The following is an 81236-nucleotide window of genomic DNA, read 5'->3' as shown; positions in this document are numbered from 1 at the left end:
TCGAGCTGTTCTTCAAGTGGATCAAGCAGAACCTGAAGATCCGGCATTTCCTCGGAACGTCCGAGAATGCCGTACGCATCCAGATCTTCATCGCCTTGATCGCCTATATCCTGCTGAGAGCCGCTCAGGCGACCCAGACCGCAGTCAAGCAACCACTCGCCTTCGCACGCCTTGTTCGCCTCAACCTCATGCATCGACGCACAATCAACGCACTAAACACTCACAAACCACCACCGGAAACAGACACAAGGCAGATGACCCTAAACCTTAATCCAATTTAAACCGGACAGCAGTGGGTCAAGCCATGGCATGACGATGAAGAACTGTTTTCGGGCAGGCGAGGGAGGACGAGCGCCTGTCTCAGAAGTGTAAAGGGCGACCGAATGGCCGCCCTTTTTCGTCGTTTCAGGTCTTCTGTCAGGTCAGCCGATGATGCCGTTCAGCGTCGCACTCGGACGCATGACGGCGTCGACCTTGGCCTGCGGGGCGTGATAATAGCCGCCGGTATCGGCCGGTCCGCCCTGAACGCCGTTCAGCTCGGCGACAATGGCCTCCTCGTTGGAGGTCAGCGCCTCGGCAACCGGTGTGAACTGTGCTTTCAGGTCCGCATCCTTGTCCTGTGCCGCGAGAGCCTGGGCCCAGTAGAGCGCCACATAGAAATGGCTGCCGCGGTTGTCCAGGCCGCCGACCTTGCGGGACGGGGACTTGTCGTTGTCGAGCAGCTTTTCGATGGCGCTGTCCAGGGTTTCTGCGAGGACTGCGGCCCTGGTGTTGCCCTTGGCGTTGGCAAGATGTTCGAGCGAAGCGCCGAGAGCGCAGAATTCGCCCAGCGAATCCCAGCGGAGGTAGTTTTCCTCCATGAGCTGCTGAACATGCTTGGGAGCCGAACCGCCGGCACCGGTCTCAAAGAGACCGCCGCCGTTCATGAGCGGTACGATGGACAGCATCTTGGCGGAGGTGCCGACTTCAAGGATCGGATAGAGGTCCGTCAGGTAGTCGCGCAACACGTTGCCGGTGATGGAGATCGTGTCTTCGCCGCGCGCGATGCGCTCGGTGGTGAACCTTGCGGCGTCTTTCGGCGCCATGATCTTCAGGTCAAGCCCGTTGGTGTCGTGATCGGGCAGATAGGCTTCGACCTTCTTGATCAGTTCCGCGTCATGGGCGCGGCTCTTGTCCAGCCAGAATATGCCCGGCATGCCCGACAGGCGGGCCCGTGTGACGCCGAGCTTGACCCAGTCGCGGATCGGCGCGTCCTTGGTGCGGCAAGCGCGCCAGATGTCGCCTTCTTCAACCGAATGCTCGATCAACGTGTTGCCGGCCTGGTCGACGATGCGGATCGTGCCGGTTGCCGGTGCCTTGAAGGTCTGAGGATGAGACCCGTATTCCTCGGCTTTCTGGGCCATCAGGCCGACATTCGGCACGGTGCCCATCTTGGCCGGATCCAGCGCGCCGTTTTCGCGGCAGAAGTCGATCACCGCCGAATAGACGCCCGCATAGGAACTGTCCGGGATCACGCATTTGGAGTCGGCTTCCTTGCCGTCCGGGCCCCAGCCCTTGCCACCGGCGCGGATCAGCGCAGGCATGGATGCATCGATGATGACATCGGAAGAGACATGCAGGTTGGTGAGGCCCTTGTCCGAGTTCACCATGTACAAGGCCGGTCCGTTGTCCAGGGCGTTCTTGATATCGGCCTGGATTTCCGTCGCCTTGACGGCCGGCAGGGTGGCTACCTTGGCTTCCAGGTCGCCGATACCGAGATCCGGATTGACGCCGAGCCCGGCAAAGGTGGCCGTATGCTTGTCAAAAACGTCCTTCAGGAAAACCTTGACGCAATGGCCGAAGATGATCGGGTCGGAGACCTTCATCATGGTGGCCTTCAAATGCAGGGAGAACAGGATGCCCTGGTCTTTGGCGTCGCGGATTTCCCTGGCCAGAAATGCGTCCAGCGCCCTGACGCTCAGGTAGGTGGCGTCGATGACATCGCCTTCTTCCAGCGGCCAGTCCCCCTTGAGCGTCGTGGCGGCGCCGTCTGCGGCAGCGAATTCGATCTTCGCGGTGCCGGCGGAGGTAGCCTGAACGGTCAAGGACTTTTCATTGGCGCGGAAATCGTTCGCGTCCATCGTGGCGACATGTGTCCTGGAACTCGGCAGCCACGCACCCATGCGGTGCGGGTTCTTGCGGGCGTATTCCTTGACGGCCTTCGGCGCGCGGCGGTCGGAATTGCCCTCGCGCAGGACCGGGTTCACGGCGGACCCCTTGATGGCGTCGTATTTCGCCTTGACGGTCTTTTCCTCGTCCGTCTTCGGCTCGGAAGGGTAGTCCGGAAGTTTGTAGCCCTGTGCCTGCAACTCCTTGATCGCTGCGTTGAGCTGCGGCTGGGAGGCGGAAATATTCGGCAGCTTGATGACATTCGCTTCCGGCTGCTTGACCAGATTGCCAAGTTCGGCCAGGTCGTCGGGCTGTTTCTGGTCTGCGCTCAGATATTCCGGGAAATTTGCGAGGATACGGCCGGCAAGGGAAATGTCCTTCGTGCCGATGGTCAGGCCGGCTGCCTTTGTGAAGGAGCGGATGATCGGCAGGAATGAGGCGCTTGCCAGTTCCGGTGCCTCGTCGACCCTGGTGTAGATGATGTCGGCCATGACTCTTCCATTTCCTTAGCGTTAGGTACGTTATCCTGTGGAGCGGAAATCGCGTGCTCCGATGGAATTTCGAAATGCGTATACAATTGTACGCAATCAATTGCCAGCCCTCCGGAAGGCGGAGACGGCCTGTCCCGGGGAGTTCTAGCAAAGGCTGACGAAAAGGCAATCGGAAGCAAGTCCGACAGCAGGCATCAGGAGTGAGGCGTCCAGAAATCGACCGCGCCCTCGGGCAATCTGGCAAGCACGCGATCCAGCTGTCTTTCATCGACCGAGGATCGTCTGAGGGCCTTTGCGACATCCGATATTGCGCTGTCCGGAGCCATATTGTGGTTCTGGCGCACGGATTTGACCTTGCGCGTCAGCGCGTTGCGGTTCGGAAAGGACGGGGGCGTTTCTTCAGGCTGCCAATCCTCGACCCAGTCCTCGACGAAGATTGCCCTTGTGACAGCCGGCAGGATGTTTGCAAATTCAAGTGCCTGCGCGGTGGTCAGGTAGGCACGGAAGGTGTGAAGAACCGCGCGCAGGGTTTGGTAGGCCTGATGATGTGTCTGCAGTATGCAGGTGTCGCGAACATCCAGAAGGAAGGCGTCGAAGTCCAGGGAAGCGTGAAAATGGGTTTGCGGCATCGGCATGGTGACTTCATGATTCGCATTGTTGTTTTTATCAATTATTACCCGGATCGCGACTTCACGTCATAATTTTTGTTAAAAGAATCAACTCGTTAAAGTTGTCTTCCGGTTGTTGTTCCGGAAAGAGTCGCCTGTTCCCGTCAAGTTTCGGGCGCCGGAAAAACGGTTTGAACCAGCTTTCCATTTTTCCAAGAAACCGCTAAATCCGGCTCCCATGAGCAAGAACGCGAAAATCAGGGATGAAGCCCGCAACGTGACGGCAAAGCCGCCGGCGGTGATCCTGTGCGAGCCGCAGCTTGGCGAGAATATCGGCACGGCGGCGCGGGCCATGGCCAATTTCGGACTGGTCGACCTCAGGATCGTCAACCCGCGCGACGGCTGGCCAAGCGACAGCGCGCGCGCCGCCGCGGCTCGGGCGGATCATGTCATCGACAACGTGCAGGTTTTTAGCAGCGTCGAGGCTGCGGTAGCCGATCTGCAGTTCGTGTTCGCGACGACGGCGCGCGCCCGGGAGGTCTCCAAACCGGTTCGCGGGCCGGATGAAGCCGCGGCCAAATCCGTGCAACTGGGTGAAAACGCGCATGCCACGGGATATCTGTTCGGACGCGAACGTTGGGGCCTCAACAACGATGAGATCGCTCTGGCGGACGAAATCGTCACCTTGCCCGTCGATCCGGATTTCGCGTCCCTGAACATCGCTCAGGCGGTGCTGGTGTGTGCCTATGAGTGGCGCAAGCATGCCACATCCGGCGCGCTGCCTTTCCTTTTGTCGGAAGAAGAGCATCCCCCGGCGAACAAGGACGAGATCGTGCGTTTCTTCGAGCACCTGGAAGGGGCTTTGGACGCGGCGACATTCTTCCGTCCACCCGAGCGGCGCCCGCATATGGTTCTGACACTTCGCAACATTTTCCAGAAGGCGCAACTGACAGACCAGGAAGTCCGCTCGCTGCGCGGCGTGATCGCCGCGCTGGAAAAGCGCGAAACCCGGCCGCGCAAGAAGCGGGGCGGCAGCAAAAGTGAAGAATGAGGCGTCCCCCGCGACACCGGTGGGTCCGGTTCTCTTCTTCGATTCCGGGCTCGGCGGACTGACGGTTCTGCGCGAAGCCCGCTATCTGCTGCCTTACGAGCATCTGCTTTATGTCGCCGATGACGCGGCTTTTCCGATCGGCCGCTGGCCCGAAGCCGATCTCAAGGCGCGGCTCCTGTCGCTCTTCGAAGGCCTCATCGCGGCCCATCGCCCCAAGGCGGTCGTGATCGCCTGCAACACCGCCTTCACCCTTGTCGGCGAGGCCTTGCGCAAGGCTCATCCGCAGGTGCCCTTCGTCGGCACGGTACCGGCGATCAAACCGGCGGCGGAGCGGACGTCTTCCGGCCTGATTTCGGTACTGGCAACTCCGGGCACCGTGCGCCGCGCCTATACCAGGGGCCTGATCGACAGTTTCGCCGGCCAGTGCCACGTGCGTCTGGTGGGCTCCGACACGCTGGCGGAGCTGGCGGAACACCATATGCGCGGCGACGCGGTTTCTGATGACGACCTTCTGGCGGAAATTTCGGACTGTTTCGTGGAGCGGGAGGGGCGGCGCACCGACATCATCGTGCTGGCCTGCACGCATTATCCGCTTCTGGCCAACCGCTTCCGCAAGATCGCGCCATGGCCGGTGGACTGGCTGGACCCGGCGGAAGCCATTGCGCGTCAACTTGTGCGGGTTCTGGGCAGCACTGTGGCGGAAGGGCCGGTGCAAGCATCGGACAGCGCCGTATTCACGTCTGCGCCAAAGGATCCTGTACTGGAAAGGCTACTGGCCGGGTTCGGGCTTGTTTTGACAAATGACAGGAGCGTCAGGCCGCAAGGCACTTGACCGCAAGACCGTCGTCGGAGCGTTTGGCAGCCCGTTTCAGCTTCCAGATCTCGTCATTCAGCTGGTCCGGGTGCAGCGTCGTGTTGCGCGGCAGGGTCAGGATAGAGATGGAGCATTGCAGCAGCGGAAACCGGCGATTGGTGCCGAACCGGTCCTGGGCCTCGATATACCCCTGGGCGCGATGCTCAGGCTCATAGAAGCTTTCCACGTTCACGCGGAAGGCACGCTGGAGGGTGAGCAGTCTTGCGGCGACATCTGTCTGGTCGCTATTTGAGAAGCCTGCGAAAAAGTCGTCCCCTCCAAGGTGTCCCACAAAGGTGCCTTTTCCGGAAATGTGTCGCTGCAGAAGTTCGCTGAACAGGATGATGGCCCTGTCGCCCTGCCGATAGCCGTAGGTATCGTTGAAGGGCTTGAAGTTGTCGAAATCCAGGTAACACAGGTGCCTGACCTTCGATCCCTTGCCGGCGGTTTGCGAAATGAAGCGCATGATGGCGCCATTCCCCGGCAGGCGGGTAAGGGGGTTCTGGTCCTGCGCTTCCTGCAAACGTTTCTCGTGGATGATCTTCAGGAGCGAGGTTGCGGACAGAAAGCCGCAATACCGGAAATTCTCGGTGATGATAATGCCGTCCGAATTGATCGAGGAGGCAAAGGTCACCAGGAGCATGTCCGCGTTGGAATCGATATCGGCAACCGGGCAGGCACGGACAAAGGAGCGAAGCGGAAAGTCCAGCGCGGCTCTTGTGTCCTCATCCTCCGGAGCGCCCGCGTACAGATAGGCCTTCAGATCCCGTTCGTGGATCAGTCCGCGCGGTTCCCTGTTGGAATCCAGTACCGGGATAACGTTGGCTTCCTGGTTATGGACGACCATGTCGAGAAGCTCGTTCATGGATACGCTGGACTGAATGGTGGGTAACAGCAGCAGCTCGTTGCGGATGCGCTCCTGTTCGTCCCGCTGCTTGCGGCCGGATCCGGCGGGGCGGATATGATCGTAGAAGAGCTTTGCCTGGGAGGCGTCCTGAAAGGGGCCGGCAACGAATTCACCCTGCAGGAGGTCGCATCCCGCGTCCCGGCATGCCTTGAATTCGCGTTCGGTCTCAACGCCCTCTGCGATGACCCGCGCGCCGAGCACATGGGCGAGATTGGTGACGGTGGTGACGAACAGTTTGCGCCGCGGGTCACTGTCGATGCCGTTCAGGAAAAAACGGTCGATCTTGACGAAGTCCGGAGACAGGTCATGCAGAAGCCGCAACTCGGAAGATCCGCGTCCGAAATCGTCCAGTACCACCAGAAAGCCGAGTTGTCTGAGGCCGCTGATGGCATGATGGGTGACATCATCGAACGTCTGACGGTGGCGCTCGGAGAATTCCAGGCAGATCTGATTCGGCTCAAGCGCGGCTTCGCGCACCAGATCCGCCAGCTCCATGCGCGGATCGTTCTCCTCGCCAAGGTTGCGTGAATCCAGTTTGAAGTAGAGCTTGGAATCCTGGGCGATGTTCAGGCGGCTGAACTGCTCGAGAGCCTTGCGCAGGAGGGAAGTTTCCAGTTCCGCCAGGACACCCTCGGCGCAGGCGCGGTCGAACAGGTCGCCGGGCGAGTCCGCGCCGCACAGGTCGATGTTAAGAAGCCGGGCTTCGTAGCCATAGACAACACCGGTTCCGATATCGGCGACAGGCTGAAGCGCGTATTCCAGCTTCTCCAGCATTGAGCTCATTGGAACGCCGGGAGGGGCCGGGCTGAAGAGACCAGTCTCCTGGGCTGAAATACGATGAGCTGACATGTCGATCCTTGTAAAGAAGGTCTGTTGGTTGAAACTTCGATTGTGTAATTGCATTTCGAACAGATGGTCTAATTGTTATAATTAGCTATGGTTGCATTAGTGATTGCATAGTGAAAAGCCGCACTTAAAAAAGTCTAAATCTATACATTGTTTTTGCGCTAAATCGTCCCGACAGTCTGTGAAAGAGCGAAAATCGATGGCGCTGGGCGGGGAACGCGGCTGCGAATATCCGAATTTTCCGAGAAACAGCCTGTTTTCCCGGCTCCGCGGTCGCTCCTGCATTGACATTTGAGGGAGCGGCTTGTATCTCCGCGCGGTCCGGGAGGCTTTTGTCTTCCGGATGTACGCACCCGTGGGTATCCAGCCGGCGCCGTCTTGCTGGGTCCCTGTCGATCCCGACAGCCCGTTCAATATGGGCGCAGGGATAAAGGAGGGCGCGTTTCCTTTATAGAACAACAACGCGAATTCAAAGGAAACCGCGATGTCAAAGCGCCACAGCGTTAAGTACAAAATCGACCGCCGGATGGGTGAAAACATCTGGGGTCGTCCGAAGAGCCCGGCCAACAAGCGTGAATACGGTCCGGGTCAGCACGGTCAGCGCCGCAAGGGCAAACTGTCCGACTTCGGTGTTCAGCTCCGCGCAAAGCAGAAGCTGAAAGGCTATTACGGCAACATCACCGAGAAGCAGTTCCGCAAGGTCTATTCCGACGCATCCCGTCAGAAGGGCGATACGTCCGAAAACCTGATCGGTCTGCTGGAGCGCCGTCTCGACGCGATCGTCTACCGCGCCAAATTCGTTCCGACCGTGTTTGCTGCCCGTCAGTTCATCAACCACGGCCACATCAAGGTCAACGGCAAGCGCGTCAACATCGCGAGCTACCAGGTGCGTCCGGGCGATCTCATCGAAGTTCGTGAAAAGTCCAAGCAGCTTGCGCTGGTGCTGGAAGCTGTGCAGTCCGCCGAGCGCGATGTTCCCGACTACATCGACGTCGACCATGCGAAAATGACCGCTACTTACACCCGCGTTCCGGGCTTCTCCGATGTGCCTTATCCGGTACAGATGGAACCGAACCTGGTGGTCGAGTTCTATTCGCGGTAATCAACCGCCGAATACAGTTTCAAGGGAAGGGCCCGCCAATCGGCGGGCCCTTTTCTTTTGGGGGGCTCAGGTTCTGACCGGTCATTCGTGTGCCGAGCGGCCAACGACCTTTAAATGAACCGAAAGCCGAAGACTTCCTTGAGGCCCGACAAGGCGAATGTGGGTATTGCGGCGACGAAGGCGCAGCCGGCCAGAACCGTGACGGGCAGCGGCGCCGTGCCCAGAACGAAGTTGCCGAAGCCGGTGTAGATCGCGCCTGCGGACAGCAGCAATGACAGGCCCACAGCCATCAGCAGTTTGGGATTTCCGAATGGTGACCGGCGGTAGAGCGTCGTTGTGGTGCGCGCATCGAACACATGCCAGAGCTGGGCAAACATGATCGTGACAAACGCCATGGTCTGCGCGTATTCCAGCTCCGCACCGCGCGCCAGCGCGGTCTGAAACACCCAGAAGGTCACGCCGCCGACAGCAAGCCCCCTCAGGATGATCCGTTCCTTGAGCCCGCCGGCAAAGATGTCCTCGTCGCGGGCTCGCGGCTTGCGTTCCATGATGTCGTCTTCGCCATCTTCGAAGCCGAGCGCCAATGCGGGAATTCCATCCGATACAAGGTTCACCCACAGGATCATCAGGGGTGTCAGCGGCATCAACGGATCCGCCCCCATCAGGATGAAGGCGAACAGGATGGTCGAGACTTCGGCGACGTTCGCGGTCAGGGCCTGGCGGACGAATTTCAGGAGGTTGTCATAGATACGCCGTCCTTCGCGCACCGCCTGAACGATTGTCGAAAAGTTGTCGTCCAGGAGCACCAGCGCGGCGCTGTCCTTGGCGACCGACGTTCCGGTGATCCCCATGGCCACACCGATATCGGCGGTCCGCAAGGCAGGCGCGTCGTTCACGCCGTCTCCAGTCATTGCGGCCACTTCCCCGTTTCGCTGCAGGGCGCTGACGATGCGCAGTTTGTGCTCGGGGGTCACCCGGGCGAAAACAGCGGCATTCTCGACCACCCGCTCCAGTTCGTCGTCATCCATCTTGTCGAGTTCGGCGCCGGTATGGACGGTCTGGTCTTCGCGTGTCTTGATTCCGATCTGCTCGGCGATCGATCTGGCGGTGATCGCATGATCGCCTGTGATCATCACCGTGCGTATTCCGGCGCTGGTGGCGTCGGCGACAGCCTCTTTCACTTCCGGCCGCGGTGGATCCATGATGCCGTGAATACCCAGCAGCACGATGTCCTGTTCGGGGTTCTCGGGATCAAATGTGCCGTCTTCCGCCTGCCGATAGGCCACAGCCAGGGTTCTCAGGGCATCGCTGCCGAAACCGTCGATAACGGCCTCGATTTCGGCGCGGCGCGCATCCGTCATCGGTTCGTTCCGGCCATGGATCCGAACCTCTTTGGCACGGGCAAGGATCACATCCGGTGCGCCCTTGGCGACAAGATACTTGTTGCCGTCGGAAAGCTGCACATGCAGGCTCATCATTTTGCGGGTGCTGTCGAACGGGAAGGTCCGCAGCGTATCGACGTGGCTGTCCTTCAGGCCCTGGCGGGTAATGCCCACCTTAGCGGCCGCGACCACAAGAGCGCCTTCCGTCGGATTTCCCTGGACTGAGGGACGGCCATCTACCGTGATCAGCTCGGCGTCATTGCAGAAAGCCGAAATGCTCAGCATCTGGCGAAGATCCTCATTGTCGCCGATGACCGCAGCTGTGCCGTCCTCGTCCACAAATTCGCCCTCGGGATCGAAACCCTCTCCGGTGACATTCCAGATTTTTCCGCCGGCCCAGGTGCGCATGACCTGCATCTGGTTTTGTGTCAGCGTACCGGTCTTGTCGGAACAAATGACCGACGTGGTGCCGAGCGTCTCGACGGCGCTCAGCCGTCTGGCAAGAGCGTTGTTGCCGGCCATCCGCTGTGACCCGAGCGTGAGCACGATGGTCACAACGGTAGGCAAGCCCTCAGGAATGGCGGCAACAGACAGCGAGATGCCGGTGTTTAGCATTTCAGCCAGGTCCATGCCTTGCATGAGGCCTATGCCGATCACGACCGCGACCACGCCAAGGGCAGCGCCGATGAGAACACGGGACAGTTTCTCGATCCGCTCCTGCAGGGGCGTCTTGGGCTCCTTGGCTGCCGCCATCAGCCCGGCAATGTGACCGACTTCCGTTGCCATGCCGGTCGCGGTGACAACACCTTCCCCGGTTCCGTTGACGACCTTGGTCGACATGAAACCCATGTTGAGCCGGTCCGCCAGTACAACGTCGTCGCCTGCGATGGCGAGGGTGTGTTTGTTGACAGGTTCGGATTCCCCGGTCAGCGCGGCTTCATCCACTTGCAGGCGGTTCGCTTCACTGAAGCGGACATCGGCGGCGAGTATGTCGCCGGCCTTGAAACGCAGGATGTCGCCGGGAACGATGTCGGTGGCGGGGATCTCCACCCATTTGCCATCCCGTCTGACGAATGCGCGCGGGGCGGCCATCTCGCGCAGCGCCGCGAGGGATTGCGCGGCACGGTGCTCCTGGAGAAAGGAGATGATCGCGTTGACAAGAACGATCACCCCTATGGCGATCGCATCCACCCAGTGACCCGTGTAGCCCGAGATCGCAGCCCCTGCGATCAGGATGATCAACAGCGGATTTTTGAACTGGATGAGAAACAGCCAGAGAGGCGAAATCTGTTCGGCCTCATCAAGTTTGTTAGGACCGGTTCGAGTCAGTTTCGCCGCAGCCGCCGTACTCTCCAGACCGTTGCCAAGGTCGGCGCCAAAGGTTTGCGCAACCTGATCGACGGAAATGCTCCAGGGGCCCGGGGATGTTTCCGGCGACTCCACATCGGGCGGGAGAGCTGTGACGGTATCGGTCATCTCAAATCGTCTTTCTGTGGCGGTCAGCTGTGGAACTCGATCCTATCCGCACCGGGATCGACGGTCGTGCCTTTTTCCCCGCGCAGGGCCGCCGGAATGTCGGCAAGGGCACAGATGACGGCTTTGCCGCCCGTCGAACGGGCGAAGTCCTGGGCGGACTGAACCTTGGGTCCCATCGAGCCTGCAGGAAAATCGAACTGGTCCATGTGGTCCGGGGACGCCCGGAGAATGCCGCGTTGTCCGGGTGTGCCCCAGTCGAGATAGACGGCATCGGCGTCGGTGGCGACCACAAAGACGTCAGCACCGATCTCACGTGCCAGCAAGGAAGAACAATGATCCTTGTCGATAACGCATTCCACGCCTTCGAGCATGCCGTTGCTGTCGTATCTGGTCGGAATGCCGCCGCCGCCGGCGGCGATGACGACCGATCCCTTGTCCAGCAGCCAGCGGATCGGCCGGACCTGGAAGATGCGTTTCGGCGCAGGGGACGGTACAACCCGGCGCCAGGCATCGCCGTCGGCCTTGATCGACCAGCCCTTCTCGCTTGCGTTGGCCTTTGCCACCGCCTCGGAATAGACCGGACCTATGAACTTGGTCGGATCCGCGAAGGCCGGGTCATCCGGATCGACCTCGACCATGGTGAGAACGGTGGCGAGAGGTTTTTCAAGGGGCAAGAGATTGCCCATTTCCTGCTCGATCATGTAGCCGATCATGCCCATGGTCTCGCCCACCAGCACGTCCAGTGGATATTCCTCCACTTCGGTATAGGCAGCCTCCTGCAGAGCAAGAAGCCCGACCTGCGGTCCATTGCCATGGGTCACGACAAGTTCGTGGTCTTCCGCCAGAGGTGCAAGGGTCTGGGCGGCAATGCGGACATTCCGCCTCTGGTTTTCAGCGGTGAGCGCCTCGCCCCGCCGCAAGAGCGCGTTCCCGCCGAGGGCTGCAACAATGCGCATGGCTCACGATCCCAGTGTTGCGACCAGGATGGCCTTGATCGTGTGCATGCGGTTTTCCGCCTGTTCGAAGGCGATGTTCATTTCGCTCTCGAACACCTCGTCGGTCACTTCCATTTCGGAAATTCCGAATTTGTCGTGGATGTCCTGACCCACGCCTGTTTCGAGATTATGGAAGGCGGGGAGGCAATGCATGAACTTGACGTTCGGGTTGCCGGTCTTTTTCATCAGATTCATGTTGACCTGATACGGGCTGAGCAGCTTGATGCGTTCCGCCCAGACCTCCTTGGCTTCTCCCATGGATACCCAGACATCCGTGTGAATGAAGTCCGCGCCCTCGACCGCATTGATGTCATCGGTGATCGTCAGGCGGGCGCCTGATTTCGCCGCCCGTTCCTCGGCCAGCTCACGCACGTCATCATGGGGCTGAACCTCTTTGGGAGCGATCATTCGCACGTCGCAGCCCATGATCGCTCCCAACATCAGCAGCGAGTTGCCCATGTTCGACCGGCAATCGCCGGAAAAGGCATAGACGATATCCCTTCGCGGCTTGTCGGCATGCTCGACCATGGTTTGCATGTCGGCCAGCATCTGTGTCGGGTGCCAGTCGTCCGTCAGGCCATTGTAAACGGGCACACCGGCGTATTTTGCCAGTTCCTCGACCATCTCATGTCCGGCGCCCCGAAATTCGATGGCATCGAACATGCGGCCGAGCACCCGGGCGGTGTCCTTCATGGATTCCTTGTGGCCGATCTGGGATCCTGACGGATCCAGATAGGTAATGTTGGCGCCCTGGTCGTAAGCCGCGACTTCAAATGCACAGCGCGTACGGGTCGATGTCTTTTCGAATATCAGACAGATATTCTTGCCTTTCAGGGACTGCTGCTCCGAATGGGCATATTTCGCGCGCTTCAGGTCGCGGGCAAGATCGAGCAGAAACAGCATCTCGCGCTGTGTGAAATCCGCGATCTTCAGATAGCTGCGGCCCTTGAGATTGAATGCCATTTCGATGTCTCCCTGGATGAATGCTGGAGGTCAGTAAACGGGATCGCGCAGGATGGGGCAGGTCATGCAATGCCCGCCTCCACGACCGCGGCCGAGTTCCTGACCGTTGATCTCGATGACTTCCACTCCGGCGTCGCGCATGCGCCTGTTGGTGAAGGTGTTGCGCGCATAGCCGACGACCACACCGGGTTCGAGAGCGACGACGTTGTTGCCGTCGTCCCATTGTTCGCGCTCCGCCTGAAATTCGTTGCCCCCGGTGCCGATGACGGTCAACTCGCTAAGCCCCTGTGCCTGCTTGTAGACATCGAAGATCGTGCCGCTCTCCTTGCGCGTGTCGACGCCGCCCTTGTCGTCCGGGCGTAACGAGAAACAGGTGATCGCATCGGCGACTTCGTGGAACGCGGTGACCTTGTCCTGTTCCAGGCAGGTGAAGACCGTGTCCAGATGCATGGCCGCGCGTGATTTGGGCATGACGCAGGCCACCACACGATCCGCCCCGCCTGCCGCGAACAGGTTCTGCGCGACCTGACTGACGGCCTGGCGGGTGGTTCGTTCGCCCATTCCGATGAAAACCGTGCCGTTTCCGATCGGCATGACATCGCCGCCTTCCATTGTGGCGTTCTGAAAGTTCTCGTCGCTGTCCCCCCACCAGATGTCGAACTCGGCGTTCATGAACATGGGATGAAACTTGTAGACCATGCGCTGAAACAGCGTTTCAGGCCGCCGCGCGGGCCAGTACATCGGATTGCAGGTCACACCGTTGTAGATCCAGCAGGAGGGATCGCGCTGGAACTGGGCGTTGGGAACGGCCGGGATCAGGAATTCGCTGCCGGGAAGTTCCGCCTTCGCCAGCCGGGTGAGCTCACCGGTCGGCACGTCCGAGACGATGACGCCGCCCATCAGTTGCCGGGCCAGGGCCTTGCCGCTGAACTCCTCCAGCCAGGGCCGCATCACCTGCGCCAGGACCGGGCCGACGGCGTTTGCGGTGATCAGCCTGTCGAGCAGAAAGGCCCGTGCGCCGTCGGTCTGGTCAATTGCCTCGGCCAGAAGATCCTGAATGTCATGAACCTCGACATCACGGCTTTCCATCACCCGGACGAATTCCGCGTGATCTTCCCGGGCTTTTTCGACCCAGATCACGTCATCGAACAGAAGTTCCTCGCAGTTGTTCGGGGTCAGCCGGTCATGGGCTAGAGAGGGACGCGAGACCATCACCTTTCTGAGTTTGCCGACTTCGGAATGCACGCCGAATTTCATACTGAACCTCCCAAAAACTCTTGTGACTTGAGCGCCGCGGCCTGAAGCGGCGCTGGATTTTCCGAAGCTGTTTCAACTCATGGCCGTGCCAAGGCCGAGCACCGCCACGATAATGACCGCCAGTACGAGCAGGAGAGGGGCGACGAAACGCAGCCAGCGGTCATAGGAAACGCGGCCGATGGCGAGGCCGCCCATGACCACCGCAAAGGTGGGATTGAACAGGTTCACCCAGCCATTCGCCGATTGATAGGCTGTCACCACGAGATCACGCCCGACATCCGCAAAATCCGCCAATGGCGCCATGATCGGCATCGACAACGTCGCCAATCCGGACGAGGACGGTACCAGGAAGGACATCAGGATCTGGATGCCGAACATGACGGTGATGAACAGAAATTCGCTGAGACCGGACACCACACCTTCGGCGCCGGCAAGTATGGTGTCCGTGATCTTGCCCGCATCCATGATCACGACAACACCGCGTGCCACGCCGATGATCAGCGCCACGCCCAGCAGGTCGCGCGCACCGTCGACGAAGGTCTCCACGAAGGCCGCCTCGTCCATGCGTGAGCCTTCGTCGAGCTTGCCGATCCACCAGACAAGAATGGACATGGCGAGGAAGAGCCCGGACATCTCCCCCATCCACCAGTCCAGTGCGACCACACCATAGATCATGACGGCGAACGTCAGGCCAAACAGTGCCAAAATGACCGAGCGGGTTCCCGTGAGATCGGGGAATGTATTGTCTTGGCTTGCGCCCTTCAGAAAGTGAGCCCGGTTTTCCTCCGCCTGATCCGCGACGACCGACGCCGAGGCATCGGTCTTAACGCGTGTGGCGTAGCGCATCACGAAGGCGATGCCGGCGGCAAGGCACAGGGCGAGAATGACGAAGCGCAAAACGATCCCGTCGGTAAAGGGAATGCCGGCGCCCTGTGAAGCGACAACTGTTGCGAATGCGTTGAAGGTGGAACCAAGCGTCCCAATTCCCGCCCCGAGCATGATCACGGCGACCCCGGTCAGCGCGTCATAGCCTGCCCGGATGAAAACCGGGATGATCAGAGCGTAGAACGCCAGGGATTCCTCGGCCATCCCATAGCTTGTTCCTCCGAAAGCGAAGGCGGTCATCAGGATCGGGATCATCAGGATCTCGCGACCTTCCAATCGCTGCAGAAGCCAGCCAATGCCTGCGTCGATTGCTCCGGTTCGGGTGACGACCATAAGGAAGCCGCCGATCACCAGAACAAAGAGAGCGACATCGATCGCCGCACTTGAAGAACTGCCAAGAAGACCGGGATCGTACATGCCGGCAATGGGAGCCAGGATGACGGCGGTGATGCCCTGAGGGTTGGGATCGACCTCGTGATACGTTCCGGGAACCGGCGCCTCGCTTCCGAGCGCCTCATTCATTGCGCGCTGATATTCACCAGCGGGTATGATCCAGGTAAGCGCCGCGACAATAGCGATCAGCATGAAAAGAATTGTGAAGGCTGTCGGAAATTTGAACCGAGTCATGAAAGGCCTCCCGTAAAAATTCACAAGGAAATCTAACGGATAAACGAAACAGTTCAATGACTTTTTTATTCAGAGAATTCAAATTTGCCGGAGCGTATTTCGGCGTGTCTCTTGACTGGTCCGGATAAACACTTACCAATTCGAGAAATGTCGGATGACTGATTTGCAGACTTGGCGGTTTTATTTCGGTAGGTTGAATATACCGGGTTGAGGTCATGGAAATTGTCGAGAAAATTGCGGATATGGTGGATCTCCTGGCAGTGTGCGTGCTGCTGGCGGGACTGGTTATTTCGGTTATATCGACGCTCAAACATGTGCGCCGTATCGATGCTCCCTTGATCGAGACCGCGACAGGCGAGGTGCTTTGCAGGTTTCGGATTTCGCTCGGGCGCTGGCTGCTGGTGGCATTGGAAGTTCTGATCGTGTCTGACATCTTGCATTCCATTGCGCATCGTACGCTGCAGGAAGTGGCCTTTCTCGCCGGGATTGTCGTTATCCGGACCACCTTGTCCTATTTCCTCGATCTGGAGATCGAACGGATGGAGCGGCGGCAGTCTGTTTCCGTTGCAAATGAGGATCCGTTGCGGTGAGGCGTCAAGAACGCAGCCTGTCGTTGGCGTGGTCGCTTGTGCCGGTACTTACCTTGATGGGGCTTCTGGCTTTGGCCTATGCCCTCTTTGGAGAGGAGGCCGCAGGAGGAGCGAACCAGATCGCACTGCTGTTCTCGGCCTTGATCGCGGTGTTCGTTGGGTCGCTTCACGGCTACGACTGGAAAGAGATGGCTGAAGCTGCCCGTGACAGCGTCATGACCGGCATCGGCGCCGTGTTTATTCTGCTTGCGGTCGGTTCGCTGATCGGAACCTGGGCGATGAGCGGGACCCTGATGGCGATGGTCTATTGGGGCCTGAAGATATTATCGCCGGATTTCTTCTATTTCACGGTTGTTCTGATTTCAGCCGCGCTGGCCTTGTGTATCGGCAGTTCCTGGACCGTGGTGGGAACGCTCGGCATCGGGCTCATGGGCATCTCGCAGCAGATGGGGCTGGATCCTGTCATCACGGCCGGTGCAATCATTTCGGGTGCATATTTTGGCGATAAATCCTCACCGCTTTCGGATGCGACCAATCTTGCAACCGCGGCAGCGGGCGCGGATCTCTATTCGCATATTGTCGAGACGCTCTGGACATCGGTTCCGACGCTTTTGATCGCTTTGCTGGTCTTCTGGACCCTCGGTCAACCGGGTGATTTCGATGCCAGCGACATCACGGGGGGCATAGCGGCTCATTTCAATGTCGGCATTCTGCCGTTTTTACCCCTTGGCCTCGTACTGGTGCTGGCCGTGCTGCGCTATCCGCCGTTCGTCACCATCTTTCTGGGCGCCTTGTTCGGCGGGATCATCGCCATAATCGTCTCCCCTGAAAACGTTGTCTCACTGGCTGGCGACCCGGATCTTCCTGTTGCGCTTGCCATGGTCAAGGGGGTGTGGACCGCTATGGCGAACGGTTATGTCTCCGCGAGCGGGTCGGAGGTTCTTGACCGGTTCCTCAGCCGTGGCGGCATGTCTTCCATGCTCGTGACCATCTGGTTGATCCTGACGGCTCTTGCCTTTGGAGGGATTGTCGAAAAGATCGGTGTTCTCGACCGGTTGCTGGCGCCGGTCCTTGCCGCGGCCAAGACAGCCGGGCGACTGGTCTCGGCGCTTGTTGTGGCGGCGATCAGCACCAATGCGCTGGCATCCGATCAATATATCGCAATCGTGCTGCCGGGCCGGATCTTTCAAAAGGCATTTCGCAAGCTGAACCTTGCTCCGGTTGTCCTGTCCCGCTCGGTCGGCGATTCCGCGACCGTGACGAGCGCACTGGTTCCCTGGAACAGTTGCGGCGCCTATATGGCCGCGACCCTGGGTGTCGCAACAGTCTCCTACGCGCCTTATGCCGTGTTCAACCTGCTGAACCCGATTGTCACGATCGCTTTTGCCTTCGCCGGTTTCCGGATGATCGCCAGGACCGATGACGCGTCCGATCCCAAGGGCTAGACGCCGGTTACCGGGCGTCTTGCGGAGTCGCCGTGCCTCGACAGATGGCCGAGGCTTAACAAGCGGGCCCTCACGGCAAAAGAAAGCCCGCCATACCGGCGGGCCGTTTCAGTTATTACAAGGGGTGAAGGCGCTTCAGATCGTGAACCGTCAGATCGCTCTCCGCGTCTCCGGTATTCAGTGTCGTCGCAGGTTCGAACATCACCACCACCGGCTTGTCGGTCAGCGATCTGGGACGATGTTCAACGGTTCGGGGGACAACCATGAAGTCACCTTCGCCGAGCTCTACCGATCCGTCTCGGAAATCAAGGGCGATACGGCCTCGAAGGACCAGAAAGCCCTCGTCTTCGTTTTCATGGGAATGCCAGTCGAAAACATCGCCGAATTTCGCCACTTTCACATATGACTCGTTCACCGCGCCGACGATATGCGGGTCGAAAACCTGCGAGACCTGAGCGTCCGCCGACGCGACGATGTTGAGTTTTTCCGGTGGCATTCCCTGTTTCCCCTAGCGTATCGGTCTAGCCCTGAAAGGGCACCCGTATCAGATATCGTTCCTGGGGATCCGGAGCAACTGACCGGGGAAGATTAGGTTCGGGTCGTTCAGTATGTGCTGGTTGGCCTGAAAGATCGGCTGAAAGTCGGAATTGCCGTATTCCTGCTGCGCAATCTTCGTGAGCGTGTCGCCCGGCTTCACCGTATAGGGCCGCCAGCCACCGTAGCCCGGCAGAATTTTGGGGCCGAAAAGGATCGGAATGACGATGGAAGGCCCGTTTTCGTTACCGCTGTCGTCGGCAAGCGTCAGGAACAGCCGGTTGAGCTGGAAACTGTTGTTGTCCGGAATGTCGATCGAGCCCTGAAATTGCCGGAGCGCGAGCGAGCCGACATTGGCAAAGGACGAGTATTCGTCATGCCCCTCGGATACGCGGATGCTCAAAGTGCCTTCAAAGGCTACCGCGTTTCCGGAAACAAGAATTGTCGAGCCGACAAGATCGAACGGCTGGGGCTGCTGAATGTCGAGTGTGACAGTCACATCAATATCCTCCTCGCGAGCTGTCTCTGGTCGTGTTGTCAGTCCCCCCGGAACAGCATCAGAAGGCATTGTTTTGGCGAAATGGTGACCGCCGCGCTCTTTCGGAGCGTCGAACGACAGACGGGTAGGAAGGGCCCACCGGCGCCGAGCCCGGTTCGACAGGGGACAGCACTCTAGCGGCGGTCACTCAGCCGAAGGTTGGACAGAACGCAATTGGTGTTCTCGTCCAATTCTCCCATCAGATCGAAGGTTTCATTGGAAAAGTCGGTCTTGACCGAGAAGATTTCGCGCATGAAGCCTTTTTCCCTCAACGACTCGGGAAGGCCGTCCGACATGAAGGAATAGGTGCCGGAAATGCCTAGCGGATGAAGCTCCACCGCAATGCCTTGCACTTCGGCTTCCGCCAGCATGATCAAGGTGGTGACGTTAATGCCGAATTCGATGTTGACCACCGTGCCGAGGTCTGCCTCGTATCTTTCAGTGCAGGCGTCGTCCTTGTCCGGCGCGCGGCTGCCGTTCTCCAGGAAAGCGGACGCGGTGGTCAGCTTGACCGACGTTTTTCCTATCAGTTCGAGGGCGTTCAAGGGGCCCGCCGCAGCGAGAGTGATACCGGCTGCACAGATGCAGGTTGCCATTTGGCGGGACAGGGTTTTGGCGAAGTTTGAAAGAATAACCTTCATGTGACTTGCTCCCTTAAGTTGCTCGTCAACTCTAGGTGAAGTCAGGTCTATATTCAACTATTGAGTGTGTTTGTGGGTGCCAATAACCCAGCGTGTCGCAAGAGCGGTGCAGCAGGGGCAAGCCCCTGCAGTACGTGACCGTCAGGGCTTGTCCGGCTTATTGTACGCCGATTTCCTTGTAGTAGCGCGCTGCGCCGGGATGAAATTGCGCGGTGCCGAGCTGCTGGGCAGCATACTCTGCGGACAATGCCTTCGCCCAGGGGGCGTCCGTGGTGATGCCGTCGAGATTTTCCCAGAATGTCTTGGTGATCCGGTAGACCTGCTCTTCGTCCAGATCGGCGCGAACGCCGATGCCGACGGCCGTGTCATTCGACATCACCGGGCCGTCATTGACCTGGTTTTCGTAAAGACCGGCGGGGATTTCGGCCCGCTTGCGGAACTTGCCGAGGAACTTGTCGACCGCTTCGCCTTCATGGTCTTCCGGGCCGATGAAGCGGATCTTTTCCGTTTCGGTGAACTGGATGAACTGCTGGCACGGGTCGATGCAGCCGTTCACATACACGTCGACCTTGCCGTCGAGAAACGACTGGAAGCCGGTTGCCCAGTTGGCCTTGATGGCATCGTAGTCCTCGCCCGCGACAAGGCCTGTCGTGGCTTCGACCCAGCCCTTCGCGGCGTTGTAGGCACCGCCGCCCTGGGGGCCGAGAAACACCGTCGCGCCCTCGATGTCATCGAGCGTGGTGATGTCGCTGTCGCCTCTGACGGCGAAATGATACTCACCGTAGGGGAACCACATCAGCACCTGGACATTCTTGGCGAGCTCCGGAGCTTCGGGCTCGTTCTTGTACATGGCGATGCCCTTCGACATCAGGATGTGGATGGTCGGCGAGGTCATGAACATGTCGAGATTGCCGCGCGCGGTCTCCATCTGGTGAAGCGTCGCCGCGCCTCCACCGGCCACCTCAATGGCGACATCGTCGAGCTTGTCCGTGACGAGATTGGCGAAAGTCGCCATGGTGATCGCCTGACCCAGGCTCGGCTCGATCGTCTGCATCTTGAGCGTGGTGTCCTGCGCCGAGGCGGCGCCCGTTGCCAGAAGGGCCGCCAGGGCCGCATATGCCAGTTGTTTCATTTCTTCCTCCCTTTTTATAGTCAGCTTGCCGGCATGTTGCCGGGGGCTGTTACCGCCTCCCGGCGGTGCACGATGATGTGGGCGGCGAGAACCGCCAGAAGCAGCCCGCATGCAGGTCCTGCCACCCAGATGTCGGGAACCAGCACCAGCAGGCCGAGACCGATCCGCAGGATCCTTTCGGCAGCGCCAATCCGGCCGCGGTCAAAGCCTGTCAGCGCGGAGCTCACGGCCCACATGGCCAGCACGTAGGCGGCAAGGATCCAGAACAAGCCCGCCCAGGACACCGTCGAGATGTCAGGCATCGCACGGCTGTCCGGTGCGCCGGTGCCGAACCAGATGAAGAGCACCTGGAGCTTGTAGAGAACCGCCGGGTGATAGACGAAAATGAACGGAATCAGGAACCCGGCAACGCCGATCCTGGCCGCCTGAAAACCAGTGCGGATCGGATCCGCTCCGGCAATCGGCGCCGCTGCAAAAGCGGCAAGGGCAACAGGCGGCGTCACCGTCGACATGACGGCGAAGAAGACGACGAACAGGTGCAGCGTCAACAGCGGGACCCCAACGGCGTCGATGCCCGAGGACAGCGCGATGACGATGATGAAGTAAGTCGCTCCGGGCGGCAGGCCCATGCCCAGAACGATGGAGCCGAAGGCGACCACGATCAGCACGATCGGCAACGGGCCGTCGGCAAGCTGTGTCAGCAGCAGTGCGAGACGTCCGGCAAAGCCCGAGACCTGGATCAGGCCGACGATCAGGCCGATGGCGGTGACGATCACCACGATGGTGGCCGCCATCCGTCCGGCGTTGACGAAAGCCCGCCAGATGCGCGGCCGTGAGCGGAATTCGCGGAACAGGACCAGCGACGACACAACGGCGGCCAGAAATCCGTAAAACCCGGCTTTGGGGACGGACGGCTGGCTGAACAGGAAATACGTCAGCACCCCCAACGGCACGACAAAGACGAGGCACTGTACCCATTCCTTGCCTGTCAGGGGCGGGCGCTGGCCCCTGGGCAGGGCACCGATGCCGTGGCGGCGGGCCTCGAAATAGACCGCCAGGAACGTGGCGAAGTAATACATGATCGCGGGGGCGATGGCCGCGACGACGATGTAGCGGTATTCCAGACCGATCTGGCCGGCGACGAAGAAGGCCACCACTCCCATGACCGGGGGCATGACCTGGCCTCCGGTGGAGGCGGCGGCCTCGACCGCACCGGCGAAGGCGGGCTTGAAACCTGACTTCTTGATCACCGGAATGGTCATCACGCCGGTGGAGACGACATTGGAGATTGCCGCGCCCGACAGAGTGCCGAACAGGGCCGAGGAGGCGACCGCCGCATGCGCCGCGCCGCCGACCAGCCCGCCGGTCAGCCTGTTGGCGATCTTCATCAGCAGATCGCCCGCACCGGAGGCCATCATCACGGCGCCGAAGACGATGAAGATCAACACACTGCCGGAGACGACCTGCAGGGGCTGGCCGAACTGGCCGCCAGTCTGCGCCCAGAAATTCAACACCATGGAGCGCAGGCTCTGTGCAAAGGTCGAGTCCGATCCGGCAAGAATGCCGGTCCAGCCGGGCATGTAGCCGCGGACGAAGAAATAGACGACCCAGAACAGGCAAAAGGCCACGATGAAGCCGCCGAAAAGACGCCAGGTCAGATATAGCGTGATCGCCGTTGCGAGCGGGAACATCACGAAGTCGATCGGGCTGGCCGAGGGCAGGGCACCGCCGTCGGTGGCGAAAATCTTGACCATCCAGGAAATGTAGGCGGCAAGGGCCAGCAGCGTCAGCACCCAGTTGAGCAGGCGCCCATAAGCTCCCTTGTGGAGGGCAAGGAGCGAAATGGCGAAGGAGAACACGATCGGCAAACCTATGATCAGGCCGGTCGGCAGGAGGAAGGACCTCTCGAACGCCCTGTAGCCCGCACCCAGCCAGTGCTCGCGCATGAGGACGCGCTGGTCGCGGCGCGACAGGTCCTCGAACCCCTGCGTTGTGGTTTCGATAAACCATCGGACCAGATCCGTGATCGGACCGGATGCCGCATAGATGACGATGACACTGACGAAGAGCACCGCCAGGATGTCGGCGATCCACGTGTCTGTCGAAGAGTCGGCGGCACCGGCTCGAGCGGTCACGTCAACGGTTTCCCTTGGGGTCGTCTGAGACATGATCCTGGGCGACCGGGCCGCGATAGGCCACAGTCAACTCCTCCGCGACTTCCGAACCGTCCTTGAGGAAGGGCAGGATGCCACGCCGCAACGAGCTGCCGCCCATGGCGGCGATGTCGTCATCCGACCTGGTCACTCGCTGCGACATGCGCCGGCCCCAACGGGCAAGAAAGTCGTAGAGTCTGTCGATCTCCGCCGTATGCGTACCGGTCTTGGCAAGGTCGTGGAATTCCTCGGGATCGGAAGCAAGATCGAACAGCATAGGGCGGAAGCCGCCCTCGGCATGGATGAGCTTGTAGCGGCCGTCGAACACCATGAAGAGCCGGGCGTCGCGGGAAGAAACGCCAAGGGACTTGCACATCGGCGTGACGGAATAATCGTATTCGCTGACCACATAGTCGCGCCAGTCGGGCGTCTCGCCGCGCAGCCACGGAGACAGGCTGCGGCCTTCCAGAATGTGATCGGCGGCCCGGCCGCCTGCGGCCTCGAGGAACGTCGGCGCGAGATCTATGGATTCCACCAGTGCGTCACAGGTGGTGCCTCGTGTCGGGTCTGCCTGAGCCCGCGGATCGTAGACGATCATCGGAACCTTCACCGAGGGCTCGTGAAACAGGTCCTTTTCGCCCAGCCAGTGATCACCGAGGTAGTCGCCGTGATCGGAGGTGAGCACGATCATCGTGTCCTTCATCCGACCGGTGGCCTCCAGATGATCAAGCAACCTGCCGAGCTGGTCGTCGCACTGCTTGATCAGGCCCATGTAGGCCGGGATGACCTTGCCGCGCACGTCTTCCTGTTGAAACGCGGCTGCGATCCTGTTGCCCATGAAGGCGTCATAGACGGGATGAGCGTCCTCACGTTCGACATCGGCGCGAATGGCCGCCGGTACGTGGTTTTGCCCGTAGAGGGCATGGTAGGGCGCGGGAACGATATAGGGCCAGTGCGGCTTGATGTAGCTTACATGGGCACACCAGGGGGCTTCGGCCTGGTCGATGAACTCGATCGTGCGCGACGTCAGCCACGGGGTCTCGCTGTCCTCCTCGCGAATGTTCGCCGGCTTGTCGGCATTGTCGAACATCCAGCCGGAGGCCTTCTGGCCGTCCTCGATCCCGGCATTTGCAAAATCCGCCCAGGGATTGTCGCCGCTATAGCCCTTCGACTTCAGATACTCGTTATAGGGAGAGCGCTTTTCGTCGTAAAAGCCGTCCGGCCCTTCGCCCCAGAGCCCGTCATCGCGGATCCACACGTCGAAACCGCATTCTGCCTGGCGCGCGCCGATGACGCTGTCGGGCGCGAGGCCGAGCCGGGCCATGCCCTCCGCGTCGGCTTTCATGTGGGTCTTGCCGATCAGCCAGCACTCCATGCCGGCCTTGCGCAAGTGGTCTCCGAGCGTGTGCTCGCCAACCCGCAGGGGAAAACCGTTCCACTGGGCGCCATGGGAGGATGCGTAACGCCCGGTGTAGAAACTCATCCTGCTGGCACCGCATATGGGCGACTGCACATAGGCGTTGGTGAAACGCAGGCCCATGGCCGCGACCCGGTCGAAATTGGGTGTTTCAAGATGCGGATGACCGGCACAGCTCAGATAGTCGAAGCGAAGCTGGTCATACATGATGAACAGGATGTTCACGCGGTTCCCTCCCGAAGCGCCGGTTGACCGGCATTCTTGGCGAGAATGCTATCACCTGTAGGTATATCCCTCAATTAACGTTATCTCATGGACATAACCTCAGGTTATGTCTTGCTATGCAACGTACCGCCTTCTTCGCGGACAATATCCGCGAAAGCGAGGGCGACCGGTGTCAGCAGCTTTTCCCGGGTCCAGGTGAGCGCGATTTCGACCTGAAGCATGCTCAGGTCCACGGACAACGCCGCCACATCCCAGCGTTTGACGACATCATCGGCGATCACCGACGGGAACGAGCAGATGACATCCGAACATTCGAGAATGGCAAGAATGCTCATGATGGAATCCGACCGGATGACCGGTTCCGGCCCCTCGAGGCCGTGATGCCTGAAATAGTCCTTGAAGAGCGGAGGGCGGCTGCGCGGTCCGATCACGGCCCAGCGAGCCGCCAGTAGGTCCTCGGGCCGGTGAAGCTCCCTGAGGGGCGAGCGCGCGCCGGTCAGGAAGGTGATAGAGGTCGTCAGCAACTTTTCGACATGCAGCCCGGTTTTCGAGGCAGGTTCGGGGGCCGGGCCGATGACGAAATCCGCCTCGCCCGACCGCAATCCGCGAAACGCTCTGGGCGCATGACCGCCTGTTATGCTCAGTTCTATGCCCGGAAACCGGCTCTGGAACCTGCGCACCACCGGCGGCATGATTTTCAGCGCGGCGAGGGGCGAAACCACCACGGATATGGATCCGACAAATTCACCACGCGCCTGGGCGACCCCCTCCGTCAGTTTCTGAAGGTCCCGTCTGATCCGCTGGCAGCGTTCGATGACGGGCAGTCCTTCCAGCGTCGGCACGATCCCGCTTGGCACCCTGTGAAAGAGGACCACTCCGAGTTCGCTTTCCACCTTCTTGAGCGCTTTGGTGATCGCCGGCTGAGATTTGTTCAGGGCCTTCGCCGCCGCGGCGAGGCTGCCCAGGGTCGCGATCGCATCCACCAGTTCCACATACTGTGTTTTCACTTCCCGGATCTCCCGACCGTGTGCTGACCGGCGGCGACTGTGCCAAAGTTCGATCCATGGGGCCAGTGGTCCTTGTTGTGGTTCGGGCCATAGTGCGTGTGCGCAATTTTGTATCCAAGGATCTGCGCCGGTGTTTTTCGCCAGCATTGCTTTTCGCTTTTACCCATGTGCCCGATCCGCTATGTCAGCAACACCACCGGACACAGTGAAAAGCCGCCGAGCCTCGACCATGAACGACATTGCAGACAGCTCCGTCACCGATGTGCCCGCGCTTTTGAGAAACGCGCCGTCAAGCGTGGAGTTCAAGAAATTGCGCAAGCGGCTGCTCAGGCAGGTGCGGGAAGCCATCGGCGATTTCGGCATGCTGGCGGAGAGTGCTTCGGAAGAAAGCAGGCCGAAGTGGCTTGTGTGCCTGTCCGGCGGCAAGGACAGCTACACGCTGCTGGCAGTGCTGGTCGAGCTGCAATGGCGCGGGTTGCTTCCGGTGGAACTGGTTGCCTGCAATCTGGATCAGGCGCAGCCGGGTTTTCCGGCACATGTCCTGCCGCAGTTCTTCGAAGAAAACGGCGTCAAGCATGTCATCGTGCGCCAGGACACCTATTCCATCGTCACCGAAAAGATCCCGTCACACCGGACCTATTGCTCGCTGTGCTCGCGTCTGCGGCGGGGAATCCTGTACAGGGTGGCGCGCGAACAGGGCTGCGAGGCGATCGTGCTCGGCCATCATCGCGAGGACATTCTGGAGACCTTCTTCATGAATCTCTTCCATGGCGGGCGTCTGGCCTCCATGCCGCCGAAACTGATCAATGACGAGGGCGATCTCCTGGTGCTGCGCCCGCTCGCCTATGCAGCGGAAAACGATATCGCCAGGTTTGCCACAGGCATGCGTTTCCCGATCATTCCCTGCAATCTGTGCGGCTCGCAGGACGGGCTGCAGCGCGACGAGGTCAAGCGACTGCTGCAGACCTGGGAAAAGGAGACACCCGGACGGCTCGGCATCATGGCTCGCGCGCTGGGCAACTCGCGGCCCTCCCATCTGCTCGACCGGTCGCTCTACGATTTCGTCAACCTGCGACCGGCGGGCGGGGAAGATGCTTCTGACGATGGCGAAGCTGAGGAGCCCTGCGGGGCGAGCCTTGCCCTGACCGCGAAGCTGTTCGCGGCGGAGTGATTTCTTCTGCACGCGCCGCACCGTCCCGGCCTTGAGCCGGGACCTTGCCGGACTTGCAAGCGGGTCCCGGCTCGAGGCCGGGACGGCGATACCGAAACTTTCATGTGACCTCCGCAAAGCCGGCCACTCACGCAAACAAGTCCCTGATCCAGGCCTCCACCATTCCAGTTGCCGCTTTCGGAGCGGGGGCATTATCCCGCGTGAGGAGAAAGTGCGTCTGCAGAGACGGAATCTCTAGATCCAGGGGACTGGCGAGCCGGCCGTTTCCCGTCAGTCTCGATGCGATCTTCCCGAGCAGGAGGGCGGTACCGCCGCGCGCCGCCGCGAGTTCGACAGCCGCCAGCGATGTGTCGACCGTGATCCCCGGGTGTTTCGCTTCGGCGGTCAGGCCGATGGTTTCGAAAAACCGTGGCCAGTGATCGTCGAACCCGAGGACGTGAATGCGCGGATGTTCCAGCAACTGGTGCGGGCTCCTGATCGCCGCCGCAAGGCCCGGCGCACAGACAGGTACGACAACCTCGGTGCCCAGAGGTTCCGCATGCGCGCCCGGCCAGGAGCCGGTGCCCAGCCGGATTTCAATTTCGATGCCGCTTTCCAGAACCGTGTCCGCCCAGATGGCCGATAGCAGCCGGATCCTCAGTTCGGGGTGCTGCCGCTGGAAGTCAGTCAGCGCGGGCGCAATGATCAGCGCTGCTTCGGAGATCGGCGCCCGGATGGTTACCGTTCCCGCCGTGCGGTTGCCGAACAGCCCTTCCGTCGACAGCGCCAGATCCTGAAGAGCCTTGCGTACGGAAGGCAGATAGGCCCGGCCGCTGGCCGTCAGGTTCACCTTGCGGGTCGTGCGCTCGAAGAGCTGATGACCGAGCTGGGTTTCCAGCGCGCTGATGTGATTGCTGACGGCAGCCTGCGTCAGCCCGAGTTCGCTTCCTGCCGCGGTGAAGCTGCCCAGGCGGCTGGCCGCTTCAAAACTCCGCAGCCAGAGAAGATTTGGAAGCGACTTCATTTCAGTCCATTCATAAATTAAATCGTGTAATTATAGCCAATTATATCGTTTCTCTTGAAGTTTGACGAGAGGCAGACTTGCGCCTTCTTTGTCCTCATTCAGGAAAGGCGCTCTCCATGCGTGTCGGGTTCATCGGTCTGGGAAATGTCGGCGGCAAACTTGCCGGAAGTATTCTGCGCAACGGTTTCGAGCTGACCGTTCATGACCTTGATCAGGAGCTTGTCGAGGCCTTCGTCGCCATGGGGGCGGAGCGCGGAAATAGCCCGAGGCATCTGGCGGAGACCTGCGATGTCGTTATCACCTGCCTGCCGAGCCCGGCCGCCTGTGCCTCGGTGGTCGAGGGGCCGTACGGCATTCTGGAAGGCATCGGACCCGGGCGGATCTGGGCGGAGATGTCGACCACGGATGCCGGCGAGACCAGACGGCTCACGGAACGCGTCATCGCGACGGGCGCCGAGGCCATTGAATGCCCGGTTTCCGGCGGTTGTCACCGCGCGGCTACTGGCAATATCTCCATTTTCGCCGGCTGCACGCGGGCAACCTTCGAGAAAGCCCTGCCGTTCCTGATGGTCCTCGGCCGCAGGGTGCTGCACACGGGCGAGATCGGCTCGGCCTCGGTGCTGAAGGTGGTGACGAATTATCTGGCGACCGCCAATCTGGTGTCGGTCGCCGAGGCGCTTGTAACCTGCAAGGCGGCAGGCATGGACATGGCAACCGCCTATGAAGCGATCCGGATTTCGTCGGGCAATTCCTTCGTCCACGAGACCGAAAGCCAGGTGATCCTCAACGGATCGCGGGACATCTCCTTCACCATGGATCTTGTCGCCAAGGACATAGGCCTGTTTCAGAAGATCGCAGAAGCCCATGAAGTGCCGCTGGAACTCTCGCCGCTGCTCAACGATATCTTTGCCGATGCGATTGCCCGCTTCGGGCCGCGCGAACTCTCGCCCAACATCATCAAGCGGCTGGAGGAGGCGACAGCCCTAGAGGTGCTGGCACCGGGCTTTCCGGCGGAGATGGTTGACGACGAGCCTGAAGAAGCCGGATATGAGGTGGTGCCGAAACGCGGCGAACAGACGGTTCAGGAAAGACTGGAAGCAGTGGGACGATGATCGAGAAACGGCAATTCTATATCGGCGGTGATTGGGTCGAACCGGTCGTGCCGAACGATCTCAAGGTCATCAACCCGGCAACCGAGCAGCCTGTCGCGGTCATTTCCCTGGGAACGGCCGCCGATGTCGACAGGGCTGTGGCGGCGGCCCGGGCCGCATTCGATACCTGGGGTGAGGCGAGCGTAGAGGAGCGCACCGCGCTTCTGGAGCGGATCATCGCCGTTTACGAGCGCCGCTCCGACGAGATGAACGAAGCGATACGGCTGGAGATGGGCGCTCCGGTGAAATTCGCGCGCGAGCAGCAGACACCGGCCGGTACCGGTCATCTGCAGGCAACACTGGAAGCTCTCAGGGATCACAGGTTCGAGTTTCCGAGCCCGCGTGGCGGCAGCGTGCTCCGGCACGAGCCGGTCGGGGTCTGTGGCCTGATCACGCCGTGGAACTGGCCGATCAACCAGATCGCCGCCAAGGTCGCGCCCGCGCTTGCCGCCGGCTGCACGGCAATCCTGAAGCCGAGCGAAATCGCGCCGCTGTCCGCGCTTCTCTTTGCGGAAATCCTCGATGAAGCCGGTTGCCCGGCCGGTGTCTTCAATCTGGTGAACGGCGACGGGGCCGGTGTCGGCACGGCCATGGCGCGGCATGCGGACATCGACATGATGTCATTTACCGGCTCGACGCGGGCGGGCGTCTCGGTGACGCAGAACGCGGCAGTGAGCGTCAAGCGGGTGGCGCTGGAGCTAGGCGGCAAGTCGCCCAACCTGCTGTTTGCGGATGCAGATCTGGACGAGGCGGTCCGTTATTCGGTCGAAAGCTGTTTTTCCAACACCGGCCAGTCCTGCGACGCGCCGACACGGCTGCTGGTGGAACGCAGTGTCTATGCGGAGGCGGTCGATCTTGCGGCCGGGGTTGCGGCTGGCGTCAAGGTCGGCGATCCGGCGGAGGAGGGCGATCATATCGGCCCGGTGATCAGCGAGCTCCAATACGAGAAAATCCAGGGCCATATCGAACGTGGCATTGCCGACGGTGCCCGGTTGATCGCCGGCGGTCCGGGCAAGCCGGACGGCTTCGAAACCGGCTATTACGTGAAACCGACGATCTTTGCCGATGTCGATAACGACATGCGCATCGCCCGCAACGAGATTTTTGGCCCGGTTCTGGTGATGATCTCCTTCGATACGGAGGAGGACGCCATCCGCATCGCCAACGACACGCCCTACGGCCTCGCCGCCTATCTCCAGACCGGCGACCCGGAGCGAGCGAGGCGCGTTTCCCGCAAGCTGCGCGCCGGCAGCGTCTATATCAACGGTGCCGGCCCCGACTGGGACGTGCCCTTCGGCGGCTACAAGCAATCCGGCATCGGCCGCGAATACGGCGAATTCGGTTTGATGGACTTTCTGGAGCTGAAGGCGATTACAGGGTGAGGTGATCTGGCCGAGGCCCACGTCAAGATGTCAATGCAAGGCCTTGTCACCGTCGAAGCCACCCATCGGCTGGTTGCGGACCAGGATCACCAGGCCCTGCTTGCTGGGCTGGGCATCCTTCAGGGCCACGCCGCCATAATTGGCGCAGAGGTCCTCGGCGGGTTTGTTATGGGCAGGTGTGAACATGGTGATGGCGTGGCAATCGACGCGGCGGAGTTCGCGGTCCGCGTCAAAGCTGCCGGACACGGCAAATCCGATCCCGGCAAGGATCACTGCGAAGGTAGAGGTGGCTGCAATCGTTTTCTTGTTCATCGTCCCCGGTCCCATTTCCCGGCCCGCAGGTTTCTGCAGGGCCTTGTGATATGGACGGAGAATGGCGGAACGCACCTGTACTCGCCCTGAAATCCGCATTCACCTTACGTTCAGTTTAGATGATTCGGCAGAATTTGCCGAGTGCGCGCCCAAATTCCGCCGGATTCGAATCGGGTCAGCTTTGGATAAAGGCAACCCGGAGCCGTGCGCTGATCGAAAAATCCTCAGTTCCAGGTGACGTAGCGGATGCCTGGTTCAAGCCACCCTGCTTGCAGCGGGACATATGCCTGGATACGAGTCAGCATCCGGCTCCACCGCGTTTTTCGGAACCGCCCGGTCCTCATGGAGTTCGCAGGATTGGAGCTCTCCGCTGCTGACGCAGAAAGAGCCGCCGTCCTTCATTGCATCCCCTGAGAACACTTCTTCTTTGTCATGCCCTTGACCCTGCAATCCATGGCTCGACCATGGCATCCACGCGGATCCGTTGCTACGCACCGCGGCCTGACTTGGTCACATGACGCGGCATGGATTGCAGGGTCAAGCCCACTGCTGTCCGGTTTAAATTGGATTAAGGTTTAGGGTCATCTGCCTTGTGTCTGTTTCCGGTGGTGGTTTGTGAGTGTTTAGTGCGTTGATTGTGCGTCGATGCATGAGGTTGAGGCGAACAAGGCGTGCGAAGGCGAGTGGTTGCTTGACTGCGGTCTGGGTCGCCTGAGCGGCTCTCAGCAGGATATAGGCGATCAAGGCGATGAAGATCTGGATGCGTACGGCATTCTCGGACGTTCCGAGGAAATGCCGGATCTTCAGGTTCTGCTTGATCCACTTGAAGAACAGCTGAGCGGCTCTCAGCAGGATATAGGCGATCAAGGCGATGAAGATCTGGATGCGTACGGCATTCTCGGACGTTCCGAGGAAATGCCGGATCTTCAGGTTCTGCTTGATCCACTTGAAGAACAGCTCGATTTGCCAGCGTTGTTTGTAGAGATCGGCGATTTCGTCGGCCGGTGCGTCCAGGTCGTTGGTGACAAGCCGGATGGTTTTGCCTGTTGAGATCCGTACGGTGATCTCACGGACGGGATCGTCGAAGGGATTGCTGCGCGACCGGGCCAAGCGCTGTGGGAGCAACCCGATGCGGTCGGAAAGGATGTTGCTGCTTGCGGGCACATCCCGTTCTGCGCTGACCTGAAGGTTTGTGTTGGTCTTCAACCGGGAAACGAACCGGCATCCATTCGCGTCGAGCTTCTTCCACCAAGCGTAATCGTAATAGCCGAGATCGAACACATAGGTCATCCCCGGCTCGACCTCCATGTCTTTGGCAGGGAGAACATCGTGAACCCTTTGACCGGTTACAGTGGTCTCCAGCGCGGTGTCAGCATACGGATCGTAAGTGACATGCAGCTTGATGGCCCGATGGCCGCTTACTGTATCGGCCCAACCTGTCCCGGCCGAAGACAAGCGGATCCGAGTGGCATCGAGGATGCGCACGGCATCTGCCAGGTGCCTGCGTGTTCGCCGACTGGCGGCAGCAGCCATAAAGGCGAAGAGCTCAGCATAGAGTGCGGCCGGCCGCCGGGCATTGGCGTCAGCCAGTGTCGTCCTGGCCACGCAGCTGCCGCCCGCATGATAAAGCCGGGCGGATTGGCTCATCAGACCGGTCTCAATCTCCCTGAGGCTCTGCGCGCCTGCAAGCTGGCCGAACAAAAGGGCCAGAAACTGGGTCTTCGTCGTCAAACGGCGGACGCGGTGGTCCGCTTTATGCTCATCCACAAGGCGATTGAACTCGCCCCAAGGAACATGCTTCAGCACTTGATGAAAAACGCTATTGTGATGGCGCATGACATTGATCCTCTGTTCGTGTCTCAAACGCGGCCAAACGTCTGAAACCGAGTAGAATCAATGTCATGCGCTCTGTCTAGATTTTTAAACCGGACAGCAGTGGNCTCATCAGACCGGTCTCAATCTCCCTGAGGCTCTGCGCGCCTGCAAGCTGGCCGAACAAAAGGGCCAGAAACTGGGTCTTCGTCGTCAAACGGCGGACGCGGTGGTCCGCTTTATGCTCATCCACAAGGCGATTGAACTCGCCCCAAGGAACATGCTTCAGCACTTGATGAAAAACGCTATTGTGATGGCGCATGACATTGATCCTCTGTTCGTGTCTCAAACGCGGCCAAACGTCTGAAACCGAGTAGAATCAATGTCATGCGCTCTGTCTAGATTTTTAAACCGGACAGCAGTGGATCAAGCCCTGCAATGACGGAGCAATTTCAGGGAATTTGCGGCTTCAAGTCGGAATCGCACGCGATGGAGATGATAACCACGGCGAGAACGAGTTACGGGCAACAGGCCACAAGGCGCTTCACAGGAGGCGCCTTTTTTGTTTTCTGACGCCTGTATACAGCGAGCGAAATTAACCAAACTCGTTAAAATACAACTTAAAATCGAACCATACCTGTTGTGTGCAGGAACAGAACGTTTTACGACCTTGGGTAGATTAATAATCTATTAACCATTGCTTGGGGTTGTGATGCGTTATTTGTTCAGAAATTTCCATATATTTGTTTTCGTTTCTATCTCGGTCTTTTCTGCACTTTTTGTAGCGAACGAGCCCGAGCGGACTGTCCATCTTGTACGGCCGTTGGTTGCGGATGCGCTGGAACTGAGGGATCTGGCTGTGGGAGCCTATCAGGAAGCCCGCGATGTTAACCTTCGGGACACAGCCGATGAAGCCCTCTCGCTCTATATCAGGACCTTGAGAATGCCGACCTTGCTGTTCGAAGGTCTTTCGGAGAGGATCGATGAGGTCGAACGCAAGATGGCCAGGCAGTCGCGCACTTGAATAGTCCGGAATGCAGGACGAGCCTCGATAGAGGATCTCCGCGCTGCCTGCTCAAATCCGATATGCACGGGACGCCGTAGGGCAAAAGATCTAACTGTCCCGCCGCAACCGAAATCATTCGATCCCCGAATGCACCCGAAACCAGACCCTAGGCGTGCAATCCAGAAAGTTTGATCATACGCATTGAAGATTTGAGACTGGTTGGTGACCAAACACAATCAGTCTCAGGATCGATGGAACGAACGACCTGTCTGGATTCCACAACTAATCCGAAGACACCGCCCACCCGGGCGACCGCCACCTGACCACTACCCCCGGAGGCGGCACTGTCAGGCGATTACGCTCTTTGTAAAGTCAACAGGAGCTGATTTTCAACTTAAAAGACAGTGTGATTGCCATACACAACCTTGTGTATCATCATTCAATAAATCGGCTCGATTCGCGCAGTCGATAGAATGCCTTATCTGCGGATAAGAGGGGGGCAATTAAATGACACAAGACCAGTCATCGAACGTTGTATGCTCAACGCTATACAGCTTTGGCGCCACTTTTAAAGACGGAAATACACCGAACGGCCGCCTTGTCATCGACCCTTCAGGCAATCTTTATGGGGTTTTGAATACCGGGGGGTAAGTAACGATCAGGGGCTGGGGAACGGCTTAGTGTTCATGCTTGCGCCGGACACGCATGGCGAAAGCTATCAATATAAAGTGTTGCACAGGTTCGCCGGCGGGACAGCGGATGGCGCACGTCCGGTTGGGGGGCTGGTCATGGGCCCGGACGGCAACCTTTATGGTACGGCAGCCGGTGGCGGGACTGGCTGGACTGGGACTGTCTTCATGCTTGCGCCCAATGCCACCGGTGGCTGGGATCACACCAATTTATACAATTTCAGCCCGGCTCCTCCAGCCTCGGGGAAAAATTCGGACGGTGCGGCACCGACAAGCCATCTGGTCATAAACGCAAATGATACAACGTTATTTGGAACGACCTCCGCTGGAGGCACCAATGGTGGTGGGACAGTGTTCTCACTTACGCCAAAGCTGGGAGGGGGCTATATCTTCAAAAACCTGCACAACTTTGCAGCCCCCGGGGGCTACAATTACTTCGTTGGCGGGCTGTTGATGGATGACGCCGGAAACTTTTACGGACTGGTCTCCGCAGGAGGTGATTATTCGTCCGGCGAAATCTTCGGACTGTTCGTCTCCGGCGATCAGACTTATACCTACGAAAGCCTCTACAGTTTTCCGCAAAACAACTACGATCCTGTCCTGCCCTTCGGCAGTCTGGTCATGGACAATTCCGGACAGATGTTTGGTACGACAAATCAAGGCGGGAACATTTCGGGCACAGTCTTCAGCTACCCGAGCGGAAAAAAGCCCGCTACTCCGACCACTTTGCACGAATTCAATGATTTGAACGGAGAATCTTCCCCTTACTCAGGCGTTATCATCGATAGCGCGGGCAACCTGTTCGGAACTGCGGATTATAGCTCATCAGGTGAAGGTGGTGTCTATAAACTGACAAAGAAAGACAATGGGACATATGGCTACACCTCGTTGTTCGAATTCAACGGGAACAAAGGCGAATATCCACAAAACACTCTCGTCGCAGATCCGATGGGGCGCCTGTACGGAACGACGTCCGAAGGCGGCAAGCATGGTTATGGAACCGTTTTCAGAATCGGTGAGACGGCTGAAGCTATGGCAGTAATGGAAGGTGGTGTCGTTTTACAGATCGTCGTCACCAACCCGGGGCGTGGCTATGCTTCGCCCCCGACAGTAACGCTCACCCCATCAGAAAACGGTGCCACAGCCCAGGCTTCAGCAACAATATCCAATGGATCGGTGACCGGAATTACAGTGACGAATGCCGGCAGCGGCTATGACTTCGGACCGCAAGTGATCTTTACGCCGCCTTTTTAACCTGAAGCAATCTTTCCTCTGGGGATTTGTCGTCGGCGACAGGCTTTACAAAAGGCGCTTGGATCTCAGACCCACAAACTGACTTGCACAGCCAATTTATGGGTCTGAAGCCTAGACGGCGGCCAGTGCAATTGCGATGCCCTGTCCGACACCGATGCACATTGTCGCGAGCGCAAGTTTGCCGCCACGTTTGTTCAATTCAAGCGCGGCAGATCCCGTTATACGCGCACCTGACATGCCAAGGGGGTGGCCGAGGGCGATGGCACCGCCATTCGGATTAACATGCTCACCGTCTTCCGGCAGGCCGAGATCGCGCATGACGGCGATGCCCTGAGCGGCGAAAGCCTCGTTCAATTCGATCACATCGAACTCGGCGGGAGCGATGCCATGCCTGGCGCACAGCTTGCGTGTGGCAGGGGCAGGTCCAATCCCCATAATGCGTGGCGGAACGCCAGCCGTGGCGCCGCCGACAATCCGGGCGATCGGCTTGAGATTGTATTTCGTGACGGCGGCCTCAGATGCAATCAGGAGTGCGGCTGCACCGTCATTGACGCCGGAAGCGTTTCCGGCGGTGACCGAGCCATTGTCCCGGAAAGGTGTCTTCAGGCCGGCCAGTTGCTCCCGCGTCGTTCCGGGGCGGGGATGCTCGTCCTTATCCGCCAGCACCGGATCGCCTCTGCGCTGCGGGATCATGACCGGCACGATCTCCTCGGCGAAGCGGCCGGAGGCCTGTGCGCTCCCGGCGCGTTCCTGGCTGCGCAGTGCGAATGCATCCTGGTCCTGCCGCGAGATGCCGAATTCCTCTGCGACGTTTTCCGCCGTCTCCGGCATGGAGTCGATGCCATACTGACTTTTCAGCAGCGGATTGACGAAGCGCCAGCCAATTGTGGTGTCGTGAATTTCCGCATTTCGGGAAAACGCGGTTTCCGCCTTTGGAACAACGAAGGGCGCGCGGGACATGCTTTCCACGCCGCCCGCGATTGCCAGATCGATTTCTCCGGCCTTGATGGCTCTGGCGGCAGTCAGGACCGCATCCATTCCCGAGCCGCACAGCCGGTTGAGCGTCAGGCCGGGAACAGTGTCCGGCAACCCGGCCAGTAGCGCGCACATGCGCGCGACGTTGCGGTTGTCTTCTCCTGCCTGGTTTGCGCAGCCGTAGAACACATCATCGACACTTGCCCAGTCCGTATCCGGATTGCGCTCCATCAGTGCTTCGATCGGGATCGCTCCAAGATCGTCGGCACGCACGCCGGAAAGAATACCGCCGAACCGGCCGATCGGCGTCCGGACGTAGTCGCATATGAAGACGTGGCGCATGTGCTGTTCCTGGTCGAAGTGCAGGCAAGGGACCAACGCGGCCCGGTCTGCGGAGGGTTTTGCCGGAAATCAGAAGGGAAGGCAAGAATGCATCACAGGGCTGAGGTCTATCTCAAGTATCCTGTGATGTTTCGTTGTGCCGCATGATGTCATCCTCATCGAGATAGGTTCCCGACTGGACCTCGATCATCCGGACCGGGATCTTTCCCGGATTGTGCAACGTATGCTGCGCACCGAGAGGCACATAGGCCGACTGGTTTTCCGTCAGCAGCCTGGTCTGTCCGTTGATGGTGATTTCCATGGTTCCGGAGACGACGACCCAGTGCTCTGCCCGGTGCAGGTGGCTCTGCAGGCTGAGGCGCTTGCCGGGTTTGATCATCATCGACTGGACGGCAAACCGGTCGCCGGCATTGATGCGTTCGGTATAGCCCCACGGCCTGTAGGAGCGCGGGTGGATATCCACCTCGGTGCGGCCTTCGGCCTTGAGCTGCTCGACCACCTTTTTCACGTCCTGGGCCTTGTCCTTGTGGGCGACAAGGACGCTGTCTGTGGTGGCGATGACCATCACATCTTCAAGACCTATCAGCGAAACCAGACCGCGGCCCGCATAGGCAAGACAGCCGGTGCTGTCCAGAAAGCGTGCGTCTCCAAGAGCGGAGTTGCCGTCGCTGTCCTTGTCGAGCACTGTCCAGATCGCCGACCATGAGCCAAGATCGTCCCAATCCGGCGCCATCGGCGCACAAACGACATCCTCCGCCTTTTCCATGATTGCGTAATCGATGGAGATATCGGCGAGTTTTTCGAAACTCTCCTGATCGAGGCGCGTGAAATCCAGGTCTCCATGCCGGGATTGCATGACCGCGGCAACATCCTTGTGCATGTCCGGCTGGTACGTCTTGAACGCCTCGATCATTGTTTGTGCCGAATAAAGGAATATGCCGGCATTCCAGACATATCCGCCATCCTTCAGGAAAGACTCGGCGCGGACAAGATCGGGTTTTTCGACAAACGCCTCCACCGGCCGGACCGGGGCGTCGCCTCCGGCAACCTTGATATAGCCGTAGCCGGTATTGGGCTCGCTCGGCGTGATGCCGAAAGTGACGATGGCGCCGTTCCTGGCCGCTTCTTCGGCGGCAAAGACGGCTTCAAGGAACATGTCCTCTTTCTGGATCAGGTGGTCTGAAGGAAGCAGCAACACGAGCGCATCCGGGTCGTTCTCGGCAGCGATCATGGCTGCCATGAGTGCCGGAGGGGCCGTGTTTCGTCCTACCGGTTCCAGCAGGATCGAGTTCGCCTCCAGGCCTACCTCGGAAAGCTGCTCTCCGATTAGAAAGCGATGATTGTTGCTGCCGATCACGACAGGGGCCGCAAAGCCGGGCTGGTTGACGCGCTTGCAGGTTTTCTGGAAAAGGCTTTCGCCGTCAAACAGCGTCAAAAACTGCTTCGGCCGGTCCGTACGGGACAAGGGCCAGAGACGCGAACCGATGCCGCCGGACAGAATGCATGGAAAAATCATATGGCTATTCCTGAAAATTCGTTTGTCCGGAGTAAACTCGGCTCTTGTCCAACCGTACCGAGAGATAAACTTCGCTGGTGGAAGTTGCAAGCGGAGGACGGGACAGCTATGTGTGTTACAACATAACATAGATGCTCGCTTCTCAGGACGGGCATATCAGGCTCGCAACATCATGAAACAGCCAGACTTAACGCCAGAATCCGGTTCGGGGTCTATTCCCGCGCCCTTGCAGGAACCCGTGCTGGCACGGCTGGAGCGGGCAGGCATCCGCAAGGGGGCGGACTGGCTGGTCCGGGGTGTCGACCTGACGGTTTCACCGGGAGAAATCGTCACTTTGATCGGCCCGAACGGATCAGGAAAATCCACGACCGCCAAGATGGCGCTCGGCATTTTGAAGCCGAGCGAGGGACGCGCGTCGAGACGTCCGGGTCTCAAGGTCGGCTACGTTCCGCAGAAGCTCGCCATCGACTGGACCCTGCCGCTGAGCGTTCAGCGATTCCTGCGCCTCACCAATCCTCTGACCGACGCTCAATGCAGGGACGCCCTTGAGCAGACCGGTGCCGTCAGGCTGATGAACTCGGAAATGCGGACCCTGTCGGGTGGAGAGCTCCAGCGCGTCATGCTGGCGCGGGCCATCGCGCGGCATCCCGATCTTCTCGTCCTCGACGAGCCGGTGCAAGGTGTGGATTATGCCGGTGAAATCGCTATTTACGACCTTATCTCCGAAATTCGCGGCTCTCTCGGGTGCGGCATTCTGATGATTTCCCATGACATTCACATCGTCATGGCCGCTGCCGACCAGATCGTCTGTCTGAACGGCCATGTCTGCTGCCGCGGGACGCCCTCCGATGTCAGCAAAAGCGACAGCTATCGGGCTCTTTTCGGCGCCCGGGCCGGCACAGCCCTGGCTGTCTATGAACATCATCACGACCATGTCCATCTGCCGGACGGGCAGGTGCGCCATGCCGACGGCTCGCTCTGTTCCGATTGCCCGGGTGATCATCACGATCACGCCGCGGAGGCGCACGGTGATTCCGCGAATGGGCATGTCACGGACACAACCGGCCGGGATGACGCCGGCAAACGCAAAGATCTCGGCAATGCTGGATGATTTTTTCACAAGGGCGGTGGTTGCCGCGATTGGTGTCGCACTGGTTGCCGGACCGTTGGGCTGCTTCGTCATCTGGCGCCGGATGGCCTATTTCGGCGACACGCTCTCCCATGCGGCTCTCCTGGGGGTCGCGCTTTCGCTGTTGCTGCAAATCAACACGACACTGGCAGTCGCGGGGGTCTCCGTCATTGTGGCCGTGCTGCTGCTTTTCCTGCGCCGCAGCGACACACTGTCGTCCGACGCGCTCCTGGGGCTTTTGTCCCATTCCGCACTGGCCCTGGGGCTTGTTTGCCTTGCTTTCATGACGTGGGTGCGCGTGGACCTCCTGGGATTGCTCTTCGGCGACATCCTTGCGGTGACAAGGATGGACATCGCCATGATTTATGGCGGCGGCGGGCTGGTGTTATGTGTTCTGGCGCTGATCTGGCGACGGCTCTTCGCGGCAACGGTGAGTCCGGATCTGGCCGCCGGGGAGGGCCTTGAACCGGATCGCACGGATCTTGTCTTCATGGTGCTGACAGCGGTGGTGATCGCCATCTCGCTGAAAATCATAGGTGCCCTGCTGATCACTGCTCTGCTGATCATTCCGGCCGCCGCCGCGCGCCGGCTTTCTTCAACACCGGAACAGATGGCGGTTGTTGCGGCGCTCACAGGTTCCGCGTCGGCTGTCGGGGGACTTTATGCGTCGCTGCACTATGACACGCCGTCCGGCCCGTCGATTGTTGTGGCAGCCATGGTGTTGTTTGCGGTCAGCCTTGTCCCCGGGGGGGTAATCGTGAGAAGGATGGTTTCAAAGACGCGAGGAGACCGGCCGTGAGGACGCATGCTCAACACGAACTGACCAAAAACCAGGCACTGGTCTACGGGTCTCTTTCCGATGCAGGCGGTCCCTTGACGGCCTATGCGATTCTCGATCTTCTGCGGGAAAATGGTTTCCGGGCACCGCTTCAGGTGTATAGAGCGCTCGACAAGCTGGTGGAATTCGGAATGGTTCACCGCCTGGAAAGCCTGAATGCTTTTGTGGCCTGCAGCCACAAGGGGTGTGCCGGTCACGGTTCTGCTGCTTTCGCCATCTGCGAAAAATGCGGCGATGTGCGCGAGTTCACGCCTGATGACGTGGTCAGGCTGTTGAAGGACTGGACCGAAAGCCAGGGCTTTGCTTTGGCAAGAACGACGATTGAATTGCGCGGTACCTGCAAGAGCTGCGTAGCGTCCGGTTAGCCTGGGTCTTTGCTGTTCTCTGTCCTGTTTGTCGGTCGGACAGGCCAGGTCCGGGGCGGCCGGCTCGCTTTGAGGGAAATTGAGGGAGAGCGGCAATGGTATTGCTCGTCGCGGGACTGATTTTGTTTTTGGGGGTGCACCTCGTGCCGACGAGACCGTCCCTTCGATCCGGGGTGATTTCGAGATTCGGTGAAAATGGCTACAAGGGCGCGTTCTCGCTGATTTCGGCAGCGGGCTTTATCCTGATCGTCTACGGCTATGGTGCCGCGCGGTTCGACGGCTCGCCGCTTTTGTACGATCCGCCCGTCTGGCTGCGTCATGTCACCTTGTTGCTGATGATACCGGTCTTCATCTTTCTTGTTGCCGCTTACGTCCCGTGCCGGATCCGGAATGCCCTGAAACATCCGATGCTGGTGGCGATCAAGCTCTGGGCCCTGTCCCATCTGCTCGCCAACGGCGACCTGGCTTCCGTTCTGCTCTTCGGTTCTTTCATGGCCTGGGCGGTCTTTGACAGGATATCGGTCAAGCGGCGCGGGCCCGGGGCCGGGCGGCCTGACTTCGTTTCCGGCGATCCCGGCAAATGGTCGGATATCGGCGTGATTCTGGCCGGGCTCACGCTTTATGGACTGTTCGTCTGGAAACTGCATGCGCTGCTGATCGGAGTGCCGGTGACCTGAAGCGGTCACACCGCGTCGGAAATTCAGGTTGATCCGGCCTTTTCGGCAGGCCTTGCCCCACTTGCGCCATGAAATGCAGGTTAAGCCCGTTCAGGGAATTGCCCGAAACGGATCAAATGGATAATGTGCGCCACTCAAACAGGGGCACAGTCCGGCCAGTCTGCCGGACCGATAGAGTGAATGCAGGAAAAAGACACGCATGTCCGATATATTTCGTGAAGTCGATGAAGACATCCGCCAGGAGAAGTACCGTCGGCTTTGGGACCGGTTCGGCTTCTGGTTGATCGGTGTTGCGGTCCTGATCGTGGTCGGCACGGGTGGCTATCGCGGCTGGCTCTATTGGCAGGAAAATCAGTCACAGACGGCCGGCGACACATTCTTTGAAGCTGTGCAGATGTCTGAAGCCGGAGATTTCGAGGGGGCGGCGGCTCTTTACGGTGAACTCGACACGGCCATAGGCGGTTATCCCGCTCTGTCGAGGTTCCGCCAGGCGACGGATCTGGCGAATGCCGGACAGACGGAGGAGGCGCTTGCCGAATTCGACGCCCTGTCTTCGCAGAGCGGCCTCTCGGATGCCTTCAAGGATGTGGCGGCTCTGCGTGCCGGCTATCTTGCGGTTGATGCGCAGGATTACACCAGCGTTGCCGACCGGGTGGAACGACTGACGGGCGATACAGGGCCGTTTCGTGCGGCGGCGCGTGAACTTCTTGCCCTAAGTGCTTGGAAAAACGGTGATATCGAAACCGCTCGCCAATGGATAACCGCGCTAGAGGATGATCCGGAAACACCCGCTGATCTTAACCGCCGTGTGGCGCTTCTTGCCGATGTCATCCGCGCCGAGAACGGCGACGTGAACGCGGACAGTGAAGGAAACAACTAGGTGATTTTTGCGACCGTTTCTTCCAGCCGGCGCGGCTTGTTGGGTGTACTGGCTTTGTCTCTGGCCCTGACCGGATGCGGCACGGTTGGCGAGTTTGCCGACAGCGTCAACCCCTTTAGCAGTGAAAAGACCTTGCCGGGCGAACGCGCACCGGTTTTCGACGGCGCGGATCCGGCCGCGCAGGCGCTCGGCCAGTCCGCATCGGTTGGACCTGCCACCGGTGGGCAAAGCTGGACCACCGCAGGCGGCGGTTTGACCAACGATCCGGGCAACGTGGCCATTTCCGTTTCAGGCAACAGGTCCTGGCGCTCTCAGGTCGGTTCATCGGGCGGCGGCATTACGTCCTCGGCGCTGAGAATTTCGGCCCGTCCCGTCAGCGATGGCAGCCGGATCTACATCTACAAGCCGAATGGCGAAGTCGTGGCCCTGTCGACAGGGGGCGCACGCCAGTGGACGCAGAATCTGCGTCCGGAAGGCGAACGTGACATTGGCCCCGGCGGCGGCGTTACCGTCGAGGGCAGCGTGGTCTATGCCGCCACCAGCTACAGGCAGCTCGCCGCACTCGAAGCAGGATCCGGCCGTGTGATCTGGAAGGTCGATCTGGATACGCCGGCGCGCGGCGCGCCTGTGGCCGGAGCCGGCCATGTGTTCGTGGTCTCTCAATCCAACGAGGTCTATGCACTCTCCCAGTCCGATGGCAGCATTGCCTGGACATATGCCGGAATTGAGGAAACCGCCGGACTTCTGTCCGCCGCAAATCCCGCCATTTCGGGCAATCGCGTGATCGTGCCGTTCTCGTCCGGTGAAATCATGGCCATCAACATCAAGTCCGGCGAACCGGAATGGGTTGACGGCGTTTCGCGCGGCTTCCGCACGCTGGCTCTCTCGGGTCTGGCGGATGTTTCGGCAAGTCCGGTTGTCACCGGCAACACGGTTTATGCAACCGGTGTCGCCGGCCGTACGGTCGCCGTGGACGTTCGTGGCGGACAGCGCAAGTGGGAACAGGATCTCGGCAGCGTACATACGCCGGTCGTGTCCGGAAGCGCGCTGTTCATGGTGGATCTCGATGACCGGATGGTGGCGCTCAGCCTGAAGTCCGGGGAAACCCTTTGGGCAACGGCTCTGCCGCGCCCGGAAAAGAAGAAACGCCGGCGCAACTGGGCAGGACCCATATTGGCCAACGGATCTCTTGTGGCGTTTTCCAGCGACGGTCAGGTTGTTCTCGTGGATGCCGCTTCCGGCAAGATTATGTTGACCCAGCGCACCAACACGGATGTGTACGTGACACCGATCGCGGCGGGAGGCCGTGTGGTCGTGCTGACGGGCAGTGACGGCGTCGCCGCGTTCAATTAGCTTTTGGAGCACTTGCGTCCACAGAACCTCGGACGGAATGCTCTGACACTTTAAAATCGATCAGCTGTCCTGCTTTCTCGCGGTTCCGCGGGAAAGCAGGCTGATCTCAGGCCTGGCCCTTCAGGAGGTCCGCCATCAGGAGTAATTGCTGTGGGCGCTACAGTCGCCATTATCGGACGGCCAAATGTCGGCAAGTCCACGTTGTTCAATCGACTTGTCGGCAAGCGCCTTGCCCTCGTCGACGACACCCCAGGCGTGACCCGCGACAGGCGTCCTGGCGACGCCCGCCTGGGGGATCTGCGCTTTACCATCATCGACACCGCCGGTCTTGAAGACGCGGATATGAGCACGCTGGCTGGGCGCATGCGCCGGCAGACGGAAGAAGCCATCGAGACTGCCGATGCCGTTCTTTTCGTCATCGATGCGCGTGCCGGCGTCACCCCGCTGGATGCCCATTTCGCGGATGTCGCGCGCAAGACGACGCGCCCGGTGATCCTGCTTGCCAACAAGGCGGAAGGCCGGGCGGGCGAGGGCGGCTTGTATGAATCCTTTTCCCTCGGCCTCGGGGAACCGATCGCCATTTCCGCTGAACATGGCGAGGGACTCGCGGACCTCTACGATGCACTGAAACCGCATGTAGACCGGATTACCGATGAGGAGGAGGCCAGGCGCGAAGAAGCCGTCACCAATGTCGAGGTCGACGAGGACGGCGAGATTGTCGGCGAGGAGGATCCCGTCGGGACCCATGACCGGCCGTTGCGGGTGGCGATTGTCGGCCGCCCGAATGCCGGTAAATCCACGCTCATCAACAAGATGCTCGGTGAAGATCGCATGCTGACCGGTCCTGAGGCCGGAATCACGCGCGATTCCATTTCCGTGGAGTGGACCTGGCGCGAACGGCACATAAAGCTCTTCGACACCGCAGGCATTCGCCGCAAGGCGCGTGTGCAGGAAAAGCTTGAAAAGCTCTCTGTCGCGGATGCTCTTCGGGCGATCAAATTCGCAGAAGTGGTGGTGGTGACGCTCGACGCCACCATGTCATTCGAAAAGCAGGATCTTCAGATCATCGATCTTGTCGCCCGCGAGGGCCGGGCCCTGGTGATCGCGATCAACAAATGGGATCTGGTCGAGGACCGGGAAGCGGCCTGGAAGAAGATCCGCGACGCCAACGAACGCTATTTCAACCAGATCCGTGGTGTGCAGATCGCAACCCTGTCCGGCCTTCAGGGCCAGGGAATCGACAGGATGGTCGAAAGCATTTTCACGGCTTATGAAGCCTGGAATTCGCGTGTTTCCACCTCCAAGCTGAACCGCTGGCTGGAGCGGGTGACGATCAACCATCCGCCGCCTGCCGTCGCCGGTCGCCGCGTGCGTCTTCGGTACATGACGCAGGCGAAAACCCGTCCGCCGCATTTCGTGGTCTTCTGCTCCCGGCCGGAACAGCTGCCGGAGAGCTACACCCGCTATCTGGTGAACACGTTGAGAGCCACTTTCAACATTCACGGCACACCTATCCGCCTGTCCTACCGCAAGGGGGAAAACCCTTACGCGACCAAGAAAAAGCGGAAAATCCAATAGCCGGGTCCGTGCCGCCACAAACATTCACGCGAAAGCTATTCGACTATCCCTGAACAGCTTTGCCTCCGCCAAAACTCTTTGAAGGAACTCTTTTGATGTCACAAGAACGGCTTGATTTCGCCGAAGCCCTGGCCCGTAAGGCGGGTGAGCTCGGATTGGATTATTTCCGCAAGCTGGACACCTTGACGGTGACGCAAAAGGGTCACCAGGACCTCGTCTCCGAGGCCGACCGGAATGTGGAGACGCTCATCCGCGATGAGATCGGCAAGGCTTATCCGCAAGACGCCATTCTGGGCGAGGAACATGGCATGGAAGAAGGTGCCTCGGGTTATACCTGGGTGACCGATCCCATCGACGGAACGGCGAATTTCGTTGCCGGTATCCCGCAATGGTGCGTGATCATCGCCTGCGTTCATAAGGGCCAGGTGATCGTCGGCGTCATCCATGATCCGGTCTCCAACGAAACCTTCAAGGCGGCGGCGGGTCACGGAGCCTTTCTCAACGGCAAGCCGATCAAGGCGTCTGACAGCGAAAGCCTATCCAACGGTTCTGTCGGCGTCGGGTTCAACGGCCGCACGGCGGTCACCGATGCGGTGAATGTCGTCGGGGCTCTCGTTTCCAAGGGCGGCGTCTTCTTCCGCAATGCATCCGGTGGTTTGATGCTCGCCTACGCCGCCTCCGGCCGTCTCATCGGCTATGTGGAATCCCACATGAACGCCTGGGACTGCCTTGCCGGCATGCTGATCACCCGGGAAGCGGGCGGAGAAGTGATGGAACAGGATATCAACCATTCTCTCCGTCACGGCGCCCGTGTGGTCGTCGGCGCTCCCGGTGTCTTCAGCGACCTGAAGGAAATCGCCGAAAGTTCCTTCTCTCCGCTCGAAGCGGCCTGAACGGCAGATCTTCTGCCGCAGGTTCACACATGCTGATCGACCAGGACCGGGTTTCCGTCCGGGTCGATCAACATGAAACTGGCGGGGCCACTGCCTGTCTCATCCGCTTCCGAGACGAAGGTGTAGCCTTTGGCCTTCAATTCTTTCTGGATTTCCCGAACGTCCTGAAACCCCTTGAGGGTCTGTCCGTCCTGATCCCATCCGGGATTGAACGTCAGGATGTTGTTTTCGAACATGCCCTGAAACAGCCCGATAATCGTGTCCCCGTTCTTGAGGACCGTCCAGTCATCCGCGTTGCAAATTCCGCTATCTGCAAAACCGAGCCCTTCGTAAAAGGCTTTTGATTTCTGGAGGTCCTTGACCGCGAGACTGATTGAAAACGCACCGAGTTGCATGGAAAGCTCCTTTTCCAGAATGCCGGGAAACCCGGAAATCATGCTTTCAAAGTCCGAGAAAGGAAGCAAGCTCGGTGCGGGTGTCGTCCGTGAAATGAAAGCCTTTCCAGCCGAGCGTGACGGCTGATCTGATGTTTGTGGCACTGTTGTCGATCAGCAGGATCTCCTGTGGCGCCAAACCTATCGTATCGGCAACGTGCAGGAAAAAAGCCTTGTCGGGCTTGGTATGACCGATACACCCTGACGAGAAAATGCGGCTGACCAGCTTCCCGAAACCCGCCTGATCCTCGATATAGGTCGCGCGCCGGGTTTCGTTGTTCATCGCGATCACCTGCAGAATGTTCTGTCCGGCCAGTTGCTCGAGTAGCCCCATCGTGTAGGGATCTTTCAGGTCGTCCTTCGCGAACCAGTAGTCCAGAAGCATGGACGCGTCGATCGCGTGATCACTTTGGTCAAGCCAGTCCTGTACATGGGTTTTCAGGTCCCGTTTGCCGGAAATCACGTGGGCGAACCGCGCGTTGAAAATGCCTTTCTGGAAAGTCTCGACCGGAATGCCCAGATCCGTTTCGAGCGTGTCGGCCCAAACAAACCGACCGTTGACGATGTTGCGGTTCAGCACCCCGTCGAAGTCCCAGGCAATAGCCCTGATGTCGCTGTGCATCCTTGAAAACTCCGAATTCTGAACTGTTCGTTGCGGCCAGCATCGAAAACGGGAATGACGGAGGCGGCCCTCTGCGTTGTGCCTTTTTCATCTGCTCCGGACGGCTGACACAGTTTCTCGTGTTTTTAAAGCCAGCTTCCGGATGAAGTCTTATCCCATAGCAGTCGTCAAGTTCGTGCCAGCCACTGCCCTGCGTCGACCGGTTTCTCAATCGCCTGCACGAGGGACGTGCAGGCGGGCGCCGCGCCATTAAAATTTGCCCGGGCCTTGCTAAGTTACTATAGATGTTCAGGAAAGAGCAGGCCCTTGGGATTCAGCACAATAAGCGGACTACGAGGAAATCCATGAGCGGAAAATATGGCGGGATACCGGGAACTGCCCATTGCGAGGGCACCTGCCGGCCAGGTCGCGGTCGCGGTAATTGGCTGTTTCCGCTTTCCATCTTCCAGGCTCTTGGTCTCCTGCTGCTGGTATCTTCAGGTCTACGTCGACGGCTCGGACAAGCACGTCATGGCCCGGCTGGTCATCCAGAAACTGGATTAGGAGATGGCCTCACGAACTTCGGATGACCAAACTGTTTGGAGATGCGTCGTCGTATTCATCCTGGTTCAAAAGGGCTGCTGCGCGGCGGGATGATGGCTTGGTCGCAACGCCTGCCCGGGCCGCTGGCGCGGGGCAGGGTGCCTTGCTCCATCAAAACTTGTAAGAGGGCGGGTGACGCCCCAAAGTGTGGGCCTGCCGTTGGAGAGACCTGCCGTTCAGGATCTCGCCAACATCGGCAGGATCAAGCCCCACCGGGTCTCTTGTGGCGGACCGGATGGTCTGAACCCGAGCTTCCTGTAGACGGCTATCGCCCGTTCATTGTCCGGGTGCGGATCAGTCGCGATCACAGGTGCGCCTTCGTCGAAGAGAATTTGCATCCTTGCGCCAATAAACTCTGATCCATGGCCAACGCCGACCATTGCCGGGTCTCCAATATACTGGTCTATTCCCCTTGAGCCTCTGGGGAGATTGGCAAAATGGTGATCTCCCCATCCGTGCACCGTGTAGTCCTGCATGTAGGCAAAGGGCCGTTCGCTTGCTGAGACGATCCAGCGCGCCACCCGAGAATCGGCCAGATCCGCTTCGTCATACGGCTCGCAGGAGTCCCACCACTTCTGCACATGCGGAGTTGATTGCCACGCCTCCAGTAAAGCGAGATCATCCAGTGTCACTTTGCTGAATCTGTAGTAACCGGTTGCGATCATCCAACCACAATAACAGATCGGCCGGCTGCAGGTTTGAGCTCCGGAAGTTTGGCGTTTCAGCGCATTCATGCTTTCAGGAGATCGCCCGAACGCAACAGGATCTGGATGTGAACTCGCAGAAGGGGCGGCATTCGCACCGAACCGGGAAAACTGGAGTGACCAGGCTTCAGGGTTGAACCCATTCACGGCTGACCCGGTCGAAGAGCAGGCCCGTTTCCAGAACATCCGGTTTCAAAAGCATCAGCAGGTCTTGCGCAACGACTTCCGGGGTCGGCAGGTTCTCGGGAATTTCACCCGGCATGGCCTTGGCGCGCAGGCCGGTGCGGGTCGGGCCGGGGTCCACCAGATTGATTTTCATGGCGGTCTGCCGGCTTTCGTTCGCCCAGGTTTTGGCCATCGCCTCGACCGCCGCCTTGCTGGTGGACTGCAGGCCCCAGAACGCCGTGCAGGTCTGGGCCTGAACCGATGTCAGGAACAGTGCCCTGCCGGCATCCGACTGGCGCAGCAGCGGGTCCAGCGAGCGGATCAGCCGCCAGTTCGCGGTCACATTCACCGCCATGACCTTTTCGAAGTCCTTCGGTCCGATATGGCCGAGGGGCGACAGGACGCCCAGCATTCCGGCATTGCCGACGAGGATGTCGAGCTTTTTCCAGCGCTCGTAAATCGCCGCACCCAGCCGGTCGAGCGCGTCGAGATCGGTCAAGTCGACCGGCACGAGCGTCGACTGGCCCCCGGCGGATTTGATCTCGTCGTCCAGATCTTCCAGACCTCCAACCGTGCGCGCGAGGGCAATGACATGAGCTCCGCGCGCAGCAAGCTGCTTGGCAACCTGATAGCCAATGCCGCGAGAGGCGCCGGTCACCAGAGCTATCCGGCCTTCGAAGTCTTTTTCCATTGGATGTCTTGATCGATCTTGAAGTGTTGGAGCATCCCGCGTTCAACCGAATGCCGGATGCGTTATCCGACTTCCACCAGGCGGGGAGGTCTGATGAAGTCCTGCTCTCCGGAAAGGTCTGTCAGCGGCGTCGGGTAGTCCCCGGTGAAGCAGTGGTCGGTGAACTGCGGATTGGCGTTGTCGCGCCCGTCGTAGCCCATGGCCTTGTAAATTCCGTCCACGGACAGGAACGCCAGACTGTCGGCACCGATATAGGCGCGCATTTCCTCCAGCCCGTATTTCGCCGCCAGCAGCTTTTCACGCACCGGGGTATCGATGCCGTAGTAGTCGGAAAATTTGATCGGCGGGCTGGCAAGCCGGAAATGCACCTCGCGGGCTCCGGCATCGCGGATCATCTGAACGATTTTGACGGACGTCGTGCCGCGCACCAGACTGTCGTCGACGAGGACAACGCGCTTGCCTTCGATCCGCGACCGGTTGGCCGAATGTTTCATCTTCACACCGAGCGCGCGGATCTGTTGTGTCGGCTCGATGAAGGTGCGGCCGACATAGTGATTGCGGATAATGCCCAGTTCGAACGGCACACCGCTTTCCTGGCTGAACCCGATTGCAGCCGGGACGCCGCTGTCGGGAACCGGGACAATAACATCTGCTTCAACCTGGGTTTCCCGGGCAAGCTGCCTGCCCATCTCCCGGCGTACATCATAGACGCTGCGTCCGCCGACGATGGAATCAGGCCGTGAGAAATAGATGTACTCGAAGATGCACGGCCGGGCGGTCTGCTTGCCGAACGGGAAATAGGATTCAATCCCGGTAGGCGTGCACACGATGACTTCGCCGTTTTCCACCTCGCGGATGAACTTCGCACCGATGATATCGAGCGCGCAGGTCTCGGACGCCAGGATCGGTGCTCCGTTGAGATCTCCAAGGACCAGCGGGCGGATGCCGAGCGGGTCGCGGGCGCCGATCAGTTTCTTTGCTGTCAGCGCCACCAGGGAGTAGGCGCCCTCCATCTGGGTGATCGCCTCGATGAAGCGATCGACGATCTTGTCCTTGCGGGAGCGGGCGACAAGCTGGAGAACGACTTCGGAATCCGACGTCGACTGGCAGATTGCTCCGTCACGGATCAACTGGCGGCGCAGGGTGAGGGCGTTGGTGAAGTTGCCGTTGTGGCACACGGCGATGCCACCGCCGTCAAGTTCGGCGAACAGCGGCTGGACGTTGCGCAGGATCGTCTCGCCGGTCGTGGAATAGCGCACGTGTCCGATGGCGGCCATGCCGGTCAGGCGCGCCATCGTCTCCGCGTCGGAGAAATGATCGCCGACAAGCCCGAGATGCCGTTCCGCCCGGAACTGTTCATTGTCGAAGGTGACAATTCCGGCGGCTTCCTGGCCCCTGTGCTGGAGGGCATGCAGGCCAAGTGCCGTCAGGGCGCTGGCATCCTCGTGACCCAGAATACCGAAAACACCACACTCTTCGCGCAGCGTGTCGGCATTGATGTCAAACGCTTCATGCAAGTCGGCTTCGCCGTTCATGGCGAACACTCCTTCGTTCCGGCCGGCATTGAGGGCCTGCCTGGATCAACCGGCTTCCAATCGGAATCGATGGGAGCTGTGCAAGTTGATCGATTTCAAAGTGCCAAAGTACCCTGTGTTCCACGGATCGCAGGATACTTCAGATCATATTTTGCATTCCAGGACAGGCTTCCTGTCCGCGTCAATTGCTGTCTGTCGTAAGTTGTTCAAGGCCCTGGCGTTCGGAATCGCTGTAGTTCGGTTCCTCCGCCGGCGTGGATGCATCGCCGCCGGTCAGGTTGTTGTCGCGGATCTTGTCGAGGATCGCCTTTTCCGGATCTTCCGGCAGCACGGCCACCAGTCGCTCACCGATGGACAGAAGGATCGGCCGCGATTTGGCATTCACCACCCAGCCCGGTTGCTGGTCGGGTTGGACAAACCAGTTGAAGAACATCATCGCCACCACCACCAGAAGCAGCCCGCGCACGGCGCCGAACACAAAGCCCAGTGTCCGGTCCAGCGCCCCGATCCGGCTGTCCAGCACGAAATCGGAAATCCGCATGGTGATGTAGCTGACGACGATGAGCGTGACCAGAAAGACGGCCGCAGCGGAAGCGCCGATGGCGACCAGGTCATGGGCAATATATTGCTTGGCGTAGGGCAGCACACGCTCATAGAGCAGAAAGGCCGCTGCCGCCGCCGCAACCCAGGAGACGATGGAGAGCACTTCGCGGACGAATCCACGGATCATCGCGAGGACCGCCGAAATGAACATGATGACCAAGAGAAGTCCGTCCAGCAGCGTTATCGGCATTGTCCTGAAAAATCCTCTTCTGGCGCTCGAAAGCGAGCGGCAACCTTTAGTCGGTAACTGTTTCCATCATGCGTCAACTTTCCTTCAAGGCACCAGCCTCGGCCGAGATTTTGGCGACAAAGTCCCCAAGTTCCGCCAGTCCGGTCGTCTTGAAGGACGCTCCCGCGCTATCCTTCAGGTTGCCCTCCGGGCAATAGGCCTGATCAAAGCCGAGTTTCTCCGCTTCCTTCAGCCTGGATTGCGCCTGGGCCACCGGTCGGATGGCTCCGGAAAGGCTGACTTCGCCGAAATAGACGCAATTGGCCGGAAGGGCAAGTCCGCTGAGCGAAGAGATCAGGGCCGCCGCCACGGCAAGGTCGGCACCCGGCTCGTTGATCTTGAGCCCACCGGCGACATTCAGATAGACATCGTGTTGGGAGAAACGGACCCCGCAACGGGCTTCCAGCACCGCCAGGATCATCGACAGGCGCGCGCTGTCCCAGCCGATCACGGCCCGGCGCGGCGTGCCGAGGGAGGATTGCGCCACCAGGGCCTGGATCTCGATCAGCAGCGGTCGTGAGCCTTCCAGGCCGGCAAAAACGGCAGCGCCCGGGGCGCTGGAGTTGCGGTCGCCCAGAAACAGGGCTGACGGGTTCGGAACCTCCACGAGGCCCTTGCCCGTCATTTCGAACACGCCGATTTCATCCGTCGCGCCGAAGCGGTTCTTGACCGAGCGCAGAATGCGGTACTGGTGTGCCCCGTCGCCCTCGAAATAAAGCACGGCATCGACCATATGCTCGACCACCCGCGGCCCTGCGATCTGGCCATCCTTGGTCACATGCCCGACAAGCACCATGGTCGTGCCGTTCTTCTTTGCGTAACGCACCATCGCCTGCGCGGAGGCACGGACCTGAGTGACGGTGCCGGGTGGCGATTCGACCTTGTCGGTCCAGAGCGTCTGAACGGAATCCAGGATCAACAGGGCAGGAGCCGTGTCCGATTCGAGCGTTGCCAGGATGTCCTCGACGCTGGTCTCCGCCGCCAGTGCGACGGGAGCTTCCGACAGGCCGAGCCTTTCGGCCCGCAGCCGCACCTGACCGATTGCCTCTTCGCCGGAGATATAGACCGTCTTGTGCCCGAGCCGGGCAAGCTGTGCGGCTGCCTGGATCAGCAGCGTGGATTTGCCGATCCCCGGATCGCCGCCGACGAGCAGGGCCGAGCCGCGCACGAACCCTCCGCCGGTCACACGGTCAAGCTCGGCCACCTCTGTCCTGATACGCGCCGCTTCCTTTGCATCGCCTGTCAGCCCCACCAGGGGGATCACCCGTCCCTTGCTGCGTGATGCCCGCCCGGGTCCGCCGCCGATCCCGCCACCGGTCTGCTCTTCGACAATACTGTTCCATTCGCCGCAGGATTCGCAGCGCCCGGCCCATTTGGCGGTCACCGCCCCGCAGGTCTGACAAACATAGGACGAGGGCCGCCGGGCCATGAAACGCTGCTCCGATCAAATAAGAGGGGCGTAGACGCGCTCGAAGCGCCGCCCGAGACTTGTCAGGTATTCGTAATCGATGGTTTCCGCATAAGCCGCGAGGTCGGAAGCCGCAACACTCGGCCCCAGCATTTCCACAAGGGCGCCCCTCTTGAGCAGCTCTTCTGGAACATCGGTGACATCGAGCGTGATCATGTCCATGGAAATGCACCCGAGGACAGGCGCCCTGTATCCGCCGATCATGGCGAAGCCGCCGGGACGTTCATCCGATGAGCTTGCACGGCGAAGCAGGCCGTCCGCGTAGCCGGCGGCGACCACTGCGTTCCGGAGGCGGCGTGTGGCGCTCTGGCGGGCTCCGTAGCCGATGGTGTCGCCCTCGGGAACGTCGCGCACCATCATGATGCGGGCCTCGACCCTGGCCACGGGCTTCATTGCATTGGGTTCGCTGTCGATTGCCTTGCCGCCATAGAGCGCGATGCCCGGCCGGACCAGGTCGAAATGATACTCCGGCCCCATCAGGATGCCTGCGGAGTTCGCAAGGGACCTCGGGATATGGGGAAAGGGAGCCGTGACCTCTTGGAAGAGGTCGAGTTGCCGGCGGTTCATGGGATGTGCGGGCGTCGATCCGCATGCCAGATGGCTCATCACCAGAGAAGGAACGAAGGGGCCGAGCAGATCCGCATCGCTCATGGCGGCGGAAAATTCGGCCGGTGACAGGCCGAGCCGGTGAATGCCCGTATCGACATGAACCGCGGCGTCCAGATTTTTTTCCGCGCTTTTGCAGATCCCGGTCCATTCGCGAAGCTCGCAGAGCGACCCAAGAACAGGGCGGATATCATGCTGGATGAAATGCTCCGCCGTTCCGGGAAAGAGACCGTCGAGAACATAGATGACGGCATCGGGCAAAGACATCCGCAAGTCGAACGCCTCGGTCGGGACCGCGACGAAGAAGGTTCTGCACCCGGCGCCGGAAAGCGCCCGTCCGGCCTGTTCCTGGCCGACCCCGTAGGCATCCGCCTTGATGGCCGCGGCACATTCGGCTCCGCCGTCCAGCTTGCCGTTCAACACGGTCCAGTTCGCGGCGATAGCCGCGAGATCGATTGTCAGGCGGCCGCCATAAAAATCGGGCGAATGGAATGGGGTCTGGGAAGACGGCACGGCGCGGCTGGTTCTCCGGACAGAATCAATAGTCTTGTTTGCGAAGAGCGTAGCAAATCCTGACGCGGTTGGGTCAACGAAGAAGTCGCGGAACTGCGGTAAAGTTGAGCGTTAGGTCCGATGCCGACACCTTAACCCGTTATCGAAATTCAAAGCCGGTCTGGCCACTAGGTACGGATCTACACCGCCGAGCTCTGCAATTACAGATCCATACCCTAAGGATCCAGTGAAGCTTGCTACAGAAGACCAGGTTACGGCTTTCGACTTCCATGATGATGGTGCATCGGTTCTATCCCCGAGATTTTGGTGGAACCCCGGCAGGCAACGACGCTGATGTACTCGACCATAAGAACGCGGTGAGCCACGTCCTTTTTCAGAATGTCTGGCCATTTCCAGCGTCTGTGCGGAAAGACGCAGATCTTCCAACAGGCTCCTACCGGTAGCGTCAAGTACACTTGCCGGAAAGATTTATCCTGTCAATTAATGAAACACGAGGTGGAATAGAGTTTTTTAAGTATTTTATCGCATCATTACCCAAATGAATAGGAGTTGTACTAAATATCCAGTACGTAGAAATTACAAGTTTAGTGCGACGAAAATTGTAAATAATGATGGTCGATGCAATGAACTCAAATGCATAAAATAGCACGTATGAGAACATATCGAACGAAATATATACTTAAAGTGGCAATGCTCTTCATGGCTTTGCTACTTCACGGCCCCTTGCTGGTGCAAGCTTCAGCTTGTGGTGTTAATACTGTGTGGCGTGTCAGTTTTGGCGAGACGCCTGGACTTACCGAGCCGGGTAAAAAAAGCACTCTGATAGAGTTCATTGAAAATATGACGGTCGGTGCCGGGATAGATCTACAATACCAAGTTGTGCCTTTCAAAAGATCTTTGATAAGCGTGTCGGCAGGACACGCCGATATGCATGTTCCATTGCTTCAATCTGATGATAATCTGCTGATCGATGAAAATCTCATGTACTCGGAAGCGTCCTTTTTCGAAGTGCCCTTCAACGTCTACATGGAAGCGGATTCAGAAATTTCAGGTTCCGATATCTGGTCCGGTGGCGAGTTGATTGAAACAGATGCCGCACACACGCACTTTTTCCCGTTTTCAGTCACCGGCAGCCATTGCATGGAGTGTTCCCTGAGGAAGCTCGTGCGCGGACGTATTGACGCCTATATCTATGCAGAAGTTACGACCGAGAGAACCATTAAGAAACTGGATTTCGGACATAAAATCCGTCGTGAATTCTATAAAACTTTCCCTGTAAAAGCCGTTCTCCCGAGAAATGAATGCGGAGAGGAATTGAACCGGAAGCTTAACTCCCTGGTTCCCGCTGCACGACGCGCAACGACCAATCCGACTTTTAGGGCTAAACCGAAGACGCCCGAACTTTCAAATTAGCACTCGAATGCCAGGAAATGGCAAGCACTTCCTTCTGCCGCTTATTCGTAGCGCTCCGGTAGGTGATCGTCCTCTGCAAGGTCGGAGAAGCGGGTGTACTGGCCCTCGAAGTGGAGGTATGCCGTGCCCGTCGGTCCGTGACGCTGCTTGGCGATGATCACTTCCGCCTTGCCCTTGGCGGCATCGTGCTTGGCTTCCCAGGCCGCGTATTCCGGCGAGCCGATTTCAGGCTCTGTTTTGGAAAGATAATATTCCTCGCGATAAACGAACAGAATCACGTCTGCGTCCTGCTCGATGGAGCCTGATTCACGCAGGTCCGACATCATCGGCCGCTTGTCGTCTCGAGATTCCACCTGCCGCGAGAGCTGGGACAGGGCGATGATCGGAACTTGCAGCTCTTTCGCCAGAGCCTTGAGATTGGTCGTGATCTCGGTGATTTCCTGAACCCGGTTGCCGGAATTCTTGGCGGACCCCGAAAGCAACTGAATATAGTCGACCACCAGCAGGTCAAGTCCACGCTGGCGCTTCAGCCTCCGGGCCTTCGACACCAGGGCGGCGATGGAGATGCCGCCGGTCTGGTCCACATGCAGCGGCACCGTTTGCATGGTCTGGGCACAGGCAGCGAGTTTTTCGAATTCGGCTTCGGTGATATCGCCTCGCCGGATCTTCGAGGACGAAATTTCCGCCTGCTCGGAGATGATACGCGTGGCGAGCTGTTCTGCCGACATTTCCAGCGAGAAAAACCCGACCACGCCGCCATTGACTGTTTCAAGGTTGCCGTCGGGCCGTTCTTCCGCCTTGTAGGACTGGGCGATGTTGTAAGCGATGTTGGTCGCGAGCGAGGTCTTCCCCATGGCGGGGCGGCCAGCGAGAACGATAAGGTCGGAGGACTGCAGTCCGCCCATCAGGCTGTCGAGCTCGCGCAATCCCGTGGAAATGCCTGACAGAGCGCCTTCGCGGTTGTAGGCGGCATGCGCCATCTCGATGGTTTCCGACAGGGCGTCGCTGAAGGTGACGAATCCGCCTTCGGTGCGGCCTGTTTCGGCCAGTTCGAACAACCTGCGTTCAGCATCGTCGATCTGCTGGGTGGGCGGCACGTCGATCGGCGCGTCATAGGCGATGTTGACCATGTCCTCGCCGATGCGGATCAGGTTCCGGCGGATGGCGAGATCGTAGATCGTACGGCCGTAATCCTCGGCGTTGATGATCGAGGCGGCATCGCCTGCAAGGCGCAGCAGAAACTGGGTCGCGGTGAGGTCGGCGATTTTCGCGGAGGCCGGATAGAATGTTTTCAGCGTGACCGGTGAGGCCGTCTTGCCGGCCCGGATGAGGTGAGAGATCTTCTCGAAAACATCCTTGTGGGGAGGAACGAAAAAATGAACTGGCTCGAGAAAGTCTGACACCCGGTAGAACGTCTCGTTGTTCACCAGAATCGCACCCAGAAGCTGCCGTTCCGCTTCCGCGTTATGCGGTGCGAGGCGCTGGATGTCTTCTTCAGATTCGACCTTCTGCAGTTTGCCGTTCATTTCGTCCCCCGGTGACCCAACTGCACTGGGAATACCCTCAGACGGAGACAGGCTCAAGCGGCAAAAAAAGCTGATTTTGTTTCCCACTGCCTGTGGCAGATCAGCGGGGATAGAATCGAATCCCGCTTGACTCGCAAGCCTGTAGTGGACTCAAGGCGCTAGAGCTTAGTTATTGAAATTACGTATATTTTTAGAACGATGAATAGACGGTAAAGGATTTGTTAAAGGATTCAGTGCCTTGCGACGGAGACTGAAATCGGCGGATTAGCCCGGTTTCCTAACCGGGAAGAAAAATCACCGGCTAACAAAAAAACGGCGCTGCAGGCAGCGCCGTTTGATTTTAGTCGGATAACGGTCCCGAAGGAATTATTCCGGCTTTTCTTCGACTGCTTCTTCGCTGGCCTCGGAAGCGTCTTCGCCGCCTTCGCCTTCAGCGTCGTCTTCGCTCTCGTCTTCTTCTTCTTCAAATTCGAAGACGTCCATTTCCGGAGTGGTCAGGTCTTCACCGGCGGCCTGGCGGACCGCTTCGTCCGTCGAACGGGCAACATTGACCGTAACGGAGACTTCAACTTCCGGGTGGAGCCTGATCAGAACGCTGTGCAGGCCGATCGTCTTGATCGGGGTGCGCAATTCAACCTGGCTGCGGGTAACGGTGAAGCCGGCTTCGGTAAGGCCTTCGGAGATGTCGCGGGTGGACACTGAACCGTAGAGCTGACCTGTTTCGCCGGCAGAGCGGATCATGACCAGAATTTCGCCGTCGAGCTTGGAGGAAACGCTTTCCGCTTCGCTCTTGCGCTCAAGGTTACGGGCTTCAAGCTGGGCCCGCTCATTCTGGAAACGCTCCAGGTTGGCCTTGTTGGCGCGAAGCGCCTTGCCCTGCGGCAGAAGGAAGTTACGGGCATAACCGTCGCGAACGCGCACGGTGTCGCCCATCTGGCCAAGCTTGGCGATACGCTCAAGAAGGATAATTTGCATTGTTTTGCTCCTACTGTCCCACCTTTTGCGGTGGTTAGAGGCCGTTTGCCCGCGGCCCCAATTCGGGTCTCCCGGGCGGACCCGGGAGAATGGCGTCTCCAGAGATAAGGAGAAGCTTAGCTGATCAGGAAGGGCAGCAGGCCGAGAAGGCGGGCGCGCTTGATGGCACGGGCCAGCTCACGCTGCTTTCTTGCTGAAACCGCGGTAATACGGCTCGGAACGATCTTGCCGCGCTCGGAAATGTAGCGCTGAAGCAGACGGATGTCCTTGTAGTCGATCTTCGGCGCGTTGGAACCGGAGAACGGGCAGGTCTTCCGGCGACGGAAGAACGGACGGCGGCTCGGAAGCTGTGCAACATCAACCATGATCTCTTACTCCCCTTCTGCACGGCGCGGAGGACGGCTGCCACCCGGGCGGTCGCCCCGGTCGCCACGATCACCGCGAGGTCCATCACCGCGTCCACCGCCACCACGGCGGTCGTCACGGTCACGCTTTTGCATCATTGCGGACGGTTCTTCGTCCAGTTCATCGACGCGGAACGTCATGAAGCGCAGGACGTCTTCGCTCAGGCCCATCTGGCGTTCCATCTCGGCAACCGCTGCATGCGGAGCGTCGAGGTTCATCAGGGTGTAGTGAGCCTTGCGGTTCTTCTTGATGCGGTAGGCGAGGGATCGCAGACCCCAGGTCTCCACTTTGCCGACAGTTCCACCGGCGCCTTCGATGAGGCCCTTGTACTGTTCGACGAGTTGTTCGACCTGCTGGGCCGAAACATCCTGGCGCGCCAGGAAAACGTGCTCATAAAGAGGCATGAAACAAGCCTTTCTTCGTGTTGACAACGCAGGGCTGGCGCAGAGCCTCCTCGCAGCTTCGGAAAGGCACGAGAATTCTAACGAGAGCGGGAACACGGGAAGTCGGATCTTTTTAAGGATCCTGGCATAATGCCCTTCCGTTCAGCTCCCGGCCACACCCCGGATGAAGCGCGCTCTATACTCGCTTTCCTGGAAATTGCAAGCTCAATCCGCCAAAAGATGAGGGAAACCGCTTTCCCTGTATGGCCAACTGCCCCGCTCCCGGCGGAAGCGGTGTTTTGTTTGTCCAACGGCACCCGGCAACAGGCTTTCAGAGGTCCGCTCCTGCCGGAAACACCCGGGAGACAAAGACACCGGAAAATCGGGTTTTCGGGTGCGGGCGGCGTGGAAAACGCGTAAACAAGGCGCGAAACAGGAAATGATTGAGGGCTGGGCCTTGACAGTTTGGCCAAGAGCGTATCATAGCCTCGCGCCAAGTTCAGACATATGGCCCCGGGCGGGCCACTGCACCGCTTTTCAATCAAAGCCGAAGATCTTTTGCCTGATGGCGGGGATCTCACACGTGTCACGGAGGCGTATTCCAGATGACCATTGCATTCACCTTCCCCGGACAGGGCAGCCAGAGCGTCGGAATGGGCAAGATCCTTGCCGATACATATCCGGAAGCGAAAGCTGTCTTCGATGAGGTCGACGAGGCGCTGGGGCAGAAACTCTCGCAGATCATGTGGGACGGACCGGAAGACGCGCTGACACTGACGGCGAATGCCCAGCCTGCTCTCATGGCTGTAAGCCTCGCCACAATGCGCGTTCTGGAAGCCAGAGGCTTCGACCTGGCCGCTGGCGCTGCCTATGTGGCCGGCCATTCGCTTGGTGAATATTCCGCGCTCGCGGCTGCCGGAAGTCTGGATGTCGCAACCGCCGCGCGCCTGCTGCGCGTCCGCGGCGATGCCATGCAGAATGCTGTGCCCGTCGGGCAGGGCGCAATGGCCGCGCTTCTCGGACTGGATTTCGACGTGGTTGTCGAAGTCGCCGAGGCCGCGGCCCAGGGCGAGGTCTGTCAGGCGGCAAACGACAATGCGCCCGGCCAGGTGGTTGTTTCCGGACACGTGGCCGCCGTCGAGCGTGCCATCGAGATTGCCAAGGCCAAGGGCGCTCGCCGCGCCTTGCTGCTGCCGGTCAGCGCTCCGTTCCATTGCGCGCTGATGGCGCCGGCGGCAGACAAGATGGCCGAAGCGCTCGCCAATGCGGACGTTCGTTCGCCTGCGGTGCCGCTGGTGGCCAATGTTGTCGCCGGACCGATCACCGGTCCCGACGAAATCCGTGGCCGGCTTGTAGAGCAGGTAACCGGCACCGTGCGCTGGCGGGAAAGCATCACCTGGCTTGCGGAAAACGGTGTCGACACATTTGTCGAAATCGGAACCGGCAAGGTGCTGACCGGCATGGTAAAACGCATCCACAAGGAAGCCACCGGCCTCGCCGTGAATACGCCTGAAGACATCGATGCCTTGCTGGAAAAGATTTCCGGCTGACGCCTCAATCACCGGCCATCAGATTTAATGTCCCGCTGAGGGGCGCATTCACCATCAGGGAAGGACCCCACATGTTCAGCTTGGAAGGGAAAAATGCCCTCGTCACCGGCGCAACCGGCGGCATCGGCGAGGCGATTGCCCGTGTGCTCCATGCGCAGGGCGCAAATGTTTCATTGTCCGGCACCCGTGCCGAGAAGCTGGAAGCGCTGGCATCTGATCTGGGCGAGCGCGCCTTCGTAACGCCCGCCAACCTGTCGGACCGGGAGGCCGTCGGAGGCCTTCTTGCGGCCGCCGAGGAAAAGATGGGCTCGGTGGACATCCTGGTCAACAACGCCGGCATTACCCGCGACAACATTTTCATGCGCATGAAGGATGAAGAGTGGGATCAGGTTCTGGAAGTCAACCTGACGTCCGGTTTCCACCTGTGCCGGGCAGCGATCAAGGGCATGATGAAGCGCCGTTCCGGCCGCATCATCGGCGTCACCTCCGTTGTCGGCGTGACCGGAAATCCGGGCCAGGCCAACTACGCCGCGGCAAAAGCCGGCATGATCGGCATGTACAAGTCTCTTGCCCGGGAAGTCGCCAGCCGCAACATAACCGTCAACACGATTGCACCGGGTTTTATCGAAACCGCGATGACCGATGCACTGAACGACAAGCAAAAAGAATCGATTTTGGCAAACGTCCCGGCAGGCCGTTTGGGAACTTCGGTGGAGATTGCTTCGGCTGCACTGTATCTTGCCAGTGACGAAGCGGCCTACATGACCGGGCAGACGCTGCACGTCAATGGCGGCATGGCTATGATTTAAAAGGAAATTTCGCCGATCAGGCAAAAAGAATCCGGGCCGCTCCCGTGCGGTCTGGACCGGCTGGTAAAGGGCAACAAAGTGTGTTACCAACCCGCCGATTGTTACGAATTGCGCAGTCATGTTCGATATTCCGTGTTCGGAAACCGGCCTGCCTGCGCGCAGACATCTTGAAGACAGCGATCGCCTGCCACCGTTTTCCTCGAAATCGGTCAGGGCAAGCTTCGCCAAAGATGAACAGACGAAAACTAAGGAAGTAAAAGATGAGCGATATCGCGGATCGGGTAAAGAAAATCGTCGTTGAGCACCTCGGTGTGGATGCGGAAAAGGTCGTGGAAGGTGCAAGCTTTATCGATGACCTGGGCGCAGACAGCCTTGACACCGTTGAACTGGTCATGGCGTTTGAAGAAGAATTCGGCGTGGAAATCCCGGACACCGCAGCAGAAACGATCCTGACTGTTGGCGATGCCGTCAAGTTCCTGGAAGCCAACAAGTAAGGGCTCTGCCCTTCCTGATTTTGAACTGAATCTGGTGCCGGCGGGGCAAGTCCCCGCCAGTCCTTTCCAACGCAAGTGCAGGTTTATGAGGCGAGTTGTCGTAACTGGGGTGGGCATGGTGACGCCGCTTGGTAGTGGTGTCGATGTCACTTGGAAAAAGATCCTCGAAGGCAAAAGCGGGGCAAACAAGGTCACCAATTTCGAAGTCGACGATTTGGCCTGTCAGATCGCCTGCCAGATCCCGCGCGACCCCTCCGCTGAAGGGGCTTTCAATCCGAACGACTGGTTGGAGGTCAAGGAGCAGCGCAAGGTCGATGACTTCATCGTCTACGCCATGGCCGCCGCCGATCAGGCGATAGCTGATTCCGGCTACAAGGCCGAAACCTACGAGCAGCAGGTCCGATCCGGCGTGCTGATCGGCTCGGGTATCGGCGGACTGCAGGGCATCGAGCAAGGTGCCTATATGCTGGCTGAAAAAGGCCCGCGACGCCTCAGCCCGTTTTTCATTCCCGGACGTCTCATCAATCTGGCCGGCGGTTATGTCTCCATCCGCCATGGCCTAAAGGGACCGAACCACGCCGTGGTGACCGCGTGTTCCACAGGGGCTCACGCCATCGGCGATGCGTCCCGTCTGATTGCCTTCGGCGACGCGGATGTGATGGTGGCCGGAGGAACCGAATCGCCTATCTGCCGTCTGGCGCTCGCCGGGTTCGCCGCGTGCAGGGCCCTGTCTACCGGCTTCAACGATAGCCCCGAACGGGGATCCCGGCCCTACGACAAGGCCCGCGACGGCTTTGTGATGGGTGAGGGTGCAGGTGTCGTGGTTTTGGAAGAATATGAGCATGCCGTGCGCCGCGGCGCGGATATCTACGCGGAGGTCATCGGGTATGGCCTCTCCGGCGATGCTTTTCACATTACCGCTCCTTCCTCCGATGGCGACGGCGCCTACCGGTGCATGGAGGCGGCACTGAAACGCGCTGAAGTCACCCCCGCCGACATCGACTATGTCAATGCGCACGGGACTTCGACACCGCTGGGCGACGAGATCGAACTTGGCGCCGTGACCCGGCTCGCGGGCGAACATGCATCAGGTCTGACAATGTCGTCGACCAAATCCTCTATCGGCCATTTGCTTGGGGCGGCAGGGGCCGTTGAAGCAATCTTCTCGGTTCTGGCTATCCGCGACGGAATGGCGCCGCCGACAATCAATCTGGACGATCCTTCGGTCGAGACCGAAATCGATCTGGTGCCTCACAAGCCCAAAAAGATGGACATCAATGTCGCCTTGTCGAATTCTTTCGGCTTTGGTGGCACGAATGCCTCGCTTGTCTTCCGCAAAGTTGCCGCATAACCCGTTCAAATTCTCTCGGCCCGGACCTATTGTCATGGTTCGGGCCGAGGTGTTGATCGTGTCCGTTGGGCAGTAAGGGCAATCTTTGGTCGCCAAAGCGGGGACAAGATGCTCTAACGTCTCAAATTCGATCAGCTTTTCCGCTTTCATATGGGCCCATGTGAAAGAAGGTTGGTGTAGAGCCTGAGTCAGGGATCTGGGGGCTCAGTTTTGGAGGTGCGATCAAATATGCGCATTAAGCCGAAAAGCCCGCGTGAAGCCTTGCAGCCTGAACCGGCTCCGGGACCGCCGCAGCGCTCCCGTCACGTCCGCAATCCGCTCGTCATTCTGGTCAACATGATCATCTCGCTTGCCGTGATCGGTCTCGCCACGTTTGGCGGTGTGCTGTATTTCGGTAAGGAAAAGTTCGAGGAAGCCGGCCCACTTCAAAAGGACGCCACCGTGGTGATTTCTTCCGGAGCAGGTCTGTCCGGCATCACCGACCGGCTGTCCAGCCAGGGTGTGATCGAGAACAGTCTGGTCGATGAATGGATCTTCAATCTCGGCATCCGTTTCTACAAGAACGCCACGAAGCTGAAGGCCGGGGAATATGCCTTCGCGCCGGGCGTGTCGATGCAGGAGATCATGACCGATCTGGTGGAAGGCAATGCTGTCACCCATTCCGTGACCGTACCGGAAGGCTGGACCACGGCGCAGATCATCGAGCGGGTTCGCGCGCATCCGGTTCTGTCTGGTGAAATCACCGAGATCCCCCGCGAAGGAGACCTGCTGCCGGAGACCTACACTTTCGCGCGCGGAACGACACGTCAGGAAGTTCTGGAACAGATGAAGGCCGCCCAGGAAAAGCTCTTGGCTGAAATCTGGGAGCGCCGCTCCGAAGACCTGCCGGTTGCTTCGCCGGAAGAACTGGTGATCCTGGCGTCGATCGTCGAAAAGGAAACCGCTCTTGCCGACGAACGGCCGCGCGTCGCAGGTGTCTTTGTCAACCGTCTCAACAGGAAAATGCGCCTGCAGTCGGATCCGACGATTCTTTACGGTCTTTATGGCAGTGAAGCCTGGCTTAAGGACCGCTCTGCGATCAAGCAGTCGGAACTGAAGGCGGACAACAAATACAACACCTACCAGATCGACGGGCTGCCGCCCGGACCGATCGGCAATCCGGGCCGGGCGGCCATGGAGGCCGTGGCCAATCCGTCACGGACCAAGGATCTCTTTTTCGTCGCGGACGGAACCGGCGGGCACATTTTCGCCGAAACCTATGAGCAGCATCAGGAAAACGTCCGCAAGTGGAGACAGATCGAACGGGACATGCGAGAGGCTGAAAAGAACTCGCAAACACAGCCGGCGACGTCCAACTGATCGAGCATTCGACAGGCAAGACGAAAATCGCTCGCAACTTGTCCGCAAGGGGGGGCTAATGGCACTGGCCAGCATGACGGGATTTGCACGCGCGCTGGGGGAAACTGGTCCGGTTCGCTGGACCTGGGAACTCAGGTCGGTCAACGGCAAATCCCTTGATCTGCGCATTCGCATTCCAACCGGACTGGAAACGCTGGAACCGAAGATCCGCGAACGTTGCGGCAAGCTTCTCAGGCGCGGCAACGTTACAATCGGTCTTGCCATGCAGCGGGACCAATCCGAGCAGCAGCTTCAGGTAAATGAAAAAGCGCTTGAAGCGGTTCTTTCGACGATTGACCTTCTGAAAAACCGTGTGCCGGATCTCGCGCCGCCTTCTCTTGACGGTATCCTGTCGCAGAGAGGCGTGTTCGAGCTCAAGGAACCGGAAGAGGACGTGGAGGCTCAGGCAGCCCTGCACAACGCGCTGCTGACCACTCTGGACGCCGCCCTGATCGATCTGGTCGACATGCGCCATACGGAAGGTCAGGCGATCAGCGGCATCGTCCGCAAGCAGATTGACACCATCGCCGAGCTGACCCAGGCAGCCGAAAACCTGCCGGCCCGCACGCCGGAAGCCATCAAGGCCAGGTTGCGGAAGCTGGTTCTCGACCTCATGGATGCATCGGACAGTCAGCTCGACCCGCAACGCCTTCACCAGGAAGCGGTGATCCTTGCGACAAAGGCGGATATCCGCGAAGAGCTCGACAGGCTGCATGCCCATGTCGCCGCCGTCCGCGAACTGATGGACGCGGGCGGGGCGATCGGCCGGCGGCTCGATTTTCTGGCGCAGGAATTCAACCGCGAGGCCAACACCTTGTGTTCCAAATCCAACGATGTCGAATTGACCGCGATCGGATTGGACCTGAAGGCCGTCATCGATCAAATGCGTGAGCAGATACAGAACCTGGAGTAGACCACATGAGCGAGGCGCGCACAGGAACCCCGGCGGGAACGACCGTCAGCGCGGATCAGGCCGAGCAGCAGCGCAGGGGGCTGATGCTGGTCCTGTCGTCCCCTTCGGGCGCCGGGAAGTCCACCATTGCGCGCTTGCTTCTGGAAAAGGAAGACAATCTGGAATTGTCGATTTCCGTAACGAGCCGGCCTCGGCGCTCCAGCGAAGTCGATGGTGTGCATTATCACTTTCTGGACGCCGGACGGTTCGAGCAGATGCGCGATCATGGCGAATTGCTGGAATGGGCGGAAGTGCACGGCAATTACTACGCAACGCCCCGCGCACCGGTGGAAAACGCCATCGAGAGCGGCCGTGACATCCTCTTCGACATCGATATCCAGGGCACTTTCCAGCTCTGCGAGAAAATGCGCTCAGACGTGGTGTCCATTTTCATTCTGCCGCCGTCGATCGCCGAAATGAAATCCCGTCTGCATCGGCGTGCGGAAGACACCGAAGAAGTCATCGCCAAGCGCATGAAAACCGCGGTCGAGGAAATGTCCCTCTGGGGAGAATACGACTATGTGGTCGTCAATGACGATCTGGAGCGTGCCTTTGAGAATGTCCGCGCGATCCTGAGGGCGGAGCGCCTCAAGCAATTCCGCTCCCCGAAGATCGGCCCGCTTATCCAGGGCATGGTTGAGGATCTGCAAAAGGAACTGGGTGAGGAGTGAAGCAACCTGGACCCGGAAACGGCGCCTGGATCCAGATTTCGTGGATGTGCTTTAAACCGCTCCGGCTGCCCTGAACACATTGGCGAGGTCCACGAACCCGGCAATGTCGATTTCCTCCGCCCGCGCCGTCGGCTCGATGTCCGCCTGCACGATCAATTGTTCCGCTTCCGGAGAAAGCGCCTTGAGGCTGGCCCGCAGCATCTTGCGGCGCTGGCCGAAGGCGGCGGCTGTGATCCGTTCCAGAGCGGTCAGCTCGCAGGGCAGGGGCGTGGTTTCGGGCGTCAGGTGCACCACCGCGGAGGTGACCTTTGGCGGCGGGGTGAAGGCCTTGGGGCTTATGTCGAACAAGATACCGCCTTTGCAGCGCCATCCCGCCAGCACCCCGAGGCGGCCATAAGCTTTTGCGCCCGGTGCCGCGACGATCCGCTCGCCGACTTCCTTCTGAAACATCAAGGTCAGCGACGACCAGAATGGCGGCCAATCCGGCGTGGTGATCCAGTTGAGAAGCAACTGCGTGCCGACATTATAGGGCAGATTGGCAGCGATGCGTACCTTGCCGCCGCCGGTGAGGGCAACAGGATCGAGTTTCAGGGCGTCGCCTTCGATGACGTCAAGCCGGTCCGGATAGCGCGCCGAAATCTCGGCAAGCGCCGGCAGACACCGGCTGTCCTTTTCAATCGCAACGACTTTCCTGGCCTCCGATGCGAGCAGGGCCCGCGTGAGGCCTCCCGGTCCCGGTCCGATTTCCAGGACGGTGCAGTCCTCCAGGCTCCCCGCAGAGCGGGCGATGCGCGAGGTCAGGTTCAGATCGAGCAGGAAGTTCTGGCCGAGTGATTTCCTGGCATCCAGACCGTGAGTCGCGATCACGTCGCGCAGTGGGGGCAGATCGTCAATCTGGGCCAATTTACACCTGGTCGGGATTGGCGAGGACATCGGCAAGACGTACCGCCGCCGAGAAGCTGTCGATGCGGGCCGTGCCGGTGCCTGCCAGTCCGTAGGCGGTGCCGTGGTCCGGAGAGGTGCGCACGAAGGGCAGTCCGAGGGTGACATTCACGCCCTCGTCGAAGCCGATTGTCTTTGCCGGAATGAGCACCTGATCGTGGTACATGCCAAGCACGCAGTCGTAAGCCTTGCGCGCCGGGGGGTGAAACAGGGTATCGGCGGAATGCGGACCTGTTGCCGCTATGCCTGCCGCCTGGAGCCGGGCGACCGCCGGTGCGATGACATCGCGGTCTTCCGTGCCGATGGTGCCGTCTTCCCCTGCATGCGGATTGAGCCCGCAGATCGCCAGCCGGGGATTGGTGTATCCGAAACGGGTGCGCAGATCACGCGCGGTGATTTCGGCGGTTTCGACTATGAGGTCTTCGGTCAGCGCGGCGGGGACGTCCTTGATCGGAATATGGATTGTCACCGGCACGACCATCAATTCCGGACCGGCGATCATCATGACCGGCTGAGCTGGCGCATCGGGCCAGTGTCTGGCGGCAAGCGCGCCCAGAAACTCCGTATGTCCGGGATACGAGAACCCGGTTCTGTAGAGTGCGGCCTTGTTGATCGGGTTTGTCACCAGACTCGAGGCCAGACCGCTGCCGATATCATCGATACAGCCTTCGATGGAGGCGACGACCGACGGGGCGGTTTCGCTCTGCTCCTCGCCAGGCCGGTCCGTCAGGGCGGGCCCGGTCTGCACGATCGGCAGGGATTTTGAAAACCGCGCGGCGGCCTGATCCGGCGATACGCTGTCGATACGGATATTCAGACCAAGTGTTTCTGCCCGGCTGGCGATAAGCGCTTCATCCCCGCGCACATAGAAGGGCGGCAGGTGGAGAGACTTGCGATTTGCCCAGGCCAGAAGAACCAGATCGGGCCCGATGCCCGCGGGTTCGCCCATGCTGACGGCGATCGGTTTTTTTGCGGAGCGGCCCATATCGCTCAGCGATAGATGATGGTCGCGCGGCGGCGGATTTCCATCAGGTAACGGCGGGACTGGCTTGCGCCTTCCTTCGCACGCAACTCATTCTCGAGCTCGGTACGCACGGCGATATCCGACGCGATTTCCCGCTTTCCGCAAAGTGCGATCATTTCATAGCCGACAGGCGTGGTATTCGGTTTTGTGAGTTTGCCGATCTCCAGCTTCTCGATTTCCGTGCGCAGGTTCTGCGGCAGTTCCGTCTCAAGCCGGCGTCCGATCGGCTGGACCACCACCTCGCTGAATTTCCCCAGCACGGGGCCAGCGTCATCGCAGTTGTTGAAGGCAGCGCGGATCTGGTTGCTCTCCTGTTTGCGCTTGGACTTGAAACCGCCCGAGGCATTCTTCGGCACGACGACGATGACGCGCTTGAGATCGTATTCGATCGACTTCTGCCGGTCTTCCTCATCGGTCTTCTTGAGCGCCGCGATAATATCGGATTCGTCCACATCGATATTGCCGCTGAACCGGCGGCTCAGGATCTGGTTCCACGCGATTTGCGCCTTCAGGCGGTCCTTGAGCGTATCCGGTTTTACGCCGCCGCTGCTCAGCGCCTTGGAAAGCTGCGAGGGAGACATTTTCACGTTGCGGGCGATGTTGTTGAACGCATTGTCGACCTCGGACTGGCTGACCTCGACGCCGACTCGGGCTGCCTCGGCCAGCTTGACCTGATCGTCGATCAGTTCCTGTTCCGCTTCCCGCTTTGCAATCGAGGCCGATTTGCGCTGTGTCAGCGTGATCAGCCGTGACCGCTGCGCGATGTCATAATCAGTGATGGGAGTATCGTTGACGATGACCTTGATCGCAGCGGATGCCGATCCGGAAAACGGGACCGCCATAACCAGCGCGAGGCTGAAGAAAACCGGGACGAAACGAAGTCGCATTGTCTAACCCATCCGTGCTGACCCGCAGCCAAACCGAAATTGGAACGTGACGCGGTGTTAGTGGAATCGCCTCACGTTCTGATGTGTCTTTGATCAGTTGTGTCGCATATTGCGGTCACAAATTCAAAGGTTCCGCGCATCATGCCTTATTTCGTGGCGGCAAGATGTCTTTGCGGAAATCACAGGTATGCTCTGATATTGTTTAAACAACCTAGTTCAGAGCGCCGCTCGAAACCTGCGTATTGCCGATGGTCCTGAGACCTATGCGGAAATACAGGGTGCGGTCGACCTCGTCGCCATCGTTACGGCTGCGATCCTCGGCATAGGAAACCGACAGGGAAAAGCCTTCATCGTCATAGCCTACCCCGAAGCCGTCCTGAACGATGTCGTTGTTTTCCAGATCGTAACGCATCGATCCGAACACCCGCCAGTTTTCCTGCAGCCGCAGGCTCGCCGAGCCCAGAAGCTCTTCGCGGGGATCGTCGATGCCGACATCCGGCTGGGCATTCAGGAAAGCGTAGGCGAGGGTGGAAACCACCGGGCCGTAGATGCCGGTAGCCTGCGCCTGCACACGGTTGACCGAGAAATCGTCCTTGTCCAGCCGCGCCTGCGCGCCGAGTTTCACGCCGTATTGCGTGTCCAGATAGAGGCTGCCGACGTAATCGGACAGAGACGTGGCAAGGCCTGAATCCTCGGTTGCCCCCAGGATATCGGGCACTGCGTAGGAATTTTCCCCGGCCAGTTGGTAGGACCGGCCGAACAGGCCGCTGATGTAGTAGCCGCTGTCCAGCTGAAGTTTGTAGTTCAGTCCGACATTCAGGCGCGTACCGCCTTCGGCGCGGTCAAAACCGGAAAACTTGTCGTAGTCGAACAGGGTGGTGGTGTCGAAGACGATACTCTGGGCGTCGTCGTTCGGAAGTTCTCCGATGCGCTGCTCGTTCGGACGGGCAACGATCTGCGCGATCGGCTCGACAATCTGGTTGCCGCCGTTGAACGTGGCGATGAAGGGGTAGCGGTATTCCAGGCCGATGGCCGGCATGGCCCGACCGACAAAACTCTCTCCGGTCAGGGCTGTCACGTCGGAATCGGGCGAGGCCAGGAAAAACAGGTCGCCGCGCATATAAGCGAAAGGGGTGAAGGACTGTCCGAGCGGATCGACAAAGGTCCGGCGCCAGTTCCCCTTGAGAGACAGACGGGAAAATGTTCCGTCGACACCGCGAAATTTCGCCGTTGTACCGCCGTTGATGGAAAAGGCATCCGTCTCGTCGCGGGTGAGCGACGTGAAGTTGGCCGTCAGCGCGAGTTCGCCCGCCAGGACAGGATCGGCAAAGACATAGTCATAATCGATCACAGGAAGGACAAGCGGCTGTTTGTCCTGCAGCGAACTGCCGACAGGGGAAAATCCGTTCGCGTCGAACTCGCTGTCGGTATAGTCCTCCTGGGAAATCTGGAACGCATAGGCGCGCACTGTCAGCGCGTTGCGGTCCGTCTTTCCTTCCAGATAGATCTCCGAGGTTTCGCTGTTGTCGCCGAAACTGGTGAACGAATAGTCCTGAAAAAACGCACGGTCGCTCTTGTAGGTGAGGTTCCAGCCGAGGGTCCAGTCCCGCGCAAGGCTGAAGGCCGCTTTCGAATTGACAGCGCCGCGCCAGCGGTCGTCTGCCCTGGAAGTTGAAAACTCCCCGGGACGTGCCTGGAAAAGCCCTGCGGCGGACAGGCTGACCTGACCGGCATGGAACCTGTGACGGTACTCCACGTCGCCGAACAGCCCTTGCGTGGTCAAGGGCGTGAGTGTGGTCGTCAAGTCGTAATACGGGTCGAGCGCCCAGTAGTAGGGAACGGTCACGCCATAGCCGAGCTTGTCCGAAACGATACCGCTCGGCATGAGAAAACCGGACTTTCTCTTGATCGTGGGATCCGGCATCGACAAATAGGGCATGTAGGCGATCGGCTGGCCGTAGACCTCGAAGGCGGCGTTCTCGAACCGGATGATCTTTTCCTGCTGATTGTGGATGATCTTCTCGGCCCTGACGCGCCACAGAGGCGGCTTGTCCGGTGGCGTGGTCGGCTTGGTATAGACCGTGTAGACGCCGTTCTCGATGGTCGTGACGTTATCGCCCTCGCGGCGCGCCTGTTCGGCCAGGAACCGCGTGCGCTTGGTTGTGTCGATCTGAAGGGCTTTGGCGAAGCCTTCCGAAAAATCTTCCGACAGGGTCAACTTTTCGGTGCGCACGACATTGCCGCTTGTGTCGATGAAGATGACGTTGCCCATCGCCTTGAGCTGTTCGCTCTTGCGGTCGAAGACAATCTGATGCGCCTGCACGGTGTTGCCGTCGTAATAGACCTGAACATCTCCGGTCGCGACGATCAGGTCCCTGTCGAAATCATAGGTGAGTTCGCTGGACTCCAGCAGCAGATTGGCATCCGGGTCGATATCTCCGGAAATTCCGCTCACCAGCTCCTGGGCATGCGCAGGGACCGTTACCCCATGACAAAGGGTTGCTGCAGCAATGGCGAAAGCGCTCGCCGCCACCAGCTGCCTGCCCCTTACGGACCAAATCTCCGTGTTCAGGAAAAACGGAAAAGACATAGACCTTTACCCGTCTTCCTGATGCAAGAGAATCGTCAACCCCATTAGTACTCCAAATATTCCAGGCGCCCACGCAGCCACTGTCGGGGGCACGATACCCGCCCCCCCGAAGTCCTTGGCAAGCTCGGTTAGAACGTAAAGCACGAACCCGGAAAGGATTCCACCCAGAATCATGCTCCCCAAACCGCCAAACCGCGAAACTTTAAGGGAAACTGCCGCTGCTATCAAAATCATGGCCACCAAAAGAAGCGGTCTTGCCAGCAAGGTTTGATACTGCAGATTGTACCGGTAGGCGGGTAACCCTGCGTTTCTGGCCAATTCGATGAAACGGGGCAGTTTCCAGAATGAAATCGATTCGGGGGAACCGATGCTTTCCCGGACTTCAGTCGCGGTCAGAAACGTGCTGACCTCATAACGGCCATAAGTCTGGGGATCCTGTTCGGTCGTGTAGACGATCGCGTTATCCAGATACCAGATCTCGTCTCCCAGGCGGGCCTCATCGGACTCGATCCGCTCCCGGAACGTGCCATCCTTGTCAAAAGTGAAGATCGTCACGCCGACCAGGCGGGTGCCGCCTTCCAGAAGTTTCTTCGCCAGCAGAACCGATTCTCCGTCAAGCCCGTCCTGGCGAACCCACACGTCGTTGGAGGTTTGCATCAGGAAGCTCTCCTCCGCTCCGAACAGACCGGTGGCGACTTCGTCCGATTTTTGCTGAAACCAGACGGCAACGGGATTGTAGACTGTCACGGAGAGCACGCCGAGCACGATGCCGACCATGATCGCGGGCAGGGAAAACTGCCAGACGGAAATGCCGGAAGCCCGGGTGACCACCAGTTCCAGACCGCGGCTCAACGTCACGAAGGCCGCGATGGCGCCGAACAGCACTGTAAACGGGATTACCTGTTCCAGAAGCAGCGGCACGCGCAGGGCGGAAATAAGTGCCACGCGCAGGACGGTAAAGCCTTCGCGGTCGCCACCGCGCCGCACAAGCTCCAGAACGTCGAACAAATAGATCAAGACAGCAGCGAACAGGAGCAAGCCGAGGATTGCCTTCAGGAAACGTCCTGAGAAATAGACCGAAAGGGTTCCCCCGAGCATTATGCCAGGCCTCCCTTCAGACGGTCGGTTATGGCATCGACCCGCTCATGAATGGCCAGTTGAAGAGAGGTCAGCCATTTGGGTTCGGAGCCGCGCTGTTCGCGGAAGATGGACATGAGCGCGAATGCCGATCCGGCGGCGGGAACAAGGTAGAGCAGGCCCAAAAGCGCGGTGGAGCTACCCGAAATTGCCGTAACCCCGAAACCCGCCGTTCTCAATAGCACACAGGCGCAGATCGCTCCGACGACCGCCAGGCCCCGGCTATGACGCGTCGTGCGGGCCTTTCCGAGAAAAGCGAAGACAATCAGACCGAAGGCAAGACAGTAAAGTGGCTGGCTGAAGCGTTCATGCAGCTCCGCGGTCAGCTTTTCGGGATTCTTGAGGGCATAGTCGTCACTGCCCGGCGGCGACATAAGGTTGGCCGTTGTACGTTCACTCGCCTTGTAGACCGGCTCGCCGGCTTCGGGAATGAGATTGGATAGGTCGAAGGCGTAGGACTGGAAGCGGACGATGGAGATGTCGCCCTGTTTCTTGGGGCGGCGCTGGATGGTGCCGTTTTGCATGACCAGAAGTGTCCTGTCGGCCGCTTCGACGATCAGGCCGGTATCGGCCTGATAGGTGAATGCGGTTTCCTCATCCCGTGTGTCATGCAGCAAGAGCCCGTCCAGGGTTCCCTTTCCCGACCGGTTGCGGATATGGAAGGTCAGGCCGTTCTCCACGGTTATGAAGCGGCCCGGCTTGACGATGTTGGCCACAAGATCTGCCCGTACCCGGGTGATCTCCGTTCTGAGCTGGGCAAGGCCCATCGGCGCAAAATACAGCGACATTGCGGCTGTCAGCATCATGACGACCGTCGAAAACAGGAGGACGGGTTTGAGAACCAGAAAGCGCGAGCCGCCACTGGCATCAATGACGATAAGCTCGCTATCGCCTGACAGGGCGTTCAGTACCAGAATGAGGGCGATCATCAGTGCGAAGGGGGCAACGATCACGATCAGAAAGGGCAGTGCCAGAATCGTTATTCCGATGAACTGAACGATGGTCTGGCCTTTCGACGTGACCAGATCAAGCTGACGGAGGGCTTGCGTTGCCCACACGACACCCGTCATCGCGGCGATTGTGAGCGTGAAGGCGTAGGCGGTCCGGCGGACGATGTAACGTTCGATCGTTTTCATAAAGATGCCGGACCATGTCCCTTGTAACCATGACGATAATTCAGCTCATCACCGAATAACACGGAATGTGGTGAACGGCCCATGAATAAGAATGGTTAACTTGCATTAAATTTTATCCCACTTGCCCAAAAGCTGATGAAACCCCATGATTTGTAGACAAGATCGCAATCATTGGAGCCTGCCCCTAGGCGGCCCCGGGCGGTTTTCACCTGCAGCCGCCTTTCCCCGACAGGGTAACCATCTGCAACAAATAGGACCTACGAATGATCAAACTTGCGAAAACCTCATTTTCAAAAGCCGATGCTCCTAAGAAGGGCGTGGCCGTGATTCTGGCCGGCGAGGAGCTGGCCCTGGGCGCGGTTGCCGGTGAGGTTGTTTCCGGTCTTGAGGGGGGATTGCAGCGTGCCGCCGGGATCGCCGGTTTCAAGGGGCAGAAGAAATCCAGTCTGGATCTGGTCGCGCCGGCCGGTCTTGGCCTGGACCGTTTGATTGTCTTCGGCATCGGCAAGCCTGGCGACCTGAGCAGAGACGACTGGCGCGCATTCGGCGGTGCTGTCTTCGCTGAACTGCAAAAAGCCGGGGTGGATGCCGCGACCGTCCTTCTGGACACCCCCGAGGGGACGGCGCTTTCCGCGCAAGAGGCCGCGGAATTCGCAATGGGCGCCAAGCTGCGTTCCTATACATTCGACGCCTACAAGACGAAGAAAAAAGGCGACGACAAGGACAAGGATCTCAAGCTCACATTGTCGGTTCCGGATCTGAAAGGCGCAAGGAAAGCCTGGGCCTCAGCGGAAGCTGTGACCGACGGCGTGATTCTGGCGCGTGATCTGGTGAACGAACCTGCAAACATTCTCGGGCCCGTCGAATTCGCCAAAAAGGCGGAAGAGCTCGGAAAGCTGGGCGTCGAAGTCGAGGTGCTCGGCGAAAAGGAAATGAAGAAGCTGAAGATGGCGGCGCTGCTCGGCGTCTCCCAGGGGTCTGTTCGTCCCCCGCGTCTGGCGGTGATGCGTTGGAACGGCGGCAAGAAAGGCGACGCGCCGGTGGCTCTGGTCGGCAAGGGTGTCGTCTTCGACACGGGCGGCATCTCCATCAAGCCCGCCGCAGGCATGGAAGAGATGAAGGGAGACATGGGCGGGGCGGCAGCGGTCGTTGGCGCCATGCACGCCATCGCCGGCCGCAAGGCCAAGGCCAATGTGATCGGCGTCATCGGTCTTGTTGAAAACATGCCCGACGGCAATGCGCAGCGGCCCGGCGACATCGTCACGGCCATGTCCGGCACCACCATCGAAATCCTCAATACGGACGCGGAAGGTCGTCTCGTGCTGGCCGACGCACTATGGTACACCCAGCAGAAATACAAGCCGGCCATCATGATTGATCTGGCAACCCTCACGGGTGCGGTGCTTGTCGCACTCGGCAACCAGAATGCGGGACTGTTCTCCAACAACGACGATCTGGCCGACAAGCTGCTGGCCTCGTCACAGGCGAGCGGCGAACCTCTCTGGCGGCTGCCGTTGTCAAGCGACTACGACAAGATCATCGACACGCCCAACGCGGATGTGAAGAACACGGGCGGCCGCTGGGCCGGTTCGATCACGGCGGCGCAATTCCTTCAGCGTTTTGCCAATGACGTGCCCTGGGCGCATCTGGACATCGCAGGAACGGCCTTTGGCGCGCCGAAGGACGAAATTTGCCAGAGCTGGGCGTCCGGCTACGGTGTGCGCCTCTTGAACCAACTCGTGGAAGATCACTACGAGGGCTGATCGTCAGGGCCGACCGAAGAAAATCAAAAGGGGCGTGTTCCGGCAGGACGCGCCCTTTTTTTGAACAGGATCATAGCCGCTCAGGCGACCTTGGTTTCCACAGGACGGGGCCGAGCCGTGAAGCCGGAAAACTTTAAGGGCATGACCCGGAGAAGGAGAGGGAAGGCAGGACCTGAGTGCCGAAGGGCGCCCGGTCGCTTCAAGTCAGATGGGGGAGGCTCGTAAAAAAGAAAAACCCGCCACGAGGACGGGTTTAACGAAGTACTGGACCGATGCGTTCAGCAGGTCTTGTAAGCCTGACAGGCTGTGGCCGGTTCGACCAGAAACCCCATTCCAACAGTTGCGCCGGCAACGACGGCCACCAACGCACAAAACACAACAACACGTGCAAGCATTCACAAAATCCCCTTTTAAGCCGGTTCGGAATAACCGCTCGCCAGCTCAAATCACCTGATCCATTGATCGTCCCCGGGACGAAATCTAGCCAATCGACATTTGCGAAGGGTTAATGATACGAGTCTTGTTGTCTGTCCATGCCGCGCGTGCCACCAAATCCATTTGGCGTCCTCGTTGTTGCATGACTGCATCACCTTCCCCCGCTGCCATTGGATAACTTACGGGCACCGGCGGGAAACGCCTTAACTGAAACAAGGTTCCGCTTTCGTAGATGACAACTGAAGTCGTGTTTTATCACCTGCTGCACCAACCGCTCGAGGCGGCGCTGCCAAAACTGTTGCTGAAATGCCTGGAACGGGACTGGAAGGTCGTGGTGCAGACCGGATCCGAAGAGCGCTGCAGCGCGCTCGATGCGCATTTGTGGACCTTCGCCGATGACAGCTTCCTGCCCCATGGTACCAAGGCAGATGGCCACGCCGAACATCAGCCGATCTACCTGACGGCCGAACAGGATAATCCCAACGCCGCGGAGGTCCGCTTTCTGGTGGACCGTGCGCCGCCGCCGCCGCTGGCAACCTACACAAGGGCTATCTACATGTTCGACGGCAACGACCAGGACGCCGTGCAGGAAGCCCGGATGCGCTGGAAGGAGGCAAAGAACGAGGGATTCGAAATCGCCTACTGGCAGCAGACCCAAACGGGCGGCTGGGAGAAGAAAGCCTGAAACTGGCTACCCGGTATCATGGCTGGACGGAAATCTGAGAGGAATGCATGAACAGACTGAGGCTGTCTTCGCAAGAGCTGGTGAGATCTGCGAAGGCCCGGATCGAGGAAATCGAGACCGGTGACGCAATTGCCCTTCACGGTGATCCGCAGGTGGTGTTTGTCGACCTCCGCGACATACGCGAACGGCAAAGATCCGGTCTCATCCCCGGAAGCTTCCATTGCCCGCGCGGCATGGCGGAATTCTGGGTCGATCCGGAAAGCCCGTATTTCAAGGAGATTTTCGGCGAAGACAGGCGTTTCATCTTCCACTGCGCTTCCGGCTGGCGCTCGGCCCTGACCGTAGCAACGCTGAACGACATGGGGTTCAAGTCAGCCCATCTGAAGGACGGCTTTACCGACTGGGTGGAAAAGGGCGGTCCGGTGGAACGGAAAGACTGACTTAACGCGTGTACGCTAATTCAGCCGCGCCAAAAGCTGCGGCACCTTACCGATGTGGTCGACACGGTGGAACCTGTCTTGGCCTTGCGGCTCGTCCGCTTCTTCCAGCTCCCAGGTGATCTCGTAAGGCACATGAACGCCGTAAGCCCCGGCCTCAAGAGCCGGCAGAATGTCGGACTTGAGGGAATTGCCGACCATCATCGCCTCGGTCGGCCCGCTCCCGTGACGGGAAAACAGGGTTCTGTAGGTCTCGGCGTTCTTTTCAGAAACGATCTCTATCGCGTCAAAACAGACATCGAGACCGGACGCGGTGACTTTCCGTTCCTGGTCGAACAGGTCGCCCTTGGTGATCAGCACAAGCGCATAGTCCTTGCCGACGGCTTTCAGTGTCTCTTCCACATGGGGCAGGGGCTCGATCGGATGGTTGATCATGTCCCTCCCGGTTTCGAGTATCTCCGAAATCACGTCGGCCGGCACCCGCCCGTCCGTGACCTCGATCGCGGTCTCGATCATCGACAGGGTAAAACTCTTCGAACCATAGCCGTAGTGAAGCACGTTGCGCCGTTCCGCAGCCAGAAGGCGCTCGGAAAGGTGGCTCTTGTCCGAATAGTCGGCGAGCAGCGAAGCGAACCGGTCTTCCGTTAGCCGGAAAACTCGTTCGGTGTGCCAGAGAGTGTCGTCGGCGTCGAAACCGAGTGTGGTGATCGCGGCCATCAGCCTACGGCCTCATACTCGGCGGAGAGTTCCAGCCACTCTTCTTCCGTTTTCACCAGTTTCTTTTCGCAAAAGGCGCGTTCCTTGGCGAACTTGGCGGCCCGCTGCGGATCGAGGGCGAAAAATGCCGGATCGGCGAGAGCCTTGTCGAGCTTGGCGATTTTTTCCTGCAGCCGGGCGATTTCCTTTTCGGCGACGGCGATCTTCAGCTTCAGCGGTTTCAACTGGCTGCGCTTTTCAGCCGATCCCCGGCGCTTTTCCTGAGCGGAGGCTTTCTCGGCTTCTTCAGCCGCCCTGTCCCGGGCCTTGCGGGCAGCCTCCGGCCCTTGCAGGATCAGCCGCCGGTAGTCTTCCATGTCGCCGTCATAAGCTTCAACCTTGCCGTCGGCCACCAGCCACAACCGGTCGGCGCAGGCTTCCACAAGATGCCGGTCATGGCTGATCAGGACCACGGCGCCCTGAAACTCGTTCAGCGCCATCACCAGCGCTTCACGGCTGTCGATATCCAGGTGGTTGGTCGGCTCATCGAGAATAAGCAGATGCGGCCCGTCGAATGTGGCCAGGCCGAGAAGCAACCGGGCCTTTTCGCCGCCGGAAAGGTCTTTCGCCGGGGTGTCCATCCGGTCGGTGGGCAGGCCGAAACGGGCGACCCTGGCGCGTACCTTTGCCTCCGGCGCACCCGGCATCAGCGCACGCACATGCGCCACGGCGTTTTCCGCCGGCTTCAGTTCGTCCAGCTGGTGCTGGGCGAAAAAGGCAATCTTGAGCTTTGACGCCCTGGTGATCTCGCCGCTCATCGCGCCAAGCCGGTCGGATATCAGCTTTGCGAATGTCGATTTGCCGTTGCCGTTGGCCCCCAGCAGCGCGATCCGGTCGTCCGTATCGATATTGAGTGTCAGCCGGGAGAGGATTTTCGTCTCGCCGTAGCCGGTCGAAACGTCCTCGAGCTTCAGGATAGGTGGCGCAAGCTGCTGTTCGGGGTTTGGAAAATGGATCGGCTTGCTGCTTCCCTCCGTCAGGGCTGCGATCGGCTGCATCTTCTCAAGCATCTTGAGCCGGGACTGGGCCTGCCGGGCCTTGCTGGCCTTGTAGCGGAACCTGTCGACGAACGCCTGCATATGCTTGCGCTGGGCGTCCTGCTTTTCCTTGGCTTTTCCAGCAAGGATCAACGCTTCGCGCCGCTGACGGTCGAAACTGTCGTATCCGCCCGTATAGTAGGTCAGCTTACCGCCTTCCAGATGCACGATGCTGTCGACGGCGTTGTTGAGAAGGTCCCGGTCGTGGGAAATCAGCAGCACCTGGTGCGGATAACGGGCAACGTAGTTTTCAAGCCACAGTGTACCTTCCAGATCGAGATAGTTGGTCGGCTCGTCAAGCAGCAGCAGGTCGGGTTCGGAAAACAGCACCGCCGCCAGCGCCACGCGCATGCGCCAGCCGCCGGAGAAGGACGAGCAGGGCCGTTGCTGGGCTTCGGCATCGAAGCCGAGGCCGGACAGGATCGTCCCCGCGCGTGCTTCGGCGGTATGCGCATCGATATCGGCAAGGCGGATGTGGATCTCGGCGATCTTGTTCGGATCTGTTTCCGTTTCGGCGTCCGCGAGCAGACGGCTGCGCTCCTTGTCGGCGGCAAGCACCACTTCCATCAGCGTTTCTTCGGTGCCGGGCGCTTCCTGGGCGACCTGGCCGATCCGGGCACGTTTGGGGATCTGAACCGAGCCGGTCTCGGTGGACAGATCGCCGGTGACAATTTTGAAAAGGGTGGATTTGCCCGCACCGTTTCGTCCCACGAGGCCGGTTTTGGCCTTGCCGGGCAATGTGACGCTGGCGTTTTCGATCAGGAGACGGTCCCCGATCCGGAAGGTGACATCTGTAATTTGCAACATGGGCCGGATATTTGGCGAAGCGGGCGCGAGGATGCAAGCGGAAAGCTTGGCTTTACCCCATCATGTCGCGGGCTGTGGCTTTGCTGCACGCGTCACCGGCAGCCACACCCGCGGTCACGGCACTGGAATGGCGGAGAAGTGGGTGCAGGCTGGATTCATGCTTGGCGGACAAGGCTCTTCAGACTGCGCAGCTCATTCTTCCTCGTAAAGCAGACCCAGATAGAGATCGGCGAAAGCGCCGAGCAATTCGTGGCACAGGATGACCTCCCGTATTTCCGGGTCCCAGAAAGCATTGTCCTCGCCGCAGGAAGCGGCGCGGAAGGTGATATCCTGGGGGATCTCGTAGCGTGTGTCGAATTCCCTGGCGACGTCCTCCAGCAGCTCGCTGGTCTTCAGGAACTGTGCGAGGATCTTCAGTCCCTCCGGAGCCGGCTCGTGAACAGCCTTGATCCGGCCGGCCGGAGTATTGCTCTCTCGTGCGAAGGACGCGGTTGCGAGCCGCCAGGATTCAGAAGCTTGCGCGTAGTCGAAGGCGCAACTTTCGATCCGGTCCTCCGGAAGGTCCAGCTCCTGGGCAAGATCCATGAAGGCTTCCTCGTCGGCTCCGACCATGAGGCACAGCATCCTGAAACCGCGCTGCAGATCCAGATCGTGCTCATCGTAGAAGACCATGTTCTCGCCGGTGCTGTCGGCCATCAGGAACCAGCCGGTCATCGCATCCTGAAGCATCAGGTCCACGTCGCTCGTTTCGGTTTCCAGCATGGTGACCGTCGCAAGATTGTCGACGGCGTCTTCTTCCTGGGCCAGCACCGGCAGTTCGAGTACGGAGATCAGCATGTGTCCACCCTCATGATAGAGGGTGTGCAGCGCATTTCCGGCGACGAACAACAGCAGTTCTTCCCGCTCTTCGGCGGAAAGATCCGCAAGGTCTTCCTCAAGGGTGGCGTAATAGCTCTCGGTGACCTTCGCATCCGTCCGGATCGGCGCTGCCGCGAAGCATATCAACAAGACGAAAGTGACCCTGCTCGCAAGCGTTGCGAAGCGTCCGAAAATCGCGGCCAGCGTTGTCATTCGATACTCAATCCGTCTTGACGTCCGGCCGAATTGTTCAGCCCCCAAACACACAGATTAGGCCGCGCGTGCTGCCAATGCCAGTAAACTTCCGTAAGGGAGGAATAGGTGAACACCGTATTGTCTTGCCGCTCCCCCTTGCGGGCCGCGCAGGCCCCCGGTATGAAGGCCGCGAAATTCATGAATGAGCCGGCCCTGCAGATCCGCCGGGCGCTCCTGTAACGAGAAAGACGAAACCATGGCGATTGAACGCACGTTTTCCATGATCAAGCCGGATGCAACCAAGCGCAATCTGACCGGCGCAATCACCGCCAAGCTGGAAGAAGCCGGCCTGCGCGTTGTGGCCTCCAAGCGCGTGTGGATGTCCCTACGTGAAGCGGAAGCCTTCTACGCGGTTCACAAGGAACGGCCTTTCTTCGGTGAACTGACCGAGTTCATGTCCTCCGGCCCGACCGTTGTGCAGGTTCTGGAAGGCGAAAACGCCATCGCAAAGAACCGTGAAGTCATGGGTGCCACCAACCCGGCCGAAGCGGCCGAAGGCACCATCCGCAAGGCCCATGCCCTGTCCATCGGTGAAAACTCCGTGCACGGCTCCGATGCACCGGAAACCGCTGCAGAGGAAATCGCCTTCTGGTTCTCCGGCGTCGAACTCGTCGGCTGAAGGTTTTAAGGACATTTTGTCGAAAGCCGGTCCCTCGGGGCCGGCTTTTTTCGTTTGCCATCCGAGCATCTGTGGGCAATCAGGATTTGCGCGAGGTTTGGTTGCAGACCCTGATGCGTTACAGGCCGTTACACATTCTTACGAATGCACGACAGCATCCCAGCGGCGCATCTCCCATCTTCAGTATGTC

The 81236-nt window shown here is 59.5% G+C and carries 72 protein-coding genes and 3 pseudogenes; 32 read left to right on the top strand and 43 right to left on the bottom strand.

What is annotated here, in order from left to right; genetic code table 11:
• Positions 1-281, top strand: a pseudogene (locus OA90_RS28995) (IS4 family transposase); the annotation flags it as partial.
• 141 nt (positions 282-422) lie between these two features.
• Here OA90_RS28995 and OA90_RS10865 read toward each other — a convergent pair.
• Positions 423-2639, bottom strand: coding sequence for an NADP-dependent isocitrate dehydrogenase (locus tag OA90_RS10865; RefSeq protein WP_068410604.1), 2217 nt, complete (start codon positions 2637-2639; stop codon positions 423-425).
• Positions 2640-2833: 194 nt separating this feature from the next.
• Positions 2834-3274, bottom strand: coding sequence for a DUF2267 domain-containing protein (locus OA90_RS10860; RefSeq protein ID WP_068410601.1), 441 nt, complete (start codon positions 3272-3274; stop codon positions 2834-2836).
• Positions 3275-3485: 211 nt separating this feature from the next.
• On the opposite strand from OA90_RS10860, the gene OA90_RS10855 reads away from it, so the two are divergent.
• Both OA90_RS10855 and murI read left to right on the top strand, forming a co-directional pair.
• Positions 3486-4298, top strand: a complete 813-nt coding sequence (locus OA90_RS10855; RefSeq protein ID WP_068410597.1) for an RNA methyltransferase — start codon at positions 3486-3488, stop codon at positions 4296-4298.
• The gene (gene murI / locus OA90_RS10850; protein ID WP_068410594.1) at positions 4288-5130 is read left to right on the top strand and encodes a glutamate racemase; all 843 of its coding nucleotides are present in this window, start codon (positions 4288-4290) and stop codon (positions 5128-5130) included. Before OA90_RS10855 ends, murI begins: the two co-directional genes overlap by 11 nt.
• Here murI and OA90_RS10845 read toward each other — a convergent pair.
• Positions 5111-6841: an EAL domain-containing protein gene (locus tag OA90_RS10845; protein WP_208986077.1), complete on the bottom strand. Its 1731-nt coding sequence runs from the start codon at positions 6839-6841 to the stop codon at positions 5111-5113. The two genes, murI and OA90_RS10845, sit on opposite strands and share 20 nt — an antisense overlap.
• Positions 6842-7388: 547 nt before the next feature.
• Between OA90_RS10845 and rpsD the strand changes: the two genes are divergently transcribed.
• The gene (gene rpsD / locus OA90_RS10840) at positions 7389-8006 is read left to right on the top strand and encodes a 30S ribosomal protein S4 (RefSeq protein ID WP_068410588.1); all 618 of its coding nucleotides are present in this window, start codon (positions 7389-7391) and stop codon (positions 8004-8006) included.
• Between the two features lie 110 nt (positions 8007-8116).
• Here the strand turns inward: rpsD and OA90_RS10835 are convergent, their stop codons facing one another.
• The 5 genes from OA90_RS10835 to OA90_RS10815 form a co-directional block, all read right to left on the bottom strand.
• A complete protein-coding gene (locus tag OA90_RS10835) occupies positions 8117-10864 on the bottom strand; it encodes a cation-translocating P-type ATPase (protein ID WP_082836973.1) in 2748 nt (915 codons plus the stop codon).
• A 23-nt stretch (positions 10865-10887) separates the two neighbouring features.
• Positions 10888-11820, bottom strand: a complete 933-nt coding sequence (gene arcC, locus OA90_RS10830; RefSeq protein ID WP_068410586.1) for a carbamate kinase — start codon at positions 11818-11820, stop codon at positions 10888-10890.
• A 3-nt stretch (positions 11821-11823) separates the two neighbouring features.
• Positions 11824-12822: an ornithine carbamoyltransferase gene (gene argF / locus OA90_RS10825; protein WP_068410584.1), complete on the bottom strand. Its 999-nt coding sequence runs from the start codon at positions 12820-12822 to the stop codon at positions 11824-11826.
• 30 nt (positions 12823-12852) lie between these two features.
• Positions 12853-14079, bottom strand: coding sequence for an arginine deiminase (locus tag OA90_RS10820; protein WP_068410581.1), 1227 nt, complete (start codon positions 14077-14079; stop codon positions 12853-12855).
• A gap of 72 nt (positions 14080-14151) precedes the next feature.
• Positions 14152-15591, bottom strand: coding sequence for a YfcC family protein (locus OA90_RS10815; protein WP_068410578.1), 1440 nt, complete (start codon positions 15589-15591; stop codon positions 14152-14154).
• Positions 15592-15806: 215 nt separating this feature from the next.
• Here OA90_RS10815 and OA90_RS10810 point away from each other — a divergent pair, with 215 nt between their 5' ends.
• The gene (locus OA90_RS10810) at positions 15807-16181 is read left to right on the top strand and encodes a DUF1622 domain-containing protein (protein WP_068410575.1); all 375 of its coding nucleotides are present in this window, start codon (positions 15807-15809) and stop codon (positions 16179-16181) included.
• The gene (locus OA90_RS10805; protein ID WP_068410572.1) at positions 16178-17626 is read left to right on the top strand and encodes a Na+/H+ antiporter NhaC family protein; all 1449 of its coding nucleotides are present in this window, start codon (positions 16178-16180) and stop codon (positions 17624-17626) included. Before OA90_RS10810 ends, OA90_RS10805 begins: the two co-directional genes overlap by 4 nt.
• A 115-nt stretch (positions 17627-17741) precedes the next feature.
• On the opposite strand, the gene OA90_RS10800 is transcribed toward OA90_RS10805, so the two are convergent.
• From OA90_RS10800 to OA90_RS10770, 7 genes are all read right to left on the bottom strand, one after another.
• Positions 17742-18122, bottom strand: coding sequence for a cupin domain-containing protein (locus OA90_RS10800; protein ID WP_068410568.1), 381 nt, complete (start codon positions 18120-18122; stop codon positions 17742-17744).
• 48 nt (positions 18123-18170) lie between these two features.
• Positions 18171-18659 (bottom strand): LysM peptidoglycan-binding domain-containing protein, encoded by a 489-nt coding sequence (locus tag OA90_RS10795; RefSeq protein ID WP_068410566.1) that lies wholly within the window; start codon positions 18657-18659, stop codon positions 18171-18173.
• A gap of 173 nt (positions 18660-18832) precedes the next feature.
• Complete coding sequence (locus tag OA90_RS10790) at positions 18833-19339, bottom strand: hypothetical protein (RefSeq protein WP_068410563.1); 507 nt, start codon at positions 19337-19339, stop codon at positions 18833-18835.
• A gap of 157 nt (positions 19340-19496) precedes the next feature.
• A complete protein-coding gene (locus OA90_RS10785) occupies positions 19497-20471 on the bottom strand; it encodes a TAXI family TRAP transporter solute-binding subunit (RefSeq protein WP_068410560.1) in 975 nt (324 codons plus the stop codon).
• A gap of 20 nt (positions 20472-20491) precedes the next feature.
• The gene (locus tag OA90_RS10780) at positions 20492-22639 is read right to left on the bottom strand and encodes a TRAP transporter fused permease subunit (protein ID WP_082836972.1); all 2148 of its coding nucleotides are present in this window, start codon (positions 22637-22639) and stop codon (positions 20492-20494) included.
• Complete coding sequence (locus OA90_RS10775) at positions 22608-24266, bottom strand: sulfatase-like hydrolase/transferase (protein ID WP_068410554.1); 1659 nt, start codon at positions 24264-24266, stop codon at positions 22608-22610. The genes OA90_RS10780 and OA90_RS10775 overlap by 32 nt, the downstream gene beginning before the upstream one ends.
• Before the next feature lie 104 nt (positions 24267-24370).
• The gene (locus OA90_RS10770) at positions 24371-25273 is read right to left on the bottom strand and encodes a LysR family transcriptional regulator (RefSeq protein ID WP_199823664.1); all 903 of its coding nucleotides are present in this window, start codon (positions 25271-25273) and stop codon (positions 24371-24373) included.
• Positions 25274-25502: 229 nt separating this feature from the next.
• On the opposite strand from OA90_RS10770, the gene ttcA reads away from it, so the two are divergent.
• Entirely contained in the window at positions 25503-26444 is a 942-nt protein-coding gene (ttcA, locus tag OA90_RS10765) for a tRNA 2-thiocytidine(32) synthetase TtcA (RefSeq protein WP_068410548.1), read from the top strand.
• A 127-nt stretch (positions 26445-26571) separates the two neighbouring features.
• Here ttcA and OA90_RS10760 read toward each other — a convergent pair whose 3' ends face one another.
• Positions 26572-27447, bottom strand: a complete 876-nt coding sequence (locus OA90_RS10760) for a LysR substrate-binding domain-containing protein (protein WP_068410546.1) — start codon at positions 27445-27447, stop codon at positions 26572-26574.
• 116 nt (positions 27448-27563) lie between these two features.
• Between OA90_RS10760 and OA90_RS10755 the strand changes: the two genes are divergently transcribed.
• Both OA90_RS10755 and OA90_RS10750 read left to right on the top strand, forming a co-directional pair.
• Positions 27564-28559, top strand: a complete 996-nt coding sequence (locus tag OA90_RS10755; protein WP_068410543.1) for an NAD(P)-dependent oxidoreductase — start codon at positions 27564-27566, stop codon at positions 28557-28559.
• The gene (locus tag OA90_RS10750) at positions 28556-29980 is read left to right on the top strand and encodes an aldehyde dehydrogenase family protein (RefSeq protein ID WP_068410540.1); all 1425 of its coding nucleotides are present in this window, start codon (positions 28556-28558) and stop codon (positions 29978-29980) included. The genes OA90_RS10755 and OA90_RS10750 overlap by 4 nt, the downstream gene beginning before the upstream one ends.
• 30 nt (positions 29981-30010) lie before the next feature.
• On the opposite strand, the gene OA90_RS10745 is transcribed toward OA90_RS10750, so the two are convergent.
• From OA90_RS10745 to OA90_RS10735, 4 genes and pseudogenes are all read right to left on the bottom strand, one after another.
• Positions 30011-30292: an antitermination protein gene (locus OA90_RS10745; RefSeq protein WP_068410537.1), complete on the bottom strand. Its 282-nt coding sequence runs from the start codon at positions 30290-30292 to the stop codon at positions 30011-30013.
• 558 nt (positions 30293-30850) lie between these two features.
• Positions 30851-31129: pseudogene (locus tag OA90_RS29465) on the bottom strand (IS4 family transposase); the annotation flags it as partial.
• A 15-nt stretch (positions 31130-31144) separates the two neighbouring features.
• Positions 31145-32128 (bottom strand): annotated as a pseudogene (locus tag OA90_RS10740) (IS4 family transposase); the annotation flags it as partial.
• A gap of 104 nt (positions 32129-32232) precedes the next feature.
• The coding region (locus OA90_RS10735; protein WP_156510457.1) for a DUF4372 domain-containing protein at positions 32233-32426 on the bottom strand (194 nt) is incomplete at its 3' end.
• Between the two features lie 501 nt (positions 32427-32927).
• Here OA90_RS10735 and OA90_RS28520 point away from each other — a divergent pair.
• Together OA90_RS28520 and OA90_RS10725 are read left to right on the top strand one after the other, a co-directional pair.
• Entirely contained in the window at positions 32928-33128 is a 201-nt protein-coding gene (locus tag OA90_RS28520) for a hypothetical protein (protein ID WP_156510455.1), read from the top strand.
• Positions 33129-33796: 668 nt separating this feature from the next.
• The gene (locus tag OA90_RS10725) at positions 33797-35053 is read left to right on the top strand and encodes a choice-of-anchor tandem repeat GloVer-containing protein (RefSeq protein WP_068410524.1); all 1257 of its coding nucleotides are present in this window, start codon (positions 33797-33799) and stop codon (positions 35051-35053) included.
• A gap of 111 nt (positions 35054-35164) precedes the next feature.
• Here OA90_RS10725 and pcaF read toward each other — a convergent pair whose 3' ends face one another.
• Both pcaF and OA90_RS10715 read right to left on the bottom strand, forming a co-directional pair.
• Positions 35165-36370 (bottom strand): 3-oxoadipyl-CoA thiolase, encoded by a 1206-nt coding sequence (gene pcaF / locus OA90_RS10720; protein ID WP_068410522.1) that lies wholly within the window; start codon positions 36368-36370, stop codon positions 35165-35167.
• Positions 36371-36482: 112 nt separating this feature from the next.
• Positions 36483-37886 (bottom strand): mannose-1-phosphate guanylyltransferase/mannose-6-phosphate isomerase, encoded by a 1404-nt coding sequence (locus tag OA90_RS10715; RefSeq protein ID WP_068410518.1) that lies wholly within the window; start codon positions 37884-37886, stop codon positions 36483-36485.
• Between the two features lie 172 nt (positions 37887-38058).
• Here OA90_RS10715 and OA90_RS10710 point away from each other — a divergent pair, with 172 nt between their 5' ends.
• The 8 genes from OA90_RS10710 (at position 38059) to OA90_RS10675 (ending at position 45599) form a co-directional block, all read left to right on the top strand.
• A complete protein-coding gene (locus tag OA90_RS10710) occupies positions 38059-38997 on the top strand; it encodes a metal ABC transporter ATP-binding protein (protein ID WP_082836970.1) in 939 nt (312 codons plus the stop codon).
• Positions 38987-39814, top strand: a complete 828-nt coding sequence (locus OA90_RS10705) for a metal ABC transporter permease (RefSeq protein ID WP_068410512.1) — start codon at positions 38987-38989, stop codon at positions 39812-39814. Before OA90_RS10710 ends, OA90_RS10705 begins: the two co-directional genes overlap by 11 nt.
• Positions 39811-40218: a Fur family transcriptional regulator gene (locus tag OA90_RS10700; protein ID WP_068410509.1), complete on the top strand. Its 408-nt coding sequence runs from the start codon at positions 39811-39813 to the stop codon at positions 40216-40218. Before OA90_RS10705 ends, OA90_RS10700 begins: the two co-directional genes overlap by 4 nt.
• A 95-nt stretch (positions 40219-40313) precedes the next feature.
• A complete protein-coding gene (locus OA90_RS10695; RefSeq protein ID WP_068410506.1) occupies positions 40314-40895 on the top strand; it encodes an NnrU family protein in 582 nt (193 codons plus the stop codon).
• A 199-nt stretch (positions 40896-41094) separates the two neighbouring features.
• A complete protein-coding gene (locus tag OA90_RS10690; RefSeq protein ID WP_068410502.1) occupies positions 41095-41775 on the top strand; it encodes a tetratricopeptide repeat protein in 681 nt (226 codons plus the stop codon).
• Positions 41776-43128, top strand: coding sequence for a PQQ-like beta-propeller repeat protein (locus OA90_RS10685; RefSeq protein ID WP_082836969.1), 1353 nt, complete (start codon positions 41776-41778; stop codon positions 43126-43128).
• Positions 43129-43278: 150 nt separating this feature from the next.
• Entirely contained in the window at positions 43279-44706 is a 1428-nt protein-coding gene (gene der / locus OA90_RS10680) for a ribosome biogenesis GTPase Der (RefSeq protein ID WP_068410499.1), read from the top strand.
• Between the two features lie 95 nt (positions 44707-44801).
• Entirely contained in the window at positions 44802-45599 is a 798-nt protein-coding gene (locus OA90_RS10675) for an inositol monophosphatase family protein (protein WP_068410497.1), read from the top strand.
• Between the two features lie 23 nt (positions 45600-45622).
• Here OA90_RS10675 and OA90_RS10670 read toward each other — a convergent pair whose 3' ends face one another.
• Both OA90_RS10670 and OA90_RS10665 read right to left on the bottom strand, forming a co-directional pair.
• Positions 45623-46036, bottom strand: coding sequence for a VOC family protein (locus tag OA90_RS10670; protein ID WP_244274589.1), 414 nt, complete (start codon positions 46034-46036; stop codon positions 45623-45625).
• 4 nt (positions 46037-46040) lie between these two features.
• Positions 46041-46655 (bottom strand): HAD-IA family hydrolase, encoded by a 615-nt coding sequence (locus OA90_RS10665; protein ID WP_068410494.1) that lies wholly within the window; start codon positions 46653-46655, stop codon positions 46041-46043.
• 357 nt (positions 46656-47012) lie between these two features.
• Here OA90_RS10665 and OA90_RS10660 point away from each other — a divergent pair, with 357 nt between their 5' ends.
• Positions 47013-47198, top strand: coding sequence for a hypothetical protein (locus tag OA90_RS10660; RefSeq protein WP_068410491.1), 186 nt, complete (start codon positions 47013-47015; stop codon positions 47196-47198).
• Positions 47199-47413: 215 nt separating this feature from the next.
• Here the strand turns inward: OA90_RS10660 and OA90_RS10655 are convergent, their stop codons facing one another.
• The 6 genes from OA90_RS10655 to alr all read right to left on the bottom strand — a co-directional run bounded on the left by OA90_RS10655 (position 47414) and on the right by alr (position 53751).
• Positions 47414-47902, bottom strand: coding sequence for a GNAT family N-acetyltransferase (locus OA90_RS10655; protein ID WP_068410489.1), 489 nt, complete (start codon positions 47900-47902; stop codon positions 47414-47416).
• 166 nt (positions 47903-48068) lie between these two features.
• Positions 48069-48797 (bottom strand): SDR family NAD(P)-dependent oxidoreductase, encoded by a 729-nt coding sequence (locus OA90_RS10650; RefSeq protein ID WP_068410484.1) that lies wholly within the window; start codon positions 48795-48797, stop codon positions 48069-48071.
• Positions 48798-48859: 62 nt separating this feature from the next.
• A complete protein-coding gene (gene purF / locus OA90_RS10645) occupies positions 48860-50332 on the bottom strand; it encodes an amidophosphoribosyltransferase (protein ID WP_068410726.1) in 1473 nt (490 codons plus the stop codon).
• Positions 50333-50513: 181 nt separating this feature from the next.
• On the bottom strand, positions 50514-51125 hold the full coding sequence (locus OA90_RS10640) for a CvpA family protein (protein WP_068410482.1): 612 nt from the start codon (positions 51123-51125) through the stop codon (positions 50514-50516).
• 73 nt (positions 51126-51198) lie between these two features.
• Positions 51199-52593 (bottom strand): DNA repair protein RadA, encoded by a 1395-nt coding sequence (radA, locus tag OA90_RS10635; RefSeq protein ID WP_068410479.1) that lies wholly within the window; start codon positions 52591-52593, stop codon positions 51199-51201.
• Between the two features lie 15 nt (positions 52594-52608).
• Positions 52609-53751 (bottom strand): alanine racemase, encoded by a 1143-nt coding sequence (alr, locus tag OA90_RS10630; protein WP_068410476.1) that lies wholly within the window; start codon positions 53749-53751, stop codon positions 52609-52611.
• Between the two features lie 699 nt (positions 53752-54450).
• Here alr and OA90_RS10625 point away from each other — a divergent pair.
• Positions 54451-55164: a hypothetical protein gene (locus OA90_RS10625; RefSeq protein ID WP_156510453.1), complete on the top strand. Its 714-nt coding sequence runs from the start codon at positions 54451-54453 to the stop codon at positions 55162-55164.
• Between the two features lie 41 nt (positions 55165-55205).
• Here the strand turns inward: OA90_RS10625 and OA90_RS10620 are convergent, their stop codons facing one another.
• The 4 genes from OA90_RS10620 to rpsF all read right to left on the bottom strand — a co-directional run bounded on the left by OA90_RS10620 (position 55206) and on the right by rpsF (position 58474).
• The gene (locus tag OA90_RS10620) at positions 55206-56690 is read right to left on the bottom strand and encodes a replicative DNA helicase (RefSeq protein WP_068410470.1); all 1485 of its coding nucleotides are present in this window, start codon (positions 56688-56690) and stop codon (positions 55206-55208) included.
• Positions 56691-57056: 366 nt separating this feature from the next.
• The gene (gene rplI / locus OA90_RS10615; protein ID WP_068410468.1) at positions 57057-57665 is read right to left on the bottom strand and encodes a 50S ribosomal protein L9; all 609 of its coding nucleotides are present in this window, start codon (positions 57663-57665) and stop codon (positions 57057-57059) included.
• Between the two features lie 116 nt (positions 57666-57781).
• Complete coding sequence (gene rpsR, locus OA90_RS10610; RefSeq protein WP_068410465.1) at positions 57782-58030, bottom strand: 30S ribosomal protein S18; 249 nt, start codon at positions 58028-58030, stop codon at positions 57782-57784.
• A 6-nt stretch (positions 58031-58036) separates the two neighbouring features.
• Positions 58037-58474 (bottom strand): 30S ribosomal protein S6, encoded by a 438-nt coding sequence (gene rpsF / locus OA90_RS10605; protein WP_068410462.1) that lies wholly within the window; start codon positions 58472-58474, stop codon positions 58037-58039.
• Positions 58475-59058: 584 nt separating this feature from the next.
• Here rpsF and fabD point away from each other — a divergent pair.
• The 7 genes from fabD to gmk all read left to right on the top strand — a co-directional run bounded on the left by fabD (position 59059) and on the right by gmk (position 65678).
• Entirely contained in the window at positions 59059-60003 is a 945-nt protein-coding gene (gene fabD / locus OA90_RS10600; protein WP_068410459.1) for an ACP S-malonyltransferase, read from the top strand.
• Positions 60004-60074: 71 nt separating this feature from the next.
• Entirely contained in the window at positions 60075-60812 is a 738-nt protein-coding gene (gene fabG, locus OA90_RS10595; protein WP_068410456.1) for a 3-oxoacyl-[acyl-carrier-protein] reductase, read from the top strand.
• Positions 60813-61072: 260 nt separating this feature from the next.
• Positions 61073-61306, top strand: coding sequence for an acyl carrier protein (locus OA90_RS10590; RefSeq protein ID WP_008194310.1), 234 nt, complete (start codon positions 61073-61075; stop codon positions 61304-61306).
• Positions 61307-61391: 85 nt separating this feature from the next.
• Positions 61392-62657, top strand: coding sequence for a beta-ketoacyl-ACP synthase II (gene fabF, locus OA90_RS10585; protein WP_082836967.1), 1266 nt, complete (start codon positions 61392-61394; stop codon positions 62655-62657).
• Positions 62658-62885: 228 nt separating this feature from the next.
• Positions 62886-64016: an endolytic transglycosylase MltG gene (mltG, locus tag OA90_RS10580; protein ID WP_068410450.1), complete on the top strand. Its 1131-nt coding sequence runs from the start codon at positions 62886-62888 to the stop codon at positions 64014-64016.
• Between the two features lie 58 nt (positions 64017-64074).
• Complete coding sequence (locus OA90_RS10575) at positions 64075-64968, top strand: YicC/YloC family endoribonuclease (RefSeq protein WP_068410447.1); 894 nt, start codon at positions 64075-64077, stop codon at positions 64966-64968.
• 5 nt (positions 64969-64973) lie between these two features.
• Positions 64974-65678, top strand: a complete 705-nt coding sequence (gmk, locus tag OA90_RS10570) for a guanylate kinase (RefSeq protein ID WP_068410444.1) — start codon at positions 64974-64976, stop codon at positions 65676-65678.
• 51 nt (positions 65679-65729) lie between these two features.
• Here gmk and rsmA read toward each other — a convergent pair whose 3' ends face one another.
• The 6 genes from rsmA to lptF form a co-directional block, all read right to left on the bottom strand.
• Complete coding sequence (gene rsmA / locus OA90_RS10565) at positions 65730-66581, bottom strand: 16S rRNA (adenine(1518)-N(6)/adenine(1519)-N(6))-dimethyltransferase RsmA (RefSeq protein ID WP_068410441.1); 852 nt, start codon at positions 66579-66581, stop codon at positions 65730-65732.
• A 1-nt stretch (position 66582) separates the two neighbouring features.
• Positions 66583-67605: a 4-hydroxythreonine-4-phosphate dehydrogenase PdxA gene (gene pdxA / locus OA90_RS10560; protein ID WP_068410437.1), complete on the bottom strand. Its 1023-nt coding sequence runs from the start codon at positions 67603-67605 to the stop codon at positions 66583-66585.
• A 5-nt stretch (positions 67606-67610) separates the two neighbouring features.
• A complete protein-coding gene (locus tag OA90_RS10555; protein ID WP_082836966.1) occupies positions 67611-68531 on the bottom strand; it encodes a peptidylprolyl isomerase in 921 nt (306 codons plus the stop codon).
• A gap of 211 nt (positions 68532-68742) precedes the next feature.
• The gene (locus tag OA90_RS10550; RefSeq protein ID WP_208986075.1) at positions 68743-70986 is read right to left on the bottom strand and encodes an LPS-assembly protein LptD; all 2244 of its coding nucleotides are present in this window, start codon (positions 70984-70986) and stop codon (positions 68743-68745) included.
• Between the two features lie 141 nt (positions 70987-71127).
• Positions 71128-72219, bottom strand: a complete 1092-nt coding sequence (gene lptG / locus OA90_RS10545; RefSeq protein ID WP_208986074.1) for an LPS export ABC transporter permease LptG — start codon at positions 72217-72219, stop codon at positions 71128-71130.
• Positions 72219-73394, bottom strand: coding sequence for an LPS export ABC transporter permease LptF (gene lptF, locus OA90_RS10540; RefSeq protein ID WP_068410430.1), 1176 nt, complete (start codon positions 73392-73394; stop codon positions 72219-72221). The genes lptG and lptF overlap by 1 nt, the downstream gene beginning before the upstream one ends.
• Before the next feature lie 263 nt (positions 73395-73657).
• Between lptF and OA90_RS10535 the strand changes: the two genes are divergently transcribed.
• The 3 genes from OA90_RS10535 to OA90_RS10525 all read left to right on the top strand — a co-directional run bounded on the left by OA90_RS10535 (position 73658) and on the right by OA90_RS10525 (position 76717).
• Entirely contained in the window at positions 73658-75157 is a 1500-nt protein-coding gene (locus OA90_RS10535) for a leucyl aminopeptidase (protein ID WP_068410427.1), read from the top strand.
• A gap of 667 nt (positions 75158-75824) precedes the next feature.
• Positions 75825-76277, top strand: a complete 453-nt coding sequence (locus OA90_RS10530; protein WP_068410424.1) for a DNA polymerase III subunit chi — start codon at positions 75825-75827, stop codon at positions 76275-76277.
• 47 nt (positions 76278-76324) lie between these two features.
• Entirely contained in the window at positions 76325-76717 is a 393-nt protein-coding gene (locus tag OA90_RS10525; RefSeq protein WP_068410421.1) for a rhodanese-like domain-containing protein, read from the top strand.
• Positions 76718-76732: 15 nt separating this feature from the next.
• Here OA90_RS10525 and OA90_RS10520 read toward each other — a convergent pair whose 3' ends face one another.
• The 3 genes from OA90_RS10520 to OA90_RS10510 form a co-directional block, all read right to left on the bottom strand.
• Entirely contained in the window at positions 76733-77431 is a 699-nt protein-coding gene (locus OA90_RS10520; RefSeq protein WP_068410418.1) for an HAD family hydrolase, read from the bottom strand.
• A complete protein-coding gene (locus OA90_RS10515) occupies positions 77431-79314 on the bottom strand; it encodes an ABC-F family ATP-binding cassette domain-containing protein (protein ID WP_068410416.1) in 1884 nt (627 codons plus the stop codon). Before OA90_RS10515 ends, OA90_RS10520 begins: the two co-directional genes overlap by 1 nt.
• Before the next feature lie 192 nt (positions 79315-79506).
• Complete coding sequence (locus tag OA90_RS10510; protein ID WP_082836965.1) at positions 79507-80385, bottom strand: DUF4344 domain-containing metallopeptidase; 879 nt, start codon at positions 80383-80385, stop codon at positions 79507-79509.
• 238 nt (positions 80386-80623) lie between these two features.
• On the opposite strand from OA90_RS10510, the gene ndk reads away from it, so the two are divergent.
• Positions 80624-81046, top strand: a complete 423-nt coding sequence (ndk, locus tag OA90_RS10505; protein ID WP_068410413.1) for a nucleoside-diphosphate kinase — start codon at positions 80624-80626, stop codon at positions 81044-81046.
• Positions 81047-81236: the final 190 nt, after the last annotated feature.

This window comes from Labrenzia sp. OB1 (assembly GCF_001624695.1).
GTDB lineage: Bacteria > Pseudomonadota > Alphaproteobacteria > Rhizobiales > Stappiaceae > Roseibium.
Note: the sequence above shows the minus strand (reverse complement) of the source record. Positions and strands in the feature narration are given on the sequence as shown.

Bases quoted from the DNA above. Each gene is read 5' to 3' on its own strand.
- fabG (WP_068410456.1), top strand. From the start codon at position 60,075: ATGTTCAGCTTGGAAGGGAAAAATGCCCTCGTCACCGGCGCAACCGGC.
- OA90_RS10530 (WP_068410424.1), top strand. From the start codon at position 75,825: ATGACAACTGAAGTCGTGTTTTATCACCTGCTGCACCAACCGCTCGAG.
- radA (WP_068410479.1), bottom strand. From the start codon at position 52,593: ATGGCCCGGCGGCCCTCGTCCTATGTTTGTCAGACCTGCGGGGCGGTG.
- OA90_RS10815 (WP_068410578.1), bottom strand. From the start codon at position 15,591: ATGACTCGGTTCAAATTTCCGACAGCCTTCACAATTCTTTTCATGCTG.
- fabD (WP_068410459.1), top strand. From the start codon at position 59,059: ATGACCATTGCATTCACCTTCCCCGGACAGGGCAGCCAGAGCGTCGGA.
- OA90_RS10620 (WP_068410470.1), bottom strand. From the start codon at position 56,690: ATGAACGGCAAACTGCAGAAGGTCGAATCTGAAGAAGACATCCAGCGC.
- OA90_RS10705 (WP_068410512.1), top strand. From the start codon at position 38,987: ATGCTGGATGATTTTTTCACAAGGGCGGTGGTTGCCGCGATTGGTGTC.
- pcaF (WP_068410522.1), bottom strand. From the start codon at position 36,370: ATGCGCCACGTCTTCATATGCGACTACGTCCGGACGCCGATCGGCCGG.
- OA90_RS10785 (WP_068410560.1), bottom strand. From the start codon at position 20,471: ATGAAACAACTGGCATATGCGGCCCTGGCGGCCCTTCTGGCAACGGGC.
- rplI (WP_068410468.1), bottom strand. From the start codon at position 57,665: ATGCAAATTATCCTTCTTGAGCGTATCGCCAAGCTTGGCCAGATGGGC.
- rpsR (WP_068410465.1), bottom strand. From the start codon at position 58,030: ATGGTTGATGTTGCACAGCTTCCGAGCCGCCGTCCGTTCTTCCGTCGC.
- OA90_RS10650 (WP_068410484.1), bottom strand. From the start codon at position 48,797: ATGGAAAAAGACTTCGAAGGCCGGATAGCTCTGGTGACCGGCGCCTCT.
- arcC (WP_068410586.1), bottom strand. From the start codon at position 11,820: ATGCGCATTGTTGCAGCCCTCGGCGGGAACGCGCTCTTGCGGCGGGGC.
- lptF (WP_068410430.1), bottom strand. From the start codon at position 73,394: ATGAAAACGATCGAACGTTACATCGTCCGCCGGACCGCCTACGCCTTC.
- OA90_RS10665 (WP_068410494.1), bottom strand. From the start codon at position 46,655: ATGCACAGCGACATCAGGGCTATTGCCTGGGACTTCGACGGGGTGCTG.
- OA90_RS10865 (WP_068410604.1), bottom strand. From the start codon at position 2,639: ATGGCCGACATCATCTACACCAGGGTCGACGAGGCACCGGAACTGGCA.
- OA90_RS10855 (WP_068410597.1), top strand. From the start codon at position 3,486: ATGAGCAAGAACGCGAAAATCAGGGATGAAGCCCGCAACGTGACGGCA.
- OA90_RS10670 (WP_244274589.1), bottom strand. From the start codon at position 46,036: ATGATTTCCGGGTTTCCCGGCATTCTGGAAAAGGAGCTTTCCATGCAA.
- OA90_RS10780 (WP_082836972.1), bottom strand. From the start codon at position 22,639: ATGTCTCAGACGACCCCAAGGGAAACCGTTGACGTGACCGCTCGAGCC.
- OA90_RS10690 (WP_068410502.1), top strand. From the start codon at position 41,095: ATGTCCGATATATTTCGTGAAGTCGATGAAGACATCCGCCAGGAGAAG.
- gmk (WP_068410444.1), top strand. From the start codon at position 64,974: ATGAGCGAGGCGCGCACAGGAACCCCGGCGGGAACGACCGTCAGCGCG.
- OA90_RS10575 (WP_068410447.1), top strand. From the start codon at position 64,075: ATGGCACTGGCCAGCATGACGGGATTTGCACGCGCGCTGGGGGAAACT.
- OA90_RS10835 (WP_082836973.1), bottom strand. From the start codon at position 10,864: ATGACCGATACCGTCACAGCTCTCCCGCCCGATGTGGAGTCGCCGGAA.
- OA90_RS10745 (WP_068410537.1), bottom strand. From the start codon at position 30,292: ATGAACAAGAAAACGATTGCAGCCACCTCTACCTTCGCAGTGATCCTT.
- OA90_RS10845 (WP_208986077.1), bottom strand. From the start codon at position 6,841: ATGAGCTCAATGCTGGAGAAGCTGGAATACGCGCTTCAGCCTGTCGCC.
- ttcA (WP_068410548.1), top strand. From the start codon at position 25,503: ATGAACGACATTGCAGACAGCTCCGTCACCGATGTGCCCGCGCTTTTG.
- OA90_RS10760 (WP_068410546.1), bottom strand. From the start codon at position 27,447: ATGAAGTCGCTTCCAAATCTTCTCTGGCTGCGGAGTTTTGAAGCGGCC.
- OA90_RS10515 (WP_068410416.1), bottom strand. From the start codon at position 79,314: ATGTTGCAAATTACAGATGTCACCTTCCGGATCGGGGACCGTCTCCTG.
- purF (WP_068410726.1), bottom strand. From the start codon at position 50,332: ATGAACGGCGAAGCCGACTTGCATGAAGCGTTTGACATCAATGCCGAC.
- mltG (WP_068410450.1), top strand. From the start codon at position 62,886: ATGCGCATTAAGCCGAAAAGCCCGCGTGAAGCCTTGCAGCCTGAACCG.
- OA90_RS10640 (WP_068410482.1), bottom strand. From the start codon at position 51,125: ATGCCGATAACGCTGCTGGACGGACTTCTCTTGGTCATCATGTTCATT.
- OA90_RS10555 (WP_082836966.1), bottom strand. From the start codon at position 68,531: ATGCGACTTCGTTTCGTCCCGGTTTTCTTCAGCCTCGCGCTGGTTATG.
- rpsD (WP_068410588.1), top strand. From the start codon at position 7,389: ATGTCAAAGCGCCACAGCGTTAAGTACAAAATCGACCGCCGGATGGGT.
- OA90_RS10800 (WP_068410568.1), bottom strand. From the start codon at position 18,122: ATGCCACCGGAAAAACTCAACATCGTCGCGTCGGCGGACGCTCAGGTC.
- argF (WP_068410584.1), bottom strand. From the start codon at position 12,822: ATGGCATTCAATCTCAAGGGCCGCAGCTATCTGAAGATCGCGGATTTC.
- fabF (WP_082836967.1), top strand. From the start codon at position 61,392: ATGAGGCGAGTTGTCGTAACTGGGGTGGGCATGGTGACGCCGCTTGGT.
- OA90_RS10675 (WP_068410497.1), top strand. From the start codon at position 44,802: ATGTCACAAGAACGGCTTGATTTCGCCGAAGCCCTGGCCCGTAAGGCG.
- OA90_RS10710 (WP_082836970.1), top strand. From the start codon at position 38,059: ATGAAACAGCCAGACTTAACGCCAGAATCCGGTTCGGGGTCTATTCCC.
- OA90_RS10655 (WP_068410489.1), bottom strand. From the start codon at position 47,902: ATGATCGCAACCGGTTACTACAGATTCAGCAAAGTGACACTGGATGAT.
- lptG (WP_208986074.1), bottom strand. From the start codon at position 72,219: ATGCTCGGGGGAACCCTTTCGGTCTATTTCTCAGGACGTTTCCTGAAG.
- pdxA (WP_068410437.1), bottom strand. From the start codon at position 67,605: ATGGGCCGCTCCGCAAAAAAACCGATCGCCGTCAGCATGGGCGAACCC.
- OA90_RS10660 (WP_068410491.1), top strand. From the start codon at position 47,013: ATGGCGGGATACCGGGAACTGCCCATTGCGAGGGCACCTGCCGGCCAG.
- OA90_RS10695 (WP_068410506.1), top strand. From the start codon at position 40,314: ATGGTATTGCTCGTCGCGGGACTGATTTTGTTTTTGGGGGTGCACCTC.
- ndk (WP_068410413.1), top strand. From the start codon at position 80,624: ATGGCGATTGAACGCACGTTTTCCATGATCAAGCCGGATGCAACCAAG.
- rpsF (WP_068410462.1), bottom strand. From the start codon at position 58,474: ATGCCTCTTTATGAGCACGTTTTCCTGGCGCGCCAGGATGTTTCGGCC.
- OA90_RS10590 (WP_008194310.1), top strand. From the start codon at position 61,073: ATGAGCGATATCGCGGATCGGGTAAAGAAAATCGTCGTTGAGCACCTC.
- OA90_RS10520 (WP_068410418.1), bottom strand. From the start codon at position 77,431: ATGGCCGCGATCACCACACTCGGTTTCGACGCCGACGACACTCTCTGG.
- OA90_RS10820 (WP_068410581.1), bottom strand. From the start codon at position 14,079: ATGAAATTCGGCGTGCATTCCGAAGTCGGCAAACTCAGAAAGGTGATG.
- OA90_RS10535 (WP_068410427.1), top strand. From the start codon at position 73,658: ATGATCAAACTTGCGAAAACCTCATTTTCAAAAGCCGATGCTCCTAAG.
- OA90_RS10725 (WP_068410524.1), top strand. From the start codon at position 33,797: ATGCTTGCGCCGGACACGCATGGCGAAAGCTATCAATATAAAGTGTTG.
- OA90_RS10860 (WP_068410601.1), bottom strand. From the start codon at position 3,274: ATGCCGATGCCGCAAACCCATTTTCACGCTTCCCTGGACTTCGACGCC.
- OA90_RS10750 (WP_068410540.1), top strand. From the start codon at position 28,556: ATGATCGAGAAACGGCAATTCTATATCGGCGGTGATTGGGTCGAACCG.
- OA90_RS10755 (WP_068410543.1), top strand. From the start codon at position 27,564: ATGCGTGTCGGGTTCATCGGTCTGGGAAATGTCGGCGGCAAACTTGCC.
- OA90_RS10510 (WP_082836965.1), bottom strand. From the start codon at position 80,385: ATGACAACGCTGGCCGCGATTTTCGGACGCTTCGCAACGCTTGCGAGC.
- OA90_RS10715 (WP_068410518.1), bottom strand. From the start codon at position 37,886: ATGATTTTTCCATGCATTCTGTCCGGCGGCATCGGTTCGCGTCTCTGG.
- OA90_RS10625 (WP_156510453.1), top strand. From the start codon at position 54,451: ATGGCTTTGCTACTTCACGGCCCCTTGCTGGTGCAAGCTTCAGCTTGT.
- OA90_RS10810 (WP_068410575.1), top strand. From the start codon at position 15,807: ATGGAAATTGTCGAGAAAATTGCGGATATGGTGGATCTCCTGGCAGTG.
- OA90_RS10790 (WP_068410563.1), bottom strand. From the start codon at position 19,339: ATGAAGGTTATTCTTTCAAACTTCGCCAAAACCCTGTCCCGCCAAATG.
- OA90_RS10525 (WP_068410421.1), top strand. From the start codon at position 76,325: ATGAACAGACTGAGGCTGTCTTCGCAAGAGCTGGTGAGATCTGCGAAG.